Raw genomic sequence first — 115,343 nt, 5'->3', positions numbered from 1 at the left:
AAGGCACTCCATGACAGGTAGCGCCAGCATAGAAAGCCCCGTTCCCCCTGCAAATATGCAGAAAGTACCGCTGAGCCAGTACCAAGGTCGTAGCCCGCAAGTCCGCCGAGGCCGGCAAGACGTCCCGCAGCGCCGCTGTTTCAGGCGTGCCCCACAAGCCCTACTACCAAGGGAGGAGGGCGCGGCCACCAAAGCAGCATACGGCCCGTGGCCCAGGGTTTTTAAGATGCCTGCCATAACCTCGAACCATGAGGTTTTGCGTGCAATCCTGAGGGCAAAAATAATGACAACAAAACGCAATGCCGTGCTCGTGGCCGGGCTGTTGGTCGGTGTGATCGGTGCCGGTTCCGCGCTGGCCCATGGCAATGTGGTGCCGCAAGCGGTGGAGACCAAAGGCCTGACGTCGATCAAGGATGCCGGAGTGGCGGTCGACGCTGACGGCTGGGCTGCCGTGAACCCTTATCGCACCTCGCCCGAGCACGATAAAGCCGTGGAGATCGGCGCCTCCGCCTACAACCAGAACTGCGCCGCGTGCCATGGGCTGGAAGCCAAGTCCGGTGGTATCGCGCCTGACCTGCGCCTGCTGGACGCCGGCGAGGCGGGGGATGAGTGGTTTGTGGAGCGCGTGCGCAATGGCGCAGTGCGTGACGGGCGGGTGTACATGCCGAAAATGGCCGACTACCTGAGCCAGGAGGCTTTGTGGGCGGTGCGCACTTACCTGGACTCCGTGCGCGTCGAGGAGTAAGCCATGCGCCTGTTCGCAGCGCTGCTGGGCCTGTGCTTGCTGTGCGGCCAGATCGCCCAGGCGCAGGTGCGCAGCTATGACCAGATCATCGCCGCGGGTGAGCTGAAAGTGGCGGTGTACAAAAACTTCGCCCCCTACAGCTTCGAACAGGGCACAACGCCGCGCGGGGTCGATGTGGAACTCGCGCAGGCGCTGGCCAAGGCCCTGGGGGTGCGGTTGACGCTGATCTGGGCGCCCGCCGGGGAGAAGCTCGACGACGACCTGCGCGACTACATCTGGCGCGGCAGCCCGTTGCACCATCATCAATTGGCCGACCTGATGCTGCGTGCGCCCTACGATCACGACTATGCGCAGAGGCGCAACGACCAGGGCGAACTGGAAAACGGCCAGGTGGTGATGTTCGGCCCCTACCAGAACGAACAATGGCAGGTGGCCTATGACCGTCGGCGCCTGGACAGTGTCGCCAGTGTGGCGGTATTCAAACAGCACCCCATCGGCGTCGAAGTCGACAGCGTGCCGTCGTTCTACCTCACTTCAGTGTTCAACGGCATGCTCGCCGGCAAGACCCATCATTACCCGGGCGTACCCCAGGCCTTTGCGGCAATGAAGGCCGGGAAAATCGACGCGGTGATGGCCATGCGCGGTGAAATCGATTGGCAGGTGCATGAGGCCCACGACCCGCAACTGGCTTTGGCTGAAAACGCCTACCCCAATATGGGCAAACAACGCTGGGAGATCGGCATGGCGGTGCATGAAAGCAACCGCCAGTTGGCCTATGCCGTGGAGGATGCGTTGGAAGGCTTGATCCGCGACGGCTCGCTGCAAGCCATCTACCAGCATTACGGCCTGCGCTATGAAGTGCCCGAGATGTACCAATGAACTGGCGCCTGAGGCTGATGTTGGCGTGCTGGCTGCCGCTTGCGGCCCACGCCACGCAGGTGGACCCGGTGCCGTCGGTGATGTGGGCGTTTTATCAGAAGCAGTTCTTGGGCGATGCGCCGTTCGTGTTCGACGAGCGGGTCAAGCTGCTGGCACCGCCGTTTGCCGAAGATGCGCGGCAGGTGCCGCTGGAGATCGACGCCCGCGCCTTCAATGGCCACGTGGTGAACATCCTGGCTTGGGCCGAACTCAACCCGTTGCCGAAGATCGTCGACTTCCACCCCAAGGCCGGCGTATTGCCGTGGTTGTCGATCCGCATCCGTATCGAACAAGCCACGCCGCTGCGCGCGGCGGTGCTCACCGATGATGGCGTGTGGCATGTCGGCTCGGCCCTGATCGACGCGGCCGGTGGCGGTTGCACCGCACCCAGTGTGGTGCGCACCCAGCCGGGCTGGGAAGAGCATATCGGCGAGGTACTGGGCGGGCGTTATCCGCGTGGTGAGTTCAGCCGCGTGCGCGTGCAGGTGGCGCACCCGATGGACAATGGCCTGGTCAGCGGTATCCCGGAGTTTTATCTGAACCACGCCCAACTGCGCGACGCTCAGGACCAGGTACTGGCGGAGCTTGAGTTGTTCCCGGCGGTCAGCGAAAACCCCAACCTGGCATTCGACATCCAAAGGGCGGGGCCGACGCGCCTGCTGCTGCGGGACAACAGCGGCAACCAGATCGACGCCGCCATCCCCTGACCTCAAGGAGCGCGGTATGCGCTGGATACTGCTGTGTTGCCTGTGCCTGAGCCTGCCCGCGCTGGCGGATCTCGACTACGCGCTCAAGCCCCGTCTGATTGCCGACGACACTTGGCTGTTGGAAGGCAGCACCGACAACTTCAACAAGGCCAATGGCGGCAACATCGTCAACACCGCGTTCATCGTCACCGAAGCCGGCGTGGTGGTGATCGACACCGGGCCGTCCAGGCGCTACGGCGAAGCGCTGCGCCAGGCGATTGCCGGTGTCACCGCCAAACCGGTGATCCAGGTGCTGCTGACCCATCATCACCCCGACCATGCCTTGGGCAACCAGGCGTTCAAGTCCGTGCCGATCGGCGCCCTGGCCGACACCACGCGCTTGCTCCACGAGCAGGGCGATGGCATGGCTGAAAACCTCTATCGCCTGGTCGGTGACTGGATGCGCGGTACCGAAGTGCTGCTGCCTACCCAGGTGCTCGAACCGGGTGTGCTGAGCGTCGGCAGCCATGATCTGCGCTTGCTGGCGTTCACCGGGCATACCGGCGCGGACCTGGCGATCCTCGACAGCAAGACCGGTGTGCTGTTCGCCGGCGACCTGGTGTTCTACCAACGTGCGCTCACCACTCCCAACAGCCCGGGGCTGGCGGCCTGGCTGGCGGATATCGAACGCCTGCAGGCCTTGCCCTGGACCCTGCTGGTGCCCGGCCACGGCCCGGTCGCCGGCGATGCGCGCCCCCTTGAGCAAATGCGCGACTACCTGACCTGGCTCGACCAGATGCTGCGCGACGGCGCCGCACAGGGCAGCGAGATGGCCGAGCTGATCCGCAGCCCGATCCCCGAGCGTTTCGCCGCGATCAGCCTGAACCGCTACGAACTGATCCGCAGCGTCAGCCACCTGTACCCGCGTTACGAACGCGAGCAATTGCAACGGGTCGACACGCTGCCCCGCTACTAAGGAACTAGCAATCTCGATACAGCGGTCAATTGTGACGGCGGCCGCTGCGCTCAAGAATCGCCGGCAGACCGGGAAAATTTCCCGGGTATAACAAAAAACCGCAGAGGTAGCCGTCATGACCCAACCCGCACGCCGCCAACCCTTCGCCTTGAGTGTGTTGCTCGGTGCCCTCCTGCTGGCCGGCCAGGCCCATGCCGCCGTGACCGATCAGGATATTCTCCAGGACCCGAAAAACCCCGGCCAGATCGTAACCAATGGCCTGGGCGTCCAGGGCCAGCGCTACAGCCCGCTCGATACGCTGAATGTCGACAACGTCAAAGACCTGCGCCCGGCCTGGGCGTTTTCCTTTGGTGGCGAGAAACAACGCGGGCAGCAGGCGCAGCCGATGGTCAAGGACGGGGTCATGTACCTCACCGGCTCCTACTCGCGGGTATTCGCGGTCGATGCGCGCACCGGCAAGAAACTCTGGCAATACGACGCGCGCTTGCCCGATGACATTCGCCCGTGCTGCGACGTGATCAACCGGGGCGTGGCACTGTATGGCGACCTGGTGTTCTTCGGCACGCTCGACGCCAAACTCGTGGCGCTGAACAAAGACACCGGCAAAGTGGTATGGAGTAAAAAAGTCGCCGATCACAAGGAAGGCTACTCCATCAGCGCCGCGCCCTTGGTGATCAACGGCAAGCTGATTACCGGCGTGGCCGGTGGCGAGTTCGGTGTGGTGGGCAAGATCGAAGCATATGACCCGAAAAACGGCGACCTGCTGTGGACCCGGCCCACGGTAGAAGGGCATATGGGCTACGTGTACAAGGACGGCAAGGCCGTGGAAAACGGCATTTCCGGCGGTGCGCCGGGCAAGACCTGGCCCGGCGACCTATGGAAAACCGGCGGCGCAGCGCCGTGGCTGGGCGGTTACTACGACCCGGAAACCAACCTGCTGTTGTTCGGCACCGGCAACCCGGCACCGTGGAACTCCCACCTGCGTCCTGGCGATAACCTCTATTCCTCTTCGCGCCTGGCGCTGAACCCGGATGACGGCAGCATCAAGTGGCATTTCCAGAGCACGCCGCACGACGGGTGGGACTTTGACGGCGTCAACGAATTGATCTCCTTCAACTACAGCGAAGGCGGCAAGGAAATCAAGGCGGCGGCCACCGCCGACCGCAACGGCTTCTTCTACGTGCTCGACCGTACCAACGGCAAATTCATCCGCGGCTTCCCGTTTGTCGACAAGATCACCTGGGCCAGCGGCCTGGATAAGGACGGGCGGCCGATCTACAACGAAGCCAGCCGCCCCGGCGCCCCCGGCAGCGAAACCAAAGGCACCTCGGTGTTTGTCGCCCCGGCGTTCCTGGGGGCGAAGAACTGGATGCCGATGGCCTACAACCGCGACACCGGGCTGTTCTATGTGCCGTCCAACGAGTGGGGCATGGACATCTGGAACGAAGGCATTGCCTACAAGAAAGGCGCGGCGTTCCTCGGCGCGGGCTTCACCATCAAACCGCTGAATGAAGACTATATCGGCGTGCTGCGCGCCATCGACCCGAAAACCGGCAAGGAAGTCTGGCGCCACAAGAACTTCGCGCCGCTGTGGGGCGGGGTGCTGACCACCAAGGGCAACCTGGTCTTCACCGGTACGCCGGAAGGCTTCCTGCAAGCCTTCAACGCCAAGACCGGGGAAAAAGTCTGGGAGTTCCAGACCGGCTCCGGCGTGCTCGGCTCACCTGTGACCTGGGAGATGGACGGCGAGCAGTACGTGTCGGTGCTCTCCGGCTGGGGCGGCGCGGTGCCGCTATGGGGCGGCGAAGTGGCCAAGCGGGTCAAGGACTTCAACCAGGGCGGCATGCTCTGGACCTTCAAGCTCCCCAAGGAACTGGTGGCCAAGCACTAGTTCTACGACCAAATGACCAGGGCCCTCCTGCCAACGGCGCATTCGCCCGGCAGCGAGGGCTCTTTACCATCGGCTCATCGCCTGTTGACCGACAGGCTCGGACCCCGACAGAGGCCTCATCATGATCTACGCACAACCTGGCACCCCCGGCGCCATCGTCACGTTCAAGCCGCGCTACGGCAATTACATCGGCGGCGAGTTCGTCGCGCCGCTCAAGGGTGAGTATTTCACCAACACTTCGCCGGTCACCGGTGAAGTGATCGCCGAATTCCCACGCTCCAGCGCCGCCGATGTCGACAAGGCCCTGGACGCGGCCCACGCCGCCGCCGATGCCTGGGGCAAAACCTCGGCCCAGGATCGTGCTTTGGTGCTGTTGAAAATCGCCGACCGTATTGAGCAACACCTCGAAGTGCTGGCCGTGGCCGAGACCTGGGACAACGGTAAGGCCGTGCGCGAAACCCTCAACGCCGACGTGCCCCTGGCCGCCGACCACTTCCGTTACTTCGCCGGTTGCATCCGCGCCCAGGAAGGCGGCGCCGCCGAGATCAACGAGCACACTGCGGCCTATCACTTCCACGAGCCGCTGGGCGTGGTCGGGCAGATCATTCCGTGGAACTTCCCACTGCTGATGGCCGCGTGGAAATTGGCACCGGCATTGGCAGCCGGTAACTGCATTGTGCTCAAACCTGCCGAGCAGACGCCGCTGTCGATCATGGTGTTCGCCGAGCTGATCGGCGACCTGCTGCCGCCGGGCGTGCTCAACATCGTGCAGGGTTTTGGACGCGAAGCGGGGGAGGCGCTGGCCACCAGCAAGCGCATCGCCAAGATCGCCTTCACCGGTTCCACCCCGGTGGGCGCGCACATCATGCATGCTGCCGCCGAGAACATCATCCCGTCCACCGTCGAGCTGGGCGGCAAGTCGCCGAACATCTTCTTTGAAGACATCATGCGCGCCGAGCCGGCCTTTATTGAAAAGGCTGCTGAAGGTCTGGTGCTGGCGTTCTTCAACCAGGGCGAGGTGTGCACCTGCCCGTCGCGGGCGCTGGTGCAGGAGTCGATCTACGAGCCGTTCATGGCCGAGGTGATGAAGAAGATCGTCAAGATCAAGCGCGGCAACCCACTGGACACCGAGACCATGGTCGGCGCCCAGGCGTCGCAGCAGCAATACGACAAGATCCTGTCCTACCTGGAGATCGCCCAGCAAGAAGGCGCCGTACTGCTCACCGGCGGCGCGGCCGAGCGTCTGGAGGGCGACCTGTCCAGCGGCTATTACATCCAGCCGACTTTGCTCAAGGGGCACAACAAGATGCGCGTGTTCCAGGAGGAAATCTTCGGCCCGGTGGTGGGCGTGACCACCTTCAAGGACGAGGCCGAAGCACTGGCGATCGCCAACGACAGCGAATTCGGCCTGGGCGCCGGCCTGTGGACCCGCGACATCAACCGCGCCTACCGCATGGGCCGCGCGATCAAGGCCGGGCGGGTGTGGACCAACTGTTATCACCTGTACCCGGCGCATGCGGCGTTTGGCGGGTACAAGAAGTCGGGCGTGGGGCGTGAGAACCACAAGATGATGCTCGATCACTACCAGCAGACCAAAAACCTGTTGGTGAGCTACGACATCAATCCGCTGGGCTTCTTCTAACCCTCAAATTTGCAATGCAATTCATGGTGGGAGGGGGCTTGCTCCCGATAGCGGTGTTCAGTGGCATAGGTGTTGACTGACACAGTGCTATCGGGAGCAAGCCCCCTCCCACAGGTTCCACCACCAGCCTGCTCGACAGCGCCTCGGCCACCGCACTCGATTGCGGCGAACTGCTGGCCAGCCCCGAACGGGCAAAGATTTTGGCTGTGGGGCATTTGCTGGAAATCGCCAAGACCACGGTAGATCGCTCCATCGAATGCCTGCAACACGGTTAGAAAAATGTGGGAGGGGGCTTGCTCCCGATAGCGGCCGGTCAGTGACATGAATGCTGACTGGCACACCGTTATCGGGAGCAAGTCGAATCGTCGCACCGCCCCTCCCACATGGACCGTGTTTCAATGTTTGATTGGTAGGGCTGGTGGCATTTGGTCATGGTTTGTAAAGGGCCAGCAAGTTGTGTCGCTTTAAATCGCAGGACGTTTCCTAGACAATCCTTGCCGCCTTGTGCCTGCTGGAATCGGTGGCTAGTCTGCGGTCCGTCACTGCCAAATCAGTGATCGGGTTTAGTCGCCCGGATTCTGAACAGGCGCATGCTCCCATGAAGCTTTTATGGTGGCTGTGCGCAGGGCGCCCTCGGGCGCGCCGGGTTCCTGTTCTGACCGGTCGACTAACCTGCGTACAGCCGCCGCCTTCGTTTAGTCGCGAACAGTGTCGGTTCCTTGATATTCAGACAGGAACTACCTCATGAACAAAGTCCTACCCGATCCACCGATTGACCCCGCCAAAGACCGCGCCGCCTTCAACCGCGCCATCGACCACTACCTGCCCACCCAAGGCTTTCACTCCGTCAACGAAGACCTGAGTTTCGAAGACGCGCTGCTTTACACCACCAGCCTGCTCGACAGCGCCTCGGCCACCGCACTCGATTGCGGCGAACTGTTGGCAAGCCCCGAACGGGCGAAGATTTTGGCGGTGTGGCATTTGCTGGAAATAGCCAAGACCACGGTGGATCGCTCCATCGAATGCCTGCAACACGGTTAGAAAAATGTGGGAGGGGGCTTGCTCCCGATAGCGGTGTGTCAGCGGCATGGGTGTTGACTGACACACTGCTATCGGGAGCAAGCCCCCTCCCACATGGACCGTATTTCAATGTTGGGATTGGTCGAGGTAGTGGTATTGGGTCATGGCGGGTTCTGCATCTCCCATTTTGATTTGCCTGCATCCGCGACTAATGCACTGCAGCCGCTACTTCGAAAGTAGCATTCGCCGCCCACACCCCCCATGCATTAATGACCCGACCGGGATCTTCCGGCACAACAAGAGGACATGCCCATGTGGACTAAACCCGCGTTTACCGACCTGCGTATCGGCTTCGAAGTGACCATGTACTTCGCCAGCCGTTGATTCACCGCCGGCCAGCCTTGTGCTGGCCGGTGCTGTGTGGAGGATGCCCCTTTGGTCTGATTGCAATCGCAGCCGGATGGGTTAGTGTGGAGCGCATCTTCCAAAATAATAAAAACAGGCTTACCCATGAGCCAGACTCTGAGCCCGCTGCGTAAATTCGTTTCTCCTGAAATCATCTTTGGTGCCGGCTGCCGGCACAACGTCGGTAATTACGCCAAGACCTTCGGCGCACGCAAGGTGCTGGTGGTCAGCGACCCCGGCGTGATTGCCGCCGGTTGGGTGGCCGATGTCGAAGCCAGCCTGCAAGCGCTCGGCATCGATTACTGCCTGTACAGCGCCGTCTCGCCCAACCCCCGTGTCGAGGAAGTGATGCTCGGTGCCGAGGTGTACCGTGAACACCACTGTGACGTGATTGTCGCCATCGGCGGCGGCAGCCCGATGGATTGCGGCAAGGCCATCGGCATTGTGGTCGCCCACGGCCGTAGCATCCTCGATTTCGAAGGCGTGGATACCCTCCGCGTGCCCAGCCCGCCGCTGATCCTGATACCGACCACCGCCGGCACCTCGGCGGATGTCTCGCAGTTCGTGATCATCTCCAATCAGCAGGAACGCATGAAGTTCTCCATCGTCAGCAAGGCGGTGGTGCCGGATGTGTCGCTGATCGACCCGGAAACCACCGCCAGCATGGACCCGTTCCTGTCGGCCTGTACCGGCATTGACGCGTTGGTGCATGCCATCGAAGCGTTCGTCTCCACTGGCCACGGCCCGCTCACCGATCCTCACGCGCTGGAAGCGATGCGCCTGATCAACGGCAACCTGGTGCAGATGATCGCCAACCCCGGCGATATCGCCCTGCGCGAGAAGATCATGCTCGGCAGCATGCAGGCCGGGCTGGCGTTTTCCAATGCGATCCTCGGCGCGGTGCATGCCATGTCCCACAGCCTGGGCGGGTTTCTCGATTTGCCCCATGGCCTGTGCAACGCGGTGCTGGTGGAGCATGTGGTGGCGTTCAATTACAACTCGGCGCCGGAGCGTTTCCAGGTGATCGCCGAGACATTCGGCATCGACTGCCGGGGGCTCAACCATCGACAGATCTGCGGGCGCCTGGTGGACCATCTGATCGCGCTGAAACATGCGATTGGCTTCCACGAAACCCTGGGGCTGCATGGGGTGCGTGTGGCGGATATTCCGTTCCTGTCGCGCCATGCGATGCACGACCCCTGCATCCTCACCAACCCTCGGGAGTCGAGCCAGCGTGACGTCGAGGTCGTCTATGGCGAAGCTCTCTGACGACCAGCAGCGCGCCCTCGCCGGGTTGCTGGGCCTTGGCGACCAGTCGGCGCGCAAGAGCCATTACCCGGAACTCACCGCACGCCTGGATGAGCTGGAGGCCGAACGCAAGCGCTACATCCGTCTCAACGACGAGCTGGAGCAGCGGGTGGCCGCACGTACCGATGAACTGCTGGAAGCCAACCACAACCTGCAACAGCAGATCGCCCAGCGCGAACGGATCGAACAGGACCTGCGCGACGCTCGCGACGCCGCCGAAGCCGCCAACCGCAGCAAGGACAAATACCTTGCCGCCGCCAGCCATGACCTGTTGCAGCCACTGAACGCCGCCCGTTTGTTGATCGCCACCTTGCGCGAACGGCAGTTGCCCAGCGTCGAGCAGGTGCTGGTGGAACGTACGCACCAGGCGCTGGAAGGCGCCGAGGACCTGCTGACGGACTTGCTCGATATCTCGCGCCTGGACCAGGCGGCGGTCAAGCCGGACATGGCCGTGTATCGGCTCGATGAGCTGTTTGCGACGCTGGTTTCGGAGTTTCAGTCGGTGGCCCAGGCGTCGGGGCTGAACCTGCGGGTGCACACCGGCCGCTATGCGATCCGCAGCGACTTGCGGTTGTTGACGCGCATCTTGCGTAACTTCTTGAGCAATGCCTGCCGCTATACCGATGAGGGCTGTATCCTGCTCGGCGCGCGCCGCCGGGGCGATCGCCTGCGCCTCGAGGTCTGGGATACCGGGCGTGGTATTGCGGCGGACCGGCTGGAGGCGATCTTCCTGGAGTTCAACCAGCTCGACGTCGGCCGTGCGGCGGACCGCAAGGGCGTCGGGCTGGGCCTGGCGATTGTCGAGCGGATCGCCGAGATCCTCGGCCACCCGGTGGCGGTGCGGTCCTGGCCGGGGCGCGGTTCGATGTTCAGTATTGAGGTGCCGATGAGCGCCGAGATGCCTGCGGCAATCACCCAACTGCCGGTGCAAGCGACGACCGGCAACCCGCTGCCGGGGCGGCGTTTACTGGTGATCGACAACGAAGTGAGCATCCTCGACAGCATGCGTGCATTGCTCGGCCAATGGGGCTGCGAAGTGCTGACCGCCACCGACCAGGCGGGCGCATTGCTGGCGTTGCAGGGCAGGGCGCCGGAGCTGATCCTGGCGGACTACCACCTGGACCATGGGGTGCTGGGGTGCGAGGTGGTCAAGCACCTGCGCGAGCATTTCGGGCAGAAGATTGCGGCGGTGATCATTACCGCCGACCGCACCGACCAATGCCGCCGCGCGTTGCGCCGGCTGGATGCGCCGTTGCTGAACAAGCCGGTCAAACCGGGCAAGTTGCGCGCAGTGTTGAGCCAGTTATTGGCCTAGGGTGTTGATACCTGTCAACACGCCACGCGACGCTTTGCCTCATGCTCCAGGCCCGATCCAGAGGCCCGGAGCCGCCCATGAACGCCCCTGCTACAACCGCTGCATCCTTCAAGTTACCCCTGGGCCTGGTGGTCGCCGTACTGGTGATGGTCGGCGTGCTGTGGTTGCCGCTGCCGGTCGACCTGCCCGTTGCTGGGCAGCGCATGCTGGCGATCCTCGCGTTTGCCGTGGTGGTGTGGATCAGCGAAGCGGTGTCCTATGAGGCCAGCGCGATCATGATCACCTCGCTCATGGCGTTTTTGCTCGGCACCGCACCCTCGCTGCAAGCCCCGACGCAGCTGATCGGCTCCAGCCCGGCCATCAGCATGGCGCTGACCGGCTTCTCCAACCCCGCGCTGGCGCTGGTGGCGGGCGCGTTGTTCATTGCGGCGGCGATGACCCACACCGGCCTGGACCGGCGCATTGCGTTGGTGACCCTGAGCCGCGTCGGTACCAGTACCCGGCGCATCCTGCTCGGCGCGATTGCCGTGACGATCCTGCTCAGCCTGGTGGTGCCCAGTGCCACGGCGCGCAGTGCCTGTGTGGTGCCGATTATGATGGGGGTGATCGCCGCCTTTGGTGTCGATAAACGCTCGAACATCGCCGCCGGCATCATGATCGTGGTGGCCCAGGGCACCAGCATCTGGAACGTCGGCATCCAGACCGCCGCGGCGCAGAACCTGCTGAGCGTCGGCTTCATGGACAAGATGCTCGGCCAGCGCGTGTCGTGGATCGACTGGCTGATCGCCGGCGCGCCGTGGGCGCTGATTATGTCGGCCGTGTTGTTGTACCTGGTGCTCAAGCTGCTGCCGCCGGAAACCGACAGCATCCCCGGCGGTAAAGAAGCGGTGGCGCAGTCGCTGCTGGACATCGGCCCCATGACCGGCCCGCAGAAACGCCTGCTCGCCGTGTCGATACTGCTGTTGTTGGCCTGGGCCACGGAAGGGCGCCTGCACAATTTCGACACCACGTCGACCACCTACGCCGGGCTGGTGTGCCTGCTGCTGCCGGGCCTGGGTGTGATGACCTGGAAGGATGTGCAATCGCGCATTCCGTGGGGTACGGTGATTGTGTTCGGCGTGGGCATCAGCCTGGGCACGGCGCTGCTGACCACCCACGCCGGGCAATGGCTGGGTTCGCAGGTGGTGGCGCACACCGGGTTGGATCAGGTGGGGCCGCTGGGCGTGTTTGCGATTCTTGGCGCGTTCCTGATCCTGATCCATCTGGGCTTCGCCAGCGCCACGGCCCTGACCTCGGCGTTGTTGCCGATCCTGATTGCGGTGTTGCAGACCTTGCCGGGGGAGTTCAACCGGTTGGGGATGACCATGCTGCTGGGGTTTGTCATGAGCTATGGGTTTATCCTGCCGATCAATGCGCCGCAGAACATGGTGTGCCTGGGCACGGCGACGTTTACGGCCAGGCAATTCGCCAAGGTCGGGGTCTGGGTGACGCTGGTGGGGTATGGGTTGATGCTGGTATTTGCGGCGACTTACTGGAGTTGGCTGGGGTGGATCTGATCAGGAGTGCGCTTTAGAAGCATCGAGCAGCCACAGACTGGCTGGAACCCCACCCCAAGATGGCAAGATGAGCGGCTCTCAGGTTTACTATCCCTGAGTCGTGCTTTTACCGACCGGCCCCGTCGGTTCATCTAGGTCATCGAATGGACAAATACACCCCACACACCTGGGAACCCCACGAGCGCCCGAGCCTGCCCGGTTCGCCGTCGACACCGCTGCACCCCACCCACAAGCGCTGGCTGTTCGCGCTGGTGGGCGTGCTGGTGGCAATCACCGGGGGGCTGGGGAATGCCCTGGTCATCGCCAACCTGCAATACCTGCAAGGCGCACTGGGGGCGACCACCGCCGAAATGGCCTGGCTGCCCGCCGCCTATGTGATGACCAACGTGTGCATGAACCTGCTGCTGGTGAAGTTCCGCCAGCAGTTCGGCCTGCGCGCGTTTACCGAAGTGTTCCTGGTGCTATATGCGCTGGTGACCTTCGGCCACTTGTTCGTCAACGACCTCAGTTCGGCCATTGCGGTGCGGGCGGCGCACGGCATGGTGGGTGCGGCGCTGAGTTCCCTGGGGTTGTACTACATGATCCAGGCATTCCCGGCCAAGTGGCGCCTCAAAGCCCTGGTCCTGGGGTTGGGCACCGCGCAGCTGGCCTTGCCGCTGGCGCGACTGTTCTCCGAAGACTTGCTGCAGATTGCCGAGTGGCGCGGCCTGTACCTGTTCGAGCTGGGCTTGGCGCTGATCTGCCTGGGTTGTGTGTTCCTGCTCAAGCTGCCGCCGGGCGACCGTTTCAAGACCTTTGAAAAACTCGACTTCCTCACCTTCGCCATCCTCGCCAGCGGCGTGGCGCTGCTGTGCGCGGTGTTGTCCCTGGGCCGTATCGACTGGTGGCTGGAAGCGCCGTGGATCGGCATCGCCTCGGCCGCCTCGCTGATACTGATCATGGCCGGCCTGGCCATCGAACATAACCGCGCCAACCCGATGCTGATGACCCGCTGGCTGGGCAGCGGCACCATGATTCGCCTGGCACTGGCGGTGATCCTGATTCGCATGGTGCTGTCCGAACAGTCCACCGGTGCGGTGGGGTTCATGCAGATGTTGAACATGAGTTACCAACAGATGCACACGCTGTACGTGGTCATGCTGGCCGGCGCGATCGCCGGGCTGGTGGTCAGCGCGTTGACCATCAACCCCGCGCACCTGTTGATGCCCCTGGTGATTTCCCTGGCGCTGATGGCCACGGGGTCGGTGATGGACAGTTTTTCCAGCAACCTGACCCGGCCGCAGAACCTGTATATCAGTCAGTTCCTGCTGGGCTTTGGCGGTACGTTCTTCCTGGGGCCGACCATGGTGCTGGGCACGAAGAACGTGCTGACCAACCCGCGCAACCTGGTGAGTTTTTCGGTGATGTTCGGCATTTGCCAGAACCTCGGCGGCCTGATCGGCGCGGCGTTGCTCGGCACCTTCCAGATCGTGCGCGAGAAATATCATTCAAGCATGATCGTCGAGCACTTGACCTTGCTTGACCCCCGCGTGGCCGCACGGGTACAGAGCGGCGGTTCGGCCTATGGCGGTATCGTCGCCGACCCGGAATTGCGTAACCTCATGGGCATCCGCAGCCTCGCCACGGCCGCGACCCGGGAGGCGAACGTAATGGCTTACAACGATGTCTTCATGCTGATCGCGATCATCGCGATACTGACCATGATCTGGATCTTTTTGCGCAGCCTATGGCTGATGAGCACCACCCGAGCAGCCACTCCTCCCGTTCAACCCAGCGGCGTTTCTTCATGACCGAATCGACAACCACGACCACCAACGCCATTGCCTCGACCCCGGAAGGCAGCACTCCACCGGGCTCGACCATTACCGAACCGCGCTCGTTGCGGGTGCGCATCGTCTCTTCGCTGGGCTTTGCCGCGATTGCCATCGTCGGTGTGCTGATCGTGTTGTATGCCTGGCAATTGCCGCCGTTCAGCAGCGCCGTGGAGACCACTGAAAATGCGCTGGTGCGCGGCCAGGTGACGATCATCGGCCCGCAACTGAGCGGTTATGTATTTGAAGTGCCGGTGCAGGACTTCCAGTACGTGAAAGCCGGCGACCTGCTGGTGCGCCTGGACGACCGCATCTACAAGCAGCGCCTCGACCAGGCACTGGCACAATTGGCGGTACAGAAAGCCGCGTTGGCCAATGTGGTGCAGCAGCGCAACAGCGCCGAAGCCACCATCAAGCTGCGCCAGGCCGCGTTGGCGGATAGCCAGGCGCAGTCGCGCAAGAGCCTTGCCGACCTGCGCCGCAATGAAGAACTGATCGGCGACGGTTCCGTGTCCAAGCGCGAGCTGGACGTGACCCGTGCGGCGAACGCGCAGACGATCGCCTCGGTGGCCCAAGCCCAGGCCAGCCTGGAAATTGCCCGGCAGGATCTGCAAACCGTGATCGTCAATCGCGGTTCCCTGGAGGCCGCCGTGGCCAGTGCCGAGGCGGCGGTGGAGCTGGCGCGCATCGACCTGTCCAACACCCGCATCACCGCGCCGCGTGACGGCCAGTTGGGGCAGGTTGGCGTGCGCCTTGGCGCCTATGTCAATTCCGGCGCGCAGTTGATGGCCCTGGTGCCCCCGCAGTTGTGGGTGATCGCCAATATGAAAGAAACCCAGATGGACAACGTGCAGGTCGGCCAGCCGGTGACCTTCACCGTGGATGCGCTGAACCACCGCAAGTTTCATGGCACGGTGCAGCATATTTCCCCGGCGACCGGTTCGGAGTTCAGCCTGTTGCAGGCCGATAACGCCACCGGCAACTTCGTCAAGATCGCCCAGCGCGTGCCGGTGCGAATCACGGTCGACCCCGACCAGGCCGAGAGCGAGCGGCTGCGGCCGGGGTTGTCGGTGGTCGTCAGTATCGACACCGCGGGGCGCTTGAAAAACAGCCCGCCTTGAGACCACGCCGCTCAACAGGTGCCAGCGTCACCCAGGCTTGCGACACGCAAACGTAGGTTCGGGTAACCCCTGGGCACCGGGGTTAAGGGCGAACACGCCGCCGGCCAGGGACTGCTCGCTGTGGTCGTCACGAATCGAGGTGACGAACAAGGTGTCCAGGCGACTGCCGCCGAACGCGCACATGCTGGGTTTTTTCACCGGCACGCTGAGCGAGCGGTCGAGGCGACCTTCGGGGGTGAAGCGGTGGACCAAGCCTGCGTCGTTGGCGCAGATCCAATAGCAGCCGTCGGCGTCGACGGCCGCGCCGTCGGGGCGGCCGGGGTGCGCGTGCATGTCGATGAATACGCGGCGATTGGACGGTGTGCCGCTCTCCAGATCGTAATCGAACGCCCAGACCTGCTGCACCGACGGGTGCGAGTCCGAGGCATACATCGTGCGCCCATCGGGGCTGAAGGCCAGGCCGTTGAGGGTGATAAACCCGCTTAGCTGAGCCTGCGGCGTTGCACCTGCGGCGAAGCGATAAAGGCTGCCCTCGGCGGCCCCAAGGCCCATGTCCAAGACCATGCTGCCGGCCCAGAAGCGGCCCTGGCGATCACAGCGGCCATCGTTCAGGCGCATGTCCGCGCGCGGGTGGTCGACGGTCGCCAAGGGGGTGGTGTCGAGGCTGCCGTCGTTGTGCGGGGTGAGTTGGAAAAACCCGGTTTGCATGCCGGCAACCCAGTTGCCGGCGTCGCTACGTGCGATGCAGGCAAGCATTTGCGGGGCTTTCCAGGCCGCGAGGTGGCCGGTGGCGGCGCTCCAGCGTTGCAGGCCGCCGTTGGGAATATCGACCCAATACAGCGCCTGTTCCTCGGGTACCCAGACTGGGCATTCGCCCACGGTGTTGCGGGCGTCGACGATCAATTCAGCGGGCATGGTTCAGTCACCGAAGGGGCCGGCCGCGCAAAACGCACCGCCTTGGTAGACCTTGGCCGGGTCGTTTTCAGCCACGGGTGGCTGGGTTTCGACCTGGGCGCGGAACACTTCGGAGCTGTCCTTGGGCACAAAGCCCAGGTGCGCGGCGTAGCGGTTGTCCCACCAGGTGTCGAGGTTATCCGACATGCCGTACACCACGGTATGGCCGACGTTGGGGGTGTAGAGCGCACGTTCCAGCAGTTGCGTGAGGTCGTCGAAGCTCAGCCAGGTGTGCATCATCCGGCGGTTTTGCGGTTCGGGGAACGAGGAGCCGATACGGATGCTCACGGTCTCGATGCCGTAACGGTCGAAGTAAAAACTGGCCAGGTCTTCGCCATAGGATTTGGACAGACCGTAGTAGCTGTCCGGGCGGCGAGGGGAGTGGGCGTCGAGGATTTCGCCTTGTTTGTGGAAGCCGATCACATGGTTGGAACTGGCGAAGATCACGCGCTTCACGCCGTGGCGGCGGGCGGCTTCGTAGATGTGGAAAGTCCCGCAGATGTTGGCGCCGAGTACCTCTTCAAAGGCGCGCTCCACCGACACGCCGCCAAAATGCAGGATCGCGTCGACACCTTCGACCAACTGGTGCACGGCGTGTTTGTCGGCGAGGTCACAGGGTTGCACTTCTTCAGACGCGTCGGCGGCCGGGGCCATCGGGGCGATGTCCGACAGGCGCAACACCCGGGCATAGGGACGCAGGCGTTCACGCAGGACTTTGCCCAAGCCCCCGGCGGCGCCGGTGAGCAGCAGGCGGTTGAAGGGTGTGGGCGAGGTGATTGTGGTCATGTGGATTCCATTATTGTTGTAGGTTGTCGTATGACTTGTCTCGAGTATCCTTACGCTCCCCCCAGCTTGTCAACCCGACCTGTGGGAGGGGGCTTGCTCCCGATAGCGGTCTATCAATGATGCTTGCGGTGGATGACACACCGCTATCGGGAGCAAGCCCCCTCCCACAGGGGATTTTCTGTGTGCTGGGGGTTGTATGATGAGGTGGTCGGAAGTTGGGGCTCAGTCGGCGAGGAGCATCGGCGGGAGCGTGCCGAGCAGGGACACCGCCGCCACCGCCGCTACGCCCAGTAACCACTCCAGCATCACACTGGCCTTCAAGCTGCCCAGGCGTTCATCACAGCGTTCGATACGCAGGCGGTTCAGCAGCGCCAGCGCCAGCATGCCCAGCACCAGCAGCACCTTGATCAACAGAATCAATGCAAAGCCATTGAACAACGGCGTGGGCCATAGCTGCCCGGTGAGCACGCGCACATTGATCAGCCCCGTCACCAGCAACCCGCTGACCAAGCCATAACCCACGCCGCTGAAACGCTTGAGGATGGTTGCCAGCGCATCCTCTCGCGGGTGCCTCAGGATCAACACCAGCAGCAATAAGCCACCGAGCCAGGCGCCGACGCACACCAGGTGTACCACCTGGTTGAGGATCAGCAGTTGCCCGCTCAACCCATTGAGCATGGCGCCATGGCCCACTGGTGCCAGCGTGACCAGCAGCAGGGTGATCAACGGCAGGCGCAAGGCTGGCCAGGGTTTGACCAGCGCGATCACCAGCAGCAAGTTCAACAACAGATGCCAGGCCCACACTTGGCCAAAGAAGGTTTTGCCCAGCACCAACTGCACGGTCGCCGGTTGCAGCGCCGCGCTCCAACTGCCGGCCATGCTGGCGGTGATCAACAACAACCAGGCCACGCCGGAACACAGCGCCAACCCGGCGAGCACGCGGGTGATGTGCAGCAGGTGCCGGTCAAGTGCCGGTTGCCGTTCAGTGCCTAACAACCAGGGCCTGAAGGCACAGGCCCCGAACATCAACAGCACGACGATGAAGTGCACAAAGCGGCACAGCACCAGCAGTGTCGCCATGAATTATTGGCCGACCTTGAAGCTGTATTCGCCGTTGCTCTTGTGCGTGTCGACCGACACCGCGTTCCACACTACTCGATAGTTGCCGGCGGCCAGCGGTGCGGCAGGCGTGACGACCAGGGTCTTCTTATCGGCGTCGGGGGTTTCCAGGCCCTTGATCGCGACTTCGGTGCCGTCCTTGCTCAGCGACACCTTGGTGAAGACGGCTTCGACGCCTTCGCTGAACGTCAGGCGCAGGTCGGCAGGCGCCGCGACGGTGCTGTCGGCCGCAGGCGTCGAGCTCTTGAGGTGGGCATGCGCAAACGCGGCCGAGGCGCCCAGCAGGGATGCGAGCAGGGCGACGGTGGTCAGGGCTTTCTTGATCAACATTGTTCGATACCTTCAGGTTAGGAAGTCGGTAGAGCCATATGCAGCAAGGGAAAGGGTTTGCCTTCGCCATCCAGCGGCGAGCGTGCGACCTGGATGAAGCCATAGTGCAGATAAAACCCCACGGCCTGTGGGTTTTGTTCGTTGACGTCTACCGTCAGGGTGTCATGGCGCGCACGCGCGTGGTCGAGCAATTGCCGGCCGATGCCTTGGCCACGGCGGTCGGGTTCGATAAACAGCATCTCGACGTTATGCCCGCCGGTGCCGATGAAACCGGCGATACCCTGCGGGTCTTCATACACCCACACATCCAGGGCAGGCATGGGCAAATAGGTGTCGCGCACCAGGGGCAGCAGACGTTGGATGTCGTCCTCTGGCAGGAAGTCATGGGTGGCGCGTACCGAGCGCTCCCACAGTGCGCCGAGCACGGGGTCGTCAGTGGCGACACGAGGTCGGATAGTCATGATCTGGGTCCTTGATCGGGAGAGCGATGCTAACCAATCCGTTTTCCAGGGGAAAGGTTCGCGTCAGAAGTTTCATTGTGGTGTGTCGCCGCGCCCTGGAGCCGATGGTAGTCTTGAGGCCATTTTGTTGTCAGGGAGCCCTTATGGGCAATCACAAGATCGGAATTCGTCGAGTCAACGTCGAAAAAATCCTGTTGGCGGCGGAAAAAGTCTTCGCGGTGAAAGGTTATGGCAGCACCGCCATGGCCGACATCGCCGAAGAAGTGCAATTGCCGCGCTCCAACCTGCATTACTACTTCACCACCAAGAGCGAGCTCTACAGCGCGGTGCTGTTCGACCTGCTGGACGTTTGGAAACAGGACGCCCTGAGCTTCGAAACCTTCGACGATCCGCGTGTGGTGTTGAGCAGCTACATTCGCGCCAAGATGCAGCGCTCGCGCACGCGGCCCTATGGGTCGAAAGTCTGGGCCAACGAAATCATCCACGGCGCGCCGACCCTGGGCCAGGCGCTGGATGAAAGCCTGTACGACTGGGCCAAGATGAAGGAAGCGAAAATTCGCCAATGGGTGGAAGACAAACGCATCCTGCCGGTAGAGCCGTCGAGCCTGCTGTATATGATCTGGGCATCGACCCAGCACTATGCGGACTTTGATCATCAGGTGACGATTCTGAATGATCACCAGCCGCTGTCGGACATGCAGTTCGAGAAGGCCATTCAGACGGTGACCAGTGTGATTTTGCGGGGGATCGGATTGGAGCCTTGAGGTTTGTGTTGTGAGTGGTGGCCTCATCGGGAGCAAGCCCCCTCCCACAAATGACCGCATTCACCTGGGGGCATGCAATCAACTGTGGGAGGGGGCTTGCTCCCGATAGCGGCCTGAAGCCCTACACCGCCTCCCGGTAGGGGTTGCGCGGATCCTGCGTCCAATTCAAAAACGGCTTGCCCGTCTCCATCGGCACCATCTCGATACAATCCGCCACCGGGCAGGTGATCTGGCACAGGTTGCAGCCCACGCACTCATCATCGATCACGCTGTATTGATGCGTGCCATCCGCCAGTTTCACACTCGCGATCGCCTGGTGCGAGGTATCTTCACAGGCGATATGACAACGCCCGCAGCCGATGCACGCCGCCTGATCGATCTTGGCGATGACCTGGTAATTGATGTCCAGGTACTTCCAATCCGTGGTATTGCCCACCGCCCGCCCGGAAAAATCCTGCAGGCTGGTGTAGCCCTGGCTGTCCATCCAACGGGACAGCCCATCCTTCATCTCGTCCACAATCCGAAACCCATGCAACATCGCCGCCGTGCACACCTGCACCGCGCCGCACCCCAGCGCGACGAATTCGGCGGCATCGCGCCAGTTGCCGATGCCGCCAATGCCGCAGATCGGCAGGCCCTGGGTCTGCGGGTCGCGGGCGATTTCCGCGACCATGTTCAAGGCAATCGGCTTGACCGCCGAACCGCAATACCCGCCGTGGGTGCTCTGGGTGCCGACCACCGGCAGGGCGACCATGCGTTCCAGGTCCACACTGGTGATGGAGTTGATGGTGTTGATCAGCGAGACCGCGTCCGCACCGCCGCGATAGGCCGCCCGCGCCGCCACACGAATGTCGGTGATATTCGGCGTGAGCTTGACGATCACCGGCAGCGAGCAGTACGTCTTGCACCAGCGCGTGACTTGCTCGACATACTCCGGCACCTGGCCCACCGCCGCGCCCATGCCGCGTTCGGGCATGCCGTGGGGGCAGCCGAAATTCAGCTCGATACCGTCGCAGCCGGTGGCCTCCACCAAGGGCAGGATGTTTTTCCACGACTGTTCGACGCAGGGCACCATCAGCGACACGATCAGCGCACGGTCCGGCCAGTCCTTTTTGACCTGGGTGATTTCCCGCAGGTTGATCTCCAGGGAACGGTCGGTGATCAGCTCGATATTGTTGATGCCCAGCACTTCACGATTGGCGCCGTAGTGGGCCGAGTAGCGTGACGACACATTGACCGCCGCCGGGTCTTCCCCCAGGGTTTTCCACACCACGCCGCCCCAGCCGGCCTCGAAGGCGCGGACCACGTTGTAGGCTTTGTCGGTGGGCGGTGCGGAGGCCAGCCAGAAGGGGTTGGGGGCCTTGATACCGGCGAACACAATCGAAAGATCGGCCATTACGCAGCCTCCACGTTCAGCATGAGTTGGGCGTGCATGGCCTCGGCGGCCAGCTTGCCGTGTTGCACCGCCTGCACGGTGAGGTCCTGGCCGAGGCTGACGCAATCGCCGCCGGCATAGACGCCTGGAATACTGGTGCGCAACTGCTCGTCGACGAAGATCCGCTCGCCGACGCGGTGCAGTTGCTGGGCCAGCGGGTCGTGCAGGGCGGCGTTGTCGAAGCCCTGGCCGATGGCCTTGAAGATGGCGTCGGCGGCCAATTCGAAGGTTTCGCCGGTCGCGTGCAGACGCCCATTTTCCATGTGTGTGCGCAGAAAGCGCATGCCGCGCACACGACCGTGATCATCCAGCAGCACGGCTTCGGGCTGGGCCCAGGTCAGCAGGCGCACCTGATTGGCCTTGGCAATGTCCTGCTCATGCTGGGTTGCGCCCATGTCCGCCAGGCCACGGCGGTACACCAGGTTCACATCGCGGGCACCCAGGCGGGCCATTTGCACGGCCATGTCGATGGCGGTGTTGCCGGCGCCGAGCACGATGCAGCGGTCGGCCAGGGGCAGTTGGGTGAGGTCCTCGGCCTGGCGCAGTTCGCGGATGTAGTCGGTGGCGGCCAACAGGCCGGGAGCCTCTTCGTGGGGCAGGCCGAGTTGTTTGCTGGCGGCCAGGCCGAGGCCGAGGAACACCGCGTCAAATTGCTGGTGCAGCTCGCTCAAGGTCAGGTTATCGCCCAGGCGCTGGCCGTGGCGAATCTCGATACCGCCGACCTGCAGCAGGAAATCCAACTCCTTTTGCGCAAAGTCATCCACCAACTTGTATTTGGCGATGCCGTATTCATTCAGCCCGCCGGCTTTTTCCCGCGCCTCGAAAATCACCACGTCATGCCCGTGCAAGGCGGCGCGATGGGCGCAGGCCAGCCCCGCAGGCCCGGCGCCGACCACGGCGATGCGTTTGCCGGTGGGCGCGGCGCGCTGGAACGGGTGTTCGCTGAAGTGCGCATTGTCGATCGCGTAGCGTTGCAACAGGCCGATCAGCACCGGGGCGCATTCCTCGGCGTGGTTGCGCACGCAGGCTTGCTGGCACAGGATTTCGGTGGGGCACACCCTAGCGCAACTGCCGCCGAGGATGTTGGCCGAGAGGATTTTCTGCGCCGCACCCTGCACGTTATCGGTGTGGATATTGCGGATGAACGAGGGGATATCGATCTCGCTGGGGCACGCATTCACGCAGGGCGCGTCGTAGCAATACAGGCAACGCGAGGCTTCCAGTTGGGCTTGGCGGCGATTGAGGGGCGGCGCCAGGTCGCTGAAATGGCTGGCCAGCGTTGCGCCGTCTTCTTGGGGGTGGGGGAGGTGGGTCAGGGTCTGGATCACGGGGTTGGCCTCACGGTTTTTTTAGGTTGCCTCTAGCGGGCATTGTTGTTGCCTGTACTGGCCTCATCGCGAGCAAGCCCCCTCCCACAGTCGAATGTGGGAGCGGGCTTGCTCGCGAATGCGCGCTCAGCGGTTCACGGCCACCGGCCTGGAATGCTCAGCCCGTTTGCTCAACTGCTCGAACACCGGCGGATACGCCGGCCGCTCCACATACCGCCCGGCGCCGCGTTCGGCGCGCAGGTCGCCATCGGCCCAGACCAGCTTGCCCTGGCTGATGGTGTGGCTCGGCACACCGCGTACGGTCTTGCCTTCGAAGATGTTGAAGTCGACATTCTGGTGGTGGGTCTTGGCGGAAATGGTCCGTGTACCTTGCGGGTCCCACAGCACCAGATCGGCATCCGCACCCACCCGGATCGCGCCCTTGCGCGGGTAGAGGTTGAAGATCTTCGCGGTGTTGGTGGAGGTCAGCGCGACGAAATCCTGCATCGACAGGCGCCCGCTGTTGACCCCCTCATCCCACAGCAGCGCCATGCGGTCTTCGATACCGGCGGTGCCGTTGGGGATCTTGCTGAAGTCGTCACGGCCGGCGGCTTTTTGTTCGGCGCAGAAGCAGCAATGGTCGGTGGCGGTGGTGTGCAGGTTGCCCGATTGCAGCCCACGCCACAGCGCCTCCTGATGCCCGCGTGGGCGGAACGGCGGGCTCATCACATAGCCGGCGGCGGTTTGCCAGTCGGGGTGCTGGTAGACGCTGTCGTCCAGCAGCAGGTGGCCGGCGAGGACCTCGCCATACACCGGCTGGCCCTTGCCACGGGCGTAGGTGATTTCGTCGAGGGCCTCCTGGGTCGATACGTGCACCAGGTACAACGGCGTGCCCAGGGTCTCGGCGATACGGATTGCGCGGCTGGCCGCTTCACCCTCCACCTGGGACGGCCGCGACAGCGGGTGTGCTTCCGGCCCGGTGATGCCCTGGGCCATCAGCTTGCGTTGCAGGTGATACACCAGCTCGCCGTTTTCCGCATGCACAGTGGGCACCGCGCCCAGTTCCAGGCAGCGTTCGAAGCTGGCGACCAGCGTGTCATCGGCCGCCATGATCGCGTTCTTGTAGGCCATGAAGTGCTTGAAGCTGTTGATGCCGTGATGGCTGACCAGTTCGGCCATTTCCTCGCGTACCTGCTCGCTCCACCAGGTGATCGCCACGTGAAAACCGTAGTCGGCCGCAGACTTCTGTGCCCAGCCGCGCCACTGGTGAAAGGCTTCAAGCAATGACTGCTGGGGATTGGGAATCACAAAGTCAATGATCGAGGTGGTGCCTCCTGCCAGGCCCGCCGCCGTGCCAGTGAAAAAATCTTCGCTGGCCACGGTGCCCATGAAGGGCAGTTGCATATGGGTATGAGGGTCGATGCCGCCAGGCATCAAGTATTGGCCGCTGCCGTCGAGTATTTCAGTGCCGGCGGGAATATCCAGCTGAGTCCCTATGGCCCGGATTAGACCGTCTGCGCATAAAACATCGGCGCGGTAACTTTCATCATGGGTAATAACGGTGGCGCCACGGATCAACAGCGACATGTCGAGTTCCTCACAGGCTTGACCGGCTTGTGCCAGTTCTAAGTGTTGTAATGCTGCTTTCCGATGCTCGGTTAATTCTTGTCATCGGTGACAGGAATAGAAACTAGCCCGAGATTTTCGATTGGGCAAGAAGATTTTTTATAAGCTTATATCGTCTTTAATATATTGATTTATAAGGATAAAAAATAAAAATCACCAAAATGTAGCGATGTCTCACCATTTTGACGCACTTGACAGGTTCTTAAATTGAGCAACATTTCTTATTGCAAATCAGACGCTTGAGAGATGCCTCTTGACGGGGCCGGTAAATAAAAATAATTGTGTTGCACCAGATTGAGTCCTGACGGTTCTGGCAACTTCCACGTTATTTAGCCTGAGTAGCGCGGCGAGTGCCTGAGGCTCAATCGGAAAGTTGATAAACATCAGTACGTTATATAAGCGGTGTGGGTTCGAGGTGGGCGGTCGGCACGGTTATTGAGTGCAATGGCGGCTGGCCGGACCCGTGATGTCATGTTGTTAACGCGGTACTCCGGCCACCCAGGTTCAAACCCTGGGTGAGCAACAATAATTCGAAAAAACCGTGGAGCGGCCATGCAACAGAACAGATCGCAAGTCATTGAACGCAACGGCCTGTACGAACTCGACGCCGGCCCCGACGTCCTCGACAGCCCTCGCTACAACCACGACATGGCACCGACCAAGGTGCATGAACGCACCTGGAACAAATGGCACATCACCGCGCTGTGGGTCGGCATGTCGATCTGCGTGCCGACCTACACCCTGGGCGGGGTACTGACGGCCTACTTCGGGCTGACGGTGGGCGAGGCGCTGATGGCGATCTTGCTGGCCAATATCGTGGTGCTGATCCCGCTGACCCTTAACGCGTTTCCCGGCACGAAGTACGGCATTCCCTTTCCGGTGTTGTTGCGTTCGTCCTTCGGCATTCTCGGCTCCAATGTGCCGTGCCTGATCCGGGCGCTGGTGGCGTGCGGTTGGTTCGGGATCCAGACGATGTTTGGCGGGCTGGCGATCCACCTGTTCCTGGGCTCGATTTTCGAGGGCTGGAAGTCCCTGGGCGGCACTGGCGAAGTGATCGGCTTCATGATCTTCTGGACCCTGAACCTGTGGGTGGTATTGCGTGGCGCCGAGTCGATCAAGCGCCTGGAAACCCTGTCGGCACCGTTGCTGGTGGCGGTGGGGATCGGTCTGCTGGTGTGGGCGATGCCGAATGTGTCGCTCAGCGAGCTCATGGCCATCCCACCCAAGCGCCCTGAAGGCGCGAGCCTCACCGGTTACTTCATGGCCGGGCTCACTGCGATGGTGGGTTTCTGGGCCACGTTGTCGCTGAATATTCCCGACTTCAGCCGCTACGCCAGGAGCCAGAAGGACCAGATCCTGGGGCAGATTTTCGGCCTGCCGCTGACCATGTTCCTGTTTGCCGCCCTCGGCGTGATCATGACAGCCGCGTCGGTCAAGCTGGTGGGTGTCAGCGTGTCCGACCCGGTGAGCCTGATCGGGCATATCCAGAGCCCGGTGTGGGTGGCGATTGCCATGGCGTTGATCATTATCGCGACGTTGTCCACCAACACGGCGGCGAACATCGTATCGCCCACCAATGACTTTCAGAACATTGCGCCCAAGCTGATCAACCGCACCACCGCCGTGATCTTGACTGGCTTGGTGGGGCTGGCATTGATGGGCCACGAGTTGCTGAAAACGCTCGGGCTGATTGTTTCCGATGTGAGCCTGGAGACCGTCTATTCCAACTGGTTGCTCGGCTATTCAAGTCTGCTGGGGCCTATCGCCGGGATCATGGTGGTGGACTACTTCATCACCCGCAAGCAGCAATTGGACCTTGCCGGCCTGTACCGCGATGACATTTACCCTGCTTGGAACTGGAGTGGCTTTATCGCCTTCGGCGTGCCGGTGGTGCTGACCTTGCTGTCGCTGGGCAGCGACGCGTTCAGTTGGTTCTACAGCTACGGCTGGTTTACCGGTTCGGCACTGGGCGGTGTGTTGTATTACGGCCTGAATGCCAAGCGCGGCATCAGCCCGGTCACGGCCAAATCCTCGTTGTGAGAGGTTGAAATGCAATTCAAATGTGGGGGCAAGCCCGCTCCCACATTTTTGGCCTCATTCCATGACTGGAATCGGGTCAACCCATAAGAAATGTAGCCTGAGGAGATCCCCCATGAACGCTGTGACGGACGTTCTGCAATCCACCCATCAGCACATCAACCGCGACCGCTTGTGGCAGTCCCTGATGGACCTGGCCAGGCTCGGCGCCACGCCCAAGGGCGGCGTATGCCGCCTGGCCCTGACCGACCTCGATCGCAAGGCCCGCGATCTGTTCGTGCAATGGTGCGAGGAGGCGGGTTGCACGGTCACCATCGATGGCATCGGCAATATCTTCGCGCGCCGCCCCGGGCGCAATCCCAACCTGCCACCGGTAATGACCGGCAGCCATATCGACACCCAACCCACCGGGGGCAAGTTCGACGGTTGCTTTGGCGTGCTGGCGGGCGTGGAAGTGCTGCGCACGCTCAATGACTTGAAGCTGGAAACCGAGGCCCCGCTGGAAGTGGTGGTGTGGACCAACGAAGAAGGCTCGCGTTTTCCACCGTGCATGATGGGCTCCGGGGTGTTCGCCGAGAAATTCACCTTGGCCGATACCCTGGCCAGGGTCGATGCGGAGGGGGTCAGCGTGGGCGATGCGTTGAATGCGATCGGCTACGCGGGGACGCGTCCGGTCAGCGGGCACAAAGTCGGCGCGTATTTCGAGGCGCATATCGAGCAAGGGCCGATTCTCGAGGACGAGAAAAAAACCATCGGTGTGGTGCTGGGGGCATTGGGGCAGAAGTGGTTCGACCTGAAACTGCGCGGCGTTGAAGCCCATGCGGGACCGACGCCGATGCACTTGCGCAAGGATGCTTTGGTCGGCGCGGCAGCGGTGGTGGCGGCGGTGAATGCAGCGGCGTTGGGGCACCAGCCCCATGCGTGTGGAACCGTGGGTTGCCTGCAAGCCTATCCTGGCTCGCGCAACGTCATTCCGGGTGAAGTACGCATGACCCTGGACTTCCGCCATCTGGAGCCGGCGCGACTGGATTCGATGATTGCCCAAGTGCGCAAGGTGATCGATGAGACCTGTGCCAAACATGGCCTGAGCTTCGAGATGGAGCCTACGGCGGATTTCCCCCCGCTGTATTTCGACCAGGGCTGCGTCAAAGCTGTGCGCGACGCGGCCAATGGCTTGGGCCTGTCGAACATGGACATCGTCAGCGGGGCAGGGCACGACGCGATTTTCGTCGCTGAACTCGGCCCGGCAGGGATGATCTTTGTGCCGTGTGAAGGCGGCATCAGCCACAACGAAATCGAAAACGCCGCCCCGGATGATCTGGCGGCAGGCTGTGCAGTCTTGTTGCGCGCAATGGTTGCTGCTTCAGCCGCCATCGCCAGCGGCAAACTCGCTGCCTGAAAGCAGCTGAGGAATGTGGGCGGGGGGTGAGCCCTAATGCCAGTCAGTTAATAAGCGACAGAGCGGACGATGGATAACCTGTGGGAGGGGGCTTGCTCCCGATAGGCCGCGCAGCGGCCTCAAAAATGGGCCTGCTACGCATTCCATCGGGAGCAAGCCCCTTTCCACATTGGACTCACATTGAGCCGTGTTTGGCGCTATATCCAGATTGCGTCCCATAGCGGATAGTCGCCTATGCGCTTCACCAATCCCGCTCGCAGCGGGTTGGCCACCACGTATCTGGCCATTTTTACCAAGTCGTCCTCCTTGCGCAGCGCACGGTCATGGAAGCTTTCCTGCCACAGTCGTCCCTTGCGCCCACTCGCACCGTTGACGGTTCGCGTACTTCTGGATTTCACCTGGCACATCAGATCCGCCAGCGAGCCTTTTTTCAGTTCGAGCAGCCAATGGAAATGGTCCGGCATGACGACCCAGGCCATGGAGTTCGCCAGCCCTTTGTATTGGGCCAGCCGAAATTGCCAGACCACCAGGCGGCCGAGGTGGAAGTCGCTGAATAGGGGTAAGCGTTCGTGGGTGTTGGTGGTGATGAGATAGATGCGGTTCGGTTCGCTGAAACGACCGATACGCAGGCGGTGTGAAGCGGGTAGATCTGCCATTCCCTGGGCCTCTCTAGATGGGTTTAGAGAGGCTAGATTGGGGAGTGAGAGGCTGATGGGCAGGGGTTTGGCTGGATGTGTCTGGGCGGACGCCATCGGGAGCAAGCCCCCTCCCACATTGGCTCTGCGGCGTTCATACATTTTGTGTCTGATGCTGATCTAATGTGGGAGGGGGCTTGCTCCCGATAGCGGTCTTCAGCTCATGCGTCAGGTTGCCATCCACCCCCCAACGCTGTGACCAGCCCAACGCTCGCCTGTAACTGCCGCGTCTGCACCGCCTGCAATGTCCTTTGCGCCTGCAAGGCTGCGGTTTGTGCAGTCACCACATCCAGATAACTCACCGCCCCGGCCTGATAGCTGTTCATCGCCAGAGACTCGGTATGCTGCGCCGCATCCGCCGCCGCTTGTTCATCCTGTGCCTCCTGTTGCAAATCCCTTAGCTGCGCCAGGTTATCTTCCACCTCCCGCACGGCCTTCAACACCTGGCTGCGGTATTGCGCAGAGGCTTCTTCAAACTCGGCTTTGGCCTGGCGCTCATTGGCGCTCAAGCGGCCGCCATCAAAGATCGGCAGGTTTACCAACGGCCCCAGCGCCCAGTAACGGTTGCCGGCCGACAGCAGGTTGCCGACGCCTTGGGTCTGCCCGCCAATCAAGCCGGTCAGGCTGAAATCCGGATACCAGGCCGCCTTGGCCACGCCAATATTGGCATTGGCGGCAAACACTCGGCGTTCCGCCGCCGCGATGTCGGGGCGACGTTGCAGCAGTTGGCTCGGCAGTTGTGAAGGCATTCCTGGCAAGGCGATCAGTTGCTGACTTGCCGGCAGCGTGAAGTCGCTGGCCGCTACGCCGACCAATTCGCCGATGGCATGTTCGGTCAGGTTGCGTTGCCCACGCACTTCATCCCATTGTGCCTTGGCTTCGGCCAGTTGGTTTTGGGCGCGGGTCAGGTCCAGCTCCGAGGCAATCTGACCTTCATAGCGGCTACGGGTCAGTTGCAATGCCTGGCTGAAATCATCCAGCGAGCGGTTGAGGATCCGCGCTTGCGCATCCAGCCCATTGAGTTGCACATACAGGGTCGCCAACTGGTGTTGCAGGCTCAGGCGTGCCACCGCCAGGTCGTCCCCGGACGCCTGCGCCTGGGCATCCCCGGCGGCGACCTGATTACGGATCTTGCCCCATAGGTCCAGGTCATAGCTCAGGGCAAACCCGGCGCTATTGCTGTTGTAAACCGACGGCTGCGTGGCGCCGCGCAGTGGCCGTGAATCCGACTGGCGCTGACGCAAGGTTTGTGCGCTGGCGGTGATCTGCGGGAACAGCCCTGCGTGCAGTTGGCTGGCGTAGGCCTGGGACGCATCGAAGTGTGCCAGCGCCGCAGCCAGGTCCGGGTTGGCCTTGAGCAGTTGTTGTTGCAGGTCATTGAGGCGCGAGTCGTGGTAGAGCTTCCACCACTGGGGAGCCAGGTGATCGGACGGTTGCGCGCTGTGCCACGGACCGTCGCTGGTCTGTTCACGGTAGCCGGCCGGCAGGTCCACCGCCGGCACCTGATAGGCGGGGGCCATCGAGCAGCCTTGCAGCATCAGCAGTATCAATGCGGCGAGGGGTTTAAGCCTTGGGCGCATGCGCACCTCCGGAGGCATCGGCCAGTTGTACCGGGTCACCTTCGCGCAGGGCGTCGGGTGGGTTGTCGACCACGCGGTCGGCGGGTTTCAAACCTTGGTCGACGACCAGGCGCTCGCCGAGGTCAAGGCCGATGTGGATGTCCCGCAGGTGCACGTGGTTCTGCGCATCCAGCACCGCGACTTGGGTGCCTTGGGCGCGAAAGATCAACGCGCTGGCCGGAATGCTGACGCCGTGGGTGTCTGCCGGAATCGGCAGGGTGGCTTCGGCATAGTCACCCGGCAGCAACTCGCCCTTGGGGTTGTCGGCGGCGAACTGGGCGAGCAGGGTGCCGGAGCGGCGATCGATGGCGGTGGAGTCGCCGATCAGGCGCGCCTTGAAGTGTTCGCCGGGATGCTCGGGTACCGTCAGCTCGGCTTCAAGGCCCGGACGGATCACCGCCGCATAGTTCTGTGGCACCGGCACGTAGAGGCGTAGCTGATGCGTGTCGGCGATATCGAACAGCTCCGGGTCGCTATCGGTATCGGCCTTGATCAACTGGCCAATATCGGTGTTGCGTGCGGTGATGGTGCCGGTGAAGGGCGCGCGCAGGGTCTTGTAGCTCTCCAGCGCCGACAGGCGTGCGTAATCGGCAGCGGCGGCTTCGGCGTTGGCTTTGGCGGCAGCGGCATTGGAGGTTTTTTCATCGGCTTCCTGGCGCGACACCGAGTGGCTGGCCAGCAGGTTTTGCCAGCGTGTGGCGGTGGTTTGCGCCAGGCGTGCATCAGCCTGTTGCTGAATCAGCCGGGCGTGGGCTTGCGCCACCTGCTGATCGAGGTCCGGGCTGTCGATTTCGGCGAGCACCTGGCCGGCTTTCACCGGGCTGCCGATGTCGACTTTCCAGTCCTTCAAATAGCCGCTGACCCGGGCGTGGATCGGTGCCTTGCTCCAGGCTTCCAGGTGTGCGGGCAAACGCAGGGTATCGCCGGCAGCGTTCTGTTGGGGTTGGAACACCATCACCTGTGGGATGGCGGCGGTTTCCGTCCAGGCGGTAACCGATTGCTCGTGCAGTGTGCGGGCGTGCAGGCCGTTGGCGACCAACAGGGCGGCCACAGTCAGGCCGCCGACACCCATGAGCATCAAGCGCTTGCGCGAGGGTTTGTGATCAGACGACATGTGAAGTTTCTCCAGCAACAGCGCGAGTAGAGTGACGACCGTGGACCAGGCTGAAGACCACGGGAACAAACAACAAAGTGGCAGTGGTGGCGAGGATCAAGCCGCCGATCACTGCCCGGCCCAAAGGCGCGTTCTGCTCTTCGGAAAGGGCCAGCGGCAACATGCCGATGATCATCGCCAGGGCGGTCATGCACACCGGGCGAAAGCGCGTGTAGCCGGCTTCCAGCGCTGCCTTTAGCGCATCGCCATGTTCGGCCAGGCGTTCGCGGCAGAAGCTCACCACCAGGATCGAGTTGGCGGTGGCCACGCCCATGCACAGGATGGCGCCGGTGAGCGCCGGCACCGACAGCGAGGTGCCGCTGAGGAACAGCATCCACACGATGCCCGCCAAGGCAGCCGGCAGGGCGGTGATGATCACGAACGGGTCGACCCACGACTGGAAGTTGACCACGATCAGCAGGTAGATCAGCACGACCGCACCGAGCAGGCCGAAGCTCAAACCGCTGAAGGCTTCGTGCAACGCGTCGATTTGCCCATGCAGGCTGATCACCGCGCCTTTGGGGCGCATGGAAGCGGTGTCGTCGAGCACTTTTTGCACATCACGGGCTACGCCCCCCAGGTCACGGCCTTGCACGTTGGCGTACAGGTCCAGGGTCGGTTGGATATTGTAGTGAGTCACCACCGCCGGGCTTTGCACGCGGGAGATGGTTGCCACGCCGCCGAGGATTTGTGACTGGCCATCAGCCCCTGTGACCGGCAGCGCTTCCAGTGACGGCAAGCTGTCCAGGCGGTATTGCGGCGTTGCGGCGACGATGGAGTACGACACGCCGTTCGCCGGGTTCAGCCAGAAGGTCGGCGCGGTTTGCGAGCTGCCCGCGAGGGAGGCGACCATGCTGTTGGTCACGTCCTTCTCGGTAATCCCCAGGCCATTGGCACGCATGCGGTCGACGTTGACTTGCAGCGACGGGTAGCCGGTGGACTGCTGGATACGCAAGTCGGCGATGCCTGGGATGTGCGACAGGCGACGTTCCAGTTCCACGGCGTAGGCGCGGTTTTCTGCATCGCTGCGCCCGGAGATTTTCACATCCAGTGGTGCGGGGGCGCCGAAGTTGAGGATCTGGCTGCTGATATCGGCCGGCAGGAACGCGAAGTGGCTGCCGGGGAAACTCTGCGGCAAGGCTTCACGCAGTTTTTTCACGTAGTCGGCGGTGGGCGCATGGTCTTTTTTCAGGCTGACCTGGATGTCGCCATCCTGCGGACCGATAGTGCCGCTGCTGCTGTAGGCCATGTCGATGCCGCTCAGCGGAATGCCGATGTTGTCGACGATGGTGTCCAGTTCTTGCGCCGGGATCACTTCGCGAATCCGCGCTTCAATGCGGTCGAACGCCGCCGCGCTTTCTTCGATACGCGTGCCCAGCGGCAAGCGTACGTGCAGGGCCAGGGCGCCGGCGTCGGTGGCCGGAAAGAAATCCTGGCCCAGGCTCGGCAGCAGCAGGAACGAGGCGAGCACGCACGCCAGGAAACCTGCGATAAAGCGTTTGCGGTTGCCCAGCGCCAAGGTCAGCAGGCCGTGGTAGGTGTCGCGGATGTTCGAGAAGTGACGCTCGAAGCCTTGCTGAAAATTCAGCACCGATTGCAGCAGGCGATTGCGCGGTTTCTGGTGCTGCTCGCCCTCGTGGTGGTTGATGAATGCATCTTCCGGGTGATGCCCCGCGCCTTGTTCCGGCGTATGTGGCTTGAGCAGGAACATCGCCAGGGTCGGCACCAGCGTGCGCGAGAGGATGAACGAGCTGGCCATGGCAAAGATCACCGCCAGGGCCATCGGCCGGAACAGGTAGCCGGCAATCCCGTTCAGCAGGAACATCGGCACGAACACGATGCAGATACACAGCAGCGAGACGAATGCCGGGCCGACGATCTGCGCGGCGCCGTCGAGGATCGCGGTTTTCACCGCCTTGCCTTGTTCCAGGTGCCAGTTGATGTTCTCGATGGTCACCGTGGCGTCGTCCACCAGGATCCCGACCGCCAACGCCAACCCGCCGAGGGTCATCACGTTGAGGGTTTGCCCGCTGACAGCCAGCAGCGCGATGGCTGATAGCACCGCCAGGGGGATCGAGGCGGCAATGATCAGGGTGGAGCGCCAACTGCCGAGGAACAGCAGGATCATTGCACTGGTCAGCAGCGCGGCGATGATGCCTTCCTGGGCTACGCTACCGACCGATTGCTTGACGAACACCGAGGCGTCACCGAGCAGCGAGGTCTTCAGCGAAGGTGGCAGGGTTTCGTTGATGCGCGGCAGCATCTGGCGAATACCGTCGATGATCGACAGGGTGGAAATGCTGCCGTTTTTCAGTGCCGGCATCAGTACGGCGCGGTGGCCGTCGACCCGCACGATGTTGGTCTGCGGTGGCGAGCCGTCACGCACGTGGGCGACTTGGCCGATGGTGATCAGCGCGCCGTCGACGGTCTTGATCGGCAGGTCGTTGAGCTCATCGATGGCCTTGGGGCTGTTGTTGAGCAGAATCGTGTATTCATTGGGGCCGAGCTTGGCGGTGCCCACCGGGATGATCTGGTTTTGCAGCGCCAGGGCATTGCCCACGTCCTGCGCCGACAGGCCTTTGGCGGCGAGTGCCTGGGGGTCGAGGTCGAGGGTGATCTGCCGCTGCTTGCCGCCCATGGGCGTAGGCATGGCCAGGCCGGGCAGGGCACTTAAAGGCAGGCGAATGTTGTTCTGCACCAGGTCGCGGATCTTGGCTTCCGAGAGGCTGGGGCTGGAGAACGCCATTTGCAGGATCGGCACCGTGGAGGCGCTGTAGTTGAGGATCAGTGGCGGCGTGATACCGGGCGGCATCTGCTTGAGCACGGTTTGTGAAACAGCGGTCACCTGGGCGTTGGCGGTACGGATATCCACGCCGGGTTGGAAGAAGATCTTCACGATGCCCATGCCGGGCAGCGATTGCGATTCGATATGTTCGATGTCGTTGACGGTGGTGCTCAGGGAGCGTTCATAGGTGTAGATCACCCGGCCGGCCATGGCGTCCGGTGACAGGCCGTTGTACTGCCAGACCACGGCGACTACGGGGATGCCGATATCGGGAAACACATCCGTAGGGGTTCGCAGGGCCGCCATCGGCCCGATGATGCAAATGAATATGGCCAACACGATAAACGTGTACGGCTTTTGCAGTGCGGTCTTTACCAGCCCGAGCATGCGTGAACCTCCGAGGGAGCAGGATTGCAAACCCCGGCAGTCTTGCCCGACCCACCTAACACGCACCTTTCAGCCAAATGAAGGAACATTTAGTTAAGCGCTTAAGAACCTTTCATGTGTATTCATTTGTTCTACAAAGGGCCGCTCCCCAAGCTTGTCATCTATCGGCGGCGACACATTTCGCCTCGTCTTTTTACTCATGTCCTATGGAGCCCTGCCATGTCACTTAAACCTTTGCTTTTGATTCCTGCCCTCGGTGCTGTGCTGCTGTTGTCGGCGTGTGCCGGCCCGATCCCCAAGGCGGACCCAAGCGAGGCGTGGATCGGTTTGAAAGAAGAAGCCCCGAATGACCTGATGGCCGAACGCGTCGACGGCAAGCGCGTGGATGACGGGCGTTTTTTTGAAGTACCGCCAGGCGACCATCGCCTGGATGTGACCCTGTTTGAAGAAGAGCCAGGCGACGACAACCAGCAGGACTGCCAGGGGCGGGTCGAGTACAAGCACTTCAAGGCGGGTGAGCATTACACCCTGGTGGAGTCGAGCCTCGGCACTACCGTGCGCGCGGTGCTCAAGGATGGTCACGGCAAGGAAGTTGCCGCGACCCAGGACTTCAATTGCATGCCAGGCTAAGCGTGACGTGCCGCCGACGCCTCTGGTGGCTTGGCGGGTTTGACGTGGGGGTGATGATGGCGACGGGTTACGCGCATCACGCCCCACAACATGGCACTGGCGACAGCCAGCCAACCGCAGATCAACAGGAAAATCGTTGTAGCAAGGCTCATTCTGGCCTCCTTTCGCCCCTTGGGGCACACACACACTTCTTTATGGACAGTCTAGCTATCGGGCGGTTGCCTGCTATTGACCAATGGTCGAGTCTGTCCAACTTGTTTGCTCTATCCCCGGCGTTTTACTGAGACTCAAGGCTATACCGACGTAGCAGAGCACCCTATGATCTGGAGCCTCACCGGCAGTTGATCAAGAGAGTAAAAAATTGCGGTTACGGTCGAACGTTAAAACCACCCTGTTGCTGGCATGTACCTTGGGGCTTGCGGCGTGTTCCGGGCAGCCGTCGAAACTGCCGGGCCTGCCGGAGCGCGTCGAACTCAATGGTGTGCCGACCTTTCGCAGCGAGGCCTACCTGAGTGGCCCCAGTGCTTTGGCCAGCATGCTGTCGCAACAAGGCATTGTCATGACACCTGGCTTACTGGATAAGCCACTGCATCTACCCGGCGCGGAGGCAGACCTTGAGCGCAACATGCAGGTGCTGGCTCGCGAATACGGGCTGATGGTGTATCCGCTGGACAGCCAACTGACGGCGGTGCTGGCGCAGGTCGCCGCGGGTTACCCGGTGATGGCGCGGCTCAACCCGAGTTTCTGGTCGGGCACCCGCTATGTCGTGGTGGTGGGGTTCAATCAGCAAAAGAGCACGGTGTTGCTGCGCTCGGGCATGGAACGACGGCTGTCGATGAGCTTCAGCGACTTTGAGTCAGCGTGGAAGAGCGCCGGTCACTGGGCCATCCTGACCCAGCGTCCGAGCCAGTTGCCCGCCAATGTGGACGCACAGCGCTGGCGCGATGCGGCCAACGCCACGGCGCAGGCTGGGCAGGAGAGGGCGGCGGCGCAGGCGCTCAAGGTGCTGGCGGAGCGCAAATAAAACCGCGCCCAAGGCGCGAGTGTAGTGAGCGGGCTTGCCCCGCGCTGGGCGGCGCAGCCGCCCCAAATCCGGTCACCTCGGTATTCCTGAAACACCGCGGCGTTCTTGTTGGGGCGGCTGCGCCACCCAGCGCGGGGCGAGCCCGCTCACTACAAGAGTTCGGTTGTGGTTACCGGGGGTGCTTAGCGGCGCACCTCTGCGGCAATCGGGCGGTTCTTCAGGTTTTTGTCGGCCTTGTAGCGCAACGCGACGTCCGGCACCGACGTGCTCTTGCCGGTCTCGACCCAGTTGCGAATACGACCGGCATCGGCGAAGTGGGTGAATTTGCCGAAGGCGTCCAGGATCACCAATGAAACCGGGCGGTTGCCCATGCTCGTCACCAGCACCAGGCAGTGGCCGGCCTGGTTGGTAAAGCCAGTCTTGGTCAGCTTGATATCCCAGTTGGCGCGGTTGATCAGGTGGTCGGTGTTGGAGAAGCCCAAGGTGTAGTTGGGTTTGCGGAACGACACGGTCTTTTCTTTAGTGGTGCTGAGCTGGCTGAGCATTGGAAACTTGCGTGCATAGGCCAGCAGCTTGCTCAAGTCACGGGCGGTGGACACGTTGTGAATCGACAGGCCGGTGGGTTCCACATAGTGGGTGCTGGTCATGCCCAGCGCCTTGGCCTTGGCGTTCATTGCCGCGATAAACGCGGGGTAGCCGCCCGGGTAGTGGTGAGCCAGGCTGGCAGCTGCGCGGTTTTCCGAGGACATCAGGGCAATCAGCAGCATTTCTTTACGCGGCATTTCGCTGCCGATTTTCACACGGGAGAACACGCCTTTCATTTCCGGCGTGTCCTTGATGTTGATGTCGATGTATTCGTCCATGTTCTGCTTGGCTTCCAGCACCACCAGGCCGGTCATCAATTTACTCACGGAGGCGATGGGTACCACCACGTCGGGGTTGCTGGAATAGATGACTTTGTTGGTCTGTAAGTCGACCAGCATGGCGCTGCCGGAGGCGATTTGCAGTTTGGAAGTATCACGCGGCGCCTGGGTGGTTTCGGCTGCGTGCGCGAAGGTGCCTGTAAATGCAAAAAATAGGCTGACAATAGAGAGACGAATTTTCACGCGGGTGAACTCGCTAAAAAGTAAGGAAATACCGTTCGAGAACGGGTTTTATGATAAATGCCGTTACATTTTAGGAGTATGGATCAGAAAACGATAGAGAGCTTTAAATAAAGGCTGTAAGCCGATGATTGGCAGGGGTTGTACCGATTATGTACTTGCCGTTGGTCGCGAGTTTTTTTACGGTCTAACCGGTATCTTTTTTGTATGCAATAGTGCGCTTAAGCTGTCTGGATGCGCCAATAAAACGTCTTAGGTCAGGCCGCTGAAGTTAGTATGGTAAGGCCTGACTATATTTTGGCGCTTTGAGTTTTTCTCACTGATCGTCACTGACGGGCGGGGTTTCAACAATGAGTAACAAGCCGACTATAGTACTGGTGCACGGGTTTTGGGGTGGTGCGGCACACTGGAGCAAAGTAATTGTTGAGTTGAGTCGCAAGGGTTATACGTCCATACAGGCAGTAGAGATGCCTCTGACGTCACTTGCCGACGACGCTGAGCGAACGCGAAAAATGATTGCCCAGCAAAAGGGACCTGTTCTGCTCGTAGGGCATTCCTACGGCGGCGCGGTGATTTCCGAGGCGGGTGACCAGCCGAATGTCGTCGGGCTTGTCTACATTGCGGCATTCGCCCCCGATGCTGGTGAGAGTCCTGGCGAGATTACCCAGCGTAATCTGCCCCAGGCAGCTGCAAACCTTGAGCCTGACAGTGACGGATACCTGTGGATCAAGCAGGGAAAATTCCATGAGAGCTTTTGCCAGGATTTGCCTGCCAACGAGGCTCTGGTGATGGCGGTCACTCAAAAGGCACCGCTGGCCAGCACCTTTGGCGACAGCGTCACTGCGCCTGCTTGGAGGAAGAAACCGTCCTGGTATCAAGTGTCCAGCGAAGATCGAATGATTCATCCTGAAAATCAGAAATTGATGGCTGCACGAATCGTTCCCCGGAACACGATCACCTTAGCGACCAGCCACGCTTCGCTGGCAACCAGACCCATCGAGATTGCTGCGTTTATTGATGAGGCTGCAGTAGCTGCATCTAACGCCTGATCTTGGGGGGGTGGTGAGAATTCTTTTTCATCGTTTCTGAAAGGAAATAAAAAGCCCTGAGATAAAACAGGGCTTTTTCAGCACGGCTCGTTATCAGGCGTGCAGGGTTTCTGCTGCGTACAGCGTATTTTCCAGCAAGCAGGCACGAGTCATCGGGCCGACACCGCCTGGCACTGGAGTGATCCAGCCGGCGCGGGGCAGGGCGGTCTCGTAGACCACATCACCGACCAGCTTGCCATCTTCCTGACGGTTGATGCCGACGTCGATCACGATGGCGCCTTCCTTGATCCACTCACCTTTGACCAGCCCCGGCTTGCCGGCGGCGACCACCACCAGGTCGGCACGGCCGACGTGGCCGGCAAGGTCCTTGGTGAAGCGGTGGGTGACGGTCACGGTGCAGCCGGCCAGCAGCAGTTCCATGGCCATTGGGCGGCCGACGATGTTGGACGCGCCGACGACCACGGCATCGAGGCCGTACAGGTCGACACCGGTGCTTTCCAGCAGGGTCATGATGCCTTTGGGGGTGCAGGGGCGCAGCAGCGGGATGCGTTGTGCGAGGCGGCCGACGTTATAAGGATGGAAGCCGTCGACGTCTTTGTCCGGGCGGATGCGTTCGAGCAACTTGGAGGCATCCAGATGCTCGGGCAATGGCAGTTGAAGCAGGACGCCGTCGATGGCCGGGTCGTCGTTGAGCGTGTCGATCAGGTCGGTCAGCTCCTGCTGGGTGGTCTCGGAAGGCAGGTCGTAGGCCTTGGAAATAAAGCCGACCTCTTCACAGTCTTTACGCTTGTGCGAGACATAAACCTGAGAGGCAGGATCGCTGCCGACCAGGATCACCGCGAGGCCGGGCGTGCGCAGACCTTGCTGGCTGCGCTCGGTGACGCGTTTGGCGATCTGCTGGCGCAGGCTGGCGGCGATTGATTTGCCGTCGATAAGTTGTGCAGTCATTACGCGTGATTAACCATCGAGAGGGGGAAGAAAAGTGCGCGCATTCTCGCACGCCATGACGTGAGGGCAAAGGCGCTTGGTCTGCAAATTGCCCTAACCCCTTAAATAAAATCAGTTTTTTTCAAAAAAGATTTGACGGGTATCAACGCCCTCTATACTATTCGTCGCACTTGTCGGGCACAGCCTAGCACTGGTTAAGAAGGTCGAGCAGAATAGTTGTTCTGCAAGGCTGGAAGCACTTAGTTTGTAATCCTCCAAGAGTACAGATTAATAAGGCGCCCGTAGCTCAGCTGGATAGAGCATCCGCCTTCTAAGCGGATGGTCGCAGGTTCGAGTCCTGCCGGGTGCGCCATTAGGCAGCTTTGGCACAAGTAGCGCTATATGGTGGGCGTAGCTCAGTTGGTAGAGCACGGGATTGTGACTCCCGTTGTCGAGGGTTCGATCCCCTTCGTCCACCCCATATTTAGAAGGGCGCCAGATTAATCATCTGGCGCCTTTGCTTTAAGAGCTTCAAGCGCGGATGTGGTGGAATTGGTAGACACACTGGATTTAGGTTCCAGCGCCGCGAGGCGTAAGAGTTCGAGTCTCTTCATCCGCACCAAATAAAGCTTGGCCCCGTTGAAAAGCAGGGTAGGGCTCAACAAAGAAGTGGTTTGGTTTCTTTGTTAACGCAATATGGTGGGCGTAGCTCAGTTGGTAGAGCACGGGATTGTGACTCCCGTTGTCGAGGGTTCGATCCCCTTCGTCCACCCCATATTCGAAAGGCGCCAGATTTAACAGTCTGGCGCCTTTTTTGGTTTCAGCGGTTCGAATATTCCGCGACTGCAGGTAGTGGGTCGCAAGGGCAGGGCGTTTCGTCGTATTTGTGTATCTCGATGATGCCGCACTGCCTGCCGCCCCGTCTGAGGGGTGGGCCGTCAGGGAGATGGATGACGACTTCCTCTATATATAGAAGGAGCGGCGCAGAGCCCTGGCGTGATGGGCTGTATTTGTCAGCGGGGCGGGGGGCATCAGTGCCTTCGTACCGATAAATTGCCGGCTGTTTTCGGGCGTATTTGCAGTAGGGTGACTTCTTGAGTTTGACCCACTAGAATGCATGCCCTTGATTGGGGTCGGAAATGGCCGGCTAACGTCTGTGCAACGAGGAATATCCATGCAAGTTTCTGTTGAAAATACTACTGCTATCGAGCGTCGCCTGAGCATCACCGTGCCGGCTGAGCGTATCGAGACTGCGGTCAACAAGCGTCTGCAGCAGACTGCCCAGAAGGCCAAGATCGCTGGTTTCCGTCCAGGCAAAGTGCCAATGAGCGAAATCAAGCGTCGTTTTGGTGCCGATGCGCGTCAGGAAGCTGTAGGTGACGTGATCCAGGCTTCTTTCTACGAAGCCGTTGTCGAGCACAAGCTGAACCCGGCTGGCTCGCCATCGATCGAGCCTAAGTCCCTGGAAGCCGGCAAGGACCTGGAATACGTTGCCGTATTCGAAGTGTTCCCTGAGTTTGAAGTGGCCGGTTTCGACGGTATCACCGTTGAGCGCCTGAGCGCTGACGTAGCTGATGCCGACCTGGACAACATGCTGGAAATCCTGCGCAAGCAGAACACCCGTTTCGAAGTGGCCGACCGCGCTGCCCAGAACGAAGACCAGCTGAACATCGATTTCGTGGGCAAGGTTGACGGCGAAGCATTCGCTGGCGGCTCCGCCAAGGGTACTCAGCTGGTGCTGGGTTCCAACCGCATGATCCCTGGTTTCGAAGACGGCCTGGTTGGCGCAAAAGCCGGCGAAGAGCGCGTGCTGAACCTGACTTTCCCTGCTGACTACCAGAACCTGGACCTGGCCGGCAAAGCCGCTGAGTTCACCGTGACCGTCAACAGCGTTTCCGAGCCTAAGCTGCCAGAGCTGAACGAAGAGTTCTTCGCGCAATTCGGCATCAAGGAAACCGGTATCGAAGGCTTCCGCACCGAAGTTCGCAAGAACATGGAGCGCGAGCTGCGTCAGGCCATCAAGTCCAAGGTCAAGAACCAGGTCATGGACGGTCTGCTGGCCGCCAACCCGATCGAAGTGCCTAAGGCTCTGCTGTCCAACGAAGTGGATCGCCTGCGCGTTCAAGCGGTTCAGCAGTTCGGTGGCAACATCAAGCCTGATCAACTGCCGGCCGAACTGTTCGAAGAGCAAGCCAAGCGCCGTGTCGTGCTGGGCCTGGTCGTGGCTGAAGTGGTCAAGCAACACGACCTCAAGCCTGACGAAGATCGCGTTCGCGAAATGATCCAGGAAATGGCTTCGGCCTACCAGGAGCCTGAGCAGGTCGTGGCTTGGTACTACAAGAACGACCAGCAACTGAACGAAGTACGTTCGGTTGTGCTGGAAGAACAAGTTGTGGATACTGTTCTGCAGAAGGCTAAGGTGACCGACAAAGCGGTCTCTTACGAAGAAGCAGTCAAGCCGGCGGAAGCAGCACAAGCCGACTGATTGTCCAACTCGTTGGAAATACAACCATAAGCCAGCCTCGCGCTGGCTTATGCGTTTTCAAGACATGACTATTTGGGAGTAACTGCAGAGCATGTTCCGTAATTCCTATATTCAGCAGAACTCTGATATCCAGGCCGCCGGCGGCCTGGTCCCGATGGTTGTCGAGCAATCTGCTCGTGGCGAACGCGCCTACGACATCTACTCGCGCCTGCTCAAGGAGCGAGTGATCTTTCTGGTTGGTCCGGTAGAGGACTACATGGCCAACCTGATCTGTGCGCAACTGCTGTTCCTTGAAGCGGAAAACCCGGACAAGGACATCCATCTCTACATCAACTCTCCAGGCGGTTCGGTGACGGCGGGCATGTCGATCTACGACACCATGCAGTTCATCAAGCCGAACGTGTCGACCACTTGCATCGGCCAGGCCTGCAGCATGGGCGCGTTCCTGCTGACTGCCGGTGCCGAGGGCAAGCGTTTCTGCCTGCCTAACTCGCGTGTGATGATTCACCAGCCACTGGGCGGCTTCCAGGGCCAGGCGTCGGATATCGAAATCCACGCCAAGGAAATCCTGTTTATTCGTGAGCGTCTGAACACGCTGATGGCCAAGCACAGCGGGCGCACCCTCGAAGAAATCGAGCGTGACACCAACCGCGACAATTTCATGAGTGCCGAAGCCGCGCGTGAATACGGGCTGATCGACGCAGTGATCGACAAGCGCCCTGCTTAATATAAGCCGCTCAAAATAGGGCTGGTCGGCATGTCCGACCACCGGCGGGCTTGAAAAAGCCCGCATAAGCCTTCATCTTGTGTTGCAAGCCTATCGGATTTGGATCGAACGAATGACTGACACCCGCAACGGCGAGGACAACGGCAAGCTGCTCTATTGCTCCTTCTGCGGCAAAAGCCAGCATGAAGTACGCAAGTTGATTGCCGGCCCCTCGGTGTTTATCTGCGACGAGTGCGTCGACCTGTGCAATGACATCATCCGCGAGGAGGTGCAGGAAGCCCAGGCCGAGAGCAGCGCGCATAAATTGCCTTCGCCTAAAGAAATCAGCGGCATCCTTGACCAGTATGTAATCGGTCAAGAGCGTGCAAAGAAGGTTCTGGCCGTAGCGGTGTACAACCACTACAAGCGCTTGAACCAGCGTGACAAGAAGGGCGACGAAGTCGAACTCGGCAAGAGCAACATCTTGCTGATCGGCCCGACAGGCTCGGGTAAAACCCTGCTTGCCGAAACCCTCGCTCGCCTGTTGAACGTTCCGTTCACCATCGCCGACGCCACCACCCTCACCGAGGCTGGCTACGTGGGCGAAGACGTCGAGAACATCATTCAAAAGCTGCTGCAGAAGTGCGACTACGACGTAGAGAAAGCCCAGATGGGTATTGTCTACATCGACGAAATCGACAAGATTTCGCGCAAGTCGGACAACCCGTCCATCACCCGGGATGTTTCCGGTGAAGGCGTGCAGCAGGCCCTGTTGAAACTGATTGAAGGCACGGTGGCTTCCGTTCCGCCTCAAGGTGGTCGCAAGCACCCGCAGCAGGAATTCCTTCAGGTCGATACGCGCAACATCCTGTTCATCTGTGGTGGTGCGTTCTCCGGTCTCGAAAAGGTCATCCAGCAGCGCTCCACTCGTGGTGGCATCGGTTTCAGTGCGGAAGTGCGCAGCAAGGAAGAAGGCAAGAAGGTGGGCGAGTCCCTGCGTGAAGTCGAGCCTGACGATTTGGTCAAGTTCGGTCTGATCCCGGAATTCGTCGGCCGTCTGCCGGTCCTGGCCACGTTGGACGAGTTGGATGAGGCGGCTCTGATTCAGATCCTCACCGAGCCGAAAAACGCCCTGACCAAGCAATACGCCAAGCTGTTCGAGATGGAAGGTGTGGACCTCGAGTTCCGTACCGACGCGCTCAAATCAGTGGCCAAGCGGGCATTGGAGCGCAAGACCGGTGCACGTGGTCTGCGTTCGATCCTCGAAGGCGTGTTGCTCGACACCATGTACGAGATCCCCTCGCAGTCCGAGGTGAGTAAAGTGGTGATCGACGAAAGCGTTATCGAAGGCAAGTCCAAGCCACTGTATATCTACGAAAACAGTGAGCCGACTGCCAAGGCTGCGCCGGACGCGTAAGCGTTTTGCAGCTGCAGTACCAGCAAGGGGCCTTTCGGGGCCCCTTTGTTTTTGGTGTGCCTTTTGGGGTGGTTTTTCAGGGCGGCTTTTAAATTCATAGGTATTCATGCGTTTAACTGCTGGCATTGAGCTTGTTTTTTTTGCATGCAGCCCCCATCTTGGCTCCAAGCTTATTTTTCAACTGTCATAGAGGCGAAATCATGAAGACAACCAGCGAATTGCCTCTCCTGCCGTTGCGTGATGTCGTCGTCTATCCGCACATGGTTATCCCGCTGTTCGTGGGGCGCGAGAAGTCTATCGAAGCCCTCGAGGCTGCGATGACGGGCGACAAGCAGATCCTGCTGTTGGCCCAAAAGAATCCTGCTGATGATGATCCGGGCGAAGAAGCCCTGTATCGCGTCGGCACCATTGCCACCGTGCTGCAACTGCTCAAGCTGCCTGATGGCACCGTCAAGGTGCTGGTCGAAGGCGAGCAGCGTGGCGCGGTCGAGCGTTTCATGGAGGTGGATGGTCACCTGCGTGCCGAAGTCGCGTTGATCGACGAAGTCGAAGCCCCTGAGCGCGAATCCGAAGTGTTTGTACGCAGCCTGCTCTCGCAGTTCGAGCAGTATGTGCAGTTGGGCAAGAAAGTCCCGGCTGAAGTCCTGTCGTCCCTCAACAGCATTGATGAGCCAAGCCGCCTGGTCGATACCATGGCTGCGCACATGGCGCTGAAGATCGAGCAGAAGCAGGACATTCTCGAAATCATCGACCTGGCCGCCCGCGTTGAACATGTGCTGGCATTGCTGGATGGCGAAATCGACCTGTTGCAGGTTGAGAAGCGCATCCGTGGTCGCGTGAAGAAGCAAATGGAGCGCAGCCAGCGCGAGTACTACCTGAATGAGCAGATGAAGGCCATTCAGAAGGAGCTTGGCGACAGCGAGGAAGGCCACAACGAAATCGAGGAGCTGAAAAAGCGTATCGATGCCGCCGGCCTGCCGAAAGACGCCCTGGCCAAAGCCACCGCCGAGCTGAACAAGCTCAAGCAAATGTCTCCGATGTCGGCCGAAGCCACCGTGGTTCGCTCCTACATCGACTGGCTGGTGCAGGTGCCGTGGAAGGCCCAGACCAAGGTGCGCCTGGACCTGGCTCGTGCAGAAGATATCCTCGACGCCGATCACTATGGCCTCGAAGAAGTCAAAGAACGCATTCTCGAATACCTCGCCGTGCAAAAGCGCGTGAAGAAGATTCGTGGTCCGGTGTTGTGCCTGGTCGGCCCTCCAGGTGTGGGTAAAACCTCGCTGGCCGAATCCATCGCCAACGCCACCAACCGCAAATTCGTGCGCATGGCCCTGGGTGGTGTGCGTGATGAGGCGGAAATTCGTGGTCATCGCCGGACTTATATCGGTTCGATGCCAGGAAGATTGATTCAAAAGATGACAAAGGTCGGTGTGCGCAACCCACTGTTCCTGCTCGATGAAATCGACAAGATGGGCAGCGATATGCGGGGCGATCCGGCATCGGCTTTGCTCGAAGTGCTCGACCCGGAGCAGAACCATAATTTCAATGACCATTACCTGGAGGTCGATTACGACCTGTCCGACGTGATGTTCCTGTGCACCTCCAACTCCATGAACATTCCGCCAGCCTTGCTGGACCGGATGGAGGTGATTCGTCTGCCGGGTTACACCGAAGACGAGAAGATCAACATCGCCGTCAAGTACCTCGCGCCCAAGCAGATTTCGGCCAATGGCCTGAAAAAGGGCGAGATCGAATTTGAGGTCGAGACGATCCGCGACATCGTGCGCTATTACACCCGCGAGGCCGGTGTGCGGGGGCTTGAGCGCCAGATCGCGAAGATCTGCCGCAAGGCCGTGAAGGAGCATGCGCTGGAAAAACGCTTCTGCGTCAAGGTCACTGCTGACTCCCTGGAGCACTTCCTGGGCGTGCGCAAATTCCGTTATGGCTTGGCTGAGCAGCAGGACCAGGTAGGGCAGGTGACTGGCCTGGCATGGACCCAGGTGGGCGGCGAATTGCTGACCATTGAAGCGGCGGTGATCCCTGGCAAGGGCCAGTTGATCAAGACCGGCTCGCTGGGTGATGTGATGGTTGAATCCATCACTGCCGCGCAAACCGTGGTGCGCAGCCGCGCCAAGAGCCTGGGCATCCCCCTGGACTTCCACGAGAAGCACGACACGCACATCCACATGCCGGAAGGGGCGACTCCGAAGGATGGCCCTAGCGCCGGCGTAGGCATGTGCACGGCCCTGGTGTCGGCATTGACCGGCATTCCGGTGCGAGCGGATGTGGCCATGACCGGGGAAATTACCCTGCGTGGTCAGGTACTGGCTATCGGTGGTCTGAAAGAGAAATTGCTGGCCGCGCACCGGGGTGGAATCAAGACGGTGATCATTCCTGAAGAGAATGTCCGCGACTTGAAGGAAATTCCTGACAATATCAAGCAAGATCTTCAGATTAAACCCGTTAAATGGATTGACGAGGTCCTGCAAATTGCGCTGCAATACGCGCCGGAGCCCTTGCCGGATGTGGCTCCGGAGATTGTCGCGAAGGATGAAAAACGCGAGTCTGATTCCAAGGAAAGAATTAGCACGCATTAATGCGTTTTAGCCTGGGGGCTTCCTTGACAGATTTTTAGAGCCCTTGTTATAAAGCGGCTCTTAAGTGTCTGTAGGCCATTCAGCACTGGTTTTTGCTTTCACCAAAAAACTTAGAATCATACTCAATAGATATATAAGGGGACTTAGAGTGAACAAGTCGGAACTGATTGATGCTGTTGCCGCATCCGCTGATATCCCGAAAGCTGCTGCTGGCCGTGCGCTGGACGCAGTTATCGAATCCGTCACTGGCGCTCTGAAGGCCGGCGACTCCGTGGTGCTGGTAGGCTTTGGTACTTTCTCTGTGACTGACCGCCCAGCTCGCGTTGGCCGCAACCCACAGACTGGCAAAGCACTGCAAATCGCTGCTGCCAAGAAACCAGGTTTCAAAGCCGGTAAAGCCCTGAAAGAAGCCGTTAACTAAGCCTCGTTCAAGCCTTACCTATCCGGGTCAGACGCAGGTCTGGCCTGGCAGCGGAGCGGCACAGCCGACCCAGGTATCCATCGGGTCGCAACGCCGGGGGTGTGGGTTCAAACCCCCGTCCGCTCCGCCAGTTACGAGAAGGCGCATCCTCGGATGCGCCTTTCTTCTATCCGGACTCTACCCACGCTCCACGGTTGCCTAATTTTGAAGTTCAACCGTTTCTGGGGGACGCATGCTGCAGAATATCAGGGACAATTCACAAGGCTGGATTGCCAAGACCATTATCGGGATCATCGTCGCATTGATGGCGTTCACCGGTATCGAAGCCATTTTCCAGGCTTCGACCAACAACAAGCAGGACGTGGCCAAGGTCAACGGTGAAGAAATCACCCAGACCGAATTGAGCCAGGCCGTCGATATGCAACGTCGCCAGCTGATGCAACAGCTGGGCAAGGATTTCGATGCTTCCCTGCTGGACGAGAAATTGCTGCGCGATGCGGCCCTCAAAGGGCTGATCGACCGCAAGCTGTTGCTGCAAGGCGCTGCGAATTCCAAGTTCGGCTTCTCCGAAGCAGCCTTGGACCAAGTCATCCTGCAGACGCCGGAATTCCAGGTGGACGGCAAGTTCAACCCCGAACGCTTTGACCAGGTGATCCGTCAGCTGGGCTACAGCCGTATGCAATTCCGTCAGATGCTGACCCAGGAAATGCTCATCGGCCAGGTTCGCGCAGGTATTGCCGGCAGCGGTTTCGTGACCGACGCCGAAGTGCTCGCATTCGCCCGCCTGGAAAAACAGACCCGCGATTTCGCCACCGTGAATGTCAAGGCCGACCCTGCGGCGGTGAAGCTCACCGACGACGAGGTCAAGGCTTACTACGACCAGCACGCCAAAGAGTTCATGACCCCGGACCAGGTGGTCATCGACTACCTGGAACTGAAGAAGTCATCCTTCTTCGACCAGGTCACCGTCAAGGACGATGAACTGCAGGCTGCCTATCAGAAAGAAACCGCCAACCTCGCTGAACAGCGTCGCGCCGCGCACATTCTGATTGAAGTCAACGACAAGACCACCGACGCGCAAGCCAAGGCCAAGCTCGAGGAAATCCAGGCGCGCCTGGCCAAGGGCGAGAAGTTCGAAGCCCTGGCCAAGGAGTTCTCCCAGGACCCGGGTTCGGCCAACAATGGCGGTGACCTCGGTTTCGCCGGCCCTGGCGTCTATGACCCGGCTTTTGAAACTGCCCTGTATGCCTTGAACAAGGACCAGGTGTCGGCCCCGGTGCGTACCACCTTCGGTTGGCACCTGATCAAGTTGTTGGGCGTTGAAGCACCGCAGGTGCCATCGTTTGCCAGCCTGAAAGACAAGCTGACCCGCGAGCTCAAGACCCAACAGGTTGAACAGCGTTTTGTCGAAGCCACCAAGCAATTGGAAGACGCGGCTTTCGAAGCCTCCGACCTGGCTCAGCCGGCGTCCGACCTGAAGCTGACCGTGCACACCTCCGCGCCATTTGGCCGTGAGGGTGGTGAAGGTATCGCGGCCAACCGTGCCGTGGTCACCGCTGCGTTCAGCCCGGAAGTGCTGGATGAGGGTGCCAACAGCACCGCCATCGAGCTGGACCCGGAAACCGTCATCGTGCTGCGTGCCAAAGAGCACCTCAAGCCGGCGCAATTGCCGCTGGAGCGTGTTGCTGCGGCGATTCGCACCCAGATGACCAAGGAGCGCGCCAGCGCGGCGGCCAAGGCTCACGCTGACGAAGTGATCGCCAGCCTGCGCGACGGCAAGACCCCGTTGGACCAACCGGTCGACGGCCAGGCCTGGAAAGTCACCGAAGCGGCGACCCGTAACGCCGAGGCTGTTGATCCAGCAGTGCTGCAAGCCCTGTTCCGTATGCCCAAGCCTGCGAGCAAGGACAAGCCGACGTTCACTACCGTGACCCTGGCTGATGGCAGCCTGGTGATCGTGCGCCTGAACGGCGTCAACGAAGCGGCAGCCCCGTCGGACGAAGAAAAGGCGCAATACCGTCGATTCCTCGCTTCGCGCATCGGCCAGCAAGACTTTGCGGCGTACCGTAAGCAGTTGGAAACCCAGGCTGACATCAAGAAGTTCTGATGACGGTTTGAATGAAAAGCCCCCGGCCTGAAAAGACCGGGGGTTTTTTTATGGTGCTTGATCTGTAGATCTGTGACGTTTTACCGACAGGAATATGCGCGCCAAGGTCTCGTTCTGTTGCACAATACCGCCCTGACTGTTTTTCTCAGGATTTTCGATGTCGACATCATTTCACGTGCGTAGCCTCGGGTTGGCGCTTGTGTTGGCGGGCGCCGCGGGCTGCTCGTCGCCCAAGACCGCTATTTATGAACATGAGAACTTCGACGATTCCGGTACGTTTTCCCGTGATTATCCGGTCAGTGCCACGGCGTCCTGCGAGGCGGCGCGGCGGGCGCTGCTGAGCCAGGGCTACATCATCACCAGCAGCGATCCCAAACTGGTGGTGGGCAACAAGAGCTTCCAGCAAACCGGCGAAACCCACATGCAGATCAGCTTCAATGTGGTGTGTGCCAATGATGGCAAGGGCAACAATCACTCGACGATGTTTGCCAACGCCTTGCAGGACCGGTATGCGCTGAAGAAGGTCAACAACTCCGCGAGCCTGGGTGTGGGTGTGCTGGGCTCGGTGTCGATGCCGATCGGCTCCACCGATGACTCGATGGTGAAGGTGGCGAGTGAGACCGTATCGGCACCGAAGTTCTATGAGCGTTACTTTGCGCTGGTGGACGTGTTCCTGCCGCAGGAAGCGAAGCCGGCCGAGAGTAGCCCTGAGAAGCCGAAAGCCGAGCTGGGGGTGCCGGAGCCCAAGGCTGCACCGGCTACCGAGAAGGTCGAGCCACCGAAGGAGGCGCCGACCACCTCATCGCCGGCCGCTGCACCGGCAGCCGTTTCGCAGCCCGCTGTTTCGCAACCAGCCGGTTCTCAGCCTGCCAGCTCGCAGCCTGCTAGCTCTCAGCCTGTCACGCCGCCTGTCGAGGCCGCTCCGATTGTGCCGCAAGCAGAGCCTGCACCGGCGCCTACTCGCCCGGACCTGCCGCCGCCGACAGAGGTGATTGCACCCCTGCCGACGCCTGGGCAGTAACTCAGACGGCTGCGGGGTTGGCCTTGTCGACGTTGATCCCGTAGCGGCTGATGGCTTCACTGACTTTTTCACGGCCGATGACGCCGTCATCGGCCAGTGCCTTCAAGGCCGCCAGCGCGATGAAGTGCCGATCCACTTCAAAGAATGCCCGCAGGGTTTCACGGGTATCCGATTGCCCGAAGCCGTCCGTTCCCAGTGCTACAAAGCGTCGGCCGGAGACGAAAGGGCGGATCTGATCGGCGAGGAGCTTCATATAGTCCGTTGCTACCACCAGCGGCCCCGTCTGCCGTTCCAGGCATTGCTCGACGTAACTCACCCGCGGCTCGCTCTGCGGATGCAGCAGGTTCCAGCGCTCCACCTCATGGCCGTTACGGCGCAATTCAGTCAGGCTGGTTGCGCTCCACACATTGCTTGGCACGCCGAAGTCCTTTTCAAGCAGCTCAGCCGCGGCAATCACTTCGCGCAGGATTGAGCCACTGCCCATCAGTTGCACTTGGGCCTGGTCGCTGGCACTGAGTCGGTACATGCCCTTGAGAATGCCGTCTTCCACGCCTTCAGGCATGGCCGGGTGTGGGTAGTTTTCGTTGAGCAGGGTGATGTAGTAGTAAATATCCTCCTGTTGCACGTACATACGCCGCATGCCCTCGCGGATGATTACCGCCAACTCGTAGGCAAACGTCGGGTCGTAGGATACGCAACACGGAATCACCGACGACAGGATGTGACTGTGCCCATCGTCATGCTGCAAGCCTTCGCCCATCAAGGTGGTGCGGCCGGCCGTGGCCCCCAGCAGGAAGCCACGCGCCCGCGCGTCGCCTGCCGCCCAGGCGAGGTCGCCGACGCGCTGGAAGCCGAACATCGAGTAGAAGATATAGAACGGCACTGTCATCAGGCCATGGTTGCTGTAGGACGTGCTGGCTGCAATCCAGGAAGAAATGGCGCCGGATTCATTCAGGCCCTCCTGCATGATCTGTCCGTCCTTGCTTTCCTTGTAGTAGCTCAGTTGCCCTGCGTCTTGTGGGGTATAGAGCTGGCCTACGGCAGAATGGATGCCAATCTGACGAAACAGGCTTTCCATGCCGAAGGTACGCGACTCGTCCGGCACGATCGGCACGATCAGTTTGCCCAGGTGTGGGTCCTTGAGCAGCGTGCCCAGGATGCGTACAAAGGCCATGGTGGTGGAGATCGCACGCTCGCCCGTGTCCTTGAGCTGGGTGGCGAAGGCCGACAGTTCGGGAATCTGCAAAGGATCGACCGCGCTGTTGCGCGCCGGTACGTAGCCGCCCAACGCTTGGCGGCGTGCGGCGAAGTAGCGGGCTTCTACGCTGTCGGCGGCGGGCTTCAGGTAGGGAATGTCGGCGAGTTGATCGTCAGTGACGTCCAGGCCAAAGCGATCGCGGAAAGCTCGTACCGCATCCGCGCCCATCTTCTTCAATTGATGGTTAATGTTCTGGCCTTCACCCGCTTCACCCATGCCAAAGCCCTTGACGGTTTTCGCCAGGATCACCGTGGGCTGGCCCTTGTGACGCATGGCGGCGGCGTAGGCGTTATAGACCTTTTCCGGGTCATGCCCGCCCCGTGACAGCTTCCAGATTTCGTCGTCGGACATGTCCGCAACCAACGACAGCAACTCCGGGTATTTGCCAAAGAAATGTTCGCGCACATAAGCGCCGTTCTGGGATTTGTAGTTCTGATAGTCGCCGTCCACACATTCCATCATGCGCTGGCGCAGCAGGCCGCTCTGGTCTTTTTCCAGCAGTGCGTCCCAACCACTGCCCCAGATCACTTTGATCACGTTCCAACCGGCGGCACGGTACAGGCTTTCGAACTCCTGGATGACCTTGGCATTGCCGCGCACCGGGCCGTCCAGGCGTTGCAGGTTGCAATTGACCACGAAGATCAGGTTGTCGAGCTTCTCGCGCCCGGCCATGGAAAGGGCGGCCAAGGATTCCGGTTGGTCCATTTCGCCATCACCGAGGAAGGCCCACACCTTGCGTCCCTGGTGTTGCTTGAGGTCACGCAGTTCCAGGTAGCGCATAAAGCGCGCCTGGTAAGCCGCGGTGATCGGGCCGAGGCCCATGGACACGGTGGGGAACTGCCAGAAGTCGGGCATCAGCCGTGGGTGCGGGTAGGACGAGATACCCTCGCCACCGGCCTCGCGGCGGAAGTTGTCGAGTTGTGCTTCGCTGATGCGGCCTTCGAGGTAAGCCCGGCCATAGATGCCTGGGGCGGAGTGGCCCTGGATATACACCAGGTCGCCATCAACGCTGTCGGTACGGCCACGGAAAAAATGATCAAACCCTACGTCGTACAGTACGGCAGCTGACGCATAGGTCGCGATATGCCCACCGACACCTGAGTGTTTGCCCGCACGTAATACCATCGCCATCGCATTCCAGCGGATAAAAGCGTTGGTACGGCGTTCGATGTCCAGGTTGCCGGGGTAGGGCAATTGGCGGTCTACCGGGATGGTATTGACGTACGGCGTAGTGACCCGCCCGTGGAAGTCGCCATGGCGCGCTACGTCGAAATCCAGCAACTGATCGATCAGGTAGTGCGCGCGCGGGCGGCCTTCGGCGGACAATACCGATTCGATGGACTCCAGCCACTCGCGTGTCTCCAGGGGATCATCGTCGTGTCTGAGTGCGTGGTTCTGGGTCATGTGAGGCTCCAGGGTAGGCGGATTTCGTATGACGGGCTCTTTGTGGGAGTGCCGATAAGTAATTGCAATTGCAACTACATGGCGAAATCTAGCGCGGGATGGGCTACTATTGCAACCTTCTTGAAATTCCCGCGGATGGTGTTGCATGGCGTCGAAAGAGCCTGATGTATGGTTTCGTTTTGTCAGGGCCCACAGGACGGTCATCCGTGAAATCGAGCGTCGACTGGCAGAGGCGGGCCTGCCGCCATATGCCTGGTATGACGCGTTGTGGGGCTTGGAAAGTGGCCCCGACGGTACGCGCCGCATGCATGAGTTGGCCGATGTGCTGGCCATCGAGCGCTATAACCTCACGCGCCTGGTTGACCGCCTGGAAAAGGACGGCTTGGTAGTGCGTTCCCGCTCGGACGGTGACGGTCGCGCGGCGTTTGCCTCGATCACCGATGCCGGCCGGGTGCTCCGTAAAAAGATGTGGAAGATCTACGAAAGCACAGTGGAAGAGCTGTTTCTTTCACAGATTGAACCTGCTCAGCGTCAGGCGTTTGCGGACGCGCTAGAGCGCACGGCAGGGCTAGCGATGGAGGCAGGAGTGCAGGTTCGTGGTCGACGTAAACCCTGAGATCAAATAAGGGGGGAGCCAGGCGCCAGCACATTTTGTTCGCACTGCGGTTCATTGCAGTCGGTACCGATTCAACGCTTTTTCCACCTGGCGGACATCGACATGGCCTTCATCCGCCAGTGCTTTCAAGGCCGCCAGCACAATCCAGCACCGGGTCGGCGCCGCCGCTTGCACTGACCCCGCGCCCAACGCGATGAACCGCGCGTCCACGTGCGCTGCCAATTGGTCGACAATCGCCTGCGGGTAGCCGGTGACGGCAATCACCGGCGCAGTACTCCCAGCCAGGCAATCACGCAAATGGCAGCTGCGCCTGGAGGCAGTGGGATGCAGGCGATTCCAGCGAGCCGCCGCCGCTGCCTCCCGAGCCAGGCGTGTATAGCTGGGGCAGCTCCATACTTGCGCGCTGATATTCCAATCTTGTTCCAGCAGGCGCTTGGCCTGCACGACCTCCGCCAACGCCCGGCCTGCGCCGAGCAGCCGCACATCCGCAGACAGGTCGTGCTGGAGCGGGTACATGCCCTTGGATGCGGCGTCACGATTGTGCTCACTCAAGGGCGCTGCCAGTTCATGATCATGGAGGGCGAGGTAGTAAAACCCTGGCTTGCCGTCGACATACAGTGCACGCAACGCCGCCAGTACAATCGCTTGGGTTTCCGCGCCTGAGGCGGGGTCATACGGCGTACAGCGCGGGTGAGTGGCCAGCCACAGGGGTAAGGAAGGCTGAGCGCCCTTGGGCCAGGGCGAGGGCAGGTTTTCAATGTCGTTGCACAGGATGCCGCGCTGTTGAGTGATGTTCGACAGTGCACTCAACTGCGCCGACGAATGCGCGCTGTGCAGATACAACAAGGGCCTCTCAGCGGTATTGCGTGCGAACCAGGTGGGCCAGTGACCCACGCGCCGGGAGCGTGACTGACCTCGAATCACCCAGGCCTGGCGGCTGGCTTCAAGGGTATTGGCTATGTTGATCAGAGTGCCCAGCGGTGAGTTGCCGGCAAGGGTGGCAGAGCTCAAGGCGTCGATACAGAACTGAGCGGCATGTGCGGTGGCGACGGTCATGGAGAGGGACACCTGGCAAGGAAGGCCATTACCGTAATAGAAAACCGCTTTTGATTGCAATTGCAATGATTGCAATAGTTGTTCGATTCGGGCGAGCTAAATCCCCGTAATGCTGCTACGTTTAATCCTTGAGTGCAGGAACGTCATGGCGCAGACTTTTTTTCGTCATGACGGCACTTTAGGCTGGCTGTGCAGGTCATTAATCTGCAGCCACATTAAACCTAGCGAGGAGTGACCCATGGACGATTATCAGGAAGAACTGCTGGAGTACCAGGCGTTTGAATTGGACCCGCTGGATCCGGTGGATGACGCCACTGAGCTGTAACCCCGACTTCAGGCGGAATGCCGCTGACTGCGGCGAAATTCCCCTGGGGTCTGGTTGTTCCACCGCCTGAACGCCCGTTGAAACGCCTGGGCCGAGGCAAAACCGAGCAGATAGGCGATTTCGCCGAATGCCAGTTCGGTGTCGCGAATGTAGGTCATCGCCAAGTCGCGGCGAGTGTCGTTAAGAATTGCGCGAAACTGAGTGCCTTCTTCGGCCAGCTTGCGCCGCAGGGTCCAGGTGGGCAGCTTCAAGCGTGCCGCCACTTCTTCAAGGTCCGGTTCCCGGCCGCCATTGAGCATCGGCCCGAGCAAACGGGTGATGCGCTCGCGCAGGCTGCGGGTGCGGGTCAGTTGTTCCAACTCCCTTTCACACAACTGCAGCAACAGATGCCAGGTGCTGGGGCAGTGCTGTGGGTTACGCAGGGCCAGGGTTTGCTGGCCTAGGCGCAGTTGGTTGGCATCCGCGCCGAAGTGAACATCGCCTAGCGCCTGGTAGTGTTCGCTGTATTGCGGCGCTTCGAACTCGATGTCGATACGCTGAGCACGCACAGGCTGCTGGGCCAGGCCCGACAATTGGTGCAGCCAGCCGGCGATGATCGAGTCCACCACAAAACGGTTGTAAGCGTTGTAGGGGCTGATGGAATAAAACCGCAGCCAGGCGCCTTCAGCATCCTCATGAAAGCTCGACTGCCCGCGATAGTTGGAGCCGTACAAGGCTTCGAAGCGCGTCAATGTACGTGCCGCTTCGCGTACGTTGGGCGCCTGGGCGGCTGTGACACCCGCCAGCCCGGCCTGGCTCAAGCGGCTGAGCTGGCCCATGCGCAGGCCCAGGCTGGGGTCGCCGGTCAGTTGGATGGCCGCATGGCCCAGGCGCATATAACGCGGGATCGACAGGCGTGCTCCAGCCTCGGCAAGGCGTGCCGGGTCCAGGCCGTATTGCAGCAGCAAGGGTTGCGGGTCCATACCGTGGCTGTGGATGGCATCGGCCAGGGTGTGCACGAAGCCCACCGACAGATCCCCAAGGCGCACCGGCTTCACGGGTTACAGCCAGATATTCAACAGGCGTGCGCCACGGGCGTCGCTGTCGGCACTGACCTGCCCGTTGCTGTTCAGGAAGCTGTGCCCGGCGGTGCCCAGGTCCCAGAACTGCCCGCGCAGAAATACACTCATGCCTGCCGTGGCCTGGCTGATCGGCTGCTGGCTGATCAGGGTGAGCCGGCGCCAGGCTTCGCCTTCGCTGAGTTCTTCGGGCTTGAGGCTGATTTCAGGCGGCGTGGACACACTTTTGAAGCCGCGCCATGGCCGGTCCCAGGTGTCGCGACCGGTCACGAATGCCGGCACCGCAATCAGCTGTGCGCCTTGCTCATTGAGCTTGCGGTAGTTGTCCGGGTACCAGCTGTCGCTGCCGACCAGAACGCCGAGGCGCCCGGCCGGCGTGTCGACCACGCTGACAAGGTCTTCAGCGCCCGGTTGGATAAAGCCACGTTCGTCATAGATAGGATAGAGCTGGCGCTGCGGCTGGCCCAAGGGCAAACCGTCGGCGCCGAACACCAGGCTGGCGTTGTACAGCGCGCCATGGCCGATCTGCAGTTGCCCCTGGCTCACGTTCGGGTTGGGCAGGGTGATGGAGCCGGCCACCAGGGTGACGCCGAACTCTTTGGCCAGGCCGCCGAACAGTACCTGATAGTCGCGGGCCATCGATGCGGCTTTCATGCGCAGGTAGGCATCGTCCATCCGATTGTCGCCGGTGGCGCTGAGCCAGGCACGAGCAAACAGGAATGGGTTGCTGGCCGACAGCCAGTTCATCGCGTCCTTGAGGTGGATAGCCTGGTACAGCTCGTTTTTCTCGCCGCCCAGCATCAGCCAGGTGCCGATATGCTCCGGCAGCACCACGACGGTCTTGCTGTTGATCAGCCCCTGGTCCCGGGCCTTTTGCAGGTAGGCCGCGAGTTTCAGGTGCAGGCGCTCCAGGCTCTGGTAGTCGGCGGGAAACAGCTCCGGCTGGATGCCCAGCAAATTGCCACGGTCGGCCGGAATGCCTTCGTTGACGGCCAGGGTAATGCGCAGGTCCGACAGGTAATGCGCCACGGGGCGCTCCTGGGTCCAGACCAGATACGCGGTGGCGGCGGCAACCAGGGCCAGGGTGAAGCTCAAAGCTAGAAGTTTACGCATGGGGCAACAGACAACAGACCGGGTGCAGGGTTCGCGACTAGGGTAGGGCCCATGGCGCGGCTTGCCAAGGGGCGCTGTACATTTGGATCAATAACTTGTCAGTTTCAGTCATTGAGCGCGGGTCCACCGGCTCTTAGTCTGTGGGACATAAACCGATGGGGTGTCATACGAACGCCCCACGTCCCGTGATGAACTGTTGTGGAGCTTGACCATGACCGCTGCTGCCTACCCGCATCTGCTGGCCCCGTTGGACCTGGGTTTTACCACCTTGCGCAACCGTACCCTGATGGGCTCGATGCACACTGGCCTGGAAGAAAAACCTGGCGGTTTCGAACGCATGGCGGCCTATTTCGCCGAGCGTGCCCGTGGCGGCGTGGGCCTGATGGTGACCGGGGGCATTGGCCCGAATGATGAGGGTGGGGTCTACGCCGGTGCGGCCAAGCTGACCACCGATGCCGAAGCACAGATGCACAAGATCGTGACCCAGGCCGTGCACGAAGCGGGCGGCAAGATCTGCATGCAGATCCTCCACGCCGGCCGTTATGCCTACAGCCCCAAGCAGGTGGCGCCGAGCGCGATTCAAGCGCCGATCAACCCGTTCAAGCCCAAGGAACTGGACGAAGAGGGCATCGAAAAACAGATTCAGGATTTCGTCACTTGTTCGTTGCTGGCCCAGGTCGCCGAATACGACGGCGTTGAAATCATGGGCTCCGAGGGCTACTTCATCAACCAGTTCCTCGCCGCCCATACCAACCACCGTACCGACCGTTGGGGCGGCAGCTACGAAAACCGCATGCGCCTGGCGGTGGAAATCGTGCGCCGTGTGCGCGAGGCCGTCGGGCCGAACTTCATCATTATCTTCCGCCTGTCGATGCTCGACCTGGTGGAAGGCGGCAGCACCTGGGAAGAGATCGTGCAGTTGGCCAAGGCCATCGAGCAGGCCGGTGCGACCCTGATCAACACCGGTATCGGCTGGCACGAAGCGCGTATCCCGACCATCGCCACCAAGGTGCCGCGTGGCGCGTTCAGCAAAGTCACCGCCAAGCTGCGCGGTGCGGTGCAGATCCCGCTGATCACCACTAACCGTATCAACACCCCGGAAATCGCCGAACAGATCCTCGCCGAAGGCGATGCCGACATGGTTTCGATGGCGCGGCCGTTTCTTGCGGACCCTGAGTTCGTCAACAAGGCTGCGGCCGGTCGTGCCGATGAAATCAACACATGCATCGGCTGCAACCAGGCCTGCCTGGACCACACCTTCGGCGGCAAACTGACCACCTGCCTGGTCAACCCACGAGCGTGCTACGAGACCGAACTCAACTACCTGCCGGTCAAACAGATCAAGAAAATTGCCGTGGTCGGCGCCGGCCCGGCCGGCCTGGCAGCGGCGACGGTGGCTGCCGAGCGTGGCCACCAAGTGACGCTGTTCGATTCGGCCAGCGAAATCGGCGGCCAGTTCAACATCGCCAAGCGAGTGCCGGGCAAGGAGGAGTTTTTTGAAACCCTGCGCTACTTCAAGCGCAAGCTGCAGACCACCCACGTCGAACTGTGCCTGAACACTCGCGTGGAGGTGGCGCAACTGGCGGCGGGCGGTTACGACGAGATCATCCTGGCCACCGGTATTGCACCGCGCACCCCTGCGATCCCGGGCATCGACAATGCCAAGGTGCTCAGTTACCTGGACGTGATTCTGCAGCGTAAACCGGTGGGCAAGCGCGTGGCGGTGATCGGCGCCGGTGGCATTGGTTTTGACGTCTCGGAGTTCCTCGTGCACCAGGGCGTGTCCACCAGTCTTGACCGCGAAGCCTTCTGGAAGGAGTGGGGCATCGACACGCAACTGCAGGCCCGTGGCGGCGTGGCCGGGATCAAGCCTCAGCCCCATGCGCCGGCACGTGAAGTGTTCCTGCTGCAACGCAAGACCTCCAAGGTCGGTGACGGTTTGGGCAAGACCACCGGCTGGATTCACCGCACCGGTCTGAAGAACAAGCAGGTGCAGATGCTCAACAGTGTCGAGTATTTGAAGATCGACGATGAGGGCCTGCATATCCGTATTGGTGCCGAAGGCGAGCCTCAGGTGCTGGCGGTGGACAATATTGTGATCTGCGCCGGCCAGGACCCGCTGCGTGAATTGCAGGTTGGCCTGGTCGCGGCGGGCCAGAACGTGCACCTGATCGGCGGTGCCGACGTGGCGGCCGAGCTGGATGCCAAGCGTGCGATCAACCAGGGTTCACGCCTGGCGGCCGAGCTGTAAGGCCGCAAGCGGGGCGGTGTTAGACTACCGCCCCGTTTTTCATGCAGATCCCCCGATGGGCCCCTTCGACTGGCTTCCCCGCGCTCCCCTTGAACCCTTGCACCTGGACTGGTTGAAGGGCGTCGAGTTGGCGGTACTGCGCCTGGACCGCATCGACCCGCTGATCAGCGGCAACAAGTGGTTCAAGCTCACCGGGCATCTGGCGCAGGCGCAAACCGCCAGCGGCATCATCAGCCTGGGCGGCGCTTACTCCAACCATTTGCACGCCTTGGCGGCGGCCGGGCAACGCTTGGGTTTCCCCACCGTTGGCCTGTTGCGCGGCCACCCTCAAGACACGCCCACCGTGCTCGACCTGAAAGCGTTCGGCATGCAGCTGCATTGGCTGGGCTACGGCGGCTATCGCGCGCGGCATGCGCCGGACTTCTGGTTGCCTTGGCGCGAGCAATACCCGCACCTGCATCCCGTGCCCGAAGGCGGAGGCGGAATGGCCGGCGCATTGGGCTGCGCGGTGCTGCTGGAACAGGCGCGCGCGCAATTGCACACCTTGGGTTGGGCGGACTATGACGGCTGGTGGTTGGCGGCGGGTACCGGCACGACGCTCGCGGGCCTGGCCCTGGCTGAGGCGGGAGCGCATCCGGTGTACGGCGCCATGGCCGTGCCGGATGATCACGGTGTTGCGCAGAACATCGAGGCGCTCGTGTCGGGCGGCTACGAACTGCTGGACGCCTGCCGGGGCGGCTTCGCCAAAATCGACGCGGTGTTGCGTGACTTTATCGAGGCTACCGAACAGGCGTGTGGCTTGCCGCTGGAGCCGCTCTATACCGGCAAAGCGTTGCTGGCGTTAAAGCAGCAGATTGAAGCCGGGCGCTTCAAGCCTGGCACCCGGTTGATCTTCATTCATACCGGCGGCTTGCAAGGCCGCCGAGGGTTCACGGGGTAGCGCGCTTGCCCGGCATCATGCGCAGCGCGGTGTTATCGCGCACGATGTAGTGGTGGTAAATCCCCGCCAAGGCATGCAGCCCGATCAGCCAGTAGCCGACGGTGCCGCTCAGTTCATGCCACTCCTTGATCTGCTTGGCCAAGTCTTTGTTTTCGCCGATCAGGGGCGGCAACTCTATTCCGTAGAACATCACGGAATGCCCTTGGGCGCTGACGATCAACCAGCCCAGGATCGGCGTGCCGATCATGAACACATAGAGTGCCACGTGCATCAGTGTCGCCAGTGCAGCCTGCCAAGGCGGCGGTGCCGGCACGATTTTCGGTGCCACGCCCAGTGCGCGTGCGAACAGCCGCAGCCAGACCAGTACAAAGATGGTCAGGCCGAACATGAAGTGCATTTCCACAATCAATGCCCGACCGCCACTGCCTTTGGGGAAGACCCCACGAAACTCAATGCAGGCGTAAACCACCGCCAGCAGCACCACCATCACCCAGTGCAACGCTATCGACATGGTGCTGTAACGCGTATCGGAATTTTTCCACGGCATCGCTGGGTTCCTCACTCATCAGGGCAAACCTCCGTTCTTTGGCGACGGAGTGCTTTAACTGTATGCCGATTTTGAGTGGTTTGCCTGGCGCAAATACCGTTGTTTTGACCTCTGTCAGCCGCTTTGCGGCATTTCGCCGCGAGCCAGGCGCTGGTTGATCTGCGTGATGACTGCCGGCAGCTCCAGGAGGGTGTCGATCAGGTAGTGCGGGCGCGAGCCTTCGAACAGGTGCCCGATGCGTTTGCGTTCGCTGGCCAACGTGGCGCTGTCCAATGCGCGGAACTGCTCGTAGGTCAGGCCAAGGGCATTGCCGGAACAGGTCAGGGCCACGGTCCACATCCCGGCGCGGCGACCTTCAAGGATGCCTGGCACGGTGTCGTCGACCTTCACGCACGCCGCCACATCATCGACCCCCAGCGCGATCACGTTGGCCAGGGCCTGGGCCGGCCATGGTCGGCCGTTGGGCACTTCGTCGGTGGCAACCACATGGTCCGCGATGTAGCCGTGGGTGGCGGCAAGGGCAACCACCTTGTCCATTACTTGCTTGGGGTAGCCTGAGCAGGAACCGATCTTGATGCCTTGCACGCGCAGCCGGGCGATGGTGTCGAGGGCGCCCGGGATCAGCGCTGAATGCTCGGCGATCTTTTCGATCTGCAGCGGCATGAAACGCTGGTAGATCGCGGTGACGTCATCGTCGGTCGGGCTGCGGCCGAACGCCTTGCGGTAGCGTTCAGCTACCTGCGGCTGATCGCACAAGGTGCGGATGTGGTCCCATTTGCCCATGCCCATCGGGCCGCGGGCTTCGTCGATGGACACCTGCACACCGAACTCGGCGAAGGCTTCGACAAAGATCTGCGTGGGGGCAAAGGAGCCGAAGTCGACCACGGTGCCGGCCCAGTCGAGGATCACGGCCTGGAGGGTGTTGGGGGTTTGATAGTTCATGCCGGCGATCCCTGAGAAGAAAGATTGATATGCATGGATTGCAGTGCCTCGGCGATGGCGGCGACGGCGGCGTGCATGTCGCTGGCATCGACCTGGCCGATACAGCCCACGCGGAAGGTTTCCACCTGAGTCAATTTGCCGGGGTACAGGATGAACCCCTTGGCCTTGACCCGTTCGTAAAACGCCTTGAACTGGTAACGCGGGTCTTGCGGGGCGTGGAAGGTCACGATAATCGGCGCCTGGATCGCTGCCGGCAAAAAGCTGTGCAGGCCCAGTTCAGCCATGCCGTCCAGCAGCGCCTGGCAATTACTGGCGTAGCGTTGATAGCGCGCAGGCAGGCCACCTTCCTCGGCGTATTGCACCAGCGCTTCGTGCAGGGCTGCGACCACATGGGTCGGCGGAGTGAAGCGCCATTGACCGGTACTGGCCATGTAGCGGTGTTGGTCGAACAGGTCCATCGCCAAGGAATGACAATTACCCTCGGCGGCGGCCAGGGCGTGCTTTTGCGCAAAAACGAAACCCATGCCCGGCACACCCTCCAGGCATTTGCCCGAAGCGGCAATGAGGGCGTCGAACGGCACCTCGTGGGCATCGATCGGCAAGGCGCCGAACGAGCTCATGGCGTCGATGATCAAGCGCTTGCCGTGGTACTTCACCACCCGGGCGATCGCCGCCAGCGGGTTGAGAATGCCGGTACTGGTTTCGCAGTGAATCAACCCGACGTGGGTGAGGGTGGGGTCCGCCTGCAACAGGCGGTCCACGTCGGCGGCGGTGGTCGGCTCGTCCTCGGCGGTTTCAAAGGCCGTGAATGCGCGGCCGAGCACTGCGCAGATCTTCGCCAGGCGCTTGCCGTAGGCGCCGTTGATCAGCACCAGCACCTTGCCGCTGCGGGGCACCAGTGTGCCGATGGCGGCTTCCACGGCAAAGGTGCCGCTGCCTTGCAAGGGCACGCAATAATGGCTGGCGGCACCGTTGATAATCGCCAGCAACTGCTCGCAGACACCGGCAGTGAGTTGGTTGAAACGGTCATCCCATGAGCCCCAGTCCATCAGCATTGCCTGGCGGGTGCGGGCGGACGTGGTCAGGGGGCCGGGCGTGAGCAGAATCGGCGGGGTCATTGCAGCTCCTCGTGAAGCGGTCGAGTCAATCTACGGCGCCTAAATTGCAGTTTGGCTTGTTATCAATCAAATTGTTTGTTGTTATGCGAGCTATCAGTGAGGCCGATAGCTATGAACCTGTTCCAACTGCGCGCATTCGATGCCGTGGCCCGCGAGGGCAGCTTTACCCGGGCGGCGGCACGGCTGTTTATCAGCCAGCCGGCGGTGACCGGGCATATCAAGGCCCTGGAGGAGCACTACCAGATCCCGCTGCTGCGCCGCACGGCACGGCGGGTGGAGTTGACCGAGGAGGGCACGCGCCTGGCCGCGATCACGCGGGCGATCTTCGGCCTGGTGGATGAGGCGCAGATGCTGCTGGAGGCTAACCGGCAACTGCTGACCGGGCGCCTGGAAGTGGCGGCGGATGGCCCGCACCTGGTGATGCCGATGATTGCCAGCCTGCGCGCGCGTTACCCGGGCATCACCGTCAACCTGCGGTTGGGCAATGCTCAGGAAACCCTGGCGGCGCTGCTGTCCGAGCATGCAGACGTGGCGGTACTGACCGAGGTGGAGCCGCGCCACGGCCTGCATTTGCAGCCCTTGAGTGAGTCGCGGATCTGCGCGCTAGTGCCGGCGGGCCATGCCTGGGCCAAGCAGCCTGGCGGCATTGACCTGGAGCAGCTCAACGAGGCGATCATGGTGCTGCGTGAGCCCGGTTCCATCACCCGGCGTACCTTTGATGACGCCTGCCAGGCGGGCGGTGTACAGCCCAGGGTGTTGCTGGAGCTGGACAGCCGTGAAGCGGTCACCGAAGCCGTCGCCGCGCAATTGGGCGTGGGCGTGGTGTCTTCAATGGAGGTCAGCCCCGACCCTCGGGTACAGGCGATTGCCTTGCAAGGTGATGGGCTGGTCAACCGGCACCTGCTCGGTTGCCTGGAGCGACGTCGCTCATTGCGCTTGATCCAGGCGTTTTTCGAGTTGGCCTCTTGACGGTTTTTTGGTGGATTGGAGCGTTCTTGCCCTATAAACTCTGCCCCCAAAGCGCCGGCCAGTAGACGTTTCGGCGCGATGGATAAAGAGAGTGAGTCATGGGCGCACAGTGGAAAGTCAAACATAAAGAAGCGGCAGCCAATGCCAAGGGCAAGATCTTCGGCAAGCTGGTGAAAGAGATCACCATCGCCGCCCGTAACGGTGCCGACACCGCGACCAACGCCCACCTGCGTCTGGTGGTGGAGCAGGCCAAAAAGGCCTCGATGCCCAAGGAGACCCTGGACCGCGCCATCAAGAAAGGCGCCGGCCTGCTGGGCGAAACCGTGCAGTACCACCGTGTCACCTATGAAGGTTTTGCCCCGCATCAGGTGCCGTTGATCGTCGAATGCGTGACCGACAACATCAACCGCACCGTGGCGGAAATCCGCGTGGCATTCCGCAAGGGCCAACTGGGCGCCTCCGGCTCCGTGGCCTGGGACTTCAACCATGTCGGCCTGATCGAAGCCTCGCCGGACACCCCGGACGCGGACCCGGAAATGGCCGCTATTGAAGCCGGCGCCCAGGATTTCGAAGACGGCGAGGAAGAGGGCACCACCCTGTTCATCACCGAGACCACCGACCTGGACGCTGTGCAGAAAGCACTGCCGGAGCAGGGGTTCACCGTGCTGTCGGCCAAGTTGGGCTATCTCTCGAAGAACCCGGTCAGCGGCTTGACCGATGAGCAGATGGCCGAAGTCGAGGCCTTCCTGGAAGGCCTGGACAACCATGATGACGTGCAGGATATGTTCGTCGGTTTGGCCGGCTGATCTGCAACTCGATAGATAAGGTCAAAATGTGGGAGGTGGCTTGCTCCCTTCCACAGGGTTTCAGTGCTGTTGTGCAGATTGCAGCAGCGCTTCAATTTCTTCAAAGCTTGGTCGGGCCATTACCTGCGGCTGACAGCAACGCTTTTGCAGCGCTACGAGTTCGCCGCTCCCGCCCGTTTCAACTCGCTCCAACAACTCCCCCAGCAACACCCCAAACGCTCTCACTTCGATACGTTGCAACGCCCTGGTTTCCAACGTGTCCGCCATAGCATGGAACGAGGCCGCGCCAAAATCGCCCAGCAGGCAATCGCCCGCTGCATTCCACAAGATATTGTGCGCGTACAAGTCGCCATGGGTGATGCCCTGCCGATGCAGATGCGCCGCCACCGACGCCACGCCCCGCAGCATGCGCAACGCCACCTCAAGGCTGAAGCGGGTATCGGCTTCGTAGATATCCCGGGTGCAAGAGTCCCAGCTGGGCAGGGCGGCCAGGTTGCGGTAACTCGCATCGATCAGGTCCATGACCAGCGCGGCCTGGTCGTCGGGGTGGCCGACGACGCGGCCCTGTACCTTGATCAGGTTCGGGTGCAGGCCCGCGGCGATACAGGCTTGCATTTCGTGCAAGGGGGAGCCGTCGCTGGTGATGGTGCCTTTGTACAGCTTGACCGCGACAGGTTTGGCCAAAGGCTTCCACAGGGCTTTGCGGATGATCCCGGACGCGCCCTCGCCGAGTACCTCGGCCAGTTCCAGCTCAGGCCAGGGAATACTCGCCGTCGTGTGCTCATCGGCCGTTACCGCCGCCATTTCCACCGGGTTACCGGCATAGGCCAGCCAGGTCAGGCTCGGTAGGTTCAGCAGCCATTCGGGCAAATGGGTGAAACGGTTGGAGGCGATGCGGATCAGCTCGAGGTTGTGGCAGTGGGCCAGGCTTTGCGGCAAGTGCTCCAGTTGATTGCCGGCCAGCATCAGCTTTTGCAGCAGTGGCCGCTCGCCCAGTTCGTTGGGCAATTGGCGGATGCAATTGTCGGTGAGGATCAGCCAGCGCAGCCGCGGTGGCAGGGCGGCGGCGGGCACATGGCTGATCTGGTTGGCCTTGAAGCCGATCATGCTCAGCTGGGCGCATTGGCCCAGGCATTCCGGCAACTCGGTAAAGGCGTTGTTCGAGCAGAACAGGATGCGCAAGTGGGTCAGGCGGTGAAGATCGTCGGGCAGACTGCTCAGGGCATTGCCGGTGAGGTTGAGGATCTCCAGGGAATCGGCCAGTTCAAAGATTTCCGGCGGGAATTCGGTCAGCCCACAGGACAGGTCCAGGCGTCGGGTGCCGGCCAATTGGCCGGCCTTGAGTTGGGCGAGGGTATTCATGAACGGCGCGATCACTCGGCAAGGTAGGTGTAAATGCCGCTCATGATACCGGGTCGGATGCCCATTGCGGGCAGACCGTTTGTAATTGACTCAGGCGGCTCGCCGTGCGGGCCAGATCGATGGCCTGGCCTTCCATGGCGAGCGGCAGGGGCTGGTGGCCGATCAGGGTCAGGCGCTTATCGCGGTCGTAAAGCACGTCCACCAGGTTGATAAAACGCTGTTGCACGGCGATGGGGCATTCTGCCAGTTGGGGCAGGCCGTCGATGATCCAATGGTCGTAATCCTGGCACAGCAGCAGGTAATCCATCACCGCCGTGAGTTGCTCGCACAGGTCGTTGAAGGTGAAAGCGATGGTGCGTGCCTGCCGATGGCGGTAAGTCAATTGCCGGGTGCCGACGCTCAAACGGTGCGGTGGCGAGTCGGTGGCGGGCAGTCCAAGGTCTTCGCGCTGCTGCGCAGTGCCCGGCCACACATATTGCCCTTCGGTAAACCGTTGTTCGGCATGGGCCTGGGGCAGGCTGCGGAAGTCCTGCGGCGAACTGACCTCCAACACGTCCATGCGTGCGGCGATCAGGTCGATCACCGGCTTGAAGCGTTCGTGGTAAAGGGGGTTGGGCAATAACCCTTCTGGGGGGTAATTGGATGTCACCAACACCCAGATGCCCCGCTGGAACAGCGCCTTGAACAAGCGGCTGATCAGCATCGCATCGCCGATGTCGTGGACATGGAACTCGTCGAAACACAGCACGCGACAACCTGCCAGCAGTTCATCCAGGGTGACGGCCAGGGCATCGGTGTGTTCGCGGTGCTGGAACATGCCCCGGTGCAGGCGGGCGAAAAAATCGTGGAAGTGCACGCGCTGCTTCTCGTCGATCGGCAGCGCCTGGAAAAAACCATCGAGCAGCCAGCTTTTACCCCGCCCCACCGGGCCATGCAGGTACAGGCTGCGTGTGCGCTGACCGCCGAGCAGCTGCCGGGTTTCTCGGGCCAGGGCGGCAATTGCCTGGGTCTGGCCGGTACTGAGGGTGTAGCCCTGTTGCGCGGCTTTTTGTGCAAAGAAAGCGGCGATGGGCGAGGTGTCCGAGGCGTCGGTTTTTTTACCCAGCAGGCGTTGGATCAGGGAAAGCACGGCCAATACGAGTCGCTCTGTGTGTCGGGGGTCGCTTACTTTAGGGGCCTGGGTGCGATTTGACCAATAGAGAAGCAGGCAAGTCGTTATCTCAAAAAGGCATGACGTATGGGCTGTTCCGCGCAAACTGGCGGATTCTTGCTAAATGACTAACCTCATACAAAGTTTGTACCCCTGTATAAGGAATTGGGGCTGTGAAGGGACACACAGTATTGGCCGTCATGGGCGCCATGCTTGGCAGTACGGTCTACGGCGCGCAACTGCAAGTGGTGGTGCGCATCGACGTACAGCGCGGCTGCCAATTGGTGGGCACCACCCGCAGTGCCGGTATCGAACAGCTGGGTGTGCTGGACTTCGGCAGTGGCCCGCGCCTGGACGACCCGGCCGGTCCCTTGAGCGCGGCCCTGATCAGCCAGCGTCAACCGCGCCTTGAATGTAACCCCGATACGCCCTACCAAGTGCGCGTGGACGGTGGCCTGCATGGTGGCGTCGGTGAAGTGCGTTACCTCGCCACCGCTGCGCCTTCGGCTCGCCCCATTCCCTATCGCCTGTACGCTGACGCCGCGCGTCGCATCCCCTTGCCTGTGAATGAACCGTTGAGCGGGCGCGTGCCTGACTCCGGCAGCGTCGACCTGCCCCTGTATGGCCGTATCGAACCGTTGAGGGATATTCCCGCCGTCGGCCGCTATTCCGACCTGCTCAAGGTCACCGTCACATGGTAAGCCGGGGTTGGGCCCTGGTAGCCGTGGGCGGCTTGTTGCTGCTGGCGGGTGACGCTGAGGCGGCGGTCAGTGGGCAGATTCAGGCGCGCCTGGTGATTACGGCCAGTTGCGAGGTGAGCAAAGGTGGGGTGACCACGCCGCTCAATGCTACCGGCGGCACCGCCATGCTCGACTTCGGCAGCCAGGGCCCGACCTGGACCAACCCTCTGGGCGCGGTCGTTACCGATGTGACCAAGGCGCCGTTGTCGGTGTCCTGCAATCCGTCGGTGGTGAGCAGTTTTAAAGTGACCATCGACGGTGGCACCAATGGTGACGGCACTGTCCGGCGCCTGAGCAATGGTCGTCAGAGCATTCCGTATCAGTTGTCGGCCGATCCGCTGGGGAGAATCTCCTACAGCATCGGTCAGCAACACCATTTCGTCATGACCAAGGGCACACACATCCCGATCCTGTTATTCGGCTTGGTGGTGGCGAATACCAAGGCCTTACCGGCCGGCATCTACACAGACACCCTGACGGTGACTCTGGATTGGTAAACCATGAGGATGAATATCATGCATGCACTTGTCTCCAAAGCAGTTTTCCCCTTGATGGCGCTGGCGTGGGTGTCGGCTGCGCAGGCGGCCACGGTGGCTGGCACGGTGACCTCCACCCTGGTGTTGACCAGCAGTTGCCTGGTCAACGGTGCGGCGGCGACCGGCGGGATGAGTTTCGGTGCGTTGAACTTCGGTACCGCCAATAGCCTGTTCACCCAAGCCACCGGCCAGGTGCTGGGCGGCGGCGGCGGAGCGTTGTCGATCTTGTGTTCGGCCGGTACTTCACCCTCGTTGACGGTGTCTGCAGGGGCCAACGATGGCAAGTCCGCCGGTGGAGGACGTGCGCTGTACGACGGCGTGGCCAATTACGTGCCCTACGACCTTTACACCGACAGCGGCCACTCGAACCTGTTGGCCATCGGAGGGGTGATCAACCTGGCGCCGAGCACCGGGGTTGCCCAGGCCGTGAATATCTACGGCAAGGCTACCGGCAAGGCGGGGCTGCCGGCCGGCACGTACACAGACACCGTTGCCGTGACCCTGACCTTCTAAGCGCATGAATCGCGTTGGGTGGGCGGCGTTGCTGGTGTGCGTGGGCTGGGGCATGCCGGTGTCGCTGTTGGCGGTGACCAGCCAGTCGTTCCAGGTCAGTGCGACGATCACCCCGGGGTGCCTGGTGGTCGGCGGCGGCACGAATTACGGCAGCCTGGCGTTTGGCACGTACTCAGCGCTGGCGACCAGCACGGCGTCCGTCGCGCTCACCGGGGGGGTGACCTTGCAATGCACGCCAGGGGTCGCGCTGAACATGAGTGTCGATGGCGGTTTGTATAACGCCAGCGGCCGGCGGATGCAGCTCAATAGCGGCACTGCCCAAGTGGCTTACCAGTTGTTTCGCGACGCGGCCTTCAGCCAGAGCCTGGGGATCAGCCAGAGCGTCAGCGTGACCTACAGCAACGCCAACAACATCACCTTGCCGATTTATGGGCGAGTGCAGTTACCGGGCAACCAGCCTGGGGGGACGTACAGCGATACGCTGCAGGTGCAGCTGTCGTGGTAAAGCGATCGGCACAAGGAGTGGGATTTATGGATGCAGCTTCCCGGCGAGGATGGATCGCGGGTGTTATCAGCATGATGGTACTGGGCGTGGCGAATGTGCGGGCTGCCAGCTCCGTGTTGATCTGGCCGATTGACCCGGTGCTGGAGGCCGATCAACAGGCCAGCGCCCTGTGGCTGGAGAACCGCGGCACCGAGACCGCCAACCTGCAAATCCGTGTATTTGCCTGGACCCAACAGGGTTTCGACGAGCAGTACCACAACCAGCGCGACGTGATCGGCAGCCCGCCGGTGGCGAAGATCGAGCCGGGGCAGAAGCAACTGGTGCGCCTGACCCGTACCAAAGACGTGCCGCCGGGCCAGGAGCTGGCCTATCGCATCATCATCGATGAAATCCCATCGGCCACACCCATCGCCACGCCGGCCGATGGCAAGACCGCTGCAGCGATCCGCTTCCAGATGCGTTATTCGGTGCCACTGTTCGCCTATGGGCCGGGCTTGTGGAGCAAGGACGACGGCACCCGTGATCGCGACCCGAAGGGTGCGGGCAAACCGGACTTGAGCTGGAAGAAGGTCACGGTGGGCGCACGCAACTACGTCGAAATGCGCAACCAGGGCGCCGTGCATGCGCGTTTGACCGATGCCGCGTTCAAACAGGGCGGCCAGCCTCGACCGCTGGTGGAGGGCTTGTTGGGCTATGTGTTGCCGGGCGCGACCATGCGCTGGCCGGTGCCGGACGGGTTACCCGTTGATCAGCCGCTACAGGTCCGCATCAATGGTGCAACGCAGCTGGAGAGCCTGGCGCCGGGGCGGTAGGGCAATGCGCTAGGGCATGGAGCAGCCCCGGATGTTAACGGATGGAGATGTCCATTGACGGACACAAAGTAGTGGTGAGCCAAGGTCAGGCTCCAGGGTTATGGCGAAGGGTGTGGGTGGGTGGCTTGTCCGGCCTGGCGCTTGCGCCGCTGGGCATGGCTGCACCGTTGCCGCCGCCGCCCAGCAGCATGGAGGCTGTTGCTGATGCGCAGTTGTTCCTGGAACTGGTGGTCAACCAGCAGGACACCGGCCGTGTGGTCGCGGTCAATCAGCGCGCCGGGCAATTGTTCCTGCCGGCCTCGGTATTGCAAGAGGTGGGCATGAAACTGCCTGCCGACGTCGGTAGCGAAATCGCGCTGGATAACCTGCCGGGCCTGCACAGCGACTACGACAGCCAGGGCCAGCGGCTGGTGCTCACCGTGCCGCCCCCCTGGTTGCCTGAACAGTTTATCGGCAATCGCGACAACTCCCCACGCACTCCCGCGTTGACCAGCTTTGGCGCGATGCTCAACTACGACGCCTATCTGAACGACACCGATGACGCGGCTACTTACCTGGGCGTCTTCAACGAAGTGCGGCTGTTCGATACCTGGGGAACCTTGTCCAACACCGGGCAGTACCGCGCCACCATTGGTCGTGAGACTGTCGGCAGTAGCCTGGATAACGGTTATCGACGGTATGACACCACCTGGCGGTTTTCCGATGATGAACGCCTGCTGACCTACGAAGCGGGGGATGTGATCAGCGCCGCGTTGCCCTGGAGCACTTCGGTGCGCCTGGGCGGGGTGCAGGTGTCGCGGGACTTTGCGGTACGCCCGGACCTGGTGACCTACCCATTGCCGCAATTCTCGGGCGAGGCGGCGGTGCCGTCGTCGGTGGATTTGTTTATCAATGGTTATAAAACCAGCAGTGCGGATTTGCAGCCAGGCCCCTACACCTTGACCAACGTGCCGTTTATCAACGGCGCTGGGGAAGCGGTGGTGGTCACCACCGACGCCTTGGGCCGACAAGTGTCGACCACGGTACCCTTCTATGTCACCAGTACGCTGTTGCAACAGGGCTTGTCGGACTTTTCGGTAGCGGCGGGTAATCTGCGTCGCGACTACACCGTGCGTGATTTTGGTTATGGCCCTGGGCTGGTCAGCGCTACGTTTCGCCACGGGCTGTCCGATGCCTTCACGTTGGAAAGCCACGCGGAAGCCTCTAACGACCTGACCCTGGGCGGCGTGGGTGGCAACCTGCGAATGGGCACCTTCGGTGTGCTCAACACGGCGATCAGCCAAAGCCAGTATGACGGCAGGACCGGCCAGCAATTGAGCCTGGGCTACCAATACAGCAACCCGCTCTACAGCCTGTCGTACCAACGGGTAGAGCGCCGCGATCAATACGCCGACCTGAGCCTGATCGACACGCCTTACGCCAGCCTCAGCAAACGCAGCCAGCAGGCGACCTTGAGTCTGAACCTCAACGATTTCGGCAGCCTGGGCGTCGGTTATTTTGATGTGCAGGCGGCGGATGATTCACGCACGCGCCTGGTGAACCTGACCTGGAGCAAACCGCTGTGGCGCAACAGCAGTTTTTACCTGTCGGCCAACCATGAGGTGGGCGACAGCAGTTGGGCGGTGCAGGCGCAACTGGTGATTCCGTTCGACGTTTACGGCAGCCTCAGCGTCGGCAGTGAGCGCAGCAAGACCGGGCAAAGCCTGCAACGGGTCAATTACAGCCGCGCCGTGCCGGCCGAAGGCGGGGTGGGCGTCAACCTGGGTTACGCCAGCGGTGATGGGCCGGCTTATCGCCAGGCCGACCTGACCTGGCGTTTGCAGTCGGTGCAGTTGCAGGCGGGCGTGTATGGCAGCCGCGACAGCGAAACCCGTTGGGCGGATGCCAGCGGCTCACTGGTGTGGATGGACCATCAGGTGTTCGCCGCCAACCGCGTCAACGATGCATTTGTGGTGGTGAGTACCGATGGCTTCAGCGGTGTACCGGTGCGCTATGAAAACCAGGTGGTGGGCCAGACCGATCGCAACGGCCACCTGCTGGTGCCGTGGACCAGTGCGTACTACCGCGCCAAATACGAGATTGACCCGCTGAACCTGCCGGCCAGTGTGCAAGTCCCCAACGTTGAGCAACGTGTGGCCGTGCGCCGGGGCAGCGGTTATCTGCTCGAGTTCCCGATGCGTCGGGTGCTTTCGGCGAGTATCACGCTGGTCGATGCCCAGCATGCGGAACTGCCCCTGGGCAGCCAGGTACGTCATGAGCAGAGCGGCGCGCTGGCGGTGGTGGGCTGGGATGGCCTGGTGTACCTGGAAAACCTGGCGGCCCATAACACCTTGCAAGTTACCCTCGGCAATGGCCAGAAGTGCCAGGCCAGGTTTGAACTGGATACCACTCGGGAACAGGTGCCGCTGATCGGGCCGCTGGTGTGCCAATGACATAAGGAGTGTGCGTGTGCGGGTCAAGGAATGGCTGTGGGGGGTGGCGAGCTTGGCCGTATCGATACCGGTGCAAGCCGCCTGTTCGGCGGTGGCCACCGTGCCGGCCAGCTTCGGCACGGCAGTCAGCTCGATGACGGTACGTACCACGTCCCAGCCCAGTTCGACCACCAACGGTGGCATCAACTGCACACCGGCGTTGCTGTCGGTACTGACGTCCGGTGATCACTTCTACGCGACCATTACCGGTTCGGCGCAAGGCGGCATGCTCGGGCCGACGGGTGATGTCATCAGCTACACGGTGTACGGCAACAACACCGCCTCGTTCCCGATAACGCGGGGCAGCGCATTTGATTTCGGCGGCAGTGGCGGCATTGCCGCGAACTTGGGGCTGGTGTTCGGCCCCGGCACCAAAACCTTGCCACTCTACTTTGCCACCACCGTTGGCAGTAACGTGGCGGCAGGCGTGTACAGCGAGACACTGAGTATTTTATGGAGCTGGAATTATTGCGCGGGCATTGGCATCGGCGGTATCTGCGCAGGGCGCGATATCGGCAGTGGCACCAGCACGCTGAACGTCAGCATAACCGTTGCCAATGACTGTCAGATCACCACGCCGGCGATCGCGTTCGGCAGTGCGCCAGTGGTCAGCGCCTTCACCACCGTCAACGGCCAGGCCAGTGTCGCCTGCACCAAGGGCAGCGCCTACACCGTCGGCCTGGGCGACGGGCAGAACCCGGTGAGTGTGGGCGGACGACGGCAGATGATTTCCGGCAGTAATCTCTTGGCCTACGACATCTTCCAGGGCGCCGGCACCACCCGTTGGGGCAGCGTGGGCGCGTCGCGGCGCGCCAGTGCCTCGGCGGAAATCAACCCCGGCAACGGCCTGGGCACCGGCAGCCAGGTGTTCAACTACAACGCCCGGATCTACACCGACCAAGCCACGCCACCGGGTGGCACCTACCTCGACAACGTGGTGCTGGATGTAGGGTTCTAGAACTTCAGCAGCGGCGTGCCCGGCTGGTCCGCCGGCCTGACCATGGCGTAGTTGTACCCGCCGCCGGACCAATACTGCGCCTCTAAACCGTCGGCACTGCGGCTGCCACGGGGCAGGAACCCGTTGTTCGGGCCGGGTGGTCGGATGTAGAAGCTGAGGCGGTGACCTTGTGCGTCCTCGTACAGCACCATGGCGGCCGCGCCTTGATCGGTCGTGAGCAGGCGCCCGCTGACCGGTTTGAAGCCCGATGGGCTGAGGTCGGGCAGGCGATGGGCGCGGTTGAAGTAACGGTCCAGCCACGCCTGCATGGCGCCGCCGTCCTGGGTCTGGTAGTCGGCCGGCATGATGCCGTCCTGGGCGAACAAGCGGAATGCTTGCATCGCATCGGCCATCGGCAACGTCGGCGCTTGAGTGGCTTCGCGGGCATGCCAGCCGCCCAGCCCGCCGAGGCTGACGGCGATCAGCAGGACGGCGGCGCTGGCGACGTGGCGGCGCGTCTGATGCTTGAGGCGCCGGCGAACCAGCGCCGGGTCCAGCTCGGGGTTGGCCGGCTGTTGCAAGGCGCCGCTCAAGGAAGCGCGCAGCAACTGCGCGTCGCGTTGCCATGCGTGCACTTGAGCCGCGGCGTCGGGGTGGGCGGCCAGCCAGGTTTCGAGCACACGGCGGTCGCTCTCCGACAACTGGTGGTCAACATAGGCATGCATATCGCGTTCGCTGGGGGGCAGGCTGATCATTTGAGTATCCGCAGGGAAGGGCTGGCGATGTCGCCGTCACTGAGTTGGCGCAAGGCTTGGCGTGCCCGGGACAGACGCGACATCACCGTGCCGAGCGGTACGTCGAGGATGTCGGCGACTTCCTTATAGCTCAAGCCCTCGACACTGACCCAGAGCAGCAGGGCGCGTTGTTCGGTGTTGAGCTGGTCGAAGGCTTGCAGGGTCGACTGGGCCATGACCGTGCGTTCTGCCGAAGGGTGCGCGTCGTCACGGCCGGTGAAGAATTCGAGCATGCGCGCATACCGACGGCTGCGCCGGTGAGCGTCGAGGAACTGCCGGTAGAGAATCGAGAACAGCCAGGCGCGCAGGTCACCTTCGCTGCGTCTATCGGCCCAGCGGGTGATTGCCCGTTCCAGGGTCGACTGCACCAGATCGTCGGCGCTGCTGGTGTTACGCGTCAGGGACACGGCAAAACGCCGCAACCTGGGGATGAGTTCACGTAACTGTTCGTCGAGTTCATGCATGGCAGTGGAAGTCTGGTCGGTTGTACTGAGGAAGACGCAGGCCCTTGTAGGTTATTCCATCAGCCGAGAAAAGAAATTCACTCTGTGTTGAGTCAGACGTTTCTGCATAGCTTGAGAGGCTGTAATCGCGGGAGTTGCCGTCTCTCCACCCTTGTAACTGCCAGCACGTGGTTGGCGGTGAAACGATGAGGGTGTGTCCATGACGTTGTCACCAACCGATAAAGCGTATTTTTCACCAGAAGCATTCGCTCATTTACCCGCCGCGCAGCAGTACATGCTTGAAGAGTGGGGCCGGGGGCCGTTGGTTCCGCTCGACGATAGCTGTGTGCACCACGCCATCGAAGCTCAAGCGGCACGGGCTCCTCAGGCCATAGCTGCGGTCGGTTTGGGCCAGCCCATCAGTTATGAACAACTCAACCGCCAGGCTAACCGCCTGGCGGTGCGATTGATCGAGCAGGGGGTCAAGCGCGGCGATACGGTGGCGCTGTTCGTCGAACGGTCGATCCCTATGTTGGTGGGGTTGCTGGCGGTGATGAAGATCGGCGCGGCGTATGTCCCCCAGGACGCCAGGATCGTGCCGCCCGTGCAACTGGCCATGGTCCTCGACACATTGACCAGCCCGGTCATATTGACCCTGTCGAACCTGAGGGGACGTATCCCTGAAACACCGACGCAGCGCTGCTTGTGTCTCGATGACTTTCTCGCCGAAGAACCCTGGGTTGCCCAGGACAATCATCGTCTATTTGCCGTTACTTACCCGGACGATCTGTGTTTTGTGCTGTTCACGTCCGGCACTACCGGGCGCCCCAACGGTGTGCGCGTCACCCATCGCAACCTATGCAATATCCTGCTCACGGAACCGGGGCGGATGGGGATGGCGCCTGGCCGCACCGTGGGGCAGATCCTCAATATCGGTTTTGACATGGCCGCCTGGGAAATGCTTGGCTGCCTGGCCCACGGTGCAACCCTGCTGATCCGTGGCAAGGACATTGCGCAAACGGCAGCACAGTGTGATGTGTTGATCGCGACACCTTCGATCCTGGCCACGCTCGATCCGCAACGTTGCCCCACGATCAAGCAGGTCGCCGTGGCCGGCGAACCTTGCCCCCAGGCCCTGGCTGACCGCTGGGCCAGCCACTGCGATTTCTATAACGGCTGCGGGCCGACTGAAACCACCATCGTCAATACCTTGCACCGGCATGTCCCCGGCACATTGCTGACCATCGGCACACCGACGCCCAACAACACGGTGTATGTCCTCGATGCACAAGGGCGTGCCTGTGAACCAGGGCAAACCGGTGAAATGTGGGCCGGTGGCAAAGGCGTGACAGCCGGCTACCTGGATGATGCTCAACTGACTGCGCAGCGTTACCGGCCGGACCCGTTCCTGGGCGGCGATGCGAGGATGTTTCGCACGCGGGACCTGGGGCGCTGGACGCGTGACGGGCAACTTGAGCACCTGGGGCGTGTGGACGATCAAGTCAAGGTGCGCGGTTTTCGTGTGGAGCTGGATGCGGTGTCGGCTGCACTGGAAGCCGGGGAAGGATGCGTACGCGCCGTCACGCTGAAACTGGACGAGCGCAACCTGATCGCCTTCGTTTCACCGGCCAGCGCCGATATTGAATCTTGCCGGCATCAGAGCGAACAACGCTTGGCCTACTACTGCGTGCCGTCGGCGATCTATGCGCTGGAACAATTGCCCTTGACGGCCAGAGGCAAGGTCGACAAAGCGCTGTTGCTGCAATGGGCGCAACAAAGGCAGGACGTGAAGGAGGCCGGTCATGTTTGATGCACTGGCCCGAGCCCAGATTCCTCCCCAGCCGAGGTTCTGGCGGCGCCTGCGCGCGTGGTCGGTGTTTTCCTATTACAACCGTCTCTTTGCACTGGTCATCGCCTGCAATGCAGGGGTGCTGTGGCTGGGCGAGGGGGTGCAGGCCATGGGGACGCAGGCACTGTCGACGATGGTGTTGATCAACCTTTCGCTGGCGACCTTGGTGCGCCAGCAATACCTGATCAATGGGCTGTTCTGGCTGGCCACCCGCGTGCCGCTGGGATGGCCGCTGGGCATTCGGCGCCGGGTGGCAAAGGTGTATCACTTCGGCGGGCTGCACAGTGGCGGGGCAGTGGCGGCGACAGCCTGGTTCTGCGCCATGTTCGGTATGCAGGTAGCTCTGTACTTGCGCGAGCCTGGTGATGCTTCGTCAAGCGCAATGTGGCTGGGTGCGGTGTTGATGGCATTGCTGTTGTTGATGCTGATCATGGCGCTGCCTTGGATGCGTGGGCATTTTCACAACGCTTTCGAGCGTGTTCACCGGTTTGCCGGATGGGGGGTGCTGCTGCTGTTTTGGGGGCTGACACTGACGGCATCCGTCGAAGATGGGGGGAACCCACTGTCCAGCGGTGCATTTTGGGTGCTGGTGTTACTGACCTTGAGTATCGCCCTGCCGTGGCTGCGCTTGCGCCGGGTGCCGATCGAAACGCTGCGGCCTTCCCGGCATGCGGCAATTGCACAATTGACCCACACCACGCCGTTTGCCGGCTCATCCACGGCGATCAGCCTGAACCCGCTGCTGGAATGGCATTCCTTCGCCAATATCCCTGCGCCGGATCAGGCGGGTTTTCGCCTGATCATTTCACGGGCTGGGGACTGGACGGGGCGGTTCATTGAGCAACCGCCTGCCCAGGTCTGGGTCAAGGGCATTACCACTGCAGGGGTCGCGAATGTGGAGACGCTGTTCAAGTCGGTGCTCTACGTCGCCACCGGCAGTGGCATCGGTCCGGTCATGCCGCACCTGCTGGCAGGCAACGTGCCGATACGGTTGATCTGGTCGACCCGCAGCCCGCGCAAAACTTACGGTGACGCATTGGTGGATGAAATTCTCCGGGCACACCTCCAGGCGCTGATCTGGGACACCGATGAGCGCGGTAAACCTGACCTTGTGCAACTGGCCTATGGCGCTGTCCAGGCTTATGGCATCGAGGCGGTCATCTGCATCGCCAACCAGAACCTGACGCAGCGTGTGGTGCAGGCGTTGGAAGCCCAGGGGATACCCGCTTATGGCGCGATCTGGGATTCCTGAGAACGTGGGGTCGTTGAAGATTATCAATCAGTGGAGGTGCTTATGAATGTATTGGTCGAGCGTCATGGCCGGGTGATTCTGGTCAGGCTCAATCGCCCTGAAGTCAAAAATGCGCTGAGTTCGGCGCTGATGACCGAACTGGTTTCTTGTCTGCAAGCCCTTGACCGAGATCCTGAGGTGGGCTGTTTTGTGATCACCGGCGGCACGGACTATTTTGCCGCGGGGGCCGACATCAAGGAGATGAGTGGCAAGTCCTATCTGGAGATGCTCAACGAAGACTATTTCGTCGGCTGGGAAGCGTTCACTCGCTTGCGCACGCCCACCATCGCCGCAGTCGCCGGATACGCTTTTGGTGGCGGATGTGAGCTGGCGTTGATGTGCGACATGATTTTTGCCGCCGACACCGCCACGTTTGCCCAGCCTGAAATCAAGCTCGGCGTGATGCCTGGCATGGGCGCCACCCAGCGTTTGACAGGGTTGATCGGCAAGGCCAAGACCATGGACCTGATATTGACCGGCCGGCCGATGACGGCCCAGGAGGCCGAGCAGGCCGGGTTGGTGTCGCGTGTTTATCCGTCGGCGGCTTTGTTGGAGCAGGCGTTGGCGGTGGCAGCACAAATCGCTGGATTCTCTCGCACGGCCACCCGGGCGGCGCGAGAGGCTGTGGAGCAATCCCTTGAGGTGGGATTGCACGAGGGCGTGCGTGTGGAGCGCCGATTGTTCCACGGCCTGTTCGCCACGCCGGACCAGCAGGAGGGCATGCAGGCGTTCTTGGGCAAGCGCGCGGCTTCCTTCAACCAGAGGTAGAAGAGCGGCGCATCTACTTTGAAAATAACTACAGTAAAAGGGGAATAAACCTACATGGGATTCGTCTCATAGCTCATTTCCCCTACGGCCACGTGCCCTGGAGCTTTTCATGGTAGATCATTCATCACCGCCACGGCCGCCACTCAGTACAGCCAGCCTGGTCGTCAGGCTGGCGTGTATTGGTGGTGTGGTGGCGGTTATGGCTGGGGCGTTTGCCTACGTCAATGGCACCCTCGACCCCCAGCGACTGCGCCCCAAGACCTTGGTCAATGCCTTGGAAACCAATAACGGCCAGCACCCGGGCTTCCGGCGCAATCATGCCAAGGGGGTGTGCGTAGCCGGTTATTTCGAAAGCAGCCCTGAGGTGCGTGCCTACTCCAGCGCCGAGGTATTCAGCGCGGCGAAAACCCCGGTGATTGGACGGTTTGCCCTGCCCAGCGGTAACCCTTATGCGCCGGACAGCAGCGTGCCGATCCGCAGTCTGGCCTTGCAGTTCAGCCAGGCCAACGGCCAGCAATGGCGCACGGGCATGAACAGCATGCCGGTGTTCCCGGTGGGCACGCCCGAGGCGTTTTACCAGTTGCTCAAGGCCGGCGCGCCGGACCCGGCCACCGGCAAGCCGAATCCTGCGAGCATGCCCGCGTTTTTCGCCGCACACCCGGAGACGGCGCCGTTCCTGGCGTGGGTCAAGACCGCCAAGCCGTCGGCCAGCTATGCCACGCAAACCTATAACGGCATCAATGCGTTTTACCTGGTAGGCACTGATGGCAAGCGCCAGGCCGTACGCTGGGGCGTGGTGCCGCAGAGCCAGGACGCAAGCGGTGACAGCGCGCCGCCGGGCAGCGATTTCCTGGAAAAAGACTTGGTGCAGCGGTTGGCGGCCGGGCCGCTGCGTTGGCAATTGAACATGACCCTGGCCAACCCCGGCGACCCGGTGGACGACGCCAGCAAGCCCTGGACCGGTGAGCACAAGGTGCTCAACGCCGGCACCCTGGTGCTGCAAAGCAGCCAGCCCCAGGCGGACGGTGATTGCCGTGATATCAACTTCGACCCGCTGATTCTGCCCAGTGGCATCGAAGCCTCCAACGACCCATTGCTGGCTGCCCGTTCGGCCGCTTACGCCAGTTCCTACCTGCGCCGCGCGGGTGAAGTCAGCCCACTGCACAGCGCCCCACAGGAGTCGAAGCCATGAATGCTCAACCCAGGTTTTTCGCACCGCTGGCGCGTCTGCTGCATTGGTTGATGGCGCTGATGATCATCGCCATGTTGTTTATCGGCGCGGGCATGGTGGCATCCGTGTCGGAACGTCACGAGTGGCTGATTCACCTGCACAAGCCGCTGGGTATCGCGATTCTGGCGCTGGTGATCGTGCGCCTGGTGGTGCGTTTCTCTACCCGGCAACCGCCGCTGCCCGCCGATTTGCCACTCTGGCAAGTCTTGGCGGCCAAGGCGTCCCACCTGGTGCTGTACGCATTGATGCTGGTGTTGCCCTTGTTGGGCTGGGCAATGATTTCGGCGGCCGGCGATCCAGTGATGCTCAGCAGTTCGGTACAACTGCCGGCACTGGTTGGGGCGAACGCGCCATTGTTTGCGCTGTTGCGCAAGGCCCATGGTTATCTCGCTTACCTGTTGTTCCTGACGGTGCTGCTGCACCTGGCCGCGGCGTTGTTCCACGGCCTGATCCGGCGCGATGGTGTATTGCAAAGTATGACCGGCACCAAGGGCTGATGCCGGGGGCGGGGAGGTTAGCGCAGCGCCGTGACGATATCGGCCACGGTGCTCAAGACGTCCTTGCCCAATTGCTTGGAGCGCTCGCCTGACCAGCCGGTTTTCGGGTTGGGCGCGTCGTCGTTGTCCTTGAAGGGCATCTCCAGGGTCAGCGACAGGCAGTCGTACTTCTCGCCGACGGCATTGCAGGCCAGCGTCATGTTGGCCTCGCCCGGCAGGTCGCGGGTGTAGCCGTGGGTGGTCTGGAAGTCGCGGGTCAACCCACTCAAGTGGCTGCGGAAGTGTTTTTCCAGTTTCTCGATACGCGGAGTGTAGCCGGGATTGCCTTCGCAGCCGGCGGTGAACACGTAGGGGATTTCCTCGTCGCCGTGGATATCGAGGAACAGGTCGACGCCATACTTTTCCATCTGCTGCTGGGCGAACAGCACTTCGGGGCTGGTTTCCTGATTGGCGCTCTGCCAGGCTCGGTTGAGGTCCTGGCCCATGGCATTGGTACGCAGATGCCCATGGATGGCGCCATCGGGGTTCATGTTCGGTATCAGGTACAGGTCGGCGACGGACAGCAGTTTTTTCAGCTCGGTATCGCCGTCCTGTTGCAGGCGTTCGATGATGCCTTCCATAAACCATTCGGCCATGTGCTCGCCGGGGTGTTGCTGCGCGATGATCCAGACTTTGCGTCGGCCTTCGCCACCCTTGCCACGGCGCAGCAATTGGATATCGCGGCCCTCGACACTTTTGCCGGTAGCGAGCAACTCAGTGCCGGCGCGATTCAGGGCCTGGTCGATCAGCCAGTCATGGCGTTCACGGCTGTAGGGTTCGAAGTAGGCGAACCACACTTGTTTCTCGCGAGTCTGGAGGCTGATGTGCAGGATTTCGCCATCAAAGCGCGTGGGCACGCGAAACCAGTTGATATGGTCGTACGAAGCCACGGCGTTATAGCCGCTCCAGGCATGTTTATAAGAGGAGCGGCCCGCATTGCTCAGGCGGAAGGTGTGGGTGTGCCCCACGTGCATGCCTTCAGCCTTGAAGTGGAACCATTGGAAGTGCGGGCTGCGGGTATCGGGTTTGATCGCCAGCAGCAACTGATAAGCGTCGCTGGCATCCAGGACCTGGATATTGCCGCTGTCGAAGTCGGTGCTGATCTTGATGGAGGTCAAGGCCACGGTCATAGTCTGGCTGCCTGATTATGAGTTGTTGTGGCGGATATCTTACACAGGCGCGAGGAAAAATCTGGATGCAAAATTGTTGCAGGGGGAGGGGGCGTCATCCTTGACGCTCTGGCAGCTTAGAATCTATGAGATTGATTCTCAAGCGCTATTTCTCAAAGATACGAGCTAGAGCGTTCACGCGACTTTCTTTGGTTGATGCTCTTTTGCTACCATGCGCGCCATCGAGCAACACACAGTCTTCATTAGCCTGAAGCCATGCCAGGGAAACTGGCAAAAAAAAGACCCGGCCAAAGAGCCGGGTCAAAAACCGTGATTAGCCTGATGAGGAGATATTCCAAGAGTCCGACCTAAGGTCCCTTGGTCTATCGACTGATCTCGCGATCAGCTGAGCCCAATAATAATCATTATCATTTGCAAGTCAAATGTTTTTATCCGTCGGATAGAAATATTTTTCCTGCGTGCCCGTCATGCCTGTGACTGCGGCACCGATGCCTGCAGCGACCGTTCCACCATCGCTTTGGCCATATCAATCAAATACACCACTGAAAATGCCAGGTCCCGTTGGTTGCCCTGATGGTTGCTCGCCGATTCGTAGGCCGTGGCTGCCGCGCTGCGCAACAGGTCTGAAGCGTGGACCAGGGCTTCCTCCTGGCTGATGCCGGGGTGGATGGCGAACAAGGCCTCTTCCGGCATCGATGCAGACATATCTTCTTTCAAGTAGAAGTCCAACGCGCGCTGGGCCGCGCCGCTGCTGCGCATGCCGTGCAGTTCGTCGTATTCAGGTGTTTGAGCGAGTAAAGACGGGCTGGTCATCATAAGGGGCGCTACTCTGAGTGGGTGTCGAAAACCTTATGTTCGATGATAGTACGTATCGTATTCATGTCGTTTTATGGATTACTACAAACTGTTTATTGCCCTGGAAAATACGCAACGTATTGTCAGGCGCCATGGATAAATGGATAGCGCTGGTCAGAACCCACATGAAAGACCGCAAGGTCACGCAGGATCAATTGGCCGAGCGTCTGGGCATGTCCCAGGGGGGCGTTGGCCATTGGCTGAATAAACGCCGCGTGCCCAGCCTGGCGGACATGAACCGGGTGCTGAAGGAGCTCGGCCTGGGGTACCTGGAGGTCGCGCTTGAGGTTCGTGAACGAATCGATGAGGGGGCAGAGGCCCACGAGCAACGCTACAACCCGTATTTCCGCTACCCGGTCAGCGACTGGAAAGGGCTCTGTGAAATGCGCGAAGAGCGCGGCACCTACGCAACTGCGCGCTTTGAACCGACCGATTACCACGCCCAGGGCGAGGCATTCTGGCTACCCGTGATGGGGGACGCCATGACGGCGCCCAGCGGTCTGAGCATCGGCGCCGGCATGCTGATCCTGGTGGACCCGGCCATCGACGCCGCACCTGGCAAGCTGGTGCTTGCCCAATGGGCCGACAGCGCCCAGGCGACCTTTCGCCAGTTGCAGGAAGAGAGCGGCCAGCTCTACCTGGTACCGCTCAATCCCACTTACCCCAAGCAGGTATTCAGCGACGATTGCCGAATCCTCGGCGTCGTGGTGCAAGCCACCGCGAAGTTTTAGTCCGCCGTTTCCAGCTCCACCAAGGCACTGCCTTCGGCAACCATTTCACCTTCCTGGCAAAACAGCGCCTTGACCACCCCGGCCTGGGGGGCACGGATGCTGTGCTCCATCTTCATTGCCTCCAGCACCACCAGCTGGGTCCCGGCTTCCACACTTTGCCCGACTTCCACCAGCACCCGCACGATACTGCCGTTCATGGGCGCCGTGAGGCCGCCTTGATGCGACTGGTTGGCCTCGACCGCCGCAATCGGGTCAAACAGGCTGACCGCATGCATCTCACCGTCCCAACGCAGATACAGCAGCGCCCCCTGGCGCACCGCCAGATGGCTGCGACGCACGCCGTGCTGCTCGGTCAGCAACTGCTCATCGCGCCACTGCGATGTGCTGTCCGCCAGTGTCACCAGCCGGTCTTGCCCGCCGCTGCTCAAATGCAGGGAGACCTCGGCCGGCAGCCCGGCGCGGAACCCGCGTGTGTCCGCCCAGGGGCCATCGGCGGTCGGCAGGCTCTGCATGAAGGCCGAGCCTGCCATCTGCCAGAACTCATCGCTCAATGCGCCGGGCGGCGGCAACAGCTCATCCTGATAGCGCGGAATAAACCCGGTATCCAACTCTGCCGCCGCAAACGCCGGATGCCCGATGATCCGCCGCAGAAAACCCAGGTTGGTCTTGAGCCCGCCGACGGCGAACTCATCGAGCATGCTCAATAACCGCAACCGTGCCTGTTCGCGGTCTTCGCCCCAGGCAATCAGCTTGCCCAGCATCGGGTCGTAGAATGGCGAGACACTGTCCCCCTGGGCAACGCCGCTGTCCACGCGGCGGCCGGGGCCCGGCGCCGACTCGCGATACAGCGCCAGATGCCCGGTGGCCGGCAGGAAATCATTGGCCGGGTCTTCGGCATACAGGCGCACTTCAATCGCATGGCCGATCAACGGCACCTGCTCCTGGGTGATCGGCAGTGGTTCGCCCTGGGCGACACGGATCTGCCAGGCCACCAGGTCCAGGCCGGTAATCGCCTCGGTGACCGGGTGTTCCACCTGCAGCCGTGTGTTCATCTCCATGAAGAAAAACTCGCCGCGCGCGTCCAGCAAGAACTCCACGGTGCCCGCGCCCACATAACCGATGGCCTGGGCCGCACGCACGGCGGCTTCACCCATGGCTTTGCGTTGTTCCACGCTCAAGCCGGGGGCGGGCGCTTCCTCCACGACTTTTTGATGCCGACGCTGAATCGAGCAGTCGCGCTCATTGAGGTACAGGCAGTGGCCCTGCTGATCGGCAAACACCTGGATTTCCACATGGCGTGGCTTGAGCAGGTACTTCTCCACCAGCATCTGCCCATTGCCGAAGGACGATAGCGCTTCGCGCTGGGCGGAAGCCAAGGCTTCGGCCAGTTGGCTGACGTCCTCGACCACCTTCATGCCCTTGCCGCCGCCGCCGGCCGTGGCCTTGAGCAGCACTGGGTAGCCGATACGTTCGCAGGCGCTGCGGAAGGTCTCCAGGTCCTGGGCCTCGCCGTGATAACCCGGCACCAGCGGCACGCCTGCGGTTTCCATCAGTGCCTTGGCCGCCGACTTGCTGCCCATGGCGTCGATGGCCGAGGCGGGCGGGCCGAGGAAGATCAAACCAGCCGCTTCAATCGCACGCGCAAAGCCGGCGTTTTCCGAGAGGAAGCCGTAGCCCGGATGAATCGCCTGGGCGCCGCTAGCCTGGGCGGCGGCGATCAGTTTGTCGATTTGCAGGTAGCTGTCGGTCGCTTTGCTGCCACCCAGGTCAACGCGAATGTCTGCCTCGCGACTGTGGCGTGCATCGCGATCGGTGGCGCTGTGCACGGCCACGGTGGTCAGGCCCATGGCTTTGGCCGTGCGCATCACGCGACAGGCAATTTCGCCACGGTTGGCGACCAGTACGGTGGTCAGCTTGCTCATGAACGTGGCTCCTGCGCTTGCCAACTGGGCGGGCGTTTTTGCAGGAAGGCGCGCAAGCCTTCCTGGCCTTCGGCGCTGACACGAATCCGCGCAATGGCATTTTCGCAATAGCGGCGCAGGGCCGGGGTGAGCGCGCCGTTGCCGACTTCGCGCAGCAAATCCTTGCTGGCGCGCATTGCGGCCGGGCTGTTTTGCAGCAGGTTGGCGACCCACTGTTCGACCTGCAGGTCCAGCTCAGTGGCGGGGTAGCTTTCCGCCAACAGGCCGATTTCCCGTGCGCGCTGGCCGCCAAAGCGCTCGGCCGTCAAGGCATAGCGGCGCGCCGCGCGTTCGCCGATGGCTTGCACCACAAACGGGCTGATCACGGCCGGGGCCAGGCCGATGCGCACTTCCGACAAGCAGAACTGCGCATCATCGGCGCCAATCGCCATATCGCAGCAACTGATCAGGCCCAGGGCGCCGCCATAAGCCGCCCCTTGCACCACCGCGAGGGTCGGGATCTTCAGCTTGGCCAGGTTGTACATCAACTCGGCCAGCTCGCGAGCGTCGTCCAGGTTGGTGTGGTAGTCCAGCTCGGCCGATTGTTGCATCCAGGCCAGGTCGGCACCGGCGCTGAAGTGTTTGCCGCGCCCGCGCAGCACCAGAAAGCGCAGGGACGGGTCGGCCTGTACCCGGTCGAGGGCGATGATCAATTCACGGATCATCTCGGCATTGAACGCGTTGTTCTTGGTCTCACGACTGAGCCACAGGGTGGCGAAACCACGCGTGTCGGTGACCAGTTCGAGGGTGTTGAAATCGCTCATGGGGTACAGCTCCATTTACATGCGGAACACGCCGAAGCGGCTCGGCTCGATGGGGGCGTTCAGCGCGGCGGACAAGGCCAGGGCCAGCACGTCGCGGGTCTGCAACGGGTCGATGACACCGTCGTCCCACAGGCGTGCGCTGGAGTAGTAGGGGTGGCCCTGAGTCTCGTACTGGTCGAGGATCGGCTGCTTGATCGCCGCCTCTTCCTCGGCACTGAACCCTGTGCCCGCACGTTCGGCTTGTTCGCGCTTGACCTGCACCAGCACGCCGGCCGCCTGTTCGGCACCCATCACGCCAATGCGTGCGTTCGGCCACATCCACAGGAAGCGTGGGTCGTAGGCTCGGCCGCACATACCGTAGTTACCCGCACCAAAACTGCCGCCGATGATGACCGTGAACTTCGGCACCTTGGCACAGGCCACTGCCGTGACCAGCTTGGCGCCGTGTTTGGCGATACCGCCGGCCTCATACTTCTGGCCGACCATGAACCCGGTGATGTTCTGCAGGAATACCAGTGGAATCCCGCGCTGGCAGGCCAGTTCGATAAAGTGCGCGCCTTTTTGCGCGGCTTCGGCGAACAAGATGCCGTTATTGGCCAGGATCGCAACCGGGTAGCCCTGCAGGTGCGCAAAACCGCACACCAGTGTGGTGCCGAACAGTGCCTTGAATTCATCGAACACCGAGCCGTCGACCAGCCGTGCGATGACCTCGCGGACATCGAACGGTTGCTTGGCATCGGCCGGGATCACGCCGTAGAGTTCTTCGCCGCTGTACAGCGGCGCCTCGGGCGGCCGTTGCCGCAACTCACCCTGCTTGCGCCAGTTGAGGTTGGCTACACTGCGGCGCGCCAGGGCCAGGGCGTGTTCATCGCTGTCGGCATAGTGGTCGGCCACGCCGGAGATTTTGCAGTGCACGTCCGCGCCGCCAAGGTCTTCGGCGCTGACCACTTCGCCGGTAGCGGCTTTCACCAGCGGCGGGCCGGCGAGGAAGATGGTGGCTTGCTGACGCACCATGATTGCTTCGTCCGCCATGGCGGGCACATAGGCACCGCCTGCGGTGCATGAGCCCATGACCACGGCGATCTGCGGGATGCCCTGGGCGCTCATGTTCGCCTGGTTGAAGAAGATCCGCCCAAAGTGCTCGCGGTCAGGGAACACTTCATCCTGACGCGGCAAGTTGGCGCCACCGGAGTCCACCAGGTAGATGCACGGCAGGCGGTTCTGCTCGGCGATGGTCTGGGCGCGCAGGTGTTTTTTGACGGTGAGCGGGTAGTAGGAGCCGCCTTTCACCGTGGCGTCGTTGGCGACGATCATGCATTCGACGCCTTCCACGCGGCCGATCCCGGCAATCACCCCGGCGGCCGGCACGTCTTCACCGTAGACCTGGTGAGCGGCCAACTGGCTGAGTTCCAGAAACGGCGAGCCGGGATCCAGCAGGCGGTTGATGCGCTCACGCGGCAGCAGTTTGCCGCGTGAGGTGTGCCGCTCCTGGGCCTTGGCGCCGCCGCCTTGCTGTACTTGAGCAAGCAAGGCGTGGAGGGCGTCGACTTGTTCGCGCATCGCCCTGCTGTTGGCGGCGAACTCCGCCGAGCGCGGGTTGAGCTGGGTGTGCAAGGTGGCCATGGCGTGCTCCCTCAGCGGGTTTCGTTGAAGAGTTCGCGACCGATCAGCATCCGGCGAATTTCGCTGGTGCCGGCGCCGATTTCATACAGCTTGGCGTCACGCAACAGGCGTCCGGCAGGGAACTCATTGATGTAGCCATTGCCGCCGAGAATCTGGATGGCATCGAGGGCCATCTGCGTGGCGCGTTCGGAACTGAACAGGATCACCCCGGCAGCGTCCTTGCGCGTGGTTTCGCCGCGCTCGCAGGCCTGGGCGACCGCGTACAGGTAAGCGCGGCAGGCGTTGAGTTGGGTGTACATGTCGGCGACCTTGCCCTGGATCAGCTGGAACTCACCGATGCTCTGGCCGAACTGCTTGCGGTCGTGGATATACGGCACGATCAGGTCCATGCAGGCTTGCATGATGCCAATCGGGCCACCCGCCAGGACCACGCGTTCGTAGTCCAGGCCGCTCATCAGCACTTTGACACCGCCATTGAGCGTACCGAGGATATTTTCTTCGGGCACCTCGACGTCATCGAAGAACAGCTCGCAGGTGTTGGAGCCGCGCATGCCCAGCTTGTCGAACTTGTTGCTGCGGCTGAAGCCTTTCCAGTCGCGCTCGACAATAAATGCGGTGATGCCATGGGCGCCTTTTTCCAGGTCGGTCTTGGCGTAGATCACATAGGTGTGGGCGTCCGGGCCGTTGGTGATCCAGGTCTTGCTGCCGTTAAGCACGTAGTGATCGCCGCGTTTGTCGGCGCGCAGCTTCATCGAGACCACATCGGAGCCGGCATTCGGCTCACTCATGGCCAGTGCGCCGATATGTTCGCCGCTGATCAGCTGGGGCAGGTACTTGAGTTTCTGCGCGTGGCTGCCGTTGCGGTTGATCTGGTTGACGCAGAGATTGGAGTGGGCGCCGTAGGACAAGCCGACCGAAGCCGAAGCGCGGCTGATCTCTTCAATTGCCACCACGTGGGCCAGGTAACCCAGGCCGGCGCCGCCATATTCTTCCGCGACGGTGATGCCCAGCAGGCCCATGTCCCCGAACTTGCGCCACATATCGGCGGGGAACAGGTTGTCGCTGTCGATCTGTGCCGCGCGCGGTGCCAGCTCCTTGGCCACGAAGGACTGCACTTGATCGCGCAGCATGTCGATGGTTTCGCCGAGGGCGAAGTTAAGGGACGGGTAACTCATGGACAGGCACCTTAATGTGAGCTTTGTTGTTGTGTGGGTTGAGCGCCAGGGGAGGTCGCTAACCTTTACGTTAACGTAAGCTTGCCTTGCGACGCTGTCAATCGTAGTTTACGTTTACGTCAACCTACAAAAAAGACAACAGGGGTCGTTATGGATCAACCGCATCAGAGCTACAGCCGTGGCTCCCAGGACAAGACCTTGCTGGCCATGACCATTGGCCAGGCATTCGATCGCACCGTCGCGCAGTATCCGGATGGCGAGGCACTGGTGGTGCGTCACCAGCAATGTCGCTACACCTGGCGGCAACTGTCTGCGGCGGTGGATCTGCACGCCCGCGCATTCCTGGCCCTGGGCATGCAAACCGGCGATCGCCTGGGTATTTGGGCGCCCAACTGTGCCCAGTGGTGCATCAGCCAGATCGCCAGCGCCAAGATCGGCGTGATCCTGGTCAACATCAACCCGGCGTATCGCAGCAGCGAACTGGAGTACGTGCTCAAGCAGTCCGGCTGCCAGTGGCTGGTATGCGCCGGGTCGTTCAAGACTTCCGATTACCACGCCATGCTGCTGGAGTTGAAGCCCGACCTGCGCGGCATCATCAGTCTCGACCCGGCCCCGCCTGCGGGTTTCCTGCCCTGGTCGCAACTGGCGGCGCTCGGTGCAGGCGTGCCGCCCGAGCAATTGCATACCCGCCAAGCCAGCCTGCACTTCGACCAAGCCGTCAACCTCCAGTACACCTCCGGCACTACCGGCTTCCCCAAGGGCGCCACCCTCAGTCACCACAACATCCTCAATAACGGTTACATGGTCGGCGAAAGCCTGGGCCTGACGGCGCAGGATCGCCTGGTGATCCCGGTGCCGCTGTATCACTGTTTTGGCATGGTCATGGGCAACCTGGGCTGTATCACCCACGGCACCACCATGATTTATCCGAATGATGGCTTTGATCCGCTGCTGACCCTCACCGCCGTCGCCGAAGAGCGCGCGACCGGCCTGTACGGTGTGCCGACCATGTTTATCGCGATGCTGGATCACCCACGCCGACGCGAGTTCGACCTGTCGACCTTGCGCACCGGCATCATGGCCGGCGCCACGTGCCCTATTGAGGTGATGCGCCGAGTGATCAGCGAGCTGCACATGAGCGAGGTGCAGATCGCCTACGGCATGACCGAAACCAGCCCGGTGTCGCTGCAGACGGGGCCGGATGACGACCTCGAGCGCCGTGTCACCACCGTTGGCCGCACCCAGCCGCAGTTGGAAAACAAGATCATCGACACTGCCGGTAACACTGTGGCGCGGGGCGAGATCGGCGAGTTGTGCACCCGTGGCTACAGCGTGATGCTCGGCTACTGGAACCACCCGCAAGCCACCCGAGAGGCCATCGACGATGCCGGCTGGATGCACACCGGCGACCTTGCGACCATGGATGAGCAGGGCTACGTGAGCATTGCCGGACGCAACAAGGACATGATCATCCGAGGTGGCGAGAACGTGTACCCGCGTGAGCTGGAGGAGTTTTTCTTCACCCATCCGGCGGTGGCGGATGTGCAGGTCATCGGCATCCCGGACGCGCGCTACGGTGAAGAGATCGTCGCTTGGGTCAAGTTCCATCCCGGCCACGCCGCCAATGAGCTGGAACTGCAAACCTGGTGCAAGGGCCGTATCGCCCACTTCAAGACGCCCCGGTATTTCAAGTTCGTGGATGAGTTTCCGATGACGGTGACGGGCAAGGTGCAGAAATTCCGCATGCGCGAGATTTCCATCGAAGAGCTGGGGGAAGGGCGGGGGTAAACCCCGGAAAGCACAAAGGGGACCCGAAGGTCCCCTTTAATTTGTCGTTGCGTGCTCTTTTTTTATTATTGAGGGGCGGCCTATTGTTGTTTTTGGCAGCCGTTACCCTTTACCGCTGTTTTTGGCGACCCCCATGCGGGGTCAAGAGCAAACGTATTTTTTTGAGCGCTGATCTGCTTCTTCGCGTGCGATCCAACCAGTGGGTAGCTACCTGATGGTAGTTTTATTGTTCTCTATCCGGTTGCGGGTTTCGGCATGCCGTACCCTGCGAAGCACATCTTCTCCAAAAAAATCTGTTAGCTGCGTCTCTGCCGTGTTGTTTTTGTTATGTCAGAGTCGTTTCGTCTTATTTTTATTAGGTTTGGCGCTTTTTATTCTTGTTATGCCATAGAGATAGCAGAAGCCGTGCCAACTTTTTAAAACCCTTTAAAATCAATGGTTTGATTTTTTAGTAGGCAACGGCCTACGGCAAATAAGACAAAATATGTTCCCGTGTTACTCGTTAAGTAGCGAGGCGGTAACACATTGTCACGACCACGCTACTCAAACGGCGTTACGCGCCTTGGCCACCCGCGAGCCCGTGGGGCGGCCCAGCACCGCGCTGATCTTTTGGCCTGCACGTATCAAGGCGTCCAGGTCGATACCGGTCTCGATACCCAAGCCGTTGAGCAGGTACAGCACATCTTCGCTGGCGACGTTACCGCTGGCGCCCTTGGCATAAGGACAGCCGCCGAGGCCCGCGATAGAGCTGTCGAACACACTGATCCCTTCCAGCAGGCTGGCGTAGATATTGGCGATCGCCTGGCCATAGGTGTCGTGAAAGTGCCCCGCCAGCTTGTCCCGCGGCACTTGGGCGCCCACCACCTCGAACAAGCGCCGCGTGGCGCCTGCGGTGCCGGTGCCGATGGTGTCGCCCAGGGACACTTCATAACAGCCCATGGCGTACAACTCCCGCGCGACAGCCGCCACTTGTTCTGGTGCAACTTCACCCTCATAGGGGCAGCCCAGCACACAGGACACATAGCCGCGTACGCTGACGCCATGCTGCCGGGCGGCGGCCATGATCGGCGCGAAGCGCTCCAGGCTTTCGCTGATGGAGCAGTTGATATTGCGTTGTGAAAACGCCTGCGACGCCGCCGCAAAGACCGCGACTTCCTTCACCCCCGCAGCCAGCGCATCTTCAAAACCGCGCAGGTTCGGCGCCAGGGCACCGTAGGTCACCCCAGGTTTGCGCTGGATCTGTGCAAACACCTCGGCCGACCCGGCCATCTGCGGCACCCATTTGGGTGAAACGAAACTGCCGACTTCGATATAGCTCAAGCCCGCCGCGCTGAGCGCGTTCACCAATTGGACCTTGTCGGCCACGCTGATGGGCTGGGCTTCGTTCTGCAGACCGTCGCGTGGGCCGACTTCGACCAGGCGGACATACGAGGGGAGGGACATGGCAGTTACCTTCTGATCAATGGCCGGCTTGGCTCATGGTGTGCGCCAGGGCCTGGGTGCAGCGCTCTTCGGCGGTGTCCAGTTCCAGCTTCATTTGTTCGATATCCAGCAACTGTTGCTCAAGCTGCGCACGCCGTTCGGCGATCTTGGCCAGCATGCTGTTGAGTTGCACGTGGTTGCCGCTGGTGGGGTCGTAGAGTTCGATCAACTCGCGGCACTCGGCCAGGGAGAAGCCGATGCGCTTGCCGCGCAGGATCAGCTTGAGGCTGACCTTGTCCCGCGCCGAGTAGATGCGCTCCTGGCCCCGGCGTTCCGGGGCCAGCAGGCCTTGTTCTTCGTAGAAGCGAATGGCGCGGGTGGTGATGTCGAGTTCGCGGGCGAGGTCGGAGATGCTGTAGGTCGTACTCATGGTGGCGCTCAAGGGATGGCTTGGGCGCTAGGCTAGTGTCAGCTTTACGTATACGTCAAGGTCAAGCCGGTTTGCTGTCGAACTTCTTTTCCTGTGCCATGACTTGTTGGCACAACTCGATCATTTGCTCACGCATCCAGCGGTTGGCCGGGTCCTGGTCGGTGCTCTCATGCCAGTACAAGTGGGTTTCCACGGGCGGCACGTCGTTGACCGGCAGGTTGAACCAGTGCAGTTCGTGGCGGCGGGCGAAGCGTTCGGGCACGGTCATCACCATGTCGGTCTGCTGCAACACCTGCGAGGCCATCAGGTAATGCTGCGAGCGCAGGGCGATCTTGCGCTGGATGCCCATCTTGCCCAGCGCCAGGTCGACATGGCCCAGGCCGTTGCGGCGGCTGGAGATGTGAATATGGGTCAGTGCCAGGTAGTCATCCAGGGTGAACTTGTCTTTGCCCGCCAGTGGATGGCCTTTGCGCATCGCACACACGTAGCGGTCTTCCATCAACTTGACGTGGCGCACCTGTGGGTCGGTGTTCAGCGGCGCATCCACGGCAAAGTCCAGGCGCCCGGCCGCCAGCTCTTTGGTGGTCTCGCGGCGTTTGGACAGGAAACTCTCGATCGCTACCGTGGGCGCCAGGCGGCGCAGACGCTGGAACAGCAGGGGCAGAATCACCGCTTCGGTGAGGTCGGTCATGCTGATGCGGTAGGTCTTGGCCGCCTGCTGGGGGTTGAAAATCCGGCTTTCCTGTACCGACACCCGCAGCAACGACAAGGCATTGCGCACCGGGCCGATGATGTTCTGCGCCATGGGCGTGGGCACCATGCCCTGGGCGGTACGCACGAACAGCGGGTCGTTGAAGGTTTCGCGCAGACGCGCCAGTGCGTTGGATACCGCCGGCTGGGTGATGCCGACAATCTGCCCGGCGCGGGTCAGGTTGGCTTCGGTATAGATCGCATCAAAAACGATAAACAGGTTGAGGTCGACCTTGCTCAGATTCATTGCGTTGCGCTCTTATTGTTAGATGGCGATTTGTCAGGTGCTCATGCGTTGATCATATATCGGTGATGAATGTTAATACACGCCGAGAATAGGCTAGGTAAATTATCAGCGCTGTTCTAGCATCAATTCCATGCCCTAAACAACCTCTCAAAGAAGGGAGCTGCCCATGGATTTTGCCTATTCGCCCAAGGTTCAGGAACTGCGTGAGCGCGTCACCGCCTTCATGGATGCGTATGTCTACCCGGCCGAGCCGGTGTTTGAACGCCAGGTCAGCGAAGGCGATCGCTGGCAGCCCACTGCCATCATGGAAGAGTTGAAGGCCAAGGCCAAAGCCGAGGGCTTGTGGAACCTGTTCCTGCCGGAATCCGAACTGGGCGCCGGCCTGACCAACCTTGAATATGCGCCGCTGGCCGAAATCATGGGGCGCTCCTTGCTCGGCCCGGAGCCCTTCAATTGTTCGGCTCCCGACACCGGCAACATGGAAGTGCTGGTGCGTTATGCCAATGAAGAACAGAAGCAGCGCTGGCTCGAACCGTTGCTGCGCGGCGAAATCCGCTCTGCCTTTGCCATGACCGAACCGGACGTGGCGTCCTCAGACGCCACCAACATGGCTGCCCGCGCCGAGCGCCAGGGCGACGAATGGGTGATCAACGGTAAAAAATGGTGGACCTCCGGCGCATGTGACCCGCGCTGCAAGATCCTGATCTTCATGGGCCTGAGCAACCCGGACGCGCCGCGTCACCAGCAGCACTCGATGATCCTGGTGCCGGTGGATACGCCCGGCGTGAAAATCCTGCGCCCGCTGCCGGTATTCGGCTACGACGATGCCCCCCACGGTCACGCCGAAGTGCTGTTCGAGAATGTGCGGGTGCCCTACGAAAACGTGCTGCTCGGCGAAGGCCGGGGCTTCGAGATTGCCCAGGGGCGCCTTGGCCCGGGCCGTATCCACCATTGCATGCGCTCGATCGGCATGGCCGAGCGCGCACTGGAACTGATGTGCAAGCGCTCCGTCAGCCGTACCGCATTCGGCAAGCCATTGGCTCGTCTGGGCGGCAATATCGACAAGATCGCCGACTCGCGCATGGAAATCGACATGGCGCGCCTGCTGACCTTGAAAGCGGCGTACATGATGGACACTGTCGGCAATAAAGTGGCGAAAAGCGAAATTGCCCAGATCAAGGTGGTGGCGCCGAACGTAGCGTTGAAGGTCATCGACCGGGCGATCCAGATCCATGGCGGCGCGGGCGTGTCCAACGACTTCCCGTTGGCCTACATGTACGCCATGCAACGCACCCTGCGCCTGGCCGACGGCCCGGACGAAGTGCACCGCGCGGCGATCGGCAAGTTCGAGATCGGCAAGTATGTGCCGCGGGAACTGATGCGTAGCGGGCAGTAGGACTGCGTCGCCTGCCATCGGGAGCAAGCCCCCTCCCACACTAGACTGTATTCACAAATAGAAATTTGCGAATCCAATCAAGTGTGGGAGGGGGCTTGCTCCCGATGAGGCCAGTATCAACAACACAACCCCCACAGATCTCAGTACACCCAAACCTCCACCCGCCGATTCTTGATCCGCCCCTCATCCGCCGTATTCGCCGCCACCGGCATCTGCGCACCAAACCCACGGATATCACGCAGCACCACGCCGCTCTTGACCAGTTCCCGGCGTACCGCCATCGCCCGCAGCTCGGACAGCAACGCCGCCCGCTGCGGATCATTCTTCACATCGCCAAACCCCACCAACGTGACCTGCTTGTCGAGCTTGCCGTGGCCTTTCAGGTACGCCACCACCCGCTGCAAATCCTGCCGCGCCTTGTTGTCCAGGCTGGCGCTGCCTTCCTCGAAGCGGAAGTTCACGCTCAAGCGCTGGGCGTCGCGGGCGATGGCTTGATAGTCCTCGGGCATCGATGGGCGTGGCTCCACACTGATCGCCTGCACGTGCTGGGCAATAAAGCCACTGGCCGCCACGATCGCCTGGCCTTTGCCGCTCTGGGTAAAGTCCACCAGGGCTTTGGCCCAAGGGTTGTGGTTGGACGGCGGCAGGTAAAAGAACAACCGGCGTGACAACGGGTAGTCCTCGGTCGCAATCAGGCTGGCCAGCGGCAGCATGGGTTGGGAGTCGCCGTCGACAATCGCCACGGCCTTGGCCTGGCGCACATAGGGCAGGCCGATAAAGCCAATGCCTTGGGGATCGTGGCTCACCGCATCGGACAAGGCCTCACTGGACTCGAAACGCTGGGCACTGGTGGCCAGGGGCTTGCCACGCCGGCTCAATACCAGCTCCTTGAACGTGTCATAGGTGCCGGACTGATCATCCCGCGCATACAAATGGATGCCGCCACCGATCCCGCCCAGTGCCTCCCAGGTACTGACCTCACCGTTGAAAATCTGCGCCAATTGCTCGGTGTTCAAGGTGGTGAGCGGGTTGCGCGGGTTGAGGATGATCGCCAGGCCATCGATGGCAATCACTTGTTCGGCTTCAGGGCTTTTCAGGTCACCCAGGGGCTCGAGGTCTACCAGCTCGCTGTCCTTGATGGGGCGCGAAGACGCCGCCAGGTCGGCGTTGGCCATGTTCAGTGCGGTAAACCCGGTGCTGGAGCCGTGGGCCGCGACCTCGATGGTTACCGTTTTGCCCTGGCGCGTCTTGCCCACCCAGCGCTGTTCATTGCTGCCTGGGGTGGGTTCGCCGTGTATTCCCTGCAACCCCTGATGCTCCATCACCCCTTTGACCAGCGCCGGCCCCAGTGCCGCGCCAATCGTGTTGGAGCCCTGGATGCGTAACGCAGGGCCTTGGTCGGGAACGGGGAGGGCAGCGGCCACCGCGACGAGCGGGAACAGGGTCAGCAGGAACAGAACGCGCAGCCTCATGCCGGCACCTTCTTTAGCCAAAGGGAGTGCCGGCAGAATAAGTCAGGCAGATGACATCAATATGACTGCCACACCGGGGGACAAAATGTGGGAGGGGGCTTGCTCCCGATAGCGGTGGATCAGTTGATACATTTGCCGACTGACCCTTCGCTATCGGGAGCAAGCCCCCTCCCACACTGAAACAACCAGGTTCAGCCGGGAATCAGCTCAACTCAAGCCAGATCGGTGCATGGTCCGACGGCTTTTCCAAACCGCGCAACTCGTAATCCACACCGGCATCCTTGACCCGCGCCAGCAAGCCGTTGGACGCCAGGATCACATCAATGCGCAAGCCACGCTTGGGCTCGTCTTCAAAGCCGCGGCTGCGGTAATCGAACCAGCTGAAGCGGTCGGCTACCGTCGGGTTCAAGTGCCGGAAGCTGTCCACCAGGCCCCAATTTTTCAGGCGCGCCATCCATTCGCGCTCTTCCGGCAGGAAACTGCACTTGCCGGTTTTCAGCCAGCGCTTGGCGTTGTCGGCGCCGATGCCGATATCGCAGTCTTCCGGGGAAATGTTCACGTCGCCCATCACCACCAGAGCCTGCTCATTGTTGAACTGGCTTTCCAGCAGGTGCTGCAGGTCTGCATAGAAGCGCTGCTTGGCCGGGAACTTGGTCGGGTGGTCGCGGCTTTCGCCCTGGGGGAAGTAGCCGTTCATCACGGTGATCGGGTGGCCGTTTTCATCCGCGAAGGTGCCCCAGATAAAACGGCGCTGGGCGTCCTCTTCATCCGTGGCAAAGCCTTTGTGCACGCTTAGCGCCTCTTTGCGCGAAAGCAGCGCTACGCCGTAATGGCCTTTTTGCCCGTGGTAATACACGTGATAGCCCAAAGCCTGTACTTCGGCCAAGGGGAACTGGTCATCGTGGACTTTGGTTTCCTGCAGACCGATCACGTCGGGTTGGTGTTTCTCGATCAACGCCGCCAACTGATGAGGGCGGGCGCGCAGCCCGTTGATATTGAAAGAGACGATTTTCATGGTCGGCAGTCCAGTCTGGCAAAACGGCGATGCTAGCCGACAAGTCCGACGGGGGCCAGCGTGGCGGTAGGGTGGATGCACTGCTAATGTCTGGGAACGACTCGCGCCGTACAAGTTCGTACCCATAAGAACGCCACCTTTCAATGGCGCCCAGGGAGATTGAACGTATGCCCGACACCACTGCCCAGATTCACCTGCTCGACAGCGGATATTCCCGCGAAGCCCGCTCATTGCTGTACCAGGCCTATCGTCATGAGCCGACCTTCGCCTATATCTTCGAAGCCGAGCGTCCGGGCTACGAGCAGCGCGTGCGGGCCACGGTGCGCGAGCTGGTCAAGCAGCATTTCTTCCAGAACTTGCCGGCCATCGGCCTATTGGTGAATGACCGCTTGATCGGCATTGCCTTGATCGCGCCACCGCAACGGCGCCTGGGGATCACCGAGAGCTGGGCCTGGCAATTGCGCATGTGGCTGAGCACCGGCGTGCGCGGTACGCGCCGTTACCTGGAATACCATCACGCGGTGTTGGCGTGCCTGCCGGGGGACGCGGTGCATGTGCTGCCGCTGTTGGGCATTCATCCGCAATTCCAGGGCAAGCACTACGGCGAGCAACTGCTGGAAGCGGTGCACAACTGGTGTGCCGAAGACCCACACTCGTCGGGCGTGGTGCTCGACACCGGCAACTCCCGCTACCTTGAGTTCTACAAACGCCAAGGCTATGAGGAAATCGGTGAAGTCGCCGTAGGGCCGATCCTGGAGCACGTGTTTTTTCACCCCAATACCCAGGCGTTACATGCTGCAACGGGTTAAGACAGAATTATTCAGACAATTCCGAGTTCAAACAGTCTCCCTAGCTCGTGTAGCATCCGCGCCTATGAAGTTTCCAGGAAGATTTACCAGCGGCTTGGTTCTGCTGTTCACAAGCTGCGGCGCTTTGGCGCAAAGCGAATTGGACGTGCGTGTCAAACCCTCCAACGACGCGTTGAAAGCCAACATCGAAGGCTATATCGGCGGGGTCGGCGATCGTGATGAAGAAGCGTTGCTGCGGTTCAGCCGTGGCGCCGAGGAGCAGGCGCGCAAAGCGGCGCAGGCTCTGGGTTTCTATCAGCCGCAGATCGCCAGTGATGTACAGGGCGGCAAAAACCCGCGCCTGATCCTCACCATCGACCCCGGCGAACCGGTGCATTTGCGCAACGTGACCATTCGGGTCGACGGCCAGGCGGCTAGCCTCAAGGCGTTTCGCGTGCCGGCCGGTGACGACCTCAAGCCCGGCGCCGTGCTCAACCACGGCCATTATGAAGACGCCAAGCGTCTGATCCAGAACCAGGCCTCACGCTACGGCTTTTTCAGCGGGCGTTTTACCAGCCAGAAGCTGTCGGTGGACCCCAAGGCGGGCGTGGCCGATATCGAACTCATTTATGACAGTGGCAAGCGCTACACCATGGGCAAGGTCAACTTCACCGGCGACACGCCGTTCGATGCCGACCTGCTGCAACGCATGGTGCCGTTCAAAAGCGGCACCCCCTACGATTCCGAATTGATCGCCGAACTCAATCAGAACCTGCAAGCGAGCGGGTTCTTCGAAGGCGTGCGCGTGGACGCCGCACCCGCTGCCGCCACCGACGATGTGATCCCGGTGGCGGTGCAGTTGGAAACCCGCAAGCCGCGCACCATGGGCCTGGGCCTGGGCTACTCGACCGACGTCGGCCCGCGCGGCAAGGCCAACTGGACCCGCCACTGGGTCAACCCCCAAGGCCATAGCTACGGCTGGGAAGCCGAATTATCGGCGCCGCGCCAGAACGTCGGGCTGTGGTACGACGTGCCGCTGGACCCGCCGCTGACCGACAAGCTGCGCTTTGCCGGCGGCTACCAGAACGAAGAACTCGCCGGCACCGACACCTTGAGTAAATTGCTCACGGTCGGTCCCGAATGGCACAGCAAGTTGCCCAGTGGCTGGACCCGGATCATCTCGCTCAAGTACCAGCGTGAAGAATATCGCCTGGGCAATGATTCCGGCTTGAGTAACCTGGTGATGCCGGGGATCAGTTATTCCTACCTGCGCAGCGACAACCGTATCGACCCGCACAACGGCTACCGCTTGATGTTCGACACCAAGGTCGCCAAGGAAGGGCTCGGTTCCGACACCAACCTGCTTTACGGCACGGCGACCATCAAGGGCCTGACCACGCTGTGGGACAACCATCGCTTCCTGGGCCGTGCACAGTTCGGCGGCAGTGCCACCAACGGCTACAAATCCGTGCCGCCCTCGCTGCGCTTCTTTGCCGGGGGTGACCAGAGCGTACGCGGCTACGAGTACCAGACCCTGTCGCCGGAGAACGACCGTGGTGACCGTATCGGCGGCCGCTACATGGTGGCCCTGAGCGCCGAGTATCAATACTCCATCGCCGAGAAATGGCGGATCGCGACCTTTATCGACCAGGGCAACTCGTTTAACACCCTGGACATGCCCAGCCTGAAAACCGGTGTCGGCGTGGGTATCCGCTGGGTCTCGCCGGTGGGGCCGATCCGCCTCGACCTGGCCCATGCCCTCGAAGATCCGGGCGGCATTCGACTGCACTTTTCCATGGGGCCTGAGCTGTGATGCGTGGTTTGAAAATAGCGGGGCTGGCCGTGGTGGCGCTCCTCGCTTTAGCGTTTGTGGGGTTATGGGCGCTGCTTGGCACCCAGGCGGGCAGCCGTTGGGCGTTGGGCCAGGTGCCGGGTTTGAGCGTCGAGAACTTCCAGGGGCATTTAGGTGGCCAATGGAGCGCCGATCACCTCCTTTGGCAGCAGGGCACCAGCCGCGTCGAGCTTGATGCGCCGAAATTCGATTGGTCACCGGCCTGCCTGTTGCGCATGACGGTGTGCATCAATCAGTTGGACGTGGAACAGGTCAACCTGCACTTTGCGCCCAGTACGGAAGACAGCAGCGGGCCGGTCCAATTGCCTGAGTTGAAATTGCCGGTTGCCATCCAGTTGGGCGAAGTTCGCGTCGGTAGGCTGTTATTCAATGGCAGCGAAGAGCTCAAGGGCCTGCAATTGGCCGCGCACTGGACGGCGGCGGGTCTGCAGATCGACTCGGTGCACCTGCAGCGCGATGGGCTGGTGCTGGACCTCAATGGCCTGTTGCAACCTGTGGGCGATTGGCCGCTGACCGCCACCGGCAACCTGAGCTTGCCCTATGCCCCGGGCGGCGCGCCGTGGAAGGTGGCCCTCAAGGTCGATGGCGACTTGCTCAAGACCCTCAAGCTCGACGCCGACAGCAGCGGCTACCTGCCGGCCAAGCTCAGCGGCGAACTGCAGCCCCTGGTGGAGAACCTTCCCGCGCAACTGCACCTCACCGCTGATGGCTTCAAAGCCAGCGCCGACCTGCCCGACACCCTGCAACTCAATCAACTGGACCTCACCGCCCAAGGTGATTTGCACAACGGTTACCAACTGCTGGGCAAAGCGCTGTTGCCGGCGGAAAAAGGGCCGGTGGACTTGCTGCTGCAAGGCAAGGTCGACGCCAAGGGCGCGCAGATCGCCGGGCTCGACCTGACTGCCGGCGACCAGCAAAGCCTCAAGCTCAACGCCAACCTGGACTGGCAACAAGGCTTCAGCGCCGACGCCAGGATCGACTGGCGGGATTTCCCCTGGCATCGCCTCTACCCACTGATCGACGAGCCGCAGGTGGTATTGCGTACCTTTAATGGTGAAGTTTCCTACAAAGACGGCAACTACCTCGGCAACCTCAAGGCCGACCTCGACGGCCCCGCCGGCAAATTCAATGTGGTCACGCCGTTCAGTGGCGACCTCAAGCAGGTCTTCCTGCCGGAGTTGAAACTGAGCGCCGGCCAAGGCAAGGCCGAGGGCCACCTGAACCTGCAATTTGCCGACGGCATCGCCTGGGACACAGCGTTGGACCTGTCGGCGTTGAACCCGGCGTATTGGGTCGCCGAATTGCCGGGCACCCTGGCCGGCCCACTGCGCAGCAAGGGTGAGTTCAAGAATGAACAGCTCAAGCTCAACGCCGACCTCGACCTCAAGGGCCGTCTGCGTGGGCAAACCGCCGTGCTGGCCGCCAAGGCCGAAGGGGCGGGCGAGCAATGGACCCTGGCCAACCTGGATATCCGCCTGGGCGACAATCGCATCAACGGCAGTGGCAGCTTGCAGCAGCGTCTGGCAGGGCAGATCGATATCAAGCTGGCGCGTCTGGCCCAGTTGTGGCCACAGCTGCGCGGGCAGATCAATGGCCGGGTGGATGTCGCCGGCAGCCTGAAGGCGCCGCAAGGCAAGCTTGATCTAAAAGGCCAGCAATTGGCATTCGCCGATAATCGCCTGCAGAGCCTGAGCCTCGACGCCACGCTCGACAGCGCCCAGCGCGCCAGGCTCGACCTCAAGGGCAGCGGCATTCAGGCCGGCGAAACCCAGGTCGGCACCCTGACTGCCAGCGCCCAGGGCGACATCAAGAGCCAGAAAGTCCAGTTGGACCTGGCCGGCCCGCCGGTCAAGCTGGCTCTGGCCCTGGACGGCAATCTCGACAAGGGCAACTGGCGCGGGCGCCTGGCCAGTGGCGAGGTACAAGCCGGTGGCCAGGACTGGAACCTGCAGGCCCCGGCGAAGATCGAGCGGCTGGCGGACGGCAAGCTGACCTTCGCTGCACATTGTTGGGTGTCCGGTGCGGCCAGCCTGTGTGGTGAGGATCAGCGTCTGATGCCCGAACCCAAATTGCGCTACCACCTCAAGCAGTTCCCCATCGACAGCCTGGCGGCCTTCTTGCCCAAAGACTTTGCCTGGCAGGGCAAGCTCAACGCCGACCTGCAGCTCGACCTGCCCGCCAGCGGCCCCAAGGGCGTGGTCGCGGTGGACGCCAGTGGCGGCACCTTGCGCGTCAAGGACAAGGCCCAGTGGCTGGACTTTCCCTACGAGACCCTGAAGCTGGAAAGCACCCTCAAACCTGACCGCATCGACACCCAACTCAACTTCCGCGGCGGCAGGCTCGGAGAGCTGCTGGTGCAGGCGCAGATCAATCCGTTGCCGAAGAACAAGCCGATGACCGGCAATTTCAGCCTGACCGGCCTGGACCTCGCCGTGGCGCGGCCCTTTGTGCCGATGGTGGAAAAACTCAACGGCAAGCTCAATGGCAGCGGCCGCATCTCCGGTGGCCTGCTCGCGCCGCAGGTCAACGGCAGCGTGAACCTGGTGGGCGGCGAGATTTCCGGGGCGCAATTGCCGGTGAGCCTGGAGGGCCTGAATGTACAGGCGCTGATCGCCGGCGAGAATGTGCAGCTCAATGGTGGCTGGCGCAGCGGCAAGGCCGGGCAGGGCAGCCTCAAGGGCCAGATCGGTTGGGGCCAGGCCCTGGCGGTCGACCTCAGCCTGCAAGGTTCGCAACTGCCGGTGACGGTGGAGCCTTACGCCGTGCTGGAAGTGGCGCCCGACCTGAAGATCAGCCTCAAGGGCGACAAGCTGGCCATTGCTGGCAAGGTGCACATCCCGCGCGGCGATATCACCGTGCGTGAACTGCCGCCGTCGACCGTCAAGGTCTCGGATGACACGATCATCGTCGGCAGCCAGACCGAGGAGGGCAAGCCGCCGATGGCGATGGCCATGGATATCGACGTGGTGGTGGGCGAAGACCAGCTCAACTTCGCAGGCTTCGGCCTGACCGCCAAGGTGCAGGGCCAGGTGCATATCGGCGACAACATGGACACCCGCGGCGAGCTGTGGCTCAACGACGGTCGCTACCGCGCTTACGGGCAAAAACTCGATGTGCGGCGTGCCCGGCTGTTGTTTGCCGGGCCGCTCGACCAGCCGTATCTGGACATCGAAGCCGTGCGCAAGACCGGCGACGTCACTGCCGGTATCCGTCTGAGCGGCAGCGCCGAACAGCCGACCACGCAGATCTTCTCGGAGCCGGCCATGAGCCAGGAGCAGGCACTGTCCTACCTGGTGCTGGGGCGTCCGCTGAGCACCACCGGCGAAGACAACAACATGCTCGCCCAAGCCGCATTGGGCCTGGGGCTGATGGGCAGTGCCGGGGTGACTTCGGACATCGCCAAGAACCTGGGCATCCAGGACTTCGAACTCGACACTCAGGGCAGCGGCAACACCACGGCGGTAGTGGCCAGCGGCAAGATCACCGAGAAACTCAGCCTGCGTTATGGGGTTGGGGTGTTCGAGCCGGCCAATACCATTGCGCTGCGCTATCTGCTCAGCAAGAAGGTGTATCTGGAAGTGGCCAGTGGCGTGGCCAGTTCGCTGGATATTTTCTACAAGCGGGATTTCTAGGTCCTACTCGCACAAAAAATAGTGCGGGGAGGCTTGATTGTGGGAGGGGGCTTGCTCCCGATAGCGGTATATCAGCCAGCTTGTCTGTGACTGACACACCGCTATCGGGAGCAAGCCCCCTCCCACATTAGCAAGCAAGCTAATAATTCCATTTGACATTCGCTGCCTAAGCAGTAACATCTTGTCATACATTCACTGCCTAGGCAGTAATAAGGTGACTTCCGATGGCCCACTTCACCCCTGACAGTTTCCGTAACTGCCACCTCGGCCTCCTGCTGGGCCGAGCCGCACTGCTCAAAGACCGCATCATCGACACCCATATGGAACCCCACGGTGTGACCGCCGCGCAGTTCAAGGTGTTGATCATCATTGCCCAATTCGACGTCGACACCCCGGCCGAGCTGTGCCGCAACCTGTCCCTGGACAGCGGCTCCATGACCCGGATGCTCGACCGTCTGGAACAGAAGGGCCTGCTCGCGCGCAAGCGTTCCGAGCACGACCGGCGCCAGGTGCAACTGGTGCTTACCGAGGACGGTCAGCGCCTGGCGGACATGTTGCCGTACATCGGCGCCCAGTCGATGAACGAACTGGCCGGAGCCCTGGAGCCTGGCGAGTTGCAAACCCTGGAACGCATCCTCAAGAAAATCCTGATAGCTGCGGGTGACGCCATCGTCATCCAGCGGGTAGGTGATCAATGAACACGCGCACACTCAGCCTGCTGCTGGTGGCGATGACCCTGGCCGGTTGCGCCAACTACAGCGGCCTCGACACTCAAGGCAAACGCCTCGACGCCAACACCCTGCAAACCGGCAAATCCCTCAGTGGCGTGACCCTGTCGACGGCCGCCTGGCCGACCGCCGATTGGTGGAAAAGCCTGGGCGACCCGCAACTCGACGGCCTGATTCGCGAGGCCCTGCAAAACAGCCCGGACATGCAAGTGGCCAGCGCCCGTGCGCACCAGGCCCAAGCGGCTGCCTTTGCCGCCGACGCCGCACGCATGCCGACCCTGGATGCCAGCGCCGGTATCAGCCGCTCGCGGTTGGCCAAGGACCAGGACCCGCGAGGGCAGGGCGATGCCTACGCCACGGTGCGTAACATCAGTGCCGGCTTCAACTACAACTTCGATCTCTGGGGTGGCCAGCGCGCCGCCTGGGAAGCCGCGTTGGGCCAGGCCCGTGCCGCCGAAGTCGACCAGCAGGCCGCGCGCCTGACCCTGGCCGCCAACGTGGCCAAGGCTTACAGCGACCTGGGCCAGGCGCATATCGTGCGTGACCTGGCCAATGACGACCTCAAGCGCACGCGCCAGATGCTCGACCTGAGCAAGCGCCGCCTGAGTTCGGGCATCGACAGTGAGTACCAGTTCCAACAGACCGAAAGCCTGGAAGCCAGCTCCGAATCGCAACTGATCGATGCGGAAAAACAACTGCAGAGCGCCAAGATCGCGCTTGCCGTATTGCTCGGCAAAGGGCCCGATCGTGGCAACGAACTGGCCCGCCCGAACGTATTGAAAGCCAGCGCCGTGGCCGTGCCGTCCGTGCTGCCGGCCGAGCTGCTGGGCCGTCGCCCGGACCTGATCGCCGCGCGCTGGCGTGTGGAGGCTGCGAGCAAAAATATCGACGCGAGCAAAACCCGCTTTTACCCCAACCTCAACCTGAGCGCGAGCGCCGGGGCCGAGTCGTTGCTGGGGGATGCGATGTTCGGCTCGGCCAGCCGGTTCTTCAGCATTGCGCCGACGATCTCGTTGCCGATCTTCGATGGCGGGCGCCTGCGTGCCGACCTGGATGCCCGCGACGCCGATTACGACCTGGCCGTTGCCCAGTACAACAAAACCCTGGTGCAAGCCTTGGGCGATATCGGCACCACCCTGTCCCAGCTACGCGACACCGGACGGCAGATCCAGGCCCAGCAACACGCTGCGGAGATTGCCAGGCAGTCCTTTGATACCGGTATGCAGCGCTACAGCTCCGGGATCGGTAGCTACCTGGACGTGCTCAGCATCGAGCAGCAATTGCTGCAGGCCCAGCGTCAGCTGGCGACCCTGAATGCGGCACAGATCGATTTGTCGATTCAATTGATGCAGGCCCTGGGTGGCGGGTTCAACGCCAATAACGTGGCCGCAACCACCCCAGCCACACGCACGGAATAATTGGAGGTATTTGTCATGGCCACTGCCGACAGCAACAACGCAAACGAACCCACCAACGACAGCAACCCGCGCAAACGCAAGGTGATGCTGCTGCTCCTGGCGCTGATCGTCATCCTCGGCGCCGTGGGCGTGTGGGGCTGGTATGAGTTCTACGGCCGCTTCAGCGAAAGTACCGACGACGCCTATGTGAACGGCAACGTGGTGGAAATCACTCCGTTGGTCACCGGCACTGTGGTCAGCATCGGTGCCGACGATGGCGACCTGGTCCACGAAGGCCAGGTGCTGGTCAACTTCGACCCGAATGACGCCGCCGTCGGCCTGCAAAGTGCCCAGGCCAACCTGGCGCGCACCGTGCGCCAGGTGCGCGGCTTGTACAGCAATGTCGATGGTATGAAAGCGCAGGTCAATGCGCAGAAAGCCGATGTGCAGACCGCCCAGGATAACTACAACCGCCGTAAGACCCTGGCCCAGGGCGGCGCGATCTCCCAGGAAGAACTGTCCCACGCCCGTGACAGCCTGACCGCCGCGAAGAACGCCCTGACCAACCTTGAGCAGCAACTCAAGACCAGCAACGCGCTGGTGGATGACACCGTGATCAGTTCGCACCCCGACGTACAAGCCGCCGCCGCGCAACTGCGCCAGGCCTACCTGACCAACGCCCGCAGCACCTTGATTGCGCCGGTCACCGGTTACGTGGCCAAGCGCACCGTGCAACTGGGCCAGCGCGTGCAGCCGGGCACCGCCCTGATGGCCGTGATCCCGCTCGACCAGCTGTGGATCGACGCCAACTTCAAGGAAACCCAGCTGCGCAACATGCGCATCGGCCAGCCGGTGGACATCGAAGCGGACATCTACGGCAGCGACGTGAAATTCAGCGGCACCGTCGACAGCCTCGGCGCCGGCACCGGCAGCGCATTTGCCCTGCTACCGGCGCAGAACGCCACTGGTAACTGGATCAAGATCGTCCAGCGGGTACCGGTGCGCATCCACATCAACGCCGACGAGTTGGCCAAGAACCCGCTGCGGGTCGGCTTGAGCACCCTGGTCAATGTGGACCTGCACGACCAGAGCGGCCCGGTGCTGGCGCAACAGGCGCCGCAAAAGGCCTCGTTCACCACCAATGTGTATGACCGCCAACTGGCCGAAGCCGACGCCATGATCACCCAGTTGATCCATGACAACAGCATCGCCGCACCCAAGGCTGTGCAACGCTGATGAGCAATAACGCCTCCTTCACGCCACCCAGCCTGGTGATGGCCACTATTGGCCTGTCGCTGGCGACCTTTATGCAGGTGCTCGACACCACCATCGCCAACGTGGCGTTGCCGACCATTTCCGGCAACCTCGGCGTGAGTTCGGAGCAGGGCACCTGGGTCATTACCTCGTTTGCGGTGAGCAACGCGATTGCCTTGCCGCTCACCGGCTGGTTGAGCCGGCGCTTCGGTGAGGTGAAGCTGTTTTTATGGGCGACCATCCTGTTTGTGCTGGCCTCGTTCATGTGTGGTGTATCCACTTCGATGCCCGAGCTGATCGGTTTTCGCGTGCTGCAAGGCTTGGTGGCGGGGCCGCTGTACCCGATGACCCAGACGTTGCTGATCGCGGTGTATCCGCCGGCGAGACGGGGGATGGCCCTGGCGTTGCTGGCGATGGTCACGGTGGTGGCGCCGATCGCCGGGCCTATCCTCGGCGGCTGGATCACCGACAGCTACAGCTGGCCGTGGATCTTCTTTATCAACGTGCCCATCGGCATCTTTGCGGTAATGGTGGTACGTGCGCAGCTGAAGAAACGCCCGGTGGTCACCAGCTATCAGCCGATGGACTATGTCGGGCTGTTGAGCCTGATCGTCGGTGTGGGCGCCTTGCAGATCATCCTCGACAAGGGCAACGACCTGGATTGGTTCGAATCCAACTTCATCATCATGGGCGCCGTGATCTCGGCGATTGCCCTGGCGGTGTTCGTGATCTGGGAAATGACCGACAAGCACCCGGTGGTCAACCTGCGGCTGTTCGCCTACCGCAACTTCCGTATCGGCACCATCGTGTTGATCCTGGGCTATGCGGGTTTCTTCGGCATCAACCTGATCCTGCCGCAATGGTTGCAGACCCAGATGGGCTACACCGCCACCTGGGCCGGCCTGGCGGTGGCGCCAATCGGGATTTTGCCGGTGCTGATGTCGCCCTTCGTGGGCAAGTACGCGCACAAGTTCGACCTGCGCCTGCTGGCGGGCCTGGCGTTCCTGGCGATCGGCTTGAGTTGCTTCATGCGCGCCGGTTTCACCAATGAAGTGGACTTCCAGCACGTTGCCCTGGTGCAGTTGTTCATGGGTATCGGCGTGGCGCTGTTCTTTATGCCGACCTTGAGCATCCTGATGTCCGACCTGCCGCCGCACCAGATTGCCGACGGCGCCGGGCTGGCGACGTTCCTGCGTACCCTGGGCGGTAGCTTCGCCGCATCGCTGACCACCTGGATCTGGATTCGCCGGGCGGACCAGCACCATGCGTATATGAGCGAGAACATGACCACCTATGACTCGGCCACCCGTGACGCCCTGAATGCATTGGGCGGGGCAGGGCAGAAGGCTTACACCCAGCTGGACCAGATCCTCACCAGCCAGGCGTACATGATGTCCACCGTGGATTACTTCACGTTGCTGGGCTGGATGTTCATGGCGTTGATGCTGCTGGTGTGGCTGGCCAAGCCGCCGTTCACCGCCAAAGCGGGGCCTGCGGCTTCCGGCCACTGATCCCGGGGTACACGCGGTCAAAAATGTGGGAGGGGGCTTGCTCCCGATAGCGGTGGTTCAGCCAAGTAATTCTTGGCTGACACACTGCTATCGGGAGCAAGCCCCCTCCCACATTTGAATCTTTGTTCACATTGGAGCAGCGATGTCTGGGGTTCAGGCGCCAGGCAGCGCCAACTGCGGATTGATGAAATCAAACGCCGCCAGCTGAAAGCCTTGCTCATCCACCTGCAATGCCCACCCTTGCTTATCCCAATCCCCCAGCACAATGCGCTTGGCCGCCTGGTCGCCGATCTGCAGTTTATGAATGGCGGGGCGGTGGGTATGGCCGTGGACCAGGGTGCGTACGCCGAACTGCTGCATGATGCGCGGCACTTCTTCGGGGGTGACATCGACAATGTCGTTGGCCTTCATGCGCGTCTGCGCACGGCTTTCGCTGCGCAGCTTGCGCGCCAGCTTGTGCCGGGTGCCCAGGGGCAGGTGGCGCAGGATAAACAGCACAATCGGGTTACGCAGGATGCGCCGCAGCTTCATATAGCCGACGTCGCGGGTGCAGAGGCTGTCGCCGTGCATCAAGAGCACCGGCTCGCCGTAGAACTGCACGACACTCGGGTCCTTGAGCAGGGTGGCGCCTGCCGCTTTGCAGAACCGCTTGCCGATCAGGAAGTCGCGATTGCCGTGCATGAGGAAAATCGGGGTGCCGCTGTCGCTCAGCTCGCGCAGAGCCTCGCAGATGGAGCGCTGGAAGGGGGTCATGCCGTCGTCGCCAATCCAGGCTTCAAAGAAGTCCCCCAGAATGTACAACGCCTGGGCGCCACGGGCGCGGCCTTGGAGCAGATCCAGAAACGCCCGGGTAATGTCCGGGCGTTCCTCTTCCAGATGCAAATCTGAAATCAGTAATATCACCCAACGATCTCGGCTTTCTCGACGATCACGTCTTCTACCGGTACGTCCTGGTGACCGGCTTTACCGGTGGTCTGCACGCTTTTGATCTTGTCGACAACGTCGGTGCCTTCGGTGACTTTACCGAATACCGCGTAACCCCAACCCTGCACGTTCTTGCCGCTGTGGTTCAGGAAAGCGTTGTCGGCCACGTTGATGAAAAACTGCGCGGAGGCCGAATGCGGCTCCATGGTACGGGCCATGGCGACGGTGTACTTGTCGTTGGAAAGGCCGTTGTCCGCTTCGTTCTGGATGCTTGGGCGCTTGTCTTTCTTTTCTTTCATGCCGGGTTCGAAACCACCGCCCTGGATCATGAAGTTACCGATCACACGGTGGAAAACCGTATTTTCGTAGTGACCGGCCTTAACGTATTCGATGAAGTTGGCGACGGTGATCGGCGCTTTCTCGGCGTTCAGCTCGATGACGATGTCACCGTGGTTGGTGGTCAGTTTGACTTGGGTCATGGTCGTGTCTCTTTCAAGGAATTCGTGGGTTGGACGCCTGGGCGCCGTGACCGGTTTGGCTCAATGGCAGCCAAGGCGCGCAGTTTAGCGTGCCTGGCAGGAATTTCGAGGTAGTTTTTTACCGCGTCCGTCATTAAAACAGCAATTAAAGCTGCAGTTTTCGGTCGTACCCTGTCAGCGGCTTGACAGCATCAGCTATGATAACCGCTTTGTTTTATCTGGCCCCCACCGGCCACGTACCTGTCTGTTCAAGGATCCTATGAGCAAGCCCACTGTCGACCCTACCTCGAATTCCAAGGCCGGACCTGCCGTCCCGGTCAATTTCCTGCGCCCGATCATCCAGGCGGACCTGGATTCGGGCAAGCACACGCAGATCGTCACCCGCTTCCCGCCAGAGCCCAACGGCTACCTGCACATCGGTCACGCCAAGTCGATCTGTGTGAACTTCGGCCTGGCCCAGGAGTTCGGTGGCGTCACGCACCTGCGTTTCGACGACACCAACCCGGCCAAGGAAGACCAGGAATACATCGACGCCATCGAAAGTGACGTGAAGTGGCTGGGTTTCGAATGGTCCGGTGAAGTGCGCTATGCCTCGCAATACTTCGACCAGTTGCACGACTGGGCCGTCGAGCTGATCAAGGCCGGCAAGGCCTACGTCGATGACCTGACCCCGGAGCAGGCCAAGGAGTACCGTGGCAGCCTGACCGAACCTGGCAAGAACAGCCCGTTCCGCGACCGTTCGGTGGAAGAGAACCTGGACTGGTTCGCCCGCATGCGCGCCGGTGAGTTCCCCGACGGTGCCCGTGTGCTGCGCGCCAAGATCGACATGGCCTCGCCGAACATGAACCTGCGCGACCCGATCATGTATCGCATCCGCCATGCCCACCACCACCAGACCGGTGACAAGTGGTGCATCTACCCGAACTACGACTTCACCCACGGTCAGTCGGACGCCATCGAAGGCATCACCCACTCCATCTGCACCCTGGAGTTCGAAAGCCATCGCCCGCTGTACGAATGGTTCCTGAGCCACCTGCCGGTGCCGGCACAGCCGCGGCAGTACGAGTTCAGCCGCCTGAACCTGAACTACACCATCACCAGCAAGCGCAAGCTCAAGCAACTGGTTGATGAAAAGCACGTGCACGGCTGGGACGACCCGCGCATGTCCACGCTGTCGGGTTTCCGTCGCCGTGGCTACACGCCAGCTTCGATCCGCAACTTCTGCGATATGGTCGGCACCAACCGTTCCGACGGCGTGGTCGACTTCGGCATGCTCGAATTCAGCATCCGCCAGGACCTGGACGCCAACGCCCCGCGCGCCATGTGCGTGCTGCGCCCGTTGAAAGTCGTGATCACCAACTACCCGGAAGATAAGGTCGAGAACCTCGAGCTGCCGCGTCATCCGCAGAAAGAAGAACTCGGCGTGCGCAAGCTGCCGTTCGCCCGTGAAATCTACATCGACCGCGATGACTTCATGGAAGAGCCGCCAAAGGGCTACAAGCGCCTGGAGCCGAACGGCGAAGTGCGCCTGCGTGGCAGCTATGTGATCCGTGCCGACGAAGCGATCAAGGACGCCGAGGGCAACATCGTCGAGCTGCGCTGCTCGTACGACCCGGACACCCTGGGCAAGAACCCTGAAGGCCGCAAGGTCAAGGGCGTGATCCACTGGGTGCCGGCCGCAGCCAGCATCGAGTGCGAAGTGCGCCTGTACGATCGTCTGTTCCGATCGCCGAACCCTGAAAAGGCCGAAGACAGCGCGAGCTTCCTCGACAACATCAACCCTGACTCCCTGCAAGTACTCACTGGTTGTCGTGCCGAACCCTCGTTGGGCGAAGCACGGCCGGAAGACCGTTTCCAGTTCGAGCGCGAAGGCTACTTCTGTGCGGATATCAAGGACTCGAAACCAGGCGCTCCGGTCTTCAACCGTACCGTGACCTTGCGTGATTCGTGGGGCCAGTGATCAAGTCTTAAGGAAGCCGATGTGCTAACGATCTACAACACACTCAGCAAGACCAAAGAAGTCTTCAAGCCGCTGGATGGCAACAAGGTGCGCATGTACGTGTGCGGCATGACCGTGTACGACTACTGCCACATTGGCCATGGCCGCAGCATGGTTGCCTTCGACCTGGTCACCCGCTGGCTGCGTTTCAGCGGTTATGACCTGACCTATGTGCGCAACATCACCGACATCGACGACAAGATCATCAACCGTGCCAACGAAAACGGCGAGTCGTTCGACGCGCTGACCGAGCGCATGATTGCCGCCATGCATGAGGATGAGGCACGCCTCAACATCCTCAAGCCGGACATGGAACCGCGTGCCACGGACCACATCCCTGGCATGCACGCGATGATCCAGACCCTGATCGACAAGGGCTACGCCTACGCCCCGGGCAATGGTGACGTGTACTATCGCGTCGCCAAGTTCATGGGCTACGGCAAGCTGTCGCGCAAAAAGATCGAAGACCTGCGCATCGGCGCCCGCATCGAAGTCGACGAAGCCAAGCAAGATCCGCTCGACTTCGTGCTGTGGAAAGCCACCAAGCCGGGCGAGCCTAGCTGGGAATCGCCATGGGGCGCCGGGCGTCCGGGCTGGCACATCGAATGCTCGGTGATGTCCACCTGGTGCCTGGGCGAGACCTTCGACATTCATGGCGGCGGCAGCGACCTCGAGTTCCCGCACCACGAAAACGAAATCGCCCAGAGCGAAGCCGCCACCGGCAAGACCTACGCCAATGCCTGGATGCACTGCGGCATGATCCGCATCAATGGCGAGAAGATGTCCAAGTCCTTGAACAACTTCTTCACCATCCGCGACGTGCTCGAGAAGTATCACCCGGAAGTGGTGCGGTACCTGCTGGTGTCGAGCCACTACCGCAGTGCGATCAACTACTCGGAAGACAACCTCAAGGACGCCAAGGGCGCCCTGGAACGTTTCTACCATGCGTTGAAGGGCTTGCCGGCAGTCGCTCCAGCGGGCGGCGAAGCCTTCGTGGCCCGCTTCACCGAAGTTATGAACGACGACTTCGGCACCCCGGAAGCCTGCGCGGTGCTGTTCGAGATGGTGCGCGAGATCAACCGTCTGCGCGAGAGCGATCTCGACGCAGCGGCGGGCCTGGCGGCGCGCTTGAAAGAGCTGGCGAGTGTGCTCGGGGTTCTGCAAATGAAGCCTGAGGAGTTCCTGCAAGCCGGCGCTGAAGGGCGTGTGGACGCCGCTGAAGTGGATGCGCTGATCCAGGCGCGTCTGACCGCGCGTACCAACAAGGACTGGGCGGAATCCGACCGTATCCGTGACCAACTGACCGCGATGGGTGTGGTATTGGAAGACGGGAAGGGTGGGACGACGTGGCGGTTGGCTGACTGACCATTGTTTGCTGCACGCTGAATGAAAAACGCCCCGACTGGTTCGGGGCGTTTTTTTGCACACCGTTTCAACGGCCCACTCGATCCACTGTGGGAGCGGGCTTGCTCGCGAATGCATTCTTCCAGTCACAATCGCAGTGGCTGACACGCCGTATTCGCGAGCAAGCCCGCTCCCACATTTTTACCGTGCCCACTTTGCGAATTCTTCGATTTCAGATTTAGCTGTGAACGGGCTCCACCGGAGATTAGGCCGCCATCTTCCGAGCGCCCCCCTAAAACGCTATCGGAAATTTCCTTGTGTTGATGCCGTTGGCATTTATCTTTCCGAACGGTGTGACAAAGGTATTGGATAGGGTGCTTGCGTAGTCATCTCGTAAGCGAGCCCTGCTGCGCTGTTCTGGATGACCTGGTGGCATTTGCCATTTTTGAAATGTAGGGCCACGCCATCGTCGAGCGCGTAGGCAGGCTGAATATGCTCGTGCTGAACCAGCTCGACAAACGAGGCTTCCCTTCCAGCCTCTGAACTGAAATGCGGGCACAATGCGCCCGGCAACAAGCCCATACCGTCAACCAGCGCAAACCTTCCGCCTGAATCCGAGTGCCCATAGTCAAACCAGCAAATCGCACCGGCGCTGACGCCACTGAGGATTTTGCCGTTTTCCCAGGCGTTTTTCAGTAAGGCCGTGACACCAAATTCGCGCCAGACCGCCAGCATGGCACGTGTATTACCACCCGCCACGTAAATGATGTCGGCCTGTTCAAACAAAGATGAAACATGGCCCGCATCGGGAAACGGCGGAATGAATACCGTCAAGCTGCTAACGGAGCAGCCAGCGCTCTCATATTTAGCGGTGAAGTCGCAGATCTTGACTCGGTCATCGCCGTTGGCTGTCGAGATATAGAGAATATTAGGGTGCGTTTTGCCTGATGATGCGACGATGTGTTCGTCAATGCGTGTCATGCGGGTCATGTCTTCTGCGGACTCGCCGCCAATGACAATAATGTGTTGAGTCACCCTGACCTCCAGTTCCTATTGCACGGCGCGAGAGTCTGTCGTCACTTGATACCGACTCTGCACAAACCCATTGTCCGACACATGCGTGCTGACGTGATGAAGCTCATGCTCACGGCCAACCTGGCTGAACAGCGCAATGCCTTGCCCCAGCAAAACCGGGATACGCGTGATGATCAGCTCGTCGATCAGGCCCGCTTCCAGAAATGCCTGGATCGTCTGGCCTCCATCGATATACAAATGCTTCATGCCGCGTTCGGCTAGCTGGGCCACCACCGCAGGCGGGTCGGCGGCCATGACTTCGACCTTGCCTTCCAGATGGGCAGGCAGCGCCAGCGGACGGTGCGAAAGGGCTATGACCGGCGTGCCTTCATAAAGCCACTCGGCGAAGGACGCCACTTTCTCCAGGGTTTTGCGGCCCATCACCAGTGCATCAACGGTGGCGATATAGCTTTCAAACGTCATGCCGTTCAAGACAGCACGTTCATACTCCGGCCGAAGAAGCCACTCGATATCGCCATCGGGTCGTGCGATAAACCCGTCGATGCTGGCTGCGATAAAGACAGAGCATTTGATATCCATGGGGCCGCTTTCCTTTTGTGTCATTGACCTTGAGCGCAAGTGCTAATGGTCAGTTAATCCTGATGTGTAACAAGCGAGCGTAGCCAAAAATCATCTGGGTGTCTGGCGGGTGCCAATGCCCCTTTCTGTATTGCGAGGATGTATGCGACGTTGGTTGGGCCGTTACCGTTACGCAATCATTTTCTGGCTGTGCTTCGGGATTTTCCGTACATCCCTGGCCGATTGGAACCCCATTCCGTCAGGCTCCATGCGCCCCACGTTGCTGGAGGGGGATGTGGTGCTGGTCAATCGCGTGGCGTATGACCTCAAGGTGCCGCTGACGGATATTTCCCTGGCCAAGCTTGATAACCCCCAGCGTGGCGATGTGGTCACGTTTTCGTCGCCCAAGGATGGCATGCGCCTGATCAAGCGCATCGTCGGTATACCCGGTGACACCCTGGAAATGAAAGATGAGGTGTTGTGGGTCAACGGCGTGCCTGCCACCTACAGTGATGCGCAGGACATCAGCGAGCCCATCATTGCCGGCCATACGGTGCCGGGGATCAAGCTGAACGAGCTGGCGGCCAACCGTCAGCGCACTGTCCAGTTCATGCCGACCGTGCGGGCGTTGCGCAATTTCGGCCCGGTGGTGGTGCCTGCCGACAGCTATTTCATGCTCGGCGACAACCGCGATAACAGCGATGACTCCCGGTATATCGGCTTTGTGCCACGCCGGCTGCTGATCGGGCGAGCGCATCATATCGTGGCCTCAGCCGAGATCCTGGATCACTGGATGCCACGCGTTAGCCGGTTTGGCGCAGCGATTTTGTAATCGGATTCACGCGAGTCCAAATGTGGGAGGGGGCCTGCCCTAATGTCAGTTAACAGAACCTGCCGCGACCAGACTCTGTAGTGAGCGGGCTTGCACCCGCGCTGGGTGGCGCAGCCGCCCCAACAAGGACGCCGTGGTGTTTCAGGAAGATCGCGGTGACTGGATTTGGGGC

97 protein-coding genes and 4 tRNA genes are annotated in these 115,343 nt (G+C 61.4%); 60 read left to right on the top strand and 41 right to left on the bottom strand.

Annotated elements, in window-relative coordinates; genetic code table 11:
- The first annotated feature begins 283 nt into the window (after positions 1-283).
- The 13 genes from pedF (at position 284) to DK870_RS17155 (ending at position 15,394) form a co-directional block, all read left to right on the top strand.
- Positions 284-745 carry a cytochrome c-550 PedF gene (gene pedF / locus DK870_RS17215; protein ID WP_161549218.1) on the top strand — a complete coding sequence of 154 codons (462 nt, stop codon included), beginning with the start codon at positions 284-286 and terminating at the stop codon, positions 743-745.
- Between the two features lie 3 nt (positions 746-748).
- Positions 749-1,624 (top strand): ABC transporter substrate-binding protein, encoded by an 876-nt coding sequence (locus tag DK870_RS17210; RefSeq protein ID WP_161549217.1) that lies wholly within the window; start codon positions 749-751, stop codon positions 1,622-1,624.
- The gene (locus DK870_RS17205) at positions 1,621-2,370 is read left to right on the top strand and encodes a quinoprotein dehydrogenase-associated SoxYZ-like carrier (RefSeq protein WP_090370045.1); all 750 of its coding nucleotides are present in this window, start codon (positions 1,621-1,623) and stop codon (positions 2,368-2,370) included. The genes DK870_RS17210 and DK870_RS17205 overlap by 4 nt, the downstream gene beginning before the upstream one ends.
- Positions 2,371-2,386: 16 nt before the next feature.
- Entirely contained in the window at positions 2,387-3,325 is a 939-nt protein-coding gene (locus DK870_RS17200) for a quinoprotein relay system zinc metallohydrolase 1 (protein ID WP_161549216.1), read from the top strand.
- A 115-nt stretch (positions 3,326-3,440) separates the two neighbouring features.
- Complete coding sequence (locus DK870_RS17195; RefSeq protein WP_060756787.1) at positions 3,441-5,216, top strand: PQQ-dependent methanol/ethanol family dehydrogenase; 1,776 nt, start codon at positions 3,441-3,443, stop codon at positions 5,214-5,216.
- Positions 5,217-5,337: 121 nt separating this feature from the next.
- Positions 5,338-6,858: an aldehyde dehydrogenase family protein gene (locus DK870_RS17190; RefSeq protein WP_060756786.1), complete on the top strand. Its 1,521-nt coding sequence runs from the start codon at positions 5,338-5,340 to the stop codon at positions 6,856-6,858.
- A gap of 744 nt (positions 6,859-7,602) precedes the next feature.
- On the top strand, positions 7,603-7,899 hold the full coding sequence (locus DK870_RS17185; protein WP_161549215.1) for a DUF6124 family protein: 297 nt from the start codon (positions 7,603-7,605) through the stop codon (positions 7,897-7,899).
- Between the two features lie 291 nt (positions 7,900-8,190).
- Complete coding sequence (pqqA, locus tag DK870_RS17180) at positions 8,191-8,262, top strand: pyrroloquinoline quinone precursor peptide PqqA (protein WP_010209364.1); 72 nt, start codon at positions 8,191-8,193, stop codon at positions 8,260-8,262.
- A gap of 126 nt (positions 8,263-8,388) precedes the next feature.
- Positions 8,389-9,552 carry an alcohol dehydrogenase-like regulatory protein ErcA gene (gene ercA, locus DK870_RS17175; protein WP_104994217.1) on the top strand — a complete coding sequence of 388 codons (1,164 nt, stop codon included), beginning with the start codon at positions 8,389-8,391 and terminating at the stop codon, positions 9,550-9,552.
- On the top strand, positions 9,536-10,906 hold the full coding sequence (locus DK870_RS17170; protein ID WP_161549214.1) for a hybrid sensor histidine kinase/response regulator: 1,371 nt from the start codon (positions 9,536-9,538) through the stop codon (positions 10,904-10,906). Before ercA ends, DK870_RS17170 begins: the two co-directional genes overlap by 17 nt.
- A gap of 77 nt (positions 10,907-10,983) precedes the next feature.
- Positions 10,984-12,462 carry a DASS family sodium-coupled anion symporter gene (locus DK870_RS17165; protein ID WP_161549213.1) on the top strand — a complete coding sequence of 493 codons (1,479 nt, stop codon included), beginning with the start codon at positions 10,984-10,986 and terminating at the stop codon, positions 12,460-12,462.
- A gap of 143 nt (positions 12,463-12,605) precedes the next feature.
- Complete coding sequence (locus DK870_RS17160) at positions 12,606-14,252, top strand: MFS transporter (protein WP_161549212.1); 1,647 nt, start codon at positions 12,606-12,608, stop codon at positions 14,250-14,252.
- Positions 14,249-15,394 (top strand): HlyD family secretion protein, encoded by a 1,146-nt coding sequence (locus DK870_RS17155; RefSeq protein ID WP_161549211.1) that lies wholly within the window; start codon positions 14,249-14,251, stop codon positions 15,392-15,394. The genes DK870_RS17160 and DK870_RS17155 overlap by 4 nt, the downstream gene beginning before the upstream one ends.
- Positions 15,395-15,421: 27 nt before the next feature.
- Here DK870_RS17155 and DK870_RS17150 read toward each other — a convergent pair whose 3' ends face one another.
- The 5 genes from DK870_RS17150 to DK870_RS17130 all read right to left on the bottom strand — a co-directional run bounded on the left by DK870_RS17150 (position 15,422) and on the right by DK870_RS17130 (position 19,044).
- On the bottom strand, positions 15,422-16,309 hold the full coding sequence (locus tag DK870_RS17150) for an SMP-30/gluconolactonase/LRE family protein (protein WP_161549210.1): 888 nt from the start codon (positions 16,307-16,309) through the stop codon (positions 15,422-15,424).
- A gap of 3 nt (positions 16,310-16,312) precedes the next feature.
- Positions 16,313-17,134, bottom strand: coding sequence for an NAD(P)-dependent oxidoreductase (locus DK870_RS17145; RefSeq protein WP_161549209.1), 822 nt, complete (start codon positions 17,132-17,134; stop codon positions 16,313-16,315).
- 222 nt (positions 17,135-17,356) lie between these two features.
- The gene (copD, locus tag DK870_RS17140; protein ID WP_161549208.1) at positions 17,357-18,214 is read right to left on the bottom strand and encodes a copper homeostasis membrane protein CopD; all 858 of its coding nucleotides are present in this window, start codon (positions 18,212-18,214) and stop codon (positions 17,357-17,359) included.
- A gap of 3 nt (positions 18,215-18,217) precedes the next feature.
- Positions 18,218-18,583 (bottom strand): copper homeostasis periplasmic binding protein CopC, encoded by a 366-nt coding sequence (copC, locus tag DK870_RS17135; RefSeq protein ID WP_060756777.1) that lies wholly within the window; start codon positions 18,581-18,583, stop codon positions 18,218-18,220.
- A gap of 17 nt (positions 18,584-18,600) precedes the next feature.
- Positions 18,601-19,044 carry a GNAT family N-acetyltransferase gene (locus DK870_RS17130; RefSeq protein ID WP_060756776.1) on the bottom strand — a complete coding sequence of 148 codons (444 nt, stop codon included), beginning with the start codon at positions 19,042-19,044 and terminating at the stop codon, positions 18,601-18,603.
- Positions 19,045-19,187: 143 nt separating this feature from the next.
- On the opposite strand from DK870_RS17130, the gene DK870_RS17125 reads away from it, so the two are divergent.
- Entirely contained in the window at positions 19,188-19,808 is a 621-nt protein-coding gene (locus tag DK870_RS17125; protein ID WP_060756775.1) for a TetR/AcrR family transcriptional regulator, read from the top strand.
- Positions 19,809-19,929: 121 nt separating this feature from the next.
- On the opposite strand, the gene preA is transcribed toward DK870_RS17125, so the two are convergent.
- From preA to hydA, 3 genes are all read right to left on the bottom strand, one after another.
- A complete protein-coding gene (preA, locus tag DK870_RS17120; RefSeq protein WP_060756774.1) occupies positions 19,930-21,204 on the bottom strand; it encodes an NAD-dependent dihydropyrimidine dehydrogenase subunit PreA in 1,275 nt (424 codons plus the stop codon).
- A complete protein-coding gene (locus DK870_RS17115) occupies positions 21,204-22,571 on the bottom strand; it encodes an NAD(P)-dependent oxidoreductase (RefSeq protein ID WP_161549207.1) in 1,368 nt (455 codons plus the stop codon). The genes preA and DK870_RS17115 overlap by 1 nt, the downstream gene beginning before the upstream one ends.
- A 126-nt stretch (positions 22,572-22,697) precedes the next feature.
- Positions 22,698-24,137 carry a dihydropyrimidinase gene (gene hydA, locus DK870_RS17110; protein ID WP_060756773.1) on the bottom strand — a complete coding sequence of 480 codons (1,440 nt, stop codon included), beginning with the start codon at positions 24,135-24,137 and terminating at the stop codon, positions 22,698-22,700.
- Positions 24,138-24,728: 591 nt separating this feature from the next.
- Between hydA and DK870_RS17105 the strand changes: the two genes are divergently transcribed.
- The gene (locus tag DK870_RS17105) at positions 24,729-26,216 is read left to right on the top strand and encodes an NCS1 family nucleobase:cation symporter-1 (protein ID WP_161549206.1); all 1,488 of its coding nucleotides are present in this window, start codon (positions 24,729-24,731) and stop codon (positions 26,214-26,216) included.
- A gap of 112 nt (positions 26,217-26,328) precedes the next feature.
- Positions 26,329-27,612 (top strand): Zn-dependent hydrolase, encoded by a 1,284-nt coding sequence (locus tag DK870_RS17100; protein WP_161549205.1) that lies wholly within the window; start codon positions 26,329-26,331, stop codon positions 27,610-27,612.
- A gap of 197 nt (positions 27,613-27,809) precedes the next feature.
- Here the strand turns inward: DK870_RS17100 and DK870_RS17095 are convergent, their stop codons facing one another.
- From DK870_RS17095 to DK870_RS17080, 4 genes are all read right to left on the bottom strand, one after another.
- Entirely contained in the window at positions 27,810-28,268 is a 459-nt protein-coding gene (locus DK870_RS17095; RefSeq protein ID WP_090370075.1) for a transposase, read from the bottom strand.
- A 200-nt stretch (positions 28,269-28,468) separates the two neighbouring features.
- Positions 28,469-29,887: an efflux transporter outer membrane subunit gene (locus DK870_RS17090; RefSeq protein ID WP_161549204.1), complete on the bottom strand. Its 1,419-nt coding sequence runs from the start codon at positions 29,885-29,887 to the stop codon at positions 28,469-28,471.
- Positions 29,871-31,040, bottom strand: coding sequence for an efflux RND transporter periplasmic adaptor subunit (locus DK870_RS17085; RefSeq protein ID WP_161549203.1), 1,170 nt, complete (start codon positions 31,038-31,040; stop codon positions 29,871-29,873). Before DK870_RS17085 ends, DK870_RS17090 begins: the two co-directional genes overlap by 17 nt.
- Positions 31,030-34,251: an efflux RND transporter permease subunit gene (locus tag DK870_RS17080; RefSeq protein WP_104994204.1), complete on the bottom strand. Its 3,222-nt coding sequence runs from the start codon at positions 34,249-34,251 to the stop codon at positions 31,030-31,032. Before DK870_RS17080 ends, DK870_RS17085 begins: the two co-directional genes overlap by 11 nt.
- Positions 34,252-34,470: 219 nt before the next feature.
- On the opposite strand from DK870_RS17080, the gene DK870_RS17075 reads away from it, so the two are divergent.
- Positions 34,471-34,881, top strand: coding sequence for a hypothetical protein (locus DK870_RS17075; protein WP_060756766.1), 411 nt, complete (start codon positions 34,471-34,473; stop codon positions 34,879-34,881).
- On the opposite strand, the gene DK870_RS29365 is transcribed toward DK870_RS17075, so the two are convergent.
- Entirely contained in the window at positions 34,878-35,033 is a 156-nt protein-coding gene (locus DK870_RS29365; RefSeq protein WP_162843524.1) for a hypothetical protein, read from the bottom strand. The genes DK870_RS17075 and DK870_RS29365 overlap by 4 nt on opposite strands.
- A gap of 209 nt (positions 35,034-35,242) precedes the next feature.
- On the opposite strand from DK870_RS29365, the gene DK870_RS17070 reads away from it, so the two are divergent.
- Entirely contained in the window at positions 35,243-35,905 is a 663-nt protein-coding gene (locus DK870_RS17070) for a peptidase C39 family protein (RefSeq protein WP_104994203.1), read from the top strand.
- A 182-nt stretch (positions 35,906-36,087) separates the two neighbouring features.
- Here the strand turns inward: DK870_RS17070 and pbpG are convergent, their stop codons facing one another.
- Positions 36,088-37,011: a D-alanyl-D-alanine endopeptidase gene (gene pbpG / locus DK870_RS17065; RefSeq protein ID WP_060756764.1), complete on the bottom strand. Its 924-nt coding sequence runs from the start codon at positions 37,009-37,011 to the stop codon at positions 36,088-36,090.
- Between the two features lie 347 nt (positions 37,012-37,358).
- On the opposite strand from pbpG, the gene DK870_RS17060 reads away from it, so the two are divergent.
- The gene (locus tag DK870_RS17060; protein WP_161549202.1) at positions 37,359-38,057 is read left to right on the top strand and encodes an alpha/beta hydrolase; all 699 of its coding nucleotides are present in this window, start codon (positions 37,359-37,361) and stop codon (positions 38,055-38,057) included.
- 93 nt (positions 38,058-38,150) lie between these two features.
- On the opposite strand, the gene folD is transcribed toward DK870_RS17060, so the two are convergent.
- Positions 38,151-39,005 carry a bifunctional methylenetetrahydrofolate dehydrogenase/methenyltetrahydrofolate cyclohydrolase FolD gene (gene folD / locus DK870_RS17055; protein WP_104994202.1) on the bottom strand — a complete coding sequence of 285 codons (855 nt, stop codon included), beginning with the start codon at positions 39,003-39,005 and terminating at the stop codon, positions 38,151-38,153.
- Between the two features lie 275 nt (positions 39,006-39,280).
- Between folD and DK870_RS17050 the strand changes: the two genes are divergently transcribed.
- From DK870_RS17050 to DK870_RS17000, 11 genes are all read left to right on the top strand, one after another.
- A tRNA-Arg gene (locus DK870_RS17050) sits at positions 39,281-39,357 on the top strand.
- A gap of 32 nt (positions 39,358-39,389) precedes the next feature.
- Positions 39,390-39,465: transfer RNA gene (locus DK870_RS17045), tRNA-His, on the top strand.
- Positions 39,466-39,521: 56 nt separating this feature from the next.
- Positions 39,522-39,606: transfer RNA gene (locus DK870_RS17040), tRNA-Leu, on the top strand.
- Positions 39,607-39,683: 77 nt separating this feature from the next.
- Positions 39,684-39,759: transfer RNA gene (locus DK870_RS17035), tRNA-His, on the top strand.
- A 399-nt stretch (positions 39,760-40,158) separates the two neighbouring features.
- Positions 40,159-41,469, top strand: a complete 1,311-nt coding sequence (gene tig, locus DK870_RS17030) for a trigger factor (RefSeq protein WP_060756762.1) — start codon at positions 40,159-40,161, stop codon at positions 41,467-41,469.
- A 91-nt stretch (positions 41,470-41,560) separates the two neighbouring features.
- Complete coding sequence (clpP, locus tag DK870_RS17025; protein ID WP_016974096.1) at positions 41,561-42,196, top strand: ATP-dependent Clp endopeptidase proteolytic subunit ClpP; 636 nt, start codon at positions 41,561-41,563, stop codon at positions 42,194-42,196.
- 112 nt (positions 42,197-42,308) lie between these two features.
- Positions 42,309-43,592 (top strand): ATP-dependent Clp protease ATP-binding subunit ClpX, encoded by a 1,284-nt coding sequence (gene clpX / locus DK870_RS17020; RefSeq protein ID WP_003238279.1) that lies wholly within the window; start codon positions 42,309-42,311, stop codon positions 43,590-43,592.
- A gap of 200 nt (positions 43,593-43,792) precedes the next feature.
- The gene (gene lon / locus DK870_RS17015) at positions 43,793-46,189 is read left to right on the top strand and encodes an endopeptidase La (RefSeq protein WP_060756761.1); all 2,397 of its coding nucleotides are present in this window, start codon (positions 43,793-43,795) and stop codon (positions 46,187-46,189) included.
- 148 nt (positions 46,190-46,337) lie between these two features.
- The gene (locus DK870_RS17010; RefSeq protein ID WP_060756760.1) at positions 46,338-46,610 is read left to right on the top strand and encodes an HU family DNA-binding protein; all 273 of its coding nucleotides are present in this window, start codon (positions 46,338-46,340) and stop codon (positions 46,608-46,610) included.
- A 232-nt stretch (positions 46,611-46,842) separates the two neighbouring features.
- On the top strand, positions 46,843-48,717 hold the full coding sequence (locus DK870_RS17005) for a SurA N-terminal domain-containing protein (RefSeq protein ID WP_060756759.1): 1,875 nt from the start codon (positions 46,843-46,845) through the stop codon (positions 48,715-48,717).
- Positions 48,718-48,874: 157 nt separating this feature from the next.
- Positions 48,875-49,738: a DUF2242 domain-containing protein gene (locus tag DK870_RS17000; protein WP_161549201.1), complete on the top strand. Its 864-nt coding sequence runs from the start codon at positions 48,875-48,877 to the stop codon at positions 49,736-49,738.
- Between the two features lies 1 nt (position 49,739).
- Here the strand turns inward: DK870_RS17000 and aceE are convergent, their stop codons facing one another.
- Entirely contained in the window at positions 49,740-52,400 is a 2,661-nt protein-coding gene (aceE, locus tag DK870_RS16995) for a pyruvate dehydrogenase (acetyl-transferring), homodimeric type (RefSeq protein WP_161549200.1), read from the bottom strand.
- 145 nt (positions 52,401-52,545) lie between these two features.
- Here aceE and DK870_RS16990 point away from each other — a divergent pair, with 145 nt between their 5' ends.
- Positions 52,546-53,016: a MarR family winged helix-turn-helix transcriptional regulator gene (locus DK870_RS16990; protein ID WP_104994199.1), complete on the top strand. Its 471-nt coding sequence runs from the start codon at positions 52,546-52,548 to the stop codon at positions 53,014-53,016.
- Positions 53,017-53,067: 51 nt separating this feature from the next.
- Here the strand turns inward: DK870_RS16990 and DK870_RS16985 are convergent, their stop codons facing one another.
- From DK870_RS16985 to DK870_RS16975, 3 genes are all read right to left on the bottom strand, one after another.
- The gene (locus DK870_RS16985; RefSeq protein WP_104994198.1) at positions 53,068-54,072 is read right to left on the bottom strand and encodes a pyruvate dehydrogenase; all 1,005 of its coding nucleotides are present in this window, start codon (positions 54,070-54,072) and stop codon (positions 53,068-53,070) included.
- Between the two features lie 333 nt (positions 54,073-54,405).
- Positions 54,406-55,434, bottom strand: a complete 1,029-nt coding sequence (locus DK870_RS16980; RefSeq protein WP_104994197.1) for an AraC family transcriptional regulator — start codon at positions 55,432-55,434, stop codon at positions 54,406-54,408.
- A 3-nt stretch (positions 55,435-55,437) separates the two neighbouring features.
- Entirely contained in the window at positions 55,438-56,568 is a 1,131-nt protein-coding gene (locus DK870_RS16975; RefSeq protein ID WP_161549199.1) for a carbon-nitrogen hydrolase family protein, read from the bottom strand.
- Between the two features lie 211 nt (positions 56,569-56,779).
- Here DK870_RS16975 and DK870_RS16970 point away from each other — a divergent pair, with 211 nt between their 5' ends.
- Entirely contained in the window at positions 56,780-58,819 is a 2,040-nt protein-coding gene (locus DK870_RS16970) for an NADPH-dependent 2,4-dienoyl-CoA reductase (protein ID WP_161549198.1), read from the top strand.
- Positions 58,820-58,874: 55 nt separating this feature from the next.
- Positions 58,875-59,759 (top strand): 1-aminocyclopropane-1-carboxylate deaminase/D-cysteine desulfhydrase, encoded by an 885-nt coding sequence (locus DK870_RS16965; RefSeq protein WP_161549197.1) that lies wholly within the window; start codon positions 58,875-58,877, stop codon positions 59,757-59,759.
- On the opposite strand, the gene DK870_RS16960 is transcribed toward DK870_RS16965, so the two are convergent.
- From DK870_RS16960 to DK870_RS16950, 3 genes are all read right to left on the bottom strand, one after another.
- Positions 59,749-60,306, bottom strand: coding sequence for a cytochrome b (locus DK870_RS16960; RefSeq protein WP_161549196.1), 558 nt, complete (start codon positions 60,304-60,306; stop codon positions 59,749-59,751). The two genes, DK870_RS16965 and DK870_RS16960, sit on opposite strands and share 11 nt — an antisense overlap.
- 114 nt (positions 60,307-60,420) lie before the next feature.
- Positions 60,421-61,248 carry a phosphonoacetaldehyde hydrolase gene (gene phnX, locus DK870_RS16955; protein WP_161549195.1) on the bottom strand — a complete coding sequence of 276 codons (828 nt, stop codon included), beginning with the start codon at positions 61,246-61,248 and terminating at the stop codon, positions 60,421-60,423.
- Positions 61,245-62,366: a 2-aminoethylphosphonate--pyruvate transaminase gene (locus tag DK870_RS16950; RefSeq protein WP_161549194.1), complete on the bottom strand. Its 1,122-nt coding sequence runs from the start codon at positions 62,364-62,366 to the stop codon at positions 61,245-61,247. The genes phnX and DK870_RS16950 overlap by 4 nt, the downstream gene beginning before the upstream one ends.
- Before the next feature lie 111 nt (positions 62,367-62,477).
- Between DK870_RS16950 and DK870_RS16945 the strand changes: the two genes are divergently transcribed.
- Together DK870_RS16945 and DK870_RS16940 are read left to right on the top strand one after the other, a co-directional pair.
- The gene (locus DK870_RS16945; protein ID WP_161549193.1) at positions 62,478-63,335 is read left to right on the top strand and encodes a LysR substrate-binding domain-containing protein; all 858 of its coding nucleotides are present in this window, start codon (positions 62,478-62,480) and stop codon (positions 63,333-63,335) included.
- Between the two features lie 98 nt (positions 63,336-63,433).
- Positions 63,434-64,141, top strand: coding sequence for a YebC/PmpR family DNA-binding transcriptional regulator (locus tag DK870_RS16940; protein ID WP_005789254.1), 708 nt, complete (start codon positions 63,434-63,436; stop codon positions 64,139-64,141).
- A 60-nt stretch (positions 64,142-64,201) separates the two neighbouring features.
- On the opposite strand, the gene DK870_RS16935 is transcribed toward DK870_RS16940, so the two are convergent.
- Positions 64,202-65,503 carry a protein kinase gene (locus DK870_RS16935; RefSeq protein WP_060756930.1) on the bottom strand — a complete coding sequence of 434 codons (1,302 nt, stop codon included), beginning with the start codon at positions 65,501-65,503 and terminating at the stop codon, positions 64,202-64,204.
- A gap of 40 nt (positions 65,504-65,543) precedes the next feature.
- Positions 65,544-66,638 (bottom strand): cell division protein ZapE, encoded by a 1,095-nt coding sequence (zapE, locus tag DK870_RS16930; protein WP_090370114.1) that lies wholly within the window; start codon positions 66,636-66,638, stop codon positions 65,544-65,546.
- 224 nt (positions 66,639-66,862) lie between these two features.
- Between zapE and DK870_RS16925 the strand changes: the two genes are divergently transcribed.
- From DK870_RS16925 to DK870_RS16895, 7 genes are read left to right on the top strand one after another with little or no spacing between them, the layout of a single operon-like run.
- Positions 66,863-67,354, top strand: coding sequence for a spore coat U domain-containing protein (locus DK870_RS16925; protein ID WP_218580559.1), 492 nt, complete (start codon positions 66,863-66,865; stop codon positions 67,352-67,354).
- Positions 67,348-67,890 carry a spore coat protein U domain-containing protein gene (locus DK870_RS16920; RefSeq protein WP_090370119.1) on the top strand — a complete coding sequence of 181 codons (543 nt, stop codon included), beginning with the start codon at positions 67,348-67,350 and terminating at the stop codon, positions 67,888-67,890. The genes DK870_RS16925 and DK870_RS16920 overlap by 7 nt, the downstream gene beginning before the upstream one ends.
- Positions 67,891-67,908: 18 nt before the next feature.
- A complete protein-coding gene (locus DK870_RS16915; protein ID WP_060756929.1) occupies positions 67,909-68,442 on the top strand; it encodes a spore coat U domain-containing protein in 534 nt (177 codons plus the stop codon).
- A 4-nt stretch (positions 68,443-68,446) separates the two neighbouring features.
- On the top strand, positions 68,447-68,947 hold the full coding sequence (locus DK870_RS16910) for a spore coat U domain-containing protein (protein ID WP_060756743.1): 501 nt from the start codon (positions 68,447-68,449) through the stop codon (positions 68,945-68,947).
- A 26-nt stretch (positions 68,948-68,973) separates the two neighbouring features.
- Positions 68,974-69,759 carry a molecular chaperone gene (locus DK870_RS16905; RefSeq protein WP_060756742.1) on the top strand — a complete coding sequence of 262 codons (786 nt, stop codon included), beginning with the start codon at positions 68,974-68,976 and terminating at the stop codon, positions 69,757-69,759.
- A gap of 41 nt (positions 69,760-69,800) precedes the next feature.
- A complete protein-coding gene (locus DK870_RS16900) occupies positions 69,801-72,191 on the top strand; it encodes a fimbria/pilus outer membrane usher protein (RefSeq protein ID WP_161549192.1) in 2,391 nt (796 codons plus the stop codon).
- 16 nt (positions 72,192-72,207) lie between these two features.
- Positions 72,208-73,188, top strand: coding sequence for a spore coat U domain-containing protein (locus DK870_RS16895; protein WP_178126876.1), 981 nt, complete (start codon positions 72,208-72,210; stop codon positions 73,186-73,188).
- On the opposite strand, the gene DK870_RS16890 is transcribed toward DK870_RS16895, so the two are convergent.
- Positions 73,185-73,922 (bottom strand): anti-sigma factor, encoded by a 738-nt coding sequence (locus tag DK870_RS16890; protein WP_161549190.1) that lies wholly within the window; start codon positions 73,920-73,922, stop codon positions 73,185-73,187. The genes DK870_RS16895 and DK870_RS16890 overlap by 4 nt on opposite strands.
- Entirely contained in the window at positions 73,919-74,425 is a 507-nt protein-coding gene (locus DK870_RS16885; protein WP_161549189.1) for a sigma-70 family RNA polymerase sigma factor, read from the bottom strand. Before DK870_RS16885 ends, DK870_RS16890 begins: the two co-directional genes overlap by 4 nt.
- 199 nt (positions 74,426-74,624) lie before the next feature.
- On the opposite strand from DK870_RS16885, the gene DK870_RS16880 reads away from it, so the two are divergent.
- From DK870_RS16880 to DK870_RS16860, 5 genes are all read left to right on the top strand, one after another.
- Positions 74,625-76,214 (top strand): amino acid adenylation domain-containing protein, encoded by a 1,590-nt coding sequence (locus DK870_RS16880; protein ID WP_060756737.1) that lies wholly within the window; start codon positions 74,625-74,627, stop codon positions 76,212-76,214.
- The gene (locus DK870_RS16875; protein ID WP_161549188.1) at positions 76,207-77,505 is read left to right on the top strand and encodes a hypothetical protein; all 1,299 of its coding nucleotides are present in this window, start codon (positions 76,207-76,209) and stop codon (positions 77,503-77,505) included. Before DK870_RS16880 ends, DK870_RS16875 begins: the two co-directional genes overlap by 8 nt.
- A 42-nt stretch (positions 77,506-77,547) precedes the next feature.
- Positions 77,548-78,312, top strand: a complete 765-nt coding sequence (locus tag DK870_RS16870) for an enoyl-CoA hydratase-related protein (protein ID WP_161549187.1) — start codon at positions 77,548-77,550, stop codon at positions 78,310-78,312.
- 109 nt (positions 78,313-78,421) lie between these two features.
- The gene (locus DK870_RS16865) at positions 78,422-79,504 is read left to right on the top strand and encodes a catalase family peroxidase (RefSeq protein WP_161549186.1); all 1,083 of its coding nucleotides are present in this window, start codon (positions 78,422-78,424) and stop codon (positions 79,502-79,504) included.
- On the top strand, positions 79,501-80,040 hold the full coding sequence (locus DK870_RS16860; RefSeq protein WP_060756733.1) for a cytochrome b: 540 nt from the start codon (positions 79,501-79,503) through the stop codon (positions 80,038-80,040). The genes DK870_RS16865 and DK870_RS16860 overlap by 4 nt, the downstream gene beginning before the upstream one ends.
- A gap of 17 nt (positions 80,041-80,057) precedes the next feature.
- On the opposite strand, the gene DK870_RS16855 is transcribed toward DK870_RS16860, so the two are convergent.
- On the bottom strand, positions 80,058-81,209 hold the full coding sequence (locus DK870_RS16855) for a M14-type cytosolic carboxypeptidase (protein ID WP_104994181.1): 1,152 nt from the start codon (positions 81,207-81,209) through the stop codon (positions 80,058-80,060).
- 465 nt (positions 81,210-81,674) lie between these two features.
- Positions 81,675-82,025, bottom strand: a complete 351-nt coding sequence (locus DK870_RS16850) for a DUF6124 family protein (RefSeq protein ID WP_104994179.1) — start codon at positions 82,023-82,025, stop codon at positions 81,675-81,677.
- 131 nt (positions 82,026-82,156) lie between these two features.
- On the opposite strand from DK870_RS16850, the gene DK870_RS16845 reads away from it, so the two are divergent.
- Positions 82,157-82,795 (top strand): LexA family transcriptional regulator, encoded by a 639-nt coding sequence (locus DK870_RS16845; protein ID WP_161549185.1) that lies wholly within the window; start codon positions 82,157-82,159, stop codon positions 82,793-82,795.
- On the opposite strand, the gene DK870_RS16840 is transcribed toward DK870_RS16845, so the two are convergent.
- The 4 genes from DK870_RS16840 to DK870_RS16825 are packed head-to-tail and all read right to left on the bottom strand — an operon-like array spanning position 82,792 to position 88,318.
- Positions 82,792-84,717, bottom strand: a complete 1,926-nt coding sequence (locus DK870_RS16840; RefSeq protein ID WP_161549184.1) for an acetyl/propionyl/methylcrotonyl-CoA carboxylase subunit alpha — start codon at positions 84,715-84,717, stop codon at positions 82,792-82,794. The genes DK870_RS16845 and DK870_RS16840 overlap by 4 nt on opposite strands.
- On the bottom strand, positions 84,714-85,520 hold the full coding sequence (locus tag DK870_RS16835; RefSeq protein ID WP_161549183.1) for a gamma-carboxygeranoyl-CoA hydratase: 807 nt from the start codon (positions 85,518-85,520) through the stop codon (positions 84,714-84,716). The genes DK870_RS16840 and DK870_RS16835 overlap by 4 nt, the downstream gene beginning before the upstream one ends.
- Before the next feature lie 15 nt (positions 85,521-85,535).
- Positions 85,536-87,143, bottom strand: coding sequence for a carboxyl transferase domain-containing protein (locus DK870_RS16830; RefSeq protein WP_060756727.1), 1,608 nt, complete (start codon positions 87,141-87,143; stop codon positions 85,536-85,538).
- Between the two features lie 11 nt (positions 87,144-87,154).
- Complete coding sequence (locus DK870_RS16825) at positions 87,155-88,318, bottom strand: isovaleryl-CoA dehydrogenase (protein ID WP_104994175.1); 1,164 nt, start codon at positions 88,316-88,318, stop codon at positions 87,155-87,157.
- A gap of 150 nt (positions 88,319-88,468) precedes the next feature.
- Here DK870_RS16825 and DK870_RS16820 point away from each other — a divergent pair, with 150 nt between their 5' ends.
- Complete coding sequence (locus DK870_RS16820; RefSeq protein ID WP_161549182.1) at positions 88,469-90,106, top strand: AMP-binding protein; 1,638 nt, start codon at positions 88,469-88,471, stop codon at positions 90,104-90,106.
- 543 nt (positions 90,107-90,649) lie between these two features.
- Here the strand turns inward: DK870_RS16820 and DK870_RS16815 are convergent.
- The 3 genes from DK870_RS16815 to DK870_RS16805 all read right to left on the bottom strand — a co-directional run bounded on the left by DK870_RS16815 (position 90,650) and on the right by DK870_RS16805 (position 92,955).
- Positions 90,650-91,549, bottom strand: a complete 900-nt coding sequence (locus DK870_RS16815) for a hydroxymethylglutaryl-CoA lyase (RefSeq protein ID WP_161549181.1) — start codon at positions 91,547-91,549, stop codon at positions 90,650-90,652.
- Between the two features lie 16 nt (positions 91,550-91,565).
- The gene (locus DK870_RS16810; RefSeq protein ID WP_060756723.1) at positions 91,566-91,958 is read right to left on the bottom strand and encodes a MerR family DNA-binding transcriptional regulator; all 393 of its coding nucleotides are present in this window, start codon (positions 91,956-91,958) and stop codon (positions 91,566-91,568) included.
- 61 nt (positions 91,959-92,019) lie between these two features.
- Positions 92,020-92,955: a LysR family transcriptional regulator gene (locus DK870_RS16805; protein ID WP_090370153.1), complete on the bottom strand. Its 936-nt coding sequence runs from the start codon at positions 92,953-92,955 to the stop codon at positions 92,020-92,022.
- A gap of 166 nt (positions 92,956-93,121) precedes the next feature.
- Between DK870_RS16805 and DK870_RS16800 the strand changes: the two genes are divergently transcribed.
- Positions 93,122-94,351 carry an acyl-CoA dehydrogenase gene (locus tag DK870_RS16800; protein ID WP_090370155.1) on the top strand — a complete coding sequence of 410 codons (1,230 nt, stop codon included), beginning with the start codon at positions 93,122-93,124 and terminating at the stop codon, positions 94,349-94,351.
- A 140-nt stretch (positions 94,352-94,491) separates the two neighbouring features.
- On the opposite strand, the gene DK870_RS16795 is transcribed toward DK870_RS16800, so the two are convergent.
- Both DK870_RS16795 and xthA read right to left on the bottom strand, forming a co-directional pair.
- Positions 94,492-95,823: a phosphate ABC transporter substrate-binding/OmpA family protein gene (locus tag DK870_RS16795; RefSeq protein WP_161549180.1), complete on the bottom strand. Its 1,332-nt coding sequence runs from the start codon at positions 95,821-95,823 to the stop codon at positions 94,492-94,494.
- Positions 95,824-96,025: 202 nt separating this feature from the next.
- Positions 96,026-96,838: an exodeoxyribonuclease III gene (gene xthA / locus DK870_RS16790; RefSeq protein WP_060756719.1), complete on the bottom strand. Its 813-nt coding sequence runs from the start codon at positions 96,836-96,838 to the stop codon at positions 96,026-96,028.
- A 167-nt stretch (positions 96,839-97,005) separates the two neighbouring features.
- Between xthA and DK870_RS16785 the strand changes: the two genes are divergently transcribed.
- The 7 genes from DK870_RS16785 (at position 97,006) to DK870_RS16755 (ending at position 108,000) form a co-directional block, all read left to right on the top strand.
- The gene (locus DK870_RS16785) at positions 97,006-97,647 is read left to right on the top strand and encodes an N-acetyltransferase (protein ID WP_161549179.1); all 642 of its coding nucleotides are present in this window, start codon (positions 97,006-97,008) and stop codon (positions 97,645-97,647) included.
- A 64-nt stretch (positions 97,648-97,711) separates the two neighbouring features.
- Complete coding sequence (locus DK870_RS16780) at positions 97,712-99,439, top strand: autotransporter assembly complex family protein (RefSeq protein WP_161549178.1); 1,728 nt, start codon at positions 97,712-97,714, stop codon at positions 99,437-99,439.
- Positions 99,439-103,110 (top strand): translocation/assembly module TamB domain-containing protein, encoded by a 3,672-nt coding sequence (locus DK870_RS16775; protein WP_161549177.1) that lies wholly within the window; start codon positions 99,439-99,441, stop codon positions 103,108-103,110. Before DK870_RS16780 ends, DK870_RS16775 begins: the two co-directional genes overlap by 1 nt.
- A gap of 224 nt (positions 103,111-103,334) precedes the next feature.
- Positions 103,335-103,808: a MarR family winged helix-turn-helix transcriptional regulator gene (locus tag DK870_RS16770; RefSeq protein ID WP_060756715.1), complete on the top strand. Its 474-nt coding sequence runs from the start codon at positions 103,335-103,337 to the stop codon at positions 103,806-103,808.
- The gene (locus DK870_RS16765; protein WP_161549176.1) at positions 103,805-105,256 is read left to right on the top strand and encodes an efflux transporter outer membrane subunit; all 1,452 of its coding nucleotides are present in this window, start codon (positions 103,805-103,807) and stop codon (positions 105,254-105,256) included. Before DK870_RS16770 ends, DK870_RS16765 begins: the two co-directional genes overlap by 4 nt.
- Before the next feature lie 15 nt (positions 105,257-105,271).
- The gene (locus tag DK870_RS16760; protein WP_060756713.1) at positions 105,272-106,471 is read left to right on the top strand and encodes an efflux RND transporter periplasmic adaptor subunit; all 1,200 of its coding nucleotides are present in this window, start codon (positions 105,272-105,274) and stop codon (positions 106,469-106,471) included.
- A complete protein-coding gene (locus DK870_RS16755) occupies positions 106,471-108,000 on the top strand; it encodes a DHA2 family efflux MFS transporter permease subunit (RefSeq protein WP_104994171.1) in 1,530 nt (509 codons plus the stop codon). The genes DK870_RS16760 and DK870_RS16755 overlap by 1 nt, the downstream gene beginning before the upstream one ends.
- Positions 108,001-108,153: 153 nt before the next feature.
- Here DK870_RS16755 and lpxH read toward each other — a convergent pair whose 3' ends face one another.
- Together lpxH and DK870_RS16745 are read right to left on the bottom strand one after the other, a co-directional pair.
- Positions 108,154-108,903 carry a UDP-2,3-diacylglucosamine diphosphatase gene (gene lpxH / locus DK870_RS16750; protein ID WP_161549175.1) on the bottom strand — a complete coding sequence of 250 codons (750 nt, stop codon included), beginning with the start codon at positions 108,901-108,903 and terminating at the stop codon, positions 108,154-108,156.
- Positions 108,900-109,403: a peptidylprolyl isomerase gene (locus DK870_RS16745; protein WP_090370172.1), complete on the bottom strand. Its 504-nt coding sequence runs from the start codon at positions 109,401-109,403 to the stop codon at positions 108,900-108,902. The genes lpxH and DK870_RS16745 overlap by 4 nt, the downstream gene beginning before the upstream one ends.
- Positions 109,404-109,662: 259 nt before the next feature.
- On the opposite strand from DK870_RS16745, the gene DK870_RS16740 reads away from it, so the two are divergent.
- Both DK870_RS16740 and cysS read left to right on the top strand, forming a co-directional pair.
- Entirely contained in the window at positions 109,663-111,363 is a 1,701-nt protein-coding gene (locus DK870_RS16740) for a glutamine--tRNA ligase/YqeY domain fusion protein (RefSeq protein ID WP_161549174.1), read from the top strand.
- Between the two features lie 21 nt (positions 111,364-111,384).
- Positions 111,385-112,767: a cysteine--tRNA ligase gene (cysS, locus tag DK870_RS16735; RefSeq protein WP_161549173.1), complete on the top strand. Its 1,383-nt coding sequence runs from the start codon at positions 111,385-111,387 to the stop codon at positions 112,765-112,767.
- Between the two features lie 315 nt (positions 112,768-113,082).
- On the opposite strand, the gene DK870_RS16730 is transcribed toward cysS, so the two are convergent.
- Both DK870_RS16730 and DK870_RS16725 read right to left on the bottom strand, forming a co-directional pair.
- Complete coding sequence (locus tag DK870_RS16730) at positions 113,083-113,781, bottom strand: peptidase E (RefSeq protein WP_161549172.1); 699 nt, start codon at positions 113,779-113,781, stop codon at positions 113,083-113,085.
- Positions 113,782-113,796: 15 nt separating this feature from the next.
- Positions 113,797-114,360 carry a dihydrofolate reductase family protein gene (locus DK870_RS16725; protein ID WP_161549171.1) on the bottom strand — a complete coding sequence of 188 codons (564 nt, stop codon included), beginning with the start codon at positions 114,358-114,360 and terminating at the stop codon, positions 113,797-113,799.
- Positions 114,361-114,502: 142 nt separating this feature from the next.
- On the opposite strand from DK870_RS16725, the gene lepB reads away from it, so the two are divergent.
- Positions 114,503-115,171, top strand: a complete 669-nt coding sequence (gene lepB / locus DK870_RS16720; RefSeq protein WP_161549170.1) for a signal peptidase I — start codon at positions 114,503-114,505, stop codon at positions 115,169-115,171.
- The last annotated feature ends 172 nt before the right edge of the window (positions 115,172-115,343 follow it).

The organism is Pseudomonas sp. Q1, from assembly GCF_009935975.1.
GTDB classification, from domain to species: Bacteria; Pseudomonadota; Gammaproteobacteria; order Pseudomonadales; family Pseudomonadaceae; genus Aquipseudomonas; species Aquipseudomonas palleroniana.
This window is presented reverse-complemented; position numbering and strand designations above follow the sequence as displayed.

What these genes read in the sequence shown, in the direction of transcription:
- DK870_RS16885 (WP_161549189.1), bottom strand. Translation starts at nt 74,425, where the DNA reads ATGCATGAACTCGACGAACAGTTACGTGAACTCATCCCCAGGTTGCGG.
- phnX (WP_161549195.1), bottom strand. Translation starts at nt 61,248, where the DNA reads ATGAACTATCAAACCCCCAACACCCTCCAGGCCGTGATCCTCGACTGG.
- DK870_RS16860 (WP_060756733.1), top strand. Translation starts at nt 79,501, where the DNA reads ATGAATGCTCAACCCAGGTTTTTCGCACCGCTGGCGCGTCTGCTGCAT.
- DK870_RS17125 (WP_060756775.1), top strand. Translation starts at nt 19,188, where the DNA reads ATGGGCAATCACAAGATCGGAATTCGTCGAGTCAACGTCGAAAAAATC.
- DK870_RS17100 (WP_161549205.1), top strand. Translation starts at nt 26,329, where the DNA reads ATGAACGCTGTGACGGACGTTCTGCAATCCACCCATCAGCACATCAAC.
- DK870_RS17075 (WP_060756766.1), top strand. Translation starts at nt 34,471, where the DNA reads ATGTCACTTAAACCTTTGCTTTTGATTCCTGCCCTCGGTGCTGTGCTG.
- DK870_RS17150 (WP_161549210.1), bottom strand. Translation starts at nt 16,309, where the DNA reads ATGCCCGCTGAATTGATCGTCGACGCCCGCAACACCGTGGGCGAATGC.
- clpP (WP_016974096.1), top strand. Translation starts at nt 41,561, where the DNA reads ATGTTCCGTAATTCCTATATTCAGCAGAACTCTGATATCCAGGCCGCC.
- DK870_RS16770 (WP_060756715.1), top strand. Translation starts at nt 103,335, where the DNA reads ATGGCCCACTTCACCCCTGACAGTTTCCGTAACTGCCACCTCGGCCTC.
- DK870_RS17165 (WP_161549213.1), top strand. Translation starts at nt 10,984, where the DNA reads ATGAACGCCCCTGCTACAACCGCTGCATCCTTCAAGTTACCCCTGGGC.
- DK870_RS17060 (WP_161549202.1), top strand. Translation starts at nt 37,359, where the DNA reads ATGAGTAACAAGCCGACTATAGTACTGGTGCACGGGTTTTGGGGTGGT.
- DK870_RS17000 (WP_161549201.1), top strand. Translation starts at nt 48,875, where the DNA reads ATGTCGACATCATTTCACGTGCGTAGCCTCGGGTTGGCGCTTGTGTTG.
- DK870_RS16740 (WP_161549174.1), top strand. Translation starts at nt 109,663, where the DNA reads ATGAGCAAGCCCACTGTCGACCCTACCTCGAATTCCAAGGCCGGACCT.
- DK870_RS16870 (WP_161549187.1), top strand. Translation starts at nt 77,548, where the DNA reads ATGAATGTATTGGTCGAGCGTCATGGCCGGGTGATTCTGGTCAGGCTC.
- DK870_RS16960 (WP_161549196.1), bottom strand. Translation starts at nt 60,306, where the DNA reads ATGCCGTGGAAAAATTCCGATACGCGTTACAGCACCATGTCGATAGCG.
- DK870_RS16840 (WP_161549184.1), bottom strand. Translation starts at nt 84,717, where the DNA reads ATGAGCAAGCTGACCACCGTACTGGTCGCCAACCGTGGCGAAATTGCC.
- aceE (WP_161549200.1), bottom strand. Translation starts at nt 52,400, where the DNA reads ATGACCCAGAACCACGCACTCAGACACGACGATGATCCCCTGGAGACA.
- DK870_RS16900 (WP_161549192.1), top strand. Translation starts at nt 69,801, where the DNA reads ATGGAGATGTCCATTGACGGACACAAAGTAGTGGTGAGCCAAGGTCAG.
- ercA (WP_104994217.1), top strand. Translation starts at nt 8,389, where the DNA reads ATGAGCCAGACTCTGAGCCCGCTGCGTAAATTCGTTTCTCCTGAAATC.
- DK870_RS16965 (WP_161549197.1), top strand. Translation starts at nt 58,875, where the DNA reads ATGGGCCCCTTCGACTGGCTTCCCCGCGCTCCCCTTGAACCCTTGCAC.
- DK870_RS16925 (WP_218580559.1), top strand. Translation starts at nt 66,863, where the DNA reads ATGCTTGGCAGTACGGTCTACGGCGCGCAACTGCAAGTGGTGGTGCGC.
- DK870_RS17080 (WP_104994204.1), bottom strand. Translation starts at nt 34,251, where the DNA reads ATGCTCGGGCTGGTAAAGACCGCACTGCAAAAGCCGTACACGTTTATC.
- copD (WP_161549208.1), bottom strand. Translation starts at nt 18,214, where the DNA reads ATGGCGACACTGCTGGTGCTGTGCCGCTTTGTGCACTTCATCGTCGTG.
- DK870_RS17195 (WP_060756787.1), top strand. Translation starts at nt 3,441, where the DNA reads ATGACCCAACCCGCACGCCGCCAACCCTTCGCCTTGAGTGTGTTGCTC.
- DK870_RS16725 (WP_161549171.1), bottom strand. Translation starts at nt 114,360, where the DNA reads ATGGATATCAAATGCTCTGTCTTTATCGCAGCCAGCATCGACGGGTTT.
- DK870_RS16760 (WP_060756713.1), top strand. Translation starts at nt 105,272, where the DNA reads ATGGCCACTGCCGACAGCAACAACGCAAACGAACCCACCAACGACAGC.
- DK870_RS17085 (WP_161549203.1), bottom strand. Translation starts at nt 31,040, where the DNA reads ATGTCGTCTGATCACAAACCCTCGCGCAAGCGCTTGATGCTCATGGGT.
- DK870_RS17095 (WP_090370075.1), bottom strand. Translation starts at nt 28,268, where the DNA reads ATGGCAGATCTACCCGCTTCACACCGCCTGCGTATCGGTCGTTTCAGC.
- hydA (WP_060756773.1), bottom strand. Translation starts at nt 24,137, where the DNA reads ATGTCGCTGTTGATCCGTGGCGCCACCGTTATTACCCATGATGAAAGT.
- DK870_RS16755 (WP_104994171.1), top strand. Translation starts at nt 106,471, where the DNA reads ATGAGCAATAACGCCTCCTTCACGCCACCCAGCCTGGTGATGGCCACT.
- DK870_RS16800 (WP_090370155.1), top strand. Translation starts at nt 93,122, where the DNA reads ATGGATTTTGCCTATTCGCCCAAGGTTCAGGAACTGCGTGAGCGCGTC.
- copC (WP_060756777.1), bottom strand. Translation starts at nt 18,583, where the DNA reads ATGTTGATCAAGAAAGCCCTGACCACCGTCGCCCTGCTCGCATCCCTG.
- DK870_RS17205 (WP_090370045.1), top strand. Translation starts at nt 1,621, where the DNA reads ATGAACTGGCGCCTGAGGCTGATGTTGGCGTGCTGGCTGCCGCTTGCG.
- DK870_RS16855 (WP_104994181.1), bottom strand. Translation starts at nt 81,209, where the DNA reads ATGACCGTGGCCTTGACCTCCATCAAGATCAGCACCGACTTCGACAGC.
- DK870_RS17155 (WP_161549211.1), top strand. Translation starts at nt 14,249, where the DNA reads ATGACCGAATCGACAACCACGACCACCAACGCCATTGCCTCGACCCCG.
- DK870_RS16745 (WP_090370172.1), bottom strand. Translation starts at nt 109,403, where the DNA reads ATGACCCAAGTCAAACTGACCACCAACCACGGTGACATCGTCATCGAG.
- DK870_RS16830 (WP_060756727.1), bottom strand. Translation starts at nt 87,143, where the DNA reads ATGGCCACCTTGCACACCCAGCTCAACCCGCGCTCGGCGGAGTTCGCC.
- DK870_RS16920 (WP_090370119.1), top strand. Translation starts at nt 67,348, where the DNA reads ATGGTAAGCCGGGGTTGGGCCCTGGTAGCCGTGGGCGGCTTGTTGCTG.
- DK870_RS16780 (WP_161549178.1), top strand. Translation starts at nt 97,712, where the DNA reads ATGAAGTTTCCAGGAAGATTTACCAGCGGCTTGGTTCTGCTGTTCACA.
- DK870_RS17170 (WP_161549214.1), top strand. Translation starts at nt 9,536, where the DNA reads ATGGCGAAGCTCTCTGACGACCAGCAGCGCGCCCTCGCCGGGTTGCTG.
- DK870_RS16975 (WP_161549199.1), bottom strand. Translation starts at nt 56,568, where the DNA reads ATGCGTAAACTTCTAGCTTTGAGCTTCACCCTGGCCCTGGTTGCCGCC.
- DK870_RS17160 (WP_161549212.1), top strand. Translation starts at nt 12,606, where the DNA reads ATGGACAAATACACCCCACACACCTGGGAACCCCACGAGCGCCCGAGC.
- DK870_RS16910 (WP_060756743.1), top strand. Translation starts at nt 68,447, where the DNA reads ATGAATCGCGTTGGGTGGGCGGCGTTGCTGGTGTGCGTGGGCTGGGGC.
- DK870_RS29365 (WP_162843524.1), bottom strand. Translation starts at nt 35,033, where the DNA reads ATGAGCCTTGCTACAACGATTTTCCTGTTGATCTGCGGTTGGCTGGCT.
- DK870_RS16825 (WP_104994175.1), bottom strand. Translation starts at nt 88,318, where the DNA reads ATGAGTTACCCGTCCCTTAACTTCGCCCTCGGCGAAACCATCGACATG.
- DK870_RS17130 (WP_060756776.1), bottom strand. Translation starts at nt 19,044, where the DNA reads ATGACTATCCGACCTCGTGTCGCCACTGACGACCCCGTGCTCGGCGCA.
- DK870_RS16915 (WP_060756929.1), top strand. Translation starts at nt 67,909, where the DNA reads ATGCATGCACTTGTCTCCAAAGCAGTTTTCCCCTTGATGGCGCTGGCG.
- DK870_RS16950 (WP_161549194.1), bottom strand. Translation starts at nt 62,366, where the DNA reads ATGACCCCGCCGATTCTGCTCACGCCCGGCCCCCTGACCACGTCCGCC.
- DK870_RS16795 (WP_161549180.1), bottom strand. Translation starts at nt 95,823, where the DNA reads ATGAGGCTGCGCGTTCTGTTCCTGCTGACCCTGTTCCCGCTCGTCGCG.
- lepB (WP_161549170.1), top strand. Translation starts at nt 114,503, where the DNA reads ATGCGACGTTGGTTGGGCCGTTACCGTTACGCAATCATTTTCTGGCTG.
- preA (WP_060756774.1), bottom strand. Translation starts at nt 21,204, where the DNA reads ATGGCCGATCTTTCGATTGTGTTCGCCGGTATCAAGGCCCCCAACCCC.
- DK870_RS16845 (WP_161549185.1), top strand. Translation starts at nt 82,157, where the DNA reads ATGGATAAATGGATAGCGCTGGTCAGAACCCACATGAAAGACCGCAAG.
- DK870_RS16805 (WP_090370153.1), bottom strand. Translation starts at nt 92,955, where the DNA reads ATGAATCTGAGCAAGGTCGACCTCAACCTGTTTATCGTTTTTGATGCG.
- DK870_RS16990 (WP_104994199.1), top strand. Translation starts at nt 52,546, where the DNA reads ATGGCGTCGAAAGAGCCTGATGTATGGTTTCGTTTTGTCAGGGCCCAC.
- DK870_RS16880 (WP_060756737.1), top strand. Translation starts at nt 74,625, where the DNA reads ATGACGTTGTCACCAACCGATAAAGCGTATTTTTCACCAGAAGCATTC.
- pedF (WP_161549218.1), top strand. Translation starts at nt 284, where the DNA reads ATGACAACAAAACGCAATGCCGTGCTCGTGGCCGGGCTGTTGGTCGGT.
- DK870_RS17090 (WP_161549204.1), bottom strand. Translation starts at nt 29,887, where the DNA reads ATGCGCCCAAGGCTTAAACCCCTCGCCGCATTGATACTGCTGATGCTG.
- DK870_RS16785 (WP_161549179.1), top strand. Translation starts at nt 97,006, where the DNA reads ATGCCCGACACCACTGCCCAGATTCACCTGCTCGACAGCGGATATTCC.
- DK870_RS16810 (WP_060756723.1), bottom strand. Translation starts at nt 91,958, where the DNA reads ATGAGTACGACCTACAGCATCTCCGACCTCGCCCGCGAACTCGACATC.
- DK870_RS16815 (WP_161549181.1), bottom strand. Translation starts at nt 91,549, where the DNA reads ATGTCCCTCCCCTCGTATGTCCGCCTGGTCGAAGTCGGCCCACGCGAC.
- DK870_RS16865 (WP_161549186.1), top strand. Translation starts at nt 78,422, where the DNA reads ATGGTAGATCATTCATCACCGCCACGGCCGCCACTCAGTACAGCCAGC.
- DK870_RS16940 (WP_005789254.1), top strand. Translation starts at nt 63,434, where the DNA reads ATGGGCGCACAGTGGAAAGTCAAACATAAAGAAGCGGCAGCCAATGCC.
- DK870_RS17185 (WP_161549215.1), top strand. Translation starts at nt 7,603, where the DNA reads ATGAACAAAGTCCTACCCGATCCACCGATTGACCCCGCCAAAGACCGC.
- DK870_RS16970 (WP_161549198.1), top strand. Translation starts at nt 56,780, where the DNA reads ATGACCGCTGCTGCCTACCCGCATCTGCTGGCCCCGTTGGACCTGGGT.
- DK870_RS16820 (WP_161549182.1), top strand. Translation starts at nt 88,469, where the DNA reads ATGGATCAACCGCATCAGAGCTACAGCCGTGGCTCCCAGGACAAGACC.
- DK870_RS16875 (WP_161549188.1), top strand. Translation starts at nt 76,207, where the DNA reads ATGTTTGATGCACTGGCCCGAGCCCAGATTCCTCCCCAGCCGAGGTTC.
- DK870_RS16850 (WP_104994179.1), bottom strand. Translation starts at nt 82,025, where the DNA reads ATGATGACCAGCCCGTCTTTACTCGCTCAAACACCTGAATACGACGAA.
- DK870_RS16775 (WP_161549177.1), top strand. Translation starts at nt 99,439, where the DNA reads ATGCGTGGTTTGAAAATAGCGGGGCTGGCCGTGGTGGCGCTCCTCGCT.
- DK870_RS17105 (WP_161549206.1), top strand. Translation starts at nt 24,729, where the DNA reads ATGCAACAGAACAGATCGCAAGTCATTGAACGCAACGGCCTGTACGAA.
- DK870_RS16905 (WP_060756742.1), top strand. Translation starts at nt 68,974, where the DNA reads ATGGATGCAGCTTCCCGGCGAGGATGGATCGCGGGTGTTATCAGCATG.
- xthA (WP_060756719.1), bottom strand. Translation starts at nt 96,838, where the DNA reads ATGAAAATCGTCTCTTTCAATATCAACGGGCTGCGCGCCCGCCCTCAT.
- DK870_RS17190 (WP_060756786.1), top strand. Translation starts at nt 5,338, where the DNA reads ATGATCTACGCACAACCTGGCACCCCCGGCGCCATCGTCACGTTCAAG.
- folD (WP_104994202.1), bottom strand. Translation starts at nt 39,005, where the DNA reads ATGACTGCACAACTTATCGACGGCAAATCAATCGCCGCCAGCCTGCGC.
- DK870_RS17210 (WP_161549217.1), top strand. Translation starts at nt 749, where the DNA reads ATGCGCCTGTTCGCAGCGCTGCTGGGCCTGTGCTTGCTGTGCGGCCAG.
- DK870_RS16945 (WP_161549193.1), top strand. Translation starts at nt 62,478, where the DNA reads ATGAACCTGTTCCAACTGCGCGCATTCGATGCCGTGGCCCGCGAGGGC.
- DK870_RS17200 (WP_161549216.1), top strand. Translation starts at nt 2,387, where the DNA reads ATGCGCTGGATACTGCTGTGTTGCCTGTGCCTGAGCCTGCCCGCGCTG.
- DK870_RS16890 (WP_161549190.1), bottom strand. Translation starts at nt 73,922, where the DNA reads ATGATCAGCCTGCCCCCCAGCGAACGCGATATGCATGCCTATGTTGAC.
- DK870_RS16935 (WP_060756930.1), bottom strand. Translation starts at nt 65,503, where the DNA reads ATGAATACCCTCGCCCAACTCAAGGCCGGCCAATTGGCCGGCACCCGA.
- lon (WP_060756761.1), top strand. Translation starts at nt 43,793, where the DNA reads ATGAAGACAACCAGCGAATTGCCTCTCCTGCCGTTGCGTGATGTCGTC.
- clpX (WP_003238279.1), top strand. Translation starts at nt 42,309, where the DNA reads ATGACTGACACCCGCAACGGCGAGGACAACGGCAAGCTGCTCTATTGC.
- DK870_RS16835 (WP_161549183.1), bottom strand. Translation starts at nt 85,520, where the DNA reads ATGAGCGATTTCAACACCCTCGAACTGGTCACCGACACGCGTGGTTTC.
- tig (WP_060756762.1), top strand. Translation starts at nt 40,159, where the DNA reads ATGCAAGTTTCTGTTGAAAATACTACTGCTATCGAGCGTCGCCTGAGC.
- DK870_RS17005 (WP_060756759.1), top strand. Translation starts at nt 46,843, where the DNA reads ATGCTGCAGAATATCAGGGACAATTCACAAGGCTGGATTGCCAAGACC.
- DK870_RS17145 (WP_161549209.1), bottom strand. Translation starts at nt 17,134, where the DNA reads ATGACCACAATCACCTCGCCCACACCCTTCAACCGCCTGCTGCTCACC.
- DK870_RS16765 (WP_161549176.1), top strand. Translation starts at nt 103,805, where the DNA reads ATGAACACGCGCACACTCAGCCTGCTGCTGGTGGCGATGACCCTGGCC.
- DK870_RS16985 (WP_104994198.1), bottom strand. Translation starts at nt 54,072, where the DNA reads ATGACCGTCGCCACCGCACATGCCGCTCAGTTCTGTATCGACGCCTTG.